Here is a 115343-nt window from a genome sequence, read left to right as displayed (position 1 = left end):
AGATGTCGCCGCGCAGTTCGGGCTCGACGGGGCATTTGAGCCCGCCCGCCTGCATCGCCTCGCTGAAGGCGAGACAGCGCTCGGAGCGCGAGCGGTCGGGCTCCCCGATGGAGAACCGGGTGCCTTCCAGGTGCCGGACAACTCCCGGACCCTCCAGTTCTGTTGCGGCGTAGACGACACATCCGATGGCCCGTTCGGGCGCGATCACCGCACTGACCGCGCCTTCGGGGTCCACGCTCGTGACGCGGTGGCCGTCGTGCGGGCCGCCGTGCCGGTGGAAGTACCACCAGGGGATGCCGTTCTGGGCGGCGATCACCGCCGTCTTGTCGTGCAGGAGCGGCTCGATCAGCGGCCCGCACGCCGCGTACGAGTTGGCCTTCAGGCCCAGGAAGACGAAATCGACGGGGCCGATGTCGGCCGGGTCGTCGGTGGCGTGGGCCCGCGCGGTGAAGTCGCCGCGGGGGCTGTGGACACGTACTCCGTGCTGCCTCATGGCCGCCAGATGCGGTCCACGGGCGACGAGATGGACGTCGGCACCGGCGCGGTGCAGCGCGGCTCCGACGTAGGCGCCGATCGCACCGGCGCCAAGGACTGCGACTTTCACGGTGGCGCTCCGTTCGGTTGAGGGATCCGAAGAAGGCTCAGCGTCGACAGGAGAGCTCGGCAGGAGAGCTCGACCGGAGCTGTCGACGACGGCATGTCGACGACGGCATGTCTACGACGGCATGTCTACGACGGCATGTCTACGACGGCATACAGTCATGAACTGTCGATGGAATATTGTCTACAGTATGGAAGTTGGCCCAGCAAGAGTCTGCGCGGCACATTGCATACCGTCGACGAAAACATGCATGTCCCCTTCCCAACTCCTCAGTTGATTCCTACTGTTCGGGATCATGAAGCCTCCCGTCGCACCTCCCGGATGGAGTCGCTGGCTCGTGCCACCGGCGGCCCTGTCCGTGCACCTCTCTATCGGCCAGGCCTACGCCTGGAGCGTCTTCAAGCCCCCGCTGGAGTCAGCACTCCACCTCAGCGGCACGCAGAGCGCGCTGCCCTTCCAGCTCGGTATCGTGATGCTCGGCCTCTCGGCCGCCTTCGGTGGCACCTTCGTCGAGCGCAACGGGCCGCGCTGGGCGATGGCGGTCGCCCTCACCTGCTTCTCGTCCGGCTTCCTGATCGCGGCGCTCGGTGCGGCGATCAGTCAGTACTGGCTGATCGTCTTCGGCTACGGCTTCGTCGGCGGGATCGGCCTCGGCATCGGCTACATCTCGCCCGTATCGACGCTGATCAAGTGGTTCCCGGACCGCCCCGGCATGGCGACCGGCATCGCGATCATGGGCTTCGGCGGCGGTGCGCTCATCGCGTCGCCCTGGTCCGCGCAGATGCTGGACTCCTTCGGTGCCGACTCCGACGGCATCGCGCTCGCCTTCCTGGTGCATGGCCTCACGTACGCCGCCTTCATGACGCTCGGCGTGCTCCTGGTGCGGGTGCCGCGTACGGAGGGGGCCCACGCGCCGGGTGCTCCCGGTGTGCTCGACGGGCCGCAGGTGTCGGCTCGGGCCGCCGTGCGCACGCCCCAGTTCTGGTGCCTGTGGATCGTGCTCTGCATGAACGTGACCGCGGGCATCGGCATCCTGGAGAAGGCGGCGCCGATGATCACCGACTTCTTCTCCGACACCGAGACGCCGGTCTCGGTGTCCGCCGCCGCGGGCTTCGTCGCTCTGCTCTCCGCCGCGAACATGGCGGGACGTATCGGCTGGTCATCGGCGTCCGACCTGATCGGCCGCAAGAACGTCTACCGCGTCTACCTGGGCGTCGGCGCGCTGATGTATCTGCTGATCGCCCAGTTCGGAGACGCGTCGAAACCGCTCTTCGTCGTCTGCGCCCTGGTGATCCTCTCCTTCTACGGGGGTGGCTTCGCGACGATCCCCGCATATCTGAAGGATCTCTTCGGGACGTACCAGGTCGGCGCGATCCACGGCCGGCTCCTCACCGCCTGGTCCACGGCGGGCGTCCTCGGGCCGCTGATCGTCAACTGGGTCGCCGACCGCCAGGAGGACGCGGGGAAGCACGGAGCGGGGCTCTACGGCCTCTCCCTGTCGATCATGATCGGCCTGCTGATCATCGGCTTCGTGGCGAACGAGTTCGTCCGGCCCGTCCATGCCCGCCACCACATCCCAGCCCCGAGGGAGGCCACCCATGACGGCACCGACCAGCACGCCGCCAAGTAGCCCGCCGCGCCGCCGGGCGCTGATCGTCGTCGCCTGGCTCTGGGTGGGCATACCGCTCGGATATGGGGTGTATGAACTCGTACACAAGGCCGCACAGCTCTTCACCGGGTGACGTGATGATGAGAAGTGTCCAAACCCCACGCCCGATTCCTGTTGCTTTACGTGCCCCGTTACTGGTGAGTCGCTGACCAGACTGGACGGTCCCGCATCTCCGGCACCAAGGGGGACCCGTTCATGCACGGCTCACGCATCGCCGCCGTCGGCCACTACCAGCCCGCCAAGATCCTCACCAACGAGGACCTGTCGGGCATGGTCGACACCAGCGACGAGTGGATCCGGTCCCGGGTGGGCATCCGCACCCGCCACATCGCGGGGCCGGAGGAGCCGGTCGACGAGCTCGCCGCGCACGCAGGGGCCAAGGCAGTCGCCGCCGCGGGTCTCGCGCCGGACGCCATCGACCTGGTCCTGGTCGCCACCTCCACGGCGATCGACCGCTCGCCGAACATGGCGGCCCGCGTGGCGGCCCGCCTCGGCATCCCGTCACCGGCGGCCATGGACGTGAACGTGGTGTGCGCGGGCTTCACGCACGCGCTCGCCACCGCCGACCACGCGGTACGGGCGGGCGCCGCGACCCGCGCCCTGGTGATCGGCGCGGACAAGATGTCCGAGGTCGCCGACTGGACGGACCGCACCACCTGCGTCCTGGTCGGGGACGGCGCGGGTGCGGCCGTCGTCGAGGCGTGCGCCCCCGGCGAGGAGCCCGGCATCGGCCCCGTCCTGTGGGGCTCGGTGCCCGAGATGGGCAACGCCGTACGCATCGAGGGCACGCCGCCGCGCTTCGCGCAGGAGGGCCAGAGCGTCTACCGCTGGGCGACGACGCAGCTGCCGCCGCTCGCCCGCAAGGCCTGCGAGCGAGCCGGCCTCACCCCGGAGGACCTCTCGGCGGTCGTCCTGCACCAGGCCAACCTGCGCATCATCGAGCCGCTCGCCGGGCGCATCGGCGCGGTCAACGCGGTCGTCGCGCGCGACGTCGTCAACTCCGGCAACACCTCGGCGGGCAGCATCCCTCTCGCCCTGTCCAAGCTGGTGGAGCGCGGCGAGATCGTCCATGGGGACCCGGTGCTGCTCTTCGGCTTCGGCGGGAACCTCTCGTACGCGGGCCAGGTCATCCGCTGCCCGTAGCGGACGAACCCGCGGACGAACCCGCGGAAGATGGCCGTATCGCATGGTGTGATCGGCCCAACTGCCCCTAGCCCTGGCCATTGTGCTCAGTAGACTGTAGACAAAAGGCAATCGTCGAGGAGGGGGCCACGATGTTGTCCACAGGACTGCCGCAGGGGGCGGTGCCCAAGCTCGAACGCCCTGGTCCGCTCAGGGAACGGGTGTACGAGGCGCTGCTCGAACTCATCACGACGCGCGCCCTTCAGCCGGGCCAGCACCTCGTGGAGAGTGAGCTGGCCGGGCACTTGGGGGTGTCGCGGCAGCCCGTACGGGAGGCGTTGCAGCGGCTCAACACCGAGGGCTGGGTCGATCTGCGACCCGCACAGGGTGCATTCGTGCACGAGCCCACCGAGGAGGAGGCGGACCAGCTGCTCACGGTCCGTACGCTCCTGGAGGCGGAGGCCGCCCGGCTCGCGGCGGCCAACACGGGCACCGCCGGGATCACCGCCCTGGAAGAGCTGTGCACCAAGGGGGAGCAGGCCGTCGCGGACGGCGATGTGGACCTGGTGGTGACCACCAACGCGGCCTTCCACGCCAAGGTCATGGAGCTCGCGGGCAATGTCGTCCTCGCCGAACTCGCCGGCCAGGTGGACCGCCGTGTGCGGTGGTACTACACGCCGGTGGCCCGTCAGCGCGGCAAGAAGTCCTGGATCGAGCACCGCGAACTGATCGCGGCGATCGCGGAGCGCGACGAGCGCCGGGCGACGGACATCATGCGCGCCCACACGGAACACACGCGCCAGACGTACCACCAGCGCGAGCGCGACTGCTGAGGCGTCAGCGCCGCCGGTCCGCCGGGCTCACCCCGCCGCGCACGGCCGTCCGCGCCTTTGTCCTGTGACTGGAGAAAGTCATGGGTAATTCCTGCGTAACTTCTTCCCACTCCCGGCAGGCGCTGCTACGTTCCCCTCGAAAGGTCGACGCGACGGACGGAAGTCCGGCGCGACGAACATGAGTTGCCCGATGAGGCGGGGAGGGGCGCGTGAGACGTATGACGGCTCGACCCGCCAATGCGCACCAGGCGCGACTGCTGCGACTGCTGCGTGACGGAGGGCCCAACTCCCGTGCCCAGCTGGGCGATCAGGTCGACCTCTCGCGGTCGAAGCTGGCCGTCGAGGTGGACCGGCTCCTGGAGACCGGACTCGTGGTCGCCGACGGACTCGCCGCCTCGCGCGGCGGCCGTCGCTCCCACAACATCCGCCTGGCCCCCGGCCTCCGCTTCCTCGGCGTGGACATCGGCGCGACCTCGGTCGACGTAGCGGTGACCAATGCCGAGCTTGAGGTGCTCGGCCATATCAACCAGCCCATGGACGTGCGCGAAGGCCCCGTCGCCGTCTTCGAGCAAGTCCTCGCCATGGCAGCCAAGTTGAAGGCCTCCGGGCTCGCGGAAGGGTTCGACGGCGCCGGAATCGGCGTCCCGGGTCCCGTCCGCTTCCCCGAGGGCGTCCCGGTCGCTCCGCCGATCATGCCGGGGTGGGACGGTTTCCCCGTACGGGAGGCCATCAGCCAGGATCTCGGCTGTCCCGTCATGGTCGACAACGACGTGAACCTGATGGCGATGGGGGAGCAGCACGCGGGCGTCGCACGCTCGGTGGGCGACTTCCTCTGCGTCAAGATCGGCACGGGCATCGGCTGCGGAATCGTCGTCGGCAGTGAGGTCTACCGAGGGGTGACCGGCAGCGCGGGCGACATCGGCCACATCCAGGTCGAACCGGACGGGCGGCCCTGCGCCTGCGGCAACAAGGGCTGCCTGGAGGCGTACTTCAGCGGCGCGGCACTCGCCCGTGACGCCGAGGACGCAGCAGGTCAAGGGCGTTCCCAGGAACTCGCGACGCGCCTGGAAGCGGCCGGGAAACTCAGCGCGATCGATGTCGCGGCGGCAGCGGCCGCCGGTGACGCCACCGCACTCGACCTCATCCGCGCGGGCGGCAACCGCACCGGCCAGGTCATCGCGGGCCTCGTCAGCTTCTTCAATCCGGGCCTCGTGGTGATCGGCGGCGGTGTGACCGGCCTCGGCCATACGCTGCTCGCCGCCATCCGCACCCAGGTCTACCGCCAGTCGCTGCCCCTGGCGACCGGCAATCTCCCCATCGTCCTCGGCGAGTTGGGGCCGACCGCCGGAGTCATCGGCGGCGCCCGGCTCATCAGCGACCACTTGTTCTCACCGGCCTGACCGGCGCGTACGTACGACCCGTACGACGCACCTCACCTCACCCAGCACAGCGCCCTGCTTCGCCCTGCCCTGCATCCGGCCGCACCCGCCTAGGGGAAACCGTCATGGCACCAGAACCACCGCTGCTCACCATGTCCGGCATCACCAAGTCGTTCCCCGGCGTCCGCGCCCTCGACGGCGTCGACCTCCAGGTCCAGGCCGGCGAAGTGCACTGCCTCCTCGGCCAGAACGGCGCCGGGAAGTCCACGCTCATCAAGGTCCTCGCCGGGGCCCATCAGCCCGACGACGGCGAGATCACCTGGCGCGGCGAGCGCACCGCGCTCAAGTCGCCCATCGCCGCCATGCGCCTCGGCATCGCCACCATCTACCAGGAGCTCGACCTGGTGGAGGGCCTTTCCGTCGCCGAGAACGTGCACCTGGGGCATGAGCCGACCGCCGCCGGATTCGTCGTGCGCGGCGGGGCGGCGAAGGCATCAACCGCCGCCTTGCTCAAGCGACTCGGCCACTCAGAGATCGACCCGGGGCGACTCGTCGGTGAGCTCTCCGCGGCGCATCAGCAGATCGTGTCGATGGCTCGCGCGCTCTCCCACGAAGTGCGACTCATCGTCATGGACGAGCCGTCCGCCGCCCTCGACCCGGACGAGGTCGACAACCTCTTCCGCATCGTCGGCGATCTCACGGCGGACGGCGTCGCCGTCGTCTACATCTCCCACCGTCTGGAAGAGATCCGCCGCATCGGCGACCGCGTCACCGTCCTCAAGGACGGCCGTGCGGTGGCGGTCGGGCTCCCCGCGAAGGAGACCCCGACCCGCGAGGTCGTCGCCCTGATGACGGGCCGCAACGTCGAGTACGTCTTCCCGGACCGGCCGGCCGACCCACCCGCCGCGCAACCGGTGTTGAAGGTGAGCGGCCTCGCCCGAGAAGGCGAGTTCGAACCCCTCGACCTCGAACTGCGCCCCGGCGAGATCGTCGGCCTGGCCGGGCTCGTCGGATCCGGCCGCTCCGAGATCCTGGAGACCATCTACGGCGCGCGCAAACCGAGCGCCGGTCAAGTCACCGTCGACGGACAGGCCTTGCGGCCCGGTAGCGTGCGCGCCGCCGTCCGCGCGGGACTCGGCCTCGCCCCCGAGGAGCGCAAGGCGCAGGCCCTGCTGATGCTGGAGTCCGTCACCAACAATGTGTCGGTCTCCACCATGTCCCGCTTCTCGCACGGCGGTTGGCTCGACCGTGGCGCTGAGAAGAGGGCCGCGCAGGCCGCCACCCGCGAGCTGTCCCTGCGCCCCGACAACCCCTCCGCGCCCGTGCGCACCCTCTCCGGCGGCAACCAGCAGAAGGCCGTTCTCGCCCGCTGGCTGCTCCGCGGCTGCCGCGTCCTGCTGCTCGACGAGCCCACCCGCGGAGTGGACGTCGGCGCCCGCGCCGAGCTGTACGCGGTGATCCGACGCCTCGCCGACGAAGGCCTCGCCGTCCTGCTCGTCTCCAGCGAGGTCCCCGAAGTCCTCGGCCTCGCCGACCGCGTCCTGGTCCTGCGCGAAGGCCGCGTCGTCCATACGGCGCCGGCCCGCGACCTCGACGAACACCGCGTACTCGACCTCGTACTCGAAGGGAGCCCGGCGTCATGACGCAGCCCGCATCGCCGCCAAGGCCCGCCGCATCGAAGAGTCAATCGGCGGACGGTGCAAGCCCGTTGCGGACAGTCGTCGCGCGCGCAGACGTGCGGACGCTGTCCCTGCTCGGCGTGCTCGCCGTGCTGATCCTGATCGGCGGCATCACCCAGCCCGACTCGTTCCTGGACACCGACAACGTCCAGCTGGTCCTGACCCAGGCGTCCGTCATCGGCGTCGTCACAGTGGGCATGACCTTCGTGATCATCTCCGGCGGCATCGACCTGTCGGTCGGCGCGATCGTCGCTCTCGCCTCGGTGTGGGCGACGACGGTCGCCACGCAGGAGTACGGCTTCGCGGGCATCCTCTTCACCGCGGTGATCGTCGGCATGGCCTGCGGTCTCGTCAACGGAATGCTCATCGCGTACGGCGGGATGGTGCCGTTCATCGCGACGCTCGCCATGCTGGCCGCGGGCCGTGGACTCGCCCTGCAGATCACCGACGGCAAGACCCAGATGGTCACCGTGGACGGGGTGTTGAAGCTCGGCGAGCGCGACTCCTACATCCTCGGCATCCCGCCGCTCGTCCTCGTCTTCGCCGCCGTCACCGTCGTCGGCTGGCTGCTCCTGAACCGCACCACCTTCGGGCGGCGCTCGGTCGCGGTCGGCGGCAACGCGGAAGCGGCCCGCCTCGCCGGCATCGACGTACGCAGGCAGCGCCTCTATCTCTACCTGCTCTCCGGACTCTGCTGCGGCATCGCGGCCTTCCTGCTGATCATCCTCTCCGGGTCGGGCCAGAACACCAACGGCAATCTGTATGAACTCGACGCCATCGCCGCGGCGATCATCGGCGGCACCCTGCTCAGCGGCGGCCGCGGCACCATCACCGGTTCCGTGCTCGGCGTGCTGATCTTCACGACGATCCAGAACATCTTCGCGCTCAACAACCTGGAGACCGCCGTCCAGCAGATCGCCAAGGGCGCGATCATCGTCGCCGCGGTGCTCGTCCAACGACGTACGTCCTCAACTCCCTGACTCGAAGGGTTCACCGCCATGCCAGAGATATCTGCCTTCGCGAGCCGCAGAGGCTTGCTCTTCGGAGCCGCCGCCCTGTCCACCGGTGCGCTCGTCACGGGGTGCACCAGCAACGAGGCCAAGGATGAGGGCTCGGACGACAAGGACCAGCCGGTCGCCGACGACAAGCCCGGCAAGAAGGTCACCATCGGTTTCGCGGGCCCGCAGGCCGACCACGGCTGGCTCAACGCGATCAACGACAACGCCAAGGAGCGGGCGAAGAAGTACTCGGACGTGACGCTGGAGTCCACCGAGGGCTCGAACGACACCGCCGCCCAGATCGGCCAGGTCGAGACGCTGATCAACAAGAAGGTCGACGTCCTGGTGATCCTGCCGGCCGACGGCAAGGCGCTCACCCAGGTCGGCCTGAAGGCCATGAAGGCGGGCATCCCCGTCGTCAACCTCGACCGGGTCTTCGCATCCCCGCAGGCCTACCGCTGCTGGATAGGCGGCGACAACTACGGCATGGGCCTCAGCGCGGGCCACTACATCGGCGAGAAGCTCAAGGGCAAGAAGAGCGCCAAGGTCGTCGAACTCGCGGGTCTCGACAACCTGGAGCTCACCAAGCAGCGTTCCAAGGGCTTCGACGACGCCCTGAAGAACTACTCGAACATCGAGAAGGTCGCCCGGCAGGCCGCCGAGTTCACCGTCGAGTCGGGGCAGCAGAAGATGTCCCAGCTCCTCCAGGCCCAGAAGAACTTCGACGCGCTGTGGAACCACGACGACGACCAGGGCGTGGGCGCCCTGCGCGCCATCAAGCAGGCGGGCCGCGACGACTTCCTGATGGTCGGCGGCGCGGGCGCGCTCTCCGCGTTCCAGGCCATCGAGTCCGACGACAGCGTGCTCAAGGCCACCGTCCTGTACCCGCCCACGATGGCCGCGTCCGCGATCGACCTGGCGCGTGCACTCGGTCAGGGCAAGGGCGTCAGCGGTATGGCCGAATTCGAGATCCCGGCCTTCATCACGCTCTACTCGGCCGTGGTCGACAAGGAAAACCTCAGCAAGTACATGTCCACCGGCTTCAAGTGATGCGCGCTTCCGCACCCCCCACCGAGCATTTACGAGGAGGAGTCCCGCATGCGTGAGACGGAACACGAGGCTGAGACGGGTAAGCGGCCACTGGGGGTGGGCATGGTCGGATACTCCTTCATGGGTGCCGCCCACTCCCAGGGCTGGCGCACCGTCGGACGCGTCTTCGATCTGCCACTGCGGCCGGTCCTGTCGGCGGTCTGCGGACGCGACGGCGTCGCCGTGCGCGCCGCGGCGGACCGGCTCGGGTGGGCGGCCGCGGAGACCGACTGGCGCGCACTCGTGGCCCGTGACGACGTCGACCTCATCGACATCTGCACTCCCGGCGACAGTCATGCCGAGATCGCGATCGCTGCGCTCGACGCGGGCAAGCACGTGCTGTGCGAGAAGCCGCTCGCCAACACGGTCGAGGAGGCCGAGGAGATGGCCGAGGCCGCCGAACGGGCCCGTGCCCGGGGTCAGATGGCCATGGTCGGCTTCAACTACCGCCGCGTTCCCGCCCTCGCGCTCGCCCGGCAGATGGTCGCGGAGGGCCGGCTCGGCGCGCTGCGGCACGTCCGGCTCATGTACCTCCAGGACTGGTTGGTCGACCCCGGCTTCCCGCTGACGTGGCGGCTGCGCAAGGACCGCGCGGGATCGGGCGCGCTCGGCGATCTGGGGGCGCACATCGTGGACCTCGCGCAGTTCCTGGTGGGGGAGCCGGTGGCGGGCGTATCGGCGCTGACCGAGACGTTCGTACGGGAGCGCCCGCTGCTCGACGGGGCGTCCAGCGGGCTCACGGGGGAGGGGGGCGCCGCATCCGGGCAGGTCACGGTGGACGACGCGGCGGTCTTCACCGCTCGCTTCCCTTCGGGCGCCCTCGCGTCTTTCGAGGCGACGCGGTTCGCCGCGGGCCGCAAGAACGCCCTGCGGCTCGAACTCAACGGCTCCAACGGCTCGTTGGCCTTCGACCTGGAGAGCCTGAACGAGCTCTCCTTCCACGACCACACCGAGCCCGCCACCTCCTCCGGCTTCCGCCGCATCCTGGTGACCGAGCCCGGCCATCCCTACCTGGAGGCATGGTGGCCGCCGGGCCACGGCCTCGGCTACGAGCACACCTTCGTGCATCAGGCGCGTGACCTGCTGCACGCCATCGCCACGGACGCGCAGCCCGAACCGTCCTTCGCCGCGGGCCTTTCGGTGCAGCGGGTACTCGCCGCGGTGGAGGAGAGCGCGGCGAAGAACTCGGTCTACACGCCCATAGCTTCGACGCCCATAGCTTCCACCCCCGTCACGGTCTGAGGAGGCCCGTTCATGCCCCGCGACTTCACACTCTTCACCGGCCAGTGGGCTGACCTTCCACTGGAGGAGGTCTGCCGCCTCGCCCGCGACTTCGGCTACGACGGACTCGAACTCGCCTGCTGGGGCGACCACTTCGAGGTCGACAAGGCGCTGAACGACCGTTCGTACCTGGACTCGCGCCGCCAACTCCTCGACAAGTACGGCCTGAAGTGCCTGGCCATCTCCAACCACCTGGTGGGGCAGGCCGTCTGTGACGCGATCATCGACGAGCGGCACCAGGCGATCCTGCCCGCCCGCATCTGGGGCGACGGTGAGGCGGAGGGCGTACGGCAGCGGGCCGCCCGCGAGATCGAGGACACGGCACGAGCGGCAGCCGCCTTCGGTGTCGACACCGTCATCGGCTTCACCGGCTCGTCGATCTGGCACCTGGTGGCGATGTTCCCGCCGGTGCCGGAGGCGATGATCGAGCGTGGCTACGACGACTTCGCCGAGCGCTGGAACCCGATCCTCGACGTCTTCGACGTACAGGGCGTCCGCTTCGCCCACGAGGTGCATCCCTCGGAGATCGCGTACGACTACTGGACAACGCACCGTGCCCTGGAGGCGGTTGGCCACCGCGCGGCCTTCGGCCTGAACTTCGACCCCTCGCACTTCGTGTGGCAGGACCTGGACCCGGTCGGCTTCCTCTACGACTTCCGGGACCGCATCTACCACGTCGACTGCAAGGAGGCGAGGCGCCGCCTGGACGGCCGCAACGGCCGCCTCGGCTCCCACCTCCCGTGGGGCGACCCGCGCCGCGGCTGGGACTTCGTGTCGGCGGGCCACGGGGACGTCCCCTGGGAGGACGTGTTCCGGATGCTGCGCTCGATCGCGTACGAGGGCCCGATCTCGGTGGAGTGGGAGGACGCGGGGATGGACCGGCTCCAGGGGGCGCCGGAGGCGCTTCGGCGGCTCAAGGCCTTTGACTTCGATCCTCCGTCGGCGTCTTTCGATGCGGCGTTCGGCGGAAATTAGTCCTCGACTAGTCCTCGATCAGTCCTCGATGCCTTCGGGGTCCAGGGGCCCGGCCCCTGGTTACGGAAAGGGGCAGGGTGGGGCAACTTGCCCTGCCCGCGCCCACTTTGTCCCGCGTAAGGTAAAAGCCGAACTCTGATGCGGTACAAGGGCTTTCGGCCACAGACAAACGTGGCTACCGTCCTTGATGTGTACAGGACATGAACCTTCCGGGGTGGCGGCGCACCCCGGCGCCCAGCGCCCCCGCACCACACCCGCGTACGACCGTCCCCCTTCCGGAGGAACCCCGTGCACAGGAAACGCCTGAGACTCCGCAAGACCCTCGCGCTCTTCACCGGCACCCTGCTGGCCGGCGCCACCCTCACCCTCGCCGCCCCCACCGCGAACGCCGCCGACCCCGAGGCGGTCCGTGCCGCCCAGGAGCAGGCCGACAAGGCCGCGGCGGCCCCGGTGGCCGAAGACTTCCAGCAGGTGACCCTCGCCAAGGGCGAACCCGAGACGGGCGAGCCCATGACGCTCACCGTCCTGCCCGACCGCTCGGTCCTGCACACCTCCCGCGACGGCACACTCCGCCTCACGGACGCGGCGGGCAACACCAAGATCGCGGGCAAGATACCGGTCTACTCGCACGACGAAGAGGGCCTCCAAGGCGTCGGCCTCGACCCGAAGTTCAGCGAGAACCGCGCGATCTACCTCTACTACGCGCCGCCGCTCGACACCCCGGCGGGCGACGCCCCGGAGAACGGCACCGCCGACGACTTCAAGAAGTTCGACGGCGTCAACCGCCTCTCCCGCTTCGTCCTGAAGGCCGACGGCACCCTCGACAACGCCAGCGAGAAGAAGGTCCTCGACGTCCCCGCGAGCCGCGGCATCTGCTGCCACGTCGGCGGCGACATCGACTTCGACAAGGACGGCAACCTCTACCTCTCGACCGGCGACGACTCCAACCCCTTCGCATCGGACGGCTTCACGCCCATCGACGAGCGCGCGAGCCGCAACCCCGCCTTCGACGCCCGGCGCAGCGCGGGCAACACCAACGACCTGCGCGGCAAGATCCTGCGCGTCAAGGTCGCCGACGACGGCACCTACACGGTCCCGGACGGCAACCTCTTCGCCAAGGGCACCGAGAAGACCCGCCCCGAGATCTACGCGATGGGCTTCCGCAACCCCTTCCGGATGAGCGTCGACAAGCCGACGGGCATCGTCTACGTCGGTGACTACGGCCCCGACGCGGGCGCCGCCGACCCCAAGCGTGGCCCCGCCGGACAGGTCGAGTTCGCCCGCGTGACCAAGCCGGGCAACTTCGGCTGGCCGTTCTGCACCGGCAAGAACGACGCGTACGTCGACTACGACTTCGAGACAAAGACCTCCGGCGCCTCCTTCGACTGCGCCGCGCCGAAGAACGACTCCCCGCACAACACAGGACTGACCGACCTGCCGCCCGCGCAAGAGGCCTGGATCCCGTACGACAACGGCTCCGTCCCCGAGTTCGGCACCGGCTCCGAGTCCCCGATGGGCGGCCCCGTCTACCGCTACGACGCGGCGAACACCTCCCCGGTGAAGTTCCCGGAGGCGTACGACGGCGACTTCTTCGCGGGTGAGTTCGGGCGGCGCTGGATCAAGCGCATCGAACAGGGCGCGGACGGCGCGGTTTCGAAGATCAACCCGTTCCCGTGGACGGGAACGCAGATAATGGACATGGAGTTCGGCCCTGATGGCGCCCTCTACGTCCTCGACTACGGCACGGCCTGGTTCGGCGGCGACGAGAACTCCGGTCTCTTCCGCATCGAGAACGCCACGGACGGCCACTCCCCGGTCGTCGAAGCGAGCTCCTCCGTGACCAGCGGCCAGGCCCCGCTCAAGACCAACCTCACCGCGAAGGCCACGGACGCCGACGGCGGCACCCTCACCTACGCCTGGGACTTCGGCGACGGCGGCAAGTCGACTCAGCAGAACCCCTCGTACACGTACAAGAAGAACGGCGTCTACACGGCGACCGTGACCGTCAAGGACTCCACCGGGCGCACCGGCTCGGCCAGCGCGCACATCACCGTCGGCAACACCGCGCCCAAGGTGACCCTGGAACTCCCCGGTGACGGGCAGCTGTTCACCTTCGGCGACAAGGTGCCCTTCAAGGTGAAGGTGACCGACCGTGAGGACGGTCCGATCGACTGCACGAAGGTCAAGGTCACCCACATCCTCGGCCACGACAGCCACGGCCACCCGGTGACATCGGCCAACGGCTGCGAGGGCACCATCCAGACGTCCGCGGACGGCGAGCACGACCCGAACGCGAACATCTTCGGGGTCTTCGACGCCGAGTACACCGACAAGGGTGCGAACGGCCAGCCCGCGCTGACCACCCACGACCAGAACGTCGTCCAGCCCAAGCACCGCCAGGGCGAGCACTACGACGGCTCCAAGGGCGTCTCCGTGGCGAACCACACCCCGGCGCACGGCGGGAAGACGGTCGGCGACATCAACAACGGCGACTGGATCTCCTTCAAGCCCTACATCCTCGGCAACGCCACGAAGCTGACCGCGCGCGTCGCGTCGGCCGGCGCGGGCGGCACGCTCGAGGTCCGCAGCGGATCGGCCACCGGCCAGCTCCTGGGCAAGGCCAAGGTCGCACCGACCGGCGGCTGGGAGACGTACGCCGACGTGAGCGCCACCCTCTCCAAGGCACCCACGAAGACGACGACGCTCTTCCTGGTCTTCAAGGGCACGGGCACAGGCGCCCTGTACGACGTCGACGACTTCACCTTCACCACGAGCTGAGAAGGGGGCCATCATGCGCGCATCCGCACGGATCACCATCGCGACCGCCACGGCCGCCCTGCTCATCGGCTGTGTATCGGGCCCCGCGGCCTCCAAACCGGACGGCAGGGCCGACGGCGAGAAGGTCCTTGTCTTCTCCAAGACCGCGGGCTTCCGGCACGACTCCATTCCTGACGGCATCGCCGCCATCAAGGAGCTCGGCGCGGCGAACGGGTTCGCCGTCGACGCGACCGAGGACGCCGGAGCGTTCACGGCCAAGAATCTCGCGCAGTACGACGCCGTGGTCTGGCTCTCGACGACGGGCGATGTCCTCAACGCCTCGCAACAGACCGCCTTCGAGGGCTACATCAAGAAGGGCGGCGGGTACGTGGGCGTGCACGCCGCCGCCGACACCGAGTACGACTGGCCCTTCTACGGAGGCCTCGCGGGCGCCTACTTCCAGTCGCACCCCGCGATCCAGCCCGCGAAGGTCGATGTCGAGGACCATGGCCACCCGTCCACGGCGCATCTGCCGGGGGTCTGGGACCGGACCGACGAGTGGTACAACTACCGCTCCAATCCCCGGGACCGCGCCCACGTCCTCGCCTCGCTCGACGAGTCGTCGTACACCGGCGGCTCGATGTCGGGCGACCATCCCATCGCCTGGTGCCAGGCCTCCGTCGAAGGAACAGCCGGCCGTTCCTTCTACACGGGCAGCGGTCACACCAAGGAGTCGTTCGCCGATCCCGCGTACCGGACGCATCTGCTCGGCGGGATCCGCTGGGCGACGGGTGCGGTGCAGGCCGACTGCCGTCCGGAGAAGGGCTACACGCCGATCTTCGACGGCACGGCGAAGTCCCTGGAGGCCTGGAAGCAGGCGGGCCCCGGCTCCTTCGCCCTGAACGAGGGCGATGGCACCCTGAAGACCGTCGGCGGCATGGGCATGCTCTGGTACGACGGGGCGAAGGAGCTCGGCTCCTACTCCCTCAAGCTGGACTGGCGCATGGACGGCGACGACAACTCCGGGATCTTCGTGGGCTTCCCGCCCTCCGACGACCCCTGGTCGGCCGTGAACAACGGCTATGAGATCCAGATCGACGCCACCGACGTCCCGGAGAAGACCACGGGCTCCGTCTACGGCTTCAAGTCCGCCGACCTGAAGAAGCGCGACAAGGCGCTGAACCCGCCGGGGGAGTGGAACACCTACGAGCTCCGGGTCGAGGGCGAACGCCTTCGGATCTATCTCAACGGAGTGAAGATCAACGACTTCACCAACACGGATGCGGCAAGGAGCCTGAAGGACGGTCACATCGGCATCCAGAACCACGGTGCCGACGACCAGGTCTCGTTCCGTGACATCCGGGTGAAGGACCTGCCGGCCCGCACCGCCGCCGGCGTGGGCCGCTAGACGACGGCGGGCGAAGGACGCCGGACCTCCGCCCGCCGTCTTTCTTCCCCGCGCGTTCGCGCGCGTACGACAGGAGGCAGCCGTGTCCAATTCCTCTTCTTCCCCATCGTCCCCATCGTCTTCTTCCTCCGGCGGTCTTACCGGGGTGTGGCTGATCGGGGCGCGAGGTTCGGTCGCCACCACGGCTGTCGCGGGGTGCGCGGCCGTGGCGGCCGGTCTGCACGCACCGACCGGCATGGTGACGGAGACCCCGCCGTTCGCGGACTGTGGTCTGCCAACGTTGTCGTCGCTCGTCTTCGGCGGCCACGACACGGTGGAGTGCCCCTTGCCCAAACGGGCCGAGCAACTGGCCGCGGGGGGAGTGCTCCCGCACGGCGTCCCCTCGGCCGTGAGCGCGGAACTGGCCGCCGCGGACGCGGAGATCCGCATGGGGGGACCGCGCTCCGGGGACTCCGACGACAGGTCGGACGAGGAACTGATCGCATCGTTCGCCGCCGACCTCCGCGATTTCGTACGTCGCCGGGGGCTCGCCCGCGCGGTGGTGGTGAACGTGGCTTCGACGGAACCGCTGCCCGTCGAGGGCGAGGGCAGGCTGCCCGCCAGCTCCCTCTACGCGGCGGCGGCGCTGCGGGCGGGCTGCCCGTACGTGAACTTCACCCCGTCGACGGGGCTGCACCATCCGGCACTCGCTTCCTTGGCCGCGTCGTCGGGGCTCCCTCACGCGGGCAGGGACGGCAAGACGGGCCAGACCCTCCTCCGCTCCGTCCTCGGCCCGATGTTCGCCCAGCGCGCGCTCGCCGTCCGGGCCTGGTCCGGCACGAACCTCCTGGGCGGCGGCGATGGCGCGGCCCTCGCGGACCCGGCCGCGGCGGCAGCCAAGAACGCGGGCAAGGAACGGGTCCTTGCCGACACGCTGGGCTCCGCCCCGGAGGGCGAGGTCCACATCGACGACGTCCCGTCGCTCGGCGACTGGAAGACCGCCTGGGACCACATCGCGTTCGACGGCTTCCTCGGCGCGCGGATGGTCCTGCAAACGACCTGGCAGGGCTGCGACTCGGCCCTGGCGGCGCCCTTGATCCTGGACCTGGCCCGCTTGCTGGCCCGCGCCCACGAAAGGGGCCTCTCCGGCCCCTTGAGCGAACTGGGCTTCTACTTCAAGTCCCCGGACGAGGGCTCGTCATCGGCCCTGGCCGAACAGTACGAGGCACTGACGGCCTTCGCGTCGCGACTTCGGGGGGCTTCTGCATGAGCGCCGGGGGTGAGGGACCGGGAGGGCTGGGGGTGGGTGACGGGTTTGAGGGTTCGGAGGGGCTGGGGGTGGGCGGTGGCGGTGAGGGTTCGGGGGGTGTGCGGGCGGGGGTCAGCGGTGAGGGATCGGGGAGTGTGCGGGCGGGGGTCAGCCGTGAGGGTTCGGGGAGTGTGCGGGCGGGGGTCAGCCGTGAGGGATCGGGCGGTGTGCAGCCGGGCGTCAGCCGTGAGGGATCGGGCGGTGTGCAGCCGGGCGTCAGCCGGAGGGGTGCTGGCGGTGTCCCCCTGGGATCCGCTCGCGACTGGGCCGAGCTGCTGCGGGTCTCGGCCCTGTTCACCGTGCCCGGCGACGCCCTCGCCGGCGCGGCGGCGACGGGACTGTGCCCCAACCGCCGCACCCTCCTCGCCATCGCAGCCTCCCTCTCCCTCTACGAAGCGGGCATGGCCCTCAACGACTGGGCGGACCGGGCGGACGACGCGATCGAACGCCCCCACCGCCCCCTCCCGTCCGGCCGCATCGCCCCGTCGGCGGCACTGGGAGCGGCAGCGGCTCTGACGGCGGGAGGCCTGGCCCTGGCCGCGGGCGCGGGCCGCCCCGCCCTGAGGGTGGCGAGCGCCCTGGCGGCAACCGTGTGGGCCTACGACCTGGGCCTCAAGCACACCCCGGCGGGCCCGGTCGCCATGGCCGGCGCCCGCGCCCTCGACCTGCTCCTGGGAGCGGCGGCAACGGCCCCGAACCAACCGCCGATTCGCCTCCCCCGCACCCAACCCGCCCCTGCCGGGAAGCCCACCGGCCCTGGCCCCAGCCTCCGGGCGGCGGTGCCGACCGCCCTCGTCCTGGGCGCCCACACCCTCGCGGTGACGGCGGTCTCACGCCGCGAGGCACAGGGCGGCTCCACGGCGGCACCGCTGGGCGCCCTCGCCGCCACCGCAGCCCTGGCACAGCTGCTTGCCCGAAGCGGCGGCACGGGCGGCCCCGGCACTCTTCAACCCCACCCTGAGCTCACGCTGAGGCGCACCATCAGCGTCCGAGGCGCCGTCCAAGCCGCCCTCGCCGCCGGCTACGCCGCCACCGCCGCCCGCCCCCTCTTCCACGCCGCGCTCAACCCGTCGCCCCAACTGACCCAACGAGCCGTGGGCGGCGGCATCCGAGCCATGATCCCGCTCCAGGCCGCTCTCTCCGCCCGAGCGGGAGCCCTAGTCCCCGCTCTCTTGACCGCCGCCCTGGCCCCAGCAGCCCGCAAGTTCGGCCGAAAGGTGAGCGTCACATGACGGACCGAACAGACCGAACGGACCGAGTAGACCGAGCAGACCGAGCAGACCGGGCCACCGACCCGGAGGCTGATCAGGCGACGGGACCGGAAGCGGTAGCGAAGAGCAAGGTCGGCCCCGGGGCGGGCCCCCCGCACCCCCTCCGCTTCGGCTACGGCACCAACGGGCTGACCGACCTCCGGCTCGACGACGCCCTCGGACTTCTCGCCGACCTCGGCTACGAGGGCGTCGGACTCACCCTCGACCACATGCACCTCGACCCGCTCGCTCACGACCTCGCCGCCCGCACCCGCCACGTGGCCCGGGGCCTGGAGCGGCTGGGTCTGACGGTCACGATCGAGACCGGCGCCCGCTATGTGCTCGACCCGCGCCGCAAGCACGGCCCCTCGCTCCTGGACCCCGACCCGGACGCGCGTGCCGCCCGTGTCCGCCTGCTGATCCGTGCCGTCCAGATCGCCGCCGACCTGGGTGCCCACGCCGTGCACTGCTTCAGCGGCATCACCCCCGAAGGCACCCCCGAAGACGCCGCCTGGCAGCGGCTCGCCGAAGCCCTCGCCCCCGTACTGGACGCCGCGTCCGGCGCCGCCGTACCGATCGCCATCGAACCGGAACCAGGCCATCTCCTCTCCACTCTCGCCGACTTCCACCGGCTCCGTCACAAACTGGGCGACCCGGAGCCCCTGGGCCTCACCCTCGACATCGGCCACTGTCAGTGCCTCGAACCGCAGTCTCCCGCCGACTGCGTCCGCGCCGCCGCCCCCTGGCTACGGCACGTCCAGATCGAGGACATGCGCCGTGGTGTTCACGAACACCTCCCGTTCGGCGACGGGGAGATCGACTTCCCGCCCGTGCTCGAAGCCCTGGCCTCCACCGGCTACCAAGGCCTCACCGTCGTCGAACTGCCCCGCCACTCCCATGCGGGCCCTCAACTCGCCTCCCACTCCATCGAGTTCCTGCGCAGGGCGGCGACCGAAGCGGCCCACACCCCGTCGGCCCGCACCCCGTCGGCCCGCACCCCAGCCAGAGGAGGAACCCCGTGACCGATGCCCCCGCCATCGCCGACCTCCGCACCCGCCTCGAAGCCGCCCTCGGCGGTGCCGCCCGCGCCTGGCTCGATCAGGCGACCGCGGAAGCGGCAGCCCACCACGGGCAACCGGACCAAGGCACCACCCCTGTTTGGGAGTTGCGCTTCGCCGAGGCGGGCCGACGCTGCGGCCAGGAGCACGCCGACGCCGCCCGCGTGCTGCTCCTGCACGCGGCCGACGCGGACCCGACCACCCTCGCCCGCGTCTACGAGCAAGGCACCGCAGCCGAACGCCGCGCCGTCCTGCACGCCCTGCCCCACCTGGTGCCGGGTCCCGAGGCGCTGCCCCTGGTCGAGGACGCCCTGCGCACCAACGACACTCGGCTCGTCGCCGCCGCTGTCGGTCCGTACGCCGCCCGGCACCTCGCCCCGCACCACTGGCGTCACGCGGTCCTCAAGTGCCTCTTCACCGGCGTCTCCGTGGAAGCCGTCGCCGACCTCGACCGCCGCGCATGTGCCGACGCCGAACTCGCCCGGATGCTCGGCGACTACGCGGGCGAACGCACCGCCGCAGGTCGCCCCGTCCCCAGCGATCTGCACCGTGTCCTGGCCCTGACCACCCCTACAGCCCCCTATGCCGCAGTGGCCCCATCGGCCCCCGTGACCCCTTCGACCGGCGAGGAGCAGGAGTCCTGATGCGCATCTTCGACCCCCACATCCATATGACGTCCCGCACTACTGACGACTACCAGGCCATGTACGCGGCAGGCGTCCGCGCCGTCGTCGAGCCCGCGTTCTGGCTGGGCCAGCCCCGCACCTCACCTGCCTCCTTCTTCGACTACTTCGACTCCCTCCTGGGCTGGGAACCCTTCCGCGCGGCGCAGTACGGCATCGCCCACCACTGCACCATCGCCCTCAACCCCAAAGAGGCGAACGACCCGCGCTGCACCCCCGTCCTGGAAGCGCTGCCCCGGTATCTGGTCAAGGACAACGTCGTCGCCGTCGGTGAGATCGGCTATGACTCCATGACCCCCGCCGAGGACGCCGCGCTCGCCGCCCAGCTGCAACTGGCCGCCGACCACGAACTGCCGGCGCTCGTCCACACCCCGCACCGCGACAAGCTCGTCGGCCTGCGCCGCACCCTCGATGTCGTCAGGGAATCCGCGCTGCCCCTGGACCGGGTCCTCATCGACCATCTCAACGAGACCACGGTCAAGGAGGCCAAGGACGGCGGCTGCTGGCTCGGCTTCTCCGTCTATCCCGACACCAAGATGGACGAGGACCGGATGGTCGCCATCCTGCGCGATCACGGACCCGAGCGGGTCCTGGTGAACTCGGCCGCCGACTGGGGCAAGAGCGACCCGCTCAAGACCCGCAAGGTCGCCGACGCCATGCTCGCGTCCGGGTTCAGCGAGGACGATGTCGACCTGGTCCTGTGGCGCAACCCGGTGGCCTTCTACGGACTCAGCGGCCGCCTCGCCCTCGACGTCGAGGACACCGAGGCCACCCACGAGGGCAACTCCATCCTCCGCGGCGGGGCGTGAGCCATGCGCTTCAGGCACCCCGACGGCAGCGTCGTCCACCTCGCGTACTGCACCAACGTCCACCCGGCCGAGACCCTCGACGGCGTCCTCGCGCAGCTCCGCGACCACTGCGAACCCGTACGCAAGCGGCTCGGCAGGGACCGCCTGGGCATCGGCCTGTGGCTCGCCAAAGACGCCGCGCACGCCCTGGTCACCGACCCGGCCGCCCTGCGGGGCCTGCGCACCGAACTCGACCGGCGCGGGCTCGAAGTCGTCACCCTCAACGGCTTCCCGTACGAAGGGTTCGGCGCCGAGGAGGTCAAGTACCGGGTCTACAAGCCGGACTGGACCGATCCCGAGCGTCTCTCCCACACGACCGACCTGGCCCGTCTCCTCGCCGCCCTTCTCCCGGACGACGTCACCGAAGGCACCATCTCCACCCTTCCTCTCGCTTGGCGTACCCCCTTCGACGCTGCCGGCGCCGAAGCCTCTCGTACCGCTCTCACCGCGCTTGCCCAACGCCTGGACGCGCTCGAGGAGTTGACCGGTCGCTCGATCCGGATCGGTCTCGAACCGGAACCGGGCTGCACCGTGGAGACCACGGGCGACGCGATCGCCCCGCTCACCGCGATCGGGCACGACCGCATCGGCGTCTGTGTCGACACCTGTCACCTGGCCACCTCCTTCGAGGACCCGCGAACCGCGCTCGACGCGCTCGCCGCCGCGGGCATCCCCGTCGTGAAGTCCCAGCTCTCTGCCGCCCTGCACGCCGAACACCCCCATCTCCCCGGAGTCCGCGAAGCCCTCGCCGCTTTCGACGAACCCCGCTTCCTGCACCAGACGCGCACCCGCACCGCAGCCGGACTGCGCGGTACCGACGACCTCGGTGAGTCCCTCGCAGGCGACGCCCTGCCCGAGACGGCACCCTGGCGCGCCCACTTCCACGTCCCCCTCCACGCCGCTCCCGCGCCGCCCCTCACCTCCACGCTCCCCGTACTCAAGGACACCCTCACCCACCTGGTCGGCGGACCCGCCCCCCGCACCCGTCACCTCGAGGTCGAGACCTACACCTGGCAGGCGCTGCCTCCCGAACTGCGCCCCCGATCCCGCCCCCAGCTCGCCGACGGCATCGCCGCCGAGCTCACCCTCGCCCGCGATCTCCTGACGGACCTCGGCCTGAAGGAACTCCCATGAGCCCCACTCCTCTCCTCGTCCTGGACGTCGTCGGCCTCACCCCCCGTCTCCTGGACCACATGCCGCACCTCAAGTCCCTGGGACAGTCCGGCTCCAAGGCCACGCTCGGCACCGTCCTGCCCGCCGTCACCTGCGCCGCCCAGTCCACCTTCCTCACCGGCACCACCCCTGCCGAGCACGGCATCGTCGCCAACGGCTGGTACTTCCGTGAGCTCGGCGACGTCCTCCTGTGGCGCCAGCACAACGGCCTCGTCTCGGGCGACAAACTGTGGGACGCCGCCCGCCGCGCGCACCCCGGCTATACCGTCGCCAATATCTGCTGGTGGTACGCCATGGGCGCCGACACCGACATCACCATCACCCCCCGTCCCGTCTACTACGCCGACGGCCGCAAGGAACCCGACTGCTACACCCGGCCCCCGGCCCTGCACGACGAACTCACCGAGAAATTCGGTACGTTCCCCCTCTTCCACTTCTGGGGCCCTGGCGCCGACATCGTCTCCAGTCGCTGGATCGTGGACGCCACGCGTCACATCATCAGCACCCGCCACCCCGACCTGGCCCTGTGCTACCTCCCTCATCTCGACTACGACCTACAGCGCTTCGGCCCCGACGACCCGCGCTCCTACCAGGCCGCCGCCGATCTGGACGCGACCATCGCCCCCCTCCTCGACGACGCGAAAGCCGAAGGCCGCACCGTCGTCGCCCTGTCCGAGTACGGCATCACGCGCGTGGACCGCCCCGTCGACATCAACCGCGCCCTGCGCCGCGCCGGCCTGCTCGAAGTGCACACACAGGACGGCATGGAGTATTTGGACCCGATGACATCGCGCGCCTTCGCCGTCGCGGACCACCAGATCGCCCACATCTACGTCCGCAGGCCCGAGGACCTGGAGGCCACCCGCCAAGCGCTCGCCGACCTGCCCGGCATCGAGCAACTCCTCGATGACGAAGGCAAGAAGGCCAACCACCTGGACCACCCGCGCTCCGGCGAACTCGTCGCCGTCGCGGAGCCGGACGCCTGGTTCACGTACTACTACTGGCTCGACGACGCCCACGCGCCCGACTTCGCGCAGCTCGTCGAGATCCACCGCAAACCCGGCTACGACCCCGTCGAGCTCTTCATGGACCCCCAGGACCCCTACGTCCGCGTCAAGGCCGTGGGCGCGGTGGCCCGCAAGAAGCTCGGAATGCGCTATCGCATGGCGGTCGTGCCCCTGGACCCGTCACCTATTCGCGGCAGCCACGGCCGCCTCCCCACGAGCGAGGACCCCGATTCCGGACCGCTCATTCTGTGCTCCACCCCCCGCGCTGTAAGCGGCCGCGTCGCGGCCACCGATGTGAAATCCCTCCTCCTCGACCTGGCCGGCCTGGGCTGAGGCACACCTCGCCCCACCGTCCGCCCGGTCAGGAGCAGTTACAGAGAGTGAATCACGCGTCACTGACAACGCGCCAGTGGCGTCTGCCCGCACGTTGAAAAGCCCATAGTCCATGAGCCCAGGAGAGGCACCCGTGACCGACTTCCACGACACTCCCGCCGCCGACGAGGCGCTCAGACAGCGCCTTGGCATCAACCGCCGCCGTTTCCTCAGCACATGCACCGCTGTCGGCGCGGGCGCGATCGCCGCGCCCGTGTTCGGCGCGGCACCGTCCTTCGCCCGGACGCAGACAGGGGGCGGCCATGACCACGGTCACGGCCGCGACCTGGTGCCGGCGAAGAAGCGCGGCATCATCCTCTACACGGTGCGTGACGCGACCGGCCGTGACCCGCTCGCCTCCGACCTGCCCTCCGGTTTCCGCGAGGTGTTCAAGGAACTGGCCCGCTACGGCTACAAGCAGGTCGAGTTCGCGGGCTACGGCCAGCACGCCAACGCTCCCGGCGGTGCCAGTCTCGAGTCCGTCGAGGGCGCCAAGCTGCTGCGCTCCTGGCTCGACGAGTACGGCCTGCGCGCCCAGGGCAACCACGGCTTCATACCGGGATCATGGCCGCTCACGCAGCCCGACCTCGACACGTTCAAGAAGCACCTGGAGATCGCCAACATCCTCGGCATGGACCACATGGGAACCGGCGGCGACCCCACCAACAGCTCGTACAAGGCTGATTGGGACGTCGCCGCCGACAAGTGGAACGGCCTGGGCGACATCGCGCGCAAGGCCGGCATCAAGCTCTACACCCACAACCACGACGCGGCGTACGGCTTCCTGCTCGACGGCGGTCCGCTCGACGCGCAGGGCCGCCCGACCCGCAGCTCCGGCATCCGCAAGCTGGAGTACTTCCTCAAGGCCACCGACCCGAGGACGGTCTGGCTGGAGATGGACATCTACTGGGCGCACGTCGCGCAGTACAAGTTCCACACGTACACCGCGCACGACGGATCCCAGCGCGAGAAGGTGTTCGATCCGGCAGGGCTCGTCAGCCGCAACAACAAGCGCTACCCGCTGTTCCACGCCAAGGACGGCACCCGCAACGACACCAGTGGCGAGGGCTACGACATGGTGGCCTTCGGCGAGGGCGTCATCGACTACCGCACCTTCTTCAGCCGTGTCGGCGAGAAGGATTACCACAACCCCATGGTCGAGCAGGACAACGCGCCCAGCGGCACGGATCTCGGCCAGTCCCTGAAGCTCGCGAAGATCGGCTACGACAACCTGGCGGCTCTCCGCAAGAAGCGCTGAAGCGCCCGCACACACAGCCACACAGCTCTCGCCGCGCGGAAGCCGCGCGGCGAGAGCTGTGTGACGAGAGCTGTGTGACGTCACGGGGATCAGGCGGGCGCCGGCGCCCTCTCCCGCCCCGGCTGGCGGAGCAGCAGTGCGACGGCCGCGGCCAGCATGGAGATGCCGCCCGCGAGTGCGTACGCGCCGTTGTAGCCCCACGCGGCCACCACCATCGAGCCGAGCCCGCCGCCGAACAGACCGCTGACCAGCTTGCCGCTATAGACGAGCCCGTAGTTGGTGGCGTTGTAGTTCTCCCCGAAGTAGTCCGGGGTCAGCGCCGCGAACATCGGGTAGAACGCACCGCCACCGAATCCCGAGAGGAACGCGAAGACCAGGAACAGCCACTCGCTGTGGATGTCGCCCGCCCAGATCACGCCGAACTGTGAGAGTCCGAGGGTCAGGATCACGAACACCAGGGTCGCCTTGCGCCCCCAGATGTCCGAGAGCCATCCGACCACTCCGCGTCCGATGCCGTTGATGACGGCCATGAGCCCCATCGACGTCGCGGCGACCAGTGGTCCGAAGCCCACTTCCTTGGCGAAGTCCACCTGGAAGGAGATCCCGAAGATGGAGACACCCGCGGTCATGACGAGGGTGAACCACATCAGCGGCAGCATTCCCGTCCTGATGGCCTCCTTCGGTGTGAACTGACGTACCGCGGGAGGGTTCTTGGCGAGGCTCACCGCGTTCTTCGAAGCGCCCGACGTCTCCAACGGGTCGACGTCGGAGGGCCACCAGTTCTTCGGCGGGTCCTTGAAGAAGAAGGCGCAGGTCAGAACGACGACGAGGATGTACGCGCCGATCAGGTCGAGGACGCGGTGGTAATTGCCCGTGTCGAAGGCGTAGTTGAAGATGAAGATGAACGGCAGTGAGCCGTACGCGAATCCGCCGTTGACGAACCCGGTCTTCGCGCCACGGCGTTCGGGGAACCACTTGGCGACCATGTTGATGCAGGTCGCGTAGACAAAGCCGGAGCCCACGCCGCCGATGACGCCGAACCCGATGATCGCGAGCCATACGTTGTTCAGGTGTGACAGGGCGAGGAATCCGATCAGGCACATGAACGACCCGATGTACATGGCGCCCCGCGCCGACAGGATGCCCTTCTCGCGCATCCATCCCGCCGGGAACGCTATGCCTGCCTGGAAGAAGACCCAGACACTCAGAATCCAGAAGGTGTTGGACTGCGTCCAGCCGTGGGCGTGGGAAAGGGTGTCCTCCGCCGAGCCGAACGCGTACTCGAAGACACTGATGGCCATCATCGCGATCCACGGCAGATACACCATGATCTTGCGGGAGTGGCCGAGGATGTCCCGGTCCGTCTCGCCCACGCGGTAGACGCGGCCGCGCGCGTCGGTGATCTCGCGATACGGGGTGCCGTTCTCCGGCGCTTTGTTGCCTGTGGCGATGGGCTCCGCCGTCATATCAGGCCATCTCCTCACCGAGGGGTTGCGGATTGGGTTTGATGCCTTTGTTCTTGGGCCTTCCCGGTTGGGAAAGGAAGAGCGCGATGAATCCGGCGAACAGGGAAATTGATCCGGCGATCGTGAAAGCACCGGTGTGGCCCCAGTTGCTCACCACGACGGCACCCATACCGGAGCCGAGAAGCCCGGAGACCAGCTTGGAGCTGTAGACCAGGCCGTAGTTGGAGGCGTTGTTGTTCTCGCCGAAGTAGTCCGCCGTCATCGCGGCGAACATCGGGAAGATGGCGCCGCCGCCGAAGCCGGAGATGCTGGAGAAGATCAGGAACAGTGGGAGGTTCTTGATGTCGGCGGCCCACAGGATGCCGTACTGGGAAAGCCCCAGGACGATGCAGACGAATATCAGGCAGCGTTTGCGTCCGTAGAGGTCCGAGAGCCAGCCGATGACGCCTCGGCCCGTGCCGTTGACGATGGCTTTCAAGGACATCGCCGTAGCGACGATTCCGCCGGCGAATCCGGCTTCCTTTCCGATGTCGACCTGGAACGCGATGCCGAAGATGTTCACGCCCGATGTGCACAGCAGGCAGAACCACATCAGCGCGACCCGTCCGGTCTGCCACGCCTCCTTGGGCGTGTACTGCCGCGTGGCGGGCGGGTTCATCGCAAGGGCCCGCCTGGCCCGTGGGTCGTCCGGCGGCCGCAGCGGGTCCACATCGGCCGGCCACCAGTTCTTCGGCGGGTCCTGGAAGTAGTAACCGGCCACGGCGACCATCGCCGCCAGGAAGAGGCCGACGCTCACAAGAACCCAGCGGAAGTTCGTCAGGTCCATGAAGCCGGTAAAGATGAAAACGAACGGCACCGAGCCGTAGGCGAATCCGCCGTTGACGAATCCGGTCTTTCCTCCCTTCCGTTCCGGATACCACTTGCCGACCATGTTCACGCAGGTCGCGTACACCATGCCGGCGCCCATACCGCTGAACATGCCGAAGCCGATGTAGGCGACGACCACATGTGGCGCGAACGCCAGCGACAGATATCCCAGCAGTGTTCCGAGAGCGCCGCACATCATCGCCCAGCGCGCCGGAAGCTTTCCGCTCTCGCGCAGCTTGCCCGCCGGGAAGGCCACCGCGGCCTGGAAGAAGACCCAGACCCCCAGCATCCAGAAGATGTGGGTGTCGCCCCAGGAATGCGCGGTGTGCAGGGTGTCCTCGGCAGAGGCGAATGCGTACTCGGCCGAGCTGATGCCCATCATGCCGATCCACGGCAGGATGACCATCCACTTGCGCTTGCGGCCCATGATGTCGACATCGGTCTCGCCGACTCGGTACATCCGGCCGTTGGCGTCCGTCACCTCCCTGTATGGGACGGCTGTGGGTATGTCAGTTGTCGTCATGTCGAGTTAGCACCCCTCGCGTCGAAAAGATCCTGGCCAGCGCCCCCTGTCCAATACCTTTCGTGTGCGCACGGGTCCCGGGGCCGGCCGACGCGCACCGCCGGCCGGCCCCAACACCGGTCACCTCATCGACCGCCCCCCAACAGACCGGCCGCTCGGGCCCACCGGTACTTGGCGCCGAGCGCGGCCACCGGCTTCTCCGTCGTGTACGGGTACGCCACGACGCCCCGCTCGAAGAGGTACTGGCAGGCCTCCTCCACCTCGACATCGCCCGCGAGGGATGCCACGACGGGCTTCTCGATGCCACGCTCACGGAACTCCGCGACCACCCGGGCCGTCAGTTCGGCGAAGACCATGGGTGGGGTGACGATGGTGTGCCAGTAGCCCAGGACGAGCGAGTGGATACGCGGGTCCTCCAGGCCGAGCCTGATGGTCGCCTCGTACGTCGAAGGGGGCTCGCCCCCGGTGATGTCGACCGGGTTGCCCGCCGCTCCGAAGGGCGGGATGAACGCCCGGAAGGACGCGTCCAGGTCGTCCGGGATCTCCATAAGGCGCAGCCCGTTGTCGGTCACCGCATCGGAGAGCAGCACGCCCGAGCCGCCCGCACCTGTGATGATCACGATGTTGTCGCCCTGCGGGGTGGGCAGCACCGGCAACGCGCGCGCGTACTCCAGCATCTCGTTCAGGCCGGGGGCCCGGATGACGCCGGCCTGCTTGAGGATGTCGTCGTACACGGCGTCATCGCCCGCCAGGGCGCCCGTGTGCGATCCGGCGGCCTTCGCACCGGCGGCCGTCCGTCCGGCCTTCAGGACCACGACGGGCTTCTTCGGAACGGTCGCCCGCGCGGCCTCCACGAAGGCGCGGCCGTCCTTGAGGTCCTCCAAGTGCATGGCGATGCACTTGGTGTTGGGGTCCTCGCCGAACCACGTGAGGAGGTCGTCCTCGTCAAGGTCCGACTTGTTGCCGAGCCCCACGATCGCCGAAACGCCCGTCTTCGTAGTGCGCGCGAAGCCGAGGATGGCCATTCCGATGCCACCGGACTGGCTCGTCAGGGCGACCCCGCCCTTGACGTCGTACGGCGTGCAGAACGTGGCGCACAGGTTCTGCCACGTCGCGTAGTAGCCGTAGATGTTCGGACCGAGCAACCGCACGCCGAGCCGCTCGCCGATCTCCACGATCTCGTCCTGGAGGGCCTCTTCACCGGTCTCGGCGAACCCGGAGGGGATGAGGACCGCATTGGGGATCCCCTTGCGACCCACCTCCTCCAAGGCCGACGCCACGAACTTGGCGGGGATCGCGAAGACCGCCACATCCACCTCACCGGGAACGTCCGTAACACTCTTGTACGCCTTGCGGCCCAAGATGTCATCGGCCTTGGGATTCACCGGATGGATCTCTCCGGAGAAGCCACCGTCGATGAGATTGCGCATCACCGAATTGCCGATCTTGCCCTGTTCGCTGGACGCGCCGATCACAGCTACGGAGCGGGGCTCCATCAGCCGCCGCATCGACGTGAGCATCTCCTCACGTGTGTATGTACGGCGTTGCTTCGTGGCCCCTTCGGAGAGGATGACGCGGATGTCCGCGGCGATCGCCCCCTCCGGAGTGGCGATCACCGGGTTGAGGTCGACCTCGGCGATCTCCGGGAAGTCGGTGACCAGTTCGGAGACGCGGCGTATCTGCTCGGCGATGGCCCACCGGTCCACCGCGGGCGCGCCCCGCACGCCGCGCAGGATCTCGGCGGCACGGATCGAGTCGAGCATCGATGCGGCCTCGTCCGCGTCGACCGGCGCGAGGCGGAACGTGACGTCCTTGAGGACTTCGACGAGTACGCCGCCGAGTCCGAAGGCGACGACCTTCCCGAACGTCGGATCGGTCACCGCTCCGACGATCACCTCCTGGCCCGAGGGCAGCAGCTCCTGGACCTGCACACCCTCGATACGTGCCTTCGGTGCGTACGTGCGCGCGTTCTCGACGATCTCGCAGAAGGCGGCCCGCACATCGGTGGCGCCCTCCACACCGACGATGACGCCGCCCGCGTCGGTCTTGTGCAGGATGTCGGGGGAGACGATCTTCATGACGACGGGCCCCTCGAAGCGGGCCGCGTGCGCCACCGCCTCGTCGACGTCCTTCGCCAATTCCTCGCCCGGCACGGCGATCCCGTACGCGTCCGCCAGGATCTTGCCCTCCGGCGCTGTCAGCGAGGTGCGTCCCTCGGCGCGCACGGTGTCGAGGAGAGCTCGCACCCTCAGTGCGCGGTCTTCGGCCATCAATCAGATCACTCCGTTCGACTTGAGCAGGCGCAGTTCCTCGTCGCCGAGGCCGAGCTCACCGACGAAGACTTCCGCGTTGTGCTCGCCCAGGAGCGGCGAACTGAGCACGTCCACGGGGGAGTCCGACAGCTTCAGCGGGGAGCCGACCGTGGTGAAGGAGCCGCGCTGTGGGTGCGCGACCTCGACGACCATCTCGTTCGCGGCCAGCGAGGCGTCCTCGATGATCTCCTTGGTGGAGAGGATCGGACCGCAGGGGATGTTGTGGGCGTTGAGCCGCTCGAGGACCTCCCACTTGGGGAGCGTCGACGACCACTCCTCGATGAGCTGGAACATCTTGCCGAGCTTGGGAAGCCGTGACTCCGGAGAGGCCCACTCGGGGTCCTCGGCGAGCTCCGGACGTCCGATGAGCTCGGTGAGAGGCTGCCAGCCGACGGGCTGCACGATGACGTACACGTAGTCGTTCGGGCCGCCCGGAGCACACTTGACGGCCCACCCGGGCTGCCCGCCGCCGGAAGCGTTCCCGGAGCGCGGCACCTCGTCCCCGAAGTCCTCGTTCGGATACTCGGCGAGCGGCCCGTGAGCGAGGCGCTGCTGATCGCGGAGCTTCACCCGGCACAGGTTCAGGACGGCGTGCTGCATGGCGACGTTCACGCGCTGCCCGCGACCGGTGTTCTCCCTCTGGAAGAGGGCGGCGAGAATTCCGGCGACGGCGTGGATGCCGGTCCCGGAGTCGCCGATCTGGGCGCCTGTGGCGAGCGGTGGACCGTCTTCGAATCCCGTGGTCGACATGGAGCCGCCCATGGCCTGTGCCACCACTTCGTAGGCCTTGAAGTTGGTGTAGGGGCCGTCTCCGAAGCCCTTGATCGAGGCGTAGACGATCCGCGGGTTGATCTCCTGGATGCGCTCCCAGGTGAAGCCCATCCGGTCCACGGCGCCAGGACCGAAGTTCTCGACCATCACGTCGGAGCGCCGGATCAGCTCCGTGAGGAGCTCCTTGCCGCGCTCGGTCTTGGTGTTGAGGGTGATGCTCCGCTTGTTGCAGTTGAGCATCGTGAAATAGAGCGAGTCGACGTCCGGGAGATCGCGCAACTGCTTGCGCGTGATGTCTCCGGAGGGCGCCTCCAGCTTCACCACGTCCGCGCCGAGCCACGCGAGCAGCTGCGTGGCGGAGGGCCCGGACTGGACGTGTGTCATGTCGAGGACGCGTACGCCCTCAAGAGCCTTGGTCGTCATCGCGCGGGCTCCTCACTTGTACATGGTCTGGTTCATGGTTCCGGGGGCGTACGCGTCCGGATCGACCCACACGTTGATCAGCGAGGGCTTGCCCGATTCGCGCGCCCGCTGGAGTGCGGGGCCGATGTCGGCGGGGTCGCGGACCTCTTCGCCGTATCCGCCGAGCATCTGGGCGAACTTGTCGTAGTGGACGTCTCCGAGGGTGTTGCCGACCCGCTCGCGCTCCTCGCCGTACTTGGCCTTCTGGCCGTAGCGGATCTGGTTCATCGAGGAGTTGTTGCCGACGATCCCGACGAAGGGCAGGTTGTAGCGGACGAGCGTCTCGAAGTCCCACCCGGTCAGCGAGAAGGCGCCGTCTCCGAAGAGGGCCACCACCTCCTTGTCGGGCCGCGCCTGCTTGGCGGCGAGCACGAAGGGGATGCCGACACCGAGCGTGCCGAGAGGGCCTGGATCCATCCAGTGCCCTGGCGACTTGGGCTGCACGACCTGCCCGGAGAAGGTGACGATGTCGCCGCCGTCGCCGATGTAGATCGAGTCTTCGGTAAGGAAGTCGTTGATCTCGCTGACGAGACGGTACGGATGGATCGGCGAGGCGTCGGACTTCAGGCTCGGCAGCCGCTTCTCGATCGCCGTCTGTTCGGCGGCCCGCAGTTCGTCGATCCACTCCTTGCGCTTGGACGCGCCTCCGTTGAGACGACCGGACGCCGCCTCGGTGACCGACTTCAGGATGAGTCCGGCGTCCCCGACGATGCCCAGGTCGACGTCCCTGTTCTTGCCGACGGTCCGGTAGTCGAGGTCGATCTGTACGACCGTCGCGTCCGGCGAAAGACGCTTTCCGTAGCCCATACGGAAGTCGAAGGGAGTCCCCACGATGACGATGAGGTCGGCGTTGGAGAACGCGTACCGCCGCGACAGCTGGAAGTGGTGCGGGTCCCCGGGCGGCAGGGTGCCGCGCCCCGCGCCGTTCATGTAGGCGGGCACGTTCAGGGTCCGCACGAGTTCGATGGCGGACGCCGTGCCCCGTGTCGTCCACACCTGGCTGCCGAGCAGGATCGCCGGCTTCTCGGCGTGCACGAGCAGATCGGCGAGCTTCTCGATGGCATCGGGGTCACCGGCCGAACGGGTGGACGCCCGATACTGCCCGGCCTGCGGCACCCGGGCCTTGTCCACCGGCACCTTGGCGTCGAGCACATCGCGCGGTATCTCCAGGAAGGAAGGGCCTGGAGCGCCGTGGTAGCACTCGCGGAACGCCATCGACACCATGTCGGCGGCGCGCGCCGTGTCCGGCACGGTCGCGGCGAACTTGGTGATCGGCGTCATCATGTCGACGTGCGGAAGGTCTTGAAGTGACCCCATCTTGTGCTGGGTGTGCGCCCCCTGGCCGCCGATGAGCAGCATGGGGGACTCCGCGCGGAAGGCGTTCGCGACGCCCGTGACGGCGTCCGTGGTTCCCGGACCCGCCGTGACCACGGCGCATCCCGGCTTGCCTGTGAGACGTGCGTAGCCGTCGGCCGCGTGGGCGGCGACCTGCTCATGGCGTACGTCGACGACATCGATCCCCTCGTCGACGCAGCCGTCGTAGATGTCGATGATGTGGCCGCCGCACAAGGTGTAGATGACCTCCACACCCTCTGCTTTGAGTGCCTTGGCGACCAGATGCCCACCGGAGATGTGGGTTTGGTTCGTGTCGCTGCTGCCGTCGGGCATGGCGAAGTCCTGTCCCTTCGTAGGGGAGTTGGAGCGCTCACACGCTGCTCGTAGGTGCTCTCGCGGTAGATTGCATACAGTCGACGAATACTGTATGAAGCTTGTTATCCCGCATCCGGTGGGTGGTGTCCAGGGGGCGTGCGGCACTTTTAAGTCAGGAGCCGGAATGGACCTGTTCGAGCACCAGGCAAGGGAACTCTTCGAGGAATACGGCATCTTGGTGCCGTCGGCCGAGGTGGCCGGCACGGCCAAGGAGGCACGCGCGGCCGCCGAACGCCTGGGTGGCCGCGTCGTCGTGAAGGCACAAGTAAAGACCGGAGGGCGCGGTAAGGCGGGCGGCGTCAAGCTCGCCGCGGACCCGGCCGCCGCCGAGATCACAGCACGGCAGATCCTCGGCATGGACATCAAGGGCCACACTGTGAACAAGGTGATGCTGGCCCAACCAGTAGAGATCGACCGAGAGTTCTACGTCTCGTACGTACTGGACCGCGCGGCGGGCCGCTTCCTCGCGATCGCGTCCGCCGAGGGCGGCATGGAGATCGAGGAAGTGGCGGCGAGCCGTCCGGAGGCCGTCGCGCGCGTGGAGATCGATCCGGCAGCAGGGGTGAGCCGGACGAAGGCGGCCGAGATCGCAGCGGCGGCGGGACTTCCCGAAGCCGTGGCCGACGTACTCGTCAAGCTGTGGCAGGTACTGATCCGCGAGGACGCGCTCCTCGTAGAGGTGAACCCCCTCGTCCGCACCGCCCAGGGAGAGATCCTCGCCCTCGACGGCAAGGTGACCCTGGACGACAACGCACGTTTCCGTCAGGCACGTTGGGGCGCCGACGCATCCGTGCGCGACGACCCCTTGGAGTCGGCAGCCGCGTCCAAGGGCCTCAACTACGTCAAGCTCGACGGCGAGGTAGGCATCATCGGCAATGGCGCGGGCCTCGTCATGTCCACCCTCGACGTGGTCGCGGGCTGCGGCGCGCGCCCCGCGAACTTCCTCGACATCGGAGGCGGCGCCTCCGCCCAGATCATGGCCGACGGCCTCTCCGTCATCCTCTCCGACCCCGCCGTCAAGTCCGTCTTCGTCAACGTCTTCGGCGGCATCACCGCGTGCGACGCGGTCGCCGACGGCATCGTCCAGGCCCTGGAATCCGTCCAGTTGACCAAGCCGCTCGTCGTCCGGCTCGACGGCAACAACGCCGTACGGGGCCGCGCCATCCTCGACGAACGGGCGCACCCCCTCGTCCAGCAGGCCACCACCATGGACGGCGCCGCACGACGCGCCGCCGACCTCGCAGGCCACACCAACGCAGCCTAAGGAGCCGGGACATGGCGATCTACCTCACCAAGGAGAGCAAGGTCCTAGTCCAGGGCATGACCGGTGCCGAGGGCATGAAGCACACCCGCCGGATGCTCGAGGCGGGCACGGACATCGTCGGCGGGGTCAACCCCCGCAAGGCGGGCCGCACCGTCGACTTCGACGACCGCGCAGTGCCGGTCTTCGGCTCGGTCCGCGACGGCATCCAGGCCACCGGCGCCGACGTCACCGTCGTCTTCGTGCCGCCCGCGTTCTCCAAAGCGGCGGTCACCGAAGCCGCCGACGCCGGGATCGGCCTCGCCGTCGTCATCACCGAAGGCATCCCGGTGCACGACTCCGTCGCCTTCCACGCGTACGCGAAGGAGCGCGGCACCCGAGTGATCGGACCCAACTGCCCAGGCCTCATCACCCCGGGGCAGGCCAACGCGGGCATCATCCCCGCCGACATCACCAAACCCGGCCGCGTCGGCCTGGTGTCGAAATCCGGCACGCTCACCTATCAACTCATGTACGAGTTGCGCGACATAGGCTTCTCGACGTGCGTAGGCATCGGCGGAGACCCCGTCGTCGGCACCACGCACATCGACTGCCTCGCAGCCTTCGAGGACGACCCCGACACCGAACTGATCGTCCTCATCGGCGAGATCGGCGGCGACGCGGAGGAACGCGCTGCCGCCTACATCGAGCGGTCCGTCACCAAACCTGTCGTCGCGTACATCGCCGGCTTCACCGCACCCGAAGGCAAGACCATGGGACACGCGGGAGCCATCGTCTCGGGCTCGTCCGGCACCGCACGCGCCAAACAGGAGGCGCTGGAGGCCGCCGGGGTGCGAGTCGGCGCCACACCGACGGAAACGGCACGCCTCGTTCTCAACCAGCTCGGGGCGTGACGTCACTCATAGGTGGCAGGCCCTGACTGCACTACCGTCCCCCAGCACACATACGGACCGCGAACCGAGCGGCGCCGTACGAGCCATGCACCCCGCCCCGACTTGTGCACCGTGAGCGGAGACACCCGAATGGCACCCACCCTCAGCAACCCCATCAACCCCATCAACCCCTTCAATCCTGCCAACCCCCTTGTCCTCAAAGCGGGTACGGCCTGGACCGACGCCTGGCAGCGCTGCATCGCCGTCGCGCCCGAGGCCTTCCGCGACGACCGCGTCCTGAATCTGTGGAACGGGACCTGGCAGGCGGACGGCCGGACACTGCCCGCCACATCCCCCGTCGACGGCAGCCCCATCGCGGGCCCGCCGCGCCTCGACGCCGCCACCGCCCACCAGGCCGTACGCGCCTCACTCGATCAGCACCGGGCCTGGCGACACGTCCCGTTGGAGGAACGGCGCACCCGCGTCGCCGCCACGCTCGACGCCCTCACCGAACACCGTGAACTGCTCGCCCTCCTCCTCGTCTGGGAGATCGGCAAGCCCTGGCGGCTCGCGCAGGCCGATGTCGACCGGGCCATCGACGGCGTGCGCTGGTACGTCGACGGCATCGAGCCGATGGTGGAGGGCCGGACCCCGCTGGACGGTCCCGTATCCAACATCGCGAGCTGGAACTACCCCATGAGCGTGCTCGTTCACGCAGTGTTGGTACAGGCACTAGCGGGCAACGCGGTCATCGCCAAGACCCCGACCGATGGCGGCGTCGCCTGCCTCACCCTGGCCTGCGCGCTCGCCGCCCGCGAGGGGATACCCGTCACCCTCGTAAGCGGCAGCGGAGGAGAACTGTCCGAGGCGCTGGTCCGCGCACCGGAGATCGGCTGCGTCTCCTTCGTCGGCGGGCGTGACACGGGCGCGGCCGTCGCCACGGCCGTCGCCGACCTCGGCAAGCGGCACATCCTCGAACAGGAAGGACTCAACACCTGGGGCATCTGGAACTACAGCGACTGGGACGCGCTCAGCGCCGTCATCCCCAAGCTCTTCGACTACGGCAAGCAGCGCTGCACGGCGTATCCGCGCTTCGTCGTCCAGCGGGGCCTCTTCGACGAGTTCCTCGCCGCCTACCTCCCGGCCGTGCGCACCCTGCGCATCGGCCACCCCCTGGCGGTCGAGCGCGCCGAAGACCCCTTCCCGCAGCTGGACTTCGGCCCGCTGATCAACGCCGCCAAGGCCAAGGAACTGGGCGACCAGGTGACGGAAGCCATCAACCGGGGCGCCGTCCCGCTCTACCGCGCCAACCCGGCGGCGGACCGCTTCCTGCCCGGCCAGGACACGGACGCGTATCTCCACCCCGTCACGCTCCTCAACCCGCCCCCGTCCTCTCCGCTGCACCACGCGGAGCCGTTCGGCCCGGTCGACACCATCGTCCTGGTCGACACGGAGGCGGAGCTGCTCGCTGCCATGAACGCGTCGAACGGAGCGCTGGTCGCCACACTGTCGACCGACGACACGGCGGCGTACGAACGCCTCGCACCCCAGATCCGGGCGTTCAAGACGGGCCGCGGGAAGCCTCGTTCGCGAGGCGACCGGGACGAGCTGTTCGGCGGGTTCGGCGCGTCCTGGCGCGGCGCGTTCGTCGGCGGTGAGCTGCTGGTGCGGGCGGTCACGCATGGCCCGGCGATGGAGCGGCCGCCGGGGAACTTCCCGAGCTACCACCTGATGGCGTGAGCGCTCTGTGACGGCATGAGGTCGCCCGTGACGGCGTGAGCTTTCTCCCGCCCGTCCGACCGGCAGCTGCTCGTCCGGCCGGCGGGGAATCGGTTGCCTGGCCGCTGCCTAGCCGATGCCCTGCCGGTCGGGACGCAGGGCGAAGGCGCGGTCCGCGGCCTCAGGGACCGCGCGTTCCACCGCCTGCGCGAGCAGCTCGCGGTGGCGCAGGAGGGGCTCCCGGCGTACCTCGGGAGTCAGTCGCAGCAGGTCGTCAAGGCCGGCCAGTATGCGCCGGGTGACCTGCGGATTGCCGATCGCGCACCCCCGGATCTCGGCGAACCCGAGATCCACCAGGGCGGTCCAGTCGGGCACGGGCTGCACCATCCGTACGGCCCCGCGCCGGTCACGGTGGCGCAGGGCGCCCAGCGGGTAGCCGGCCACCGACGCCAGGAACTGGATGATGCGGTCCAGGGCCTGTACGGCGGTGGTCGGGTCGTTGACCGCGGGGGAGAGGGCTCGCAGTGCGATGTCGGCGAGCTGTCGAAGACCGAACCCGAGGTCCTGGTGGAAGGTGCGCTCCACGCCCACGGACACCGCGTACCGCAACGCGCGCCGCGGCGGCGCCGCACCACCATGGACGGTGAACACGGGAGTCCCAGGCACCACGAAGTCCCCGATGCGAGGTACAAGACGCAGCACCACCCCCTGCCGCTTGGCCGCCCGCACCACGCGGGCGATATGTACGTCCCGCAGTACCCCGGACCGCCCCCTATGAGTGATCCGCGCGGTCTCGGGGCCGAGGCGTTCATCGTCGACCGCGCCTTCGGGCGGATGCTTCACGGCCACCCGGAACGACTCCCGGGCGATCCGGTCGATCACGAAGCTGATCCGCATCATGCGGAGCGTTCCGTTCACGTACGCCACGAACAGCAGCAGGCTCAGGAACAGCATCGCCATGGCGAGGATCGACTCGATCAGCGGCACGCTCGTCAGCAGCTTCGGATCGCTCTCGCTGTCGAAGGACGTGAGCGTCATCAGCGAGAAGAGAAACGTCGCCAGAAAGACGGTGAGCGTGATCTTGGTGATCCGCGACCTCACATACAGCCGCACCACCCGCGGGCTGAACTGTCCGCTGGCCATCTGCACGGCCACCAGCGAGATGCTGAAGACGACACCGATGAAGGTCATCATGGCCGAGCCGATGGTGCTGATCACCGCCTTGGCGTCCTCGGCGATCCTCATCAGATCCTTGACGGTGTCGTAGTCCCCGTCCTCCTGCGCGGCCTCCACGATGCGCGCGTCCAGAGCCGACGCGGCCCACCACAGCACCATGGCGCCCACGAGCCCCGCGGTCGGCGCGAACCACATGGTGTCCCGCAGATGCTCGCGCAGCGGAGACAGCAGCCGGGGCCGCCTCACCTTCGGACCACCCTGCGCCTCAGTAATCAGCCCGTCACTCATGGTCAGACTCTAGATGTGGCGACGCGGGTCGCCGCGTATCCGCCTGTCGACGTACGGATACGCAGGTGAAAGGCACTCCGAAAGCTTGGTATTGTTGTCCATGTCGCCGCGGGGAACACACCGCGAACGGCAGACACCTAGTCCGGGTGGCGGAATGGCAGACGCGCTAGCTTGAGGTGCTAGTGCCCTTTAACGGGCGTGGGGGTTCAAGTCCCCCCTCGGACACTTGCAAGAACGTTGTACGAGTGAGGGCCGTGACCGGAAGGTCACGGCCCTCACTCGTGTGCGCGGTGGAATCAGGCCGCAGCCTCCGACGCCGGGTGCGGTTCGGTGTTCTTCCCCGGAGCCTCTGCGCCGGATTCCATCGGGCGTACGGGGATGAGGGACGCGACCGCCGCCGCCGCGAGGCCCACCCCGCAGCCGATCAGCATGGCGGTCCGGAAGCCGTCCTCGGACGGCAGGAAGTGACCGCCGAAGTCCGTCGTCAGCTGGGCGAGGACCACGCCGATCACGGCCGCCGCCCCGGAACTGCCGATCGAACGCATCAGGGTGTTGAAGCTGTTGGCCGACGCGGTCTCCTCCTGCGGGACCGCGCCCATGATCAGGGCCGGCATCGCCCCGTATGCCAGGCCGACGCCTCCGCTGCAGATGATGGTCACGACGAGCAGGCCCCAAGTGGAGCCGAGCAGCAGCAGGGAGGACGCGTAGCCGGCGGAGATGACCAGGCTGCCGACGGCCAGGGTGACCTTGGGGCCGCGGGCGGCCGAGAGCTTGGCGCCGAGCGGGGAGAGCGCCATCATCATCAGGCCCGCGGGGGCCATCCACAGACCCATGGCGATCATCGACTGACCCAGGCCGTAGCCGGTGGCCTCGGGCAATTGGAGCAGCTGGGGTACGACGAGGGACTGGGCGTACATCGCGAAACCGACGAGCACCGAGGCCGCGTTGGTCATCAGGACCTGCGGACGGGCGGTGACGCGCAGGTCGACGAGCGGTTCCGTGGAGCGCAACTCCCAGCGGCCCCAGGCCAGCAGAACTACGACCGCGACGATGAACAGGCCGAGCGTGGTGCCGCTCGTCCAGCCCCAGTCGGAGCCCTTGGAGACGGCGAGCAGCAGGCTGATCAGACCGATGCCCAGGCCGACCGCTCCCAGGGCGTCGAAGCGCGCGGAGCCGGTGCCGGCCCTGCCTGCGGGGACGAACCGCCAGGCCAGGAAGCCGACCAGCAGGCTCAGGGCACCGGCGACCCAGAACAGCACACGCCAGCTGGCGTTCTCGGCGACCGCCGCGGCGAACGGCAGGCCGAGCGCGCCGCCCACGCCCATGGACGCGCTCATCAGGGCGATGGAGGAGCCGAGCTTCTCCGGCGGCAGCACATCACGCAGGAGGCTGATGCCCAGCGGTACGACGCCCATGCCCAGGCCCTGCATACCCCGCCCGACGATCATCGGCACCAGGGAGGAGGACAGCGCGCAGACCACCGAGCCGGCGACGAGCGGCACCACGGAGACGAGCAGTATGCGCCGCTTGCCGTACATGTCGCCGAGCCGTCCGGCTACGGGGGTCGCCACCGCCGCGGAGAGCAGTGTGGCCGTGATCACCCAGGACGCGTTCGACGGGGTGGTGTCGAGTATGGACGGGAGGTCACCGATCAGCGGCACCACCAGCGTCTGCATGATCGCGGCCACGATACCCGCGAGGGCTAGTACGCCGACGACGCTCCCTGGGCGGACGTCGTCGGGATTGGTGCTGACCACTGGTTCTCCTTCGGTTCTTCCGGGCGGCCCCCGGACTGCTTCCAGGCGGCTTCCGGACGATCGCGTGACCTGGAGGCCATACGAGGCATAAGGATATGCACTATACACATGAAGTGCATGATGCATACGGTGGGTACGATGTCCCTATGGATACATCCGGTCGTCGCATCGACAACTCCGCTGCAAGCAAGGACAAGCCCGTCGGACAGGTCGAATTCGAGACCATGCTGCTCGGGCGGCACTCGCACCTGTTCAACCCCCGTACGCGTGCCTCCGGCGGGCGCCTCGACCGCAGCGCGTACATCCTGCTCAGCCGCATCCAGATGGACGGCCCGATGTCCATCGGCCAGCTCACCGACGCCTTCGGCCTCGACGCCTCCACGCTCAACCGGCAGACCGCGGCCATGATGCGCACCGGACTCGTCGAGCGCATCCCCGACCCCGACGGAGGCATGGCCCGCAAGTTCCGCATCTCCGCCGAGGGCGCGCATCAACTCGACGCCGACCGCGCCGAGTACAGGCAGGGCCTGGAGAAGGTCCTCGACACCTGGTCGCCGCAGGACGTGGCGACGTTCGCGGAGTTCCTCCAGCGCTTCAACGGCGACATCGAGCGCCTGGAAGGGCACCCCTGGCCGCGCCCCTGAATGTCCCCGCGCGCCGCCCTCGTACTGACCTCAGGGCTATTGACCTCAGGACTACTGACCTCAGGACTTCTTGAGTCCGTCCATCGTCGTGCGGGTGTCGGTCTTGAGCATCTCCTCCACCTCCGCCGCCGTCGGCGGCTCGGACTTTTCGTCGGTGCCCGCGTACGAGCTCCAGTGCATCTGGAACGTGAACCAGCCCTCGCGCACCGCGAGGGTCATGCCGTTGACGTCCTTCTTGCTCGTGCCGCTCGTCTCGGTCACCAGGAACGCCTCGTCGCCGAGGCCGCTGACGGCCTTCGTCTTGTAGCTGTACGTCTTCTGCGACTGATCCTCGAACGCCTTCTGCTCCGAGGCGAACTCGCCCTCCGGGTCGGTCGCCTTGTGCCACTCGGCGGTGGAGTAGACGTAGATGCTCGAGTAGGAGCCGGCGCCCGCCTTCGGGTCCTTGAGCTTGCGGCTGCAGTAGCTCTGGTCGAGGCCCTTCTGCTGGGAGCCGTAGTTCGTGGTCGAAGTGGAGTCCGAGTCGATCTCGTACTTCTTCTTGAAGCCGTCGAGCGGGGAGACGTCGCAGAGGTCCTTCGTGTACTGGTATCCAGCGAGGTCCGGCTTGGCGTCTTCGCTGCTGCTCCCGCTGCTCCCGCTGTCCGAGCCGAGATTGCCGGTAGCGAAGAGCGCTCCGGCCCAGAGGGCGGACGCGACCACGATGCCGCCGATTCCCCATACCCAGCCCGGCGTGGGCTTGCGCGGACCGGACGGGGGCGCGGGAGGTGCGGGCGGCTGGCCATAGGGGCCCGGCTGACCCGGCTGCTGTCCGTACGGGCCCGGCTGCTGGCCATAGGGCTGAGGCGGCACCGCGCCCGGGGGCTGCTGGTAGGGGTTCGGGGGCTGCTGGTAAGGGTTGGGCTGGTTGGGCTGCGAGTTCGGTATCGACATGAGCGGCAATGTACCGGTGGCTCCGGGGCGGGAAGGCAGGGCCCGGACCTGGTCGGCCCAGGGGCGACGGACTCAAGTAAGGTCACCCTTATCTGTATGTGCTTATCTGTACGTGCGCTGTGAACCTCTGGAGGCTCCCCCATGCCGCTCGCCGCTCCTCCCGACGGGGCGACCCGTCGGCCGCCCCGCATCCCGCGGCCGCAGCCCGTCGAGCGTGCGGACAGCACGTGGGTGGGCCGGGCCGTGGACCGGGCCGTGGAGCGTGGCGACTTCTGGGGTGACGTGCGGGCGGCAGGTGGCGCGCCGATCATCGAGCCCGATCCGGAGGGCGACGCGGACCATCGGGTCGTCACCTTCCTGTGGCGCGGTACGGACGCGACCCGCGCCGTCCTCGTGCTGCCGAACAAGATCGTCGATCCGCGTGACCTGGCCCGCAACCTGATGGATCGGGTGCCGGGTACGGACATCTGGCAATGGTCGGTCCGGATGCGGGCGGACTGGCGGGCGACCTACGGCCTGTGCGTGGATGAGGGGGGAGGACCGGACGCGGAGGGCGAGTACTGGGCCTGGCTGCGCGGGCAGCAGCGTACTGATCCGCTGAACTCACTTACCCTCGCGCGGCGTTGGGGCGGGGACCCGGTCTCGTACGTCGAGCTGCCGCAGGCCCCGCGCGGCGACGACTGGCAGCGGCGCGACGGCGTCGCGCGCGGCACCGTCAGCACGCACACCGTGCGCAGCGAGCTGCTCGGCAACGAGCGGCGAGTGCACCTGTACAAGCCGCCGGGCGGCGGAAGCGACCTGCCCGTCCTCGTCCTGATGGACGGTGAGATGTGGCAGCCGGGGCTCGATGTCGCGGCCCTGCTCGACAATCTCGTCGCCGACGGCCGTATCCCGCCCCTGGTCGCGCTGCTTCCCGAATCCCTTGGCGCCGATCAGCGCTGGGCCGAACTCGCCTGCAACGAGCGGTTCGTCGGGTTCCTGGAGACCGAGCTGCTGCCCTGGGCGGGCCAGCGGCTCTCCCTGACCGACGACCCGGCGCGCACTGTCGTCGCCGGTCAGAGCCTCGGTGGTCTGACCGCCGCGTACGCCGCCGTGATCGCGCCGGGGCGGTTCGGCCGCGTACTGGCGCAGTCGGGGTCCTTCTGGTGGCCCGACGGGCCGGACCTCGAGCGCTCCGAGTGGCTGACCGGCCGCATCGCCGCGAGCGAGAAGCTGCCCGTGCGGTTCTGGCTTTCGGCCGGTGAGCAGGAGTGGGTCGCGCTGCCCGCCATGCGGAGGCTGCGGGCCACCTTGCGGGAGAAGGGGTACGACGACGCCGTGTACCGCGAGTTCAACGGCGGGCACGACTACTTGTGCTGGCGCACCGAGCTCGCGGACGGGCTGGTGGGGCTGCTCGGCGCCGAGTCCGCGGAGTCGGGCGAGTCGGGCGAATCCGCGGAGTCGGGCGAGTCCGCGGTGGAGACCGCCGCCGCGTAGCCCTCGGGGACGGGCACGTCCTCCACAGTCCAGCCGTGTACGCCGACGGGCGCGGACCCCGTCCCCACGAGGAGCGACGCCATCCCGCCCCCGGCCAATCCCTCACCCGTCCCCTTGAGGCACGCCTCCTTGCGGGTCCAGCAGCGGGCGAAGGCCAAGGGGCGCTCTGCGGCCGGGAGTTCGGCCAGTTCGGCTTGCTCTCGGGGGTGCAGGGACGCCGCCACGTCGGCCACCACGCTCGCCGACGGCAGCCGCTCGATGTCGACGCCGACGGGGCGGTCCGCGAAGGCGAGCAGGGCGAGGCCGTCCGTGTGCGAGAGGGAGAAGTGCGGCCCGGCGCCCCTGGCGACCGCGGGGCGGCCGTGCGGGCCGCCGCACAGGGGGCACGGCAGTCGCACAAGATCCACCGCCGCCGGATCGACGCCGAGGTACGCGCCGAGCCCGTGGCGCAGGGCCGTGTGCGCCGCCGCGTACAACTCCCGGTCCGCCGGGCGCCGCAGCGCCGCCGCCCGGCGCCGCTCATCGGCGTCGAGGACCGACACGTCGAGCGGGGCCGGGCGGACGAGGCGGATGTCCGTCACCTGGGGGGATCCTGGAGGCGGGCCACGCAACGGCCGTACGACTCCGGGCCGTACACCGTGGTCCAGCCATCGGGGGCCTGGCGGAAGACCGGCCACAGGGAGTACTCGCCGAGCGCGTTCCGCAGAACCAGATGGGTCGGCTCGGCGTCGGTGCCGGGGGCGCTGTCGACCGGGTCGAAGGGGCCGGGAGTTGTCGTCGTCATGCGTGGTCAAGCTCCTTGAGGCGGGCGGCGAGGATGGCGCAGATCTCGTCCAGGCGGCGCGGCTGGGTCAACTCCGGGTGCAGGCAGTCCACATCGTGGTTGGTGATCGTGCCGCTGATGTACGGCGACCAGGCCTCCCTCGTCAGCCAGTCCTCGGCGCGCGGCGCGGCGGCGGTGAAGAAGAGCGCGTCACCGTCGTAGGGGCGGTGCTCGTGCTCCCGCATCAGGCAGGCGTTGTTGACGACGATGTCGATCACCGCCGTCAGCGTCCGGTCGGGGAGGCCCGCCAGGGCGCTGCCCTCGCGGCGCAGTGTGGCGAGGACGTCATCGCGGGTCAGCTCGTCCGTCAGGTCGTAACCGGCCATCCGCAGGAGCGCCTTGAGGGCGTCCGCCTCCGCGGGGACCGCGGAGTCTCGCCACTGGTCGGACGGGTATGCGTCGAGCAGCGCGAGCAACTCGACCTGCTCTCCCGCCTCTTGGAGGCGTACGGCCACGGTGTGGGCGAGGACTCCGCCCACCGACCAGCCGAGCAGCCGGTAGGGGCCGTGCGGCTGCACGGCGCGCAGGGCGTCGATGTACTCGGTCGCCATCTCCTCCATGGTGGCCGGGAGTTCACTGTTCCGGTGCGAGCCGTGCAGCCCGCGCGCTTGGAGGCCGTACAGCGGCTGGCCCGGGTCGAGCCGCGAGAGCAGGCCCGCGTAGCACCAGCTGATGCCGCCCGCCGGGTGGAACGTGAACAGCGGGGTGCGGTCGCCGCCCGCGCGCAGCGGGAGCAACACGTCCAGGGCGTGGTCGGCCTCGCTGTGATCCGCGTCGAGCCGGGTGGCGAGCGCCGCCGGGGTCTGCGCCTGGAAGAGCGTGCCGATGGTCAGCTCGGCGCCCAGTGTGTCGCGGACCCTGGAGACCAGTCGGGCCGCGAGGAGCGAGGAGCCGCCGAGGTCGAAGAAGGCGTCGTCCACGCCGAGCCGTGGCACACCGAGGATCTCGGCGAAGAGCCGGGTGAGGGTCTCCTCGCGGTGGCCGCTCGGTACCCGGCCGCCGTCGGCCGATCCCTCGAAGGCGGGGGCGGGCAGGGCGCGCCGATCCAGCTTGCCGTTCGGGCTGAGGGGGAAGTCGTCGAGGACGATGATCGCGCCGGGCACCATGTAGTCGGGCAGGGTGCGGGCCAGCCGAGCGCGCAGCCCCTCAGGGTCGGGAACTCCTCCAGCGTCCGAGGTGACGTACCCGACGAGCCGCTGATCGCCGGGCCGGTCCTCGCGGACCAGCACGCTGGCCGCGCTCACCGCCGGATCGGCGGCCAACTCGGCCTCGATCTCGCCCAGTTCGATGCGCAGACCGCGCAGCTTCACCTGGTGGTCGGTGCGCCCCAGGTACTCGATCTCGCCGTGCTCGGTCCAGCGCGCCAGGTCGCCGGTGCGGTACATGCGGGTGCCGGGCGGGCCGTAGGGGTCGGCCACGAAGCGGGTCGCGGTCAGTTCGGGCCGCCCCAGATACTCGCTCGCCAGCTGCCTGCCCGCCAGATACAGCTCGCCCTGGATGCCGGGCGGGCACGGCTGAAGCGCCGCGTCGAGGACGTAGAGGCGCGTGTTCCATACGGGCCTGCCGATCGGCACGGGGCCCGTAGCGTCGGTGGCGCACGGGTGGTACGTCACGTCGACGGCGGCCTCGGTCGGACCGTACAGATTGTGCAGCGGTACGCCGTCAAGGACACGCCCGAACTCCCGCACAGTCTCGCGCGGCAGGGCCTCGCCGCTGCAGAAGACGTGCCGCAGGCCCGCGCAGTCCGCCGCGGCCGGTTCGGACAGGAACACCTGGAGCATCGACGGCACGAAGTGGCAGACAGTGACGCCCTGTTCGCGGATGACGCGCGCCAGATACGCCGGGTCCTTGTGGCCGCCGGGCTCGGCGACGACGAGCGTCGCGCCCACCCGTAGCGCCCAGAAGAACTCCCAGACCGACACGTCGAAGCCGGACGATGTCTTCTGCAACACCCGGTCACCGGGGGCCAGTTCGTACTGGTGCTGCATCCAGCGAAGCCGGTTGTCGATCGCCGAGTGCGGTACGACGACCCCCTTGGGGCGGCCGGTCGAACCGGATGTGTAGATGACGTAGGCGGGATGGTGCGGGGTGAGCGCGCGCGGCGGGTCGTAAGTCCCGTACGGCGTCGTGTCCAGGCGGTCGAGCGCGACGAGCGGGACGCCCGATGCGGGCACCCGGTCCGCGCGGTCGGCGATCACGCAGGCGGGTTCGGCGTCGGCCAGCATGTACGCGAGGCGGTCCGCCGGATAGTCCGGGTCGAGGGGGAGGTAGGCGCCGCCCGCCTTGAGTACGGCGAGGAGCGTGACCACCAGGTCCAGGGACCGGGGCACGGCGACCGCGGCGAGCGCGCCCGGACGTACACCGGCCTCGATGAGGTGGTGGGCGAGCCGGTTGGCGCGGGCGTTCAGCTCGGCGTAGGTGAGCTCCTGGTCGCCGAAGACCACGGCGGTGGCGTCCGGGGTGCGGACCGTCTGGGCCTCGATCGGGCCGATCAGTGTGGTGGGCGGCACAGGGTGTGCGGTGGCGTTGAACTCGTCGACCACCAGGGGGAGTTCGAGACGGCGGGCGATCGTGTGCTCGGCCAGCGGGGTGTGCGGGCCCGCATTCGCGATGCGCTCCAGAAGTTCCATGAACCGCGCCTGGTGGACGCCGAGTTCGTCCGGCTCGTACAGGGCCGGGTTGCCGTCGTAGTCGATGCGCAGGCCGCTGCCGTCGGCGCGGTCGTAGACGTTGACCGTGAGGTCGTCGACCGGGCCCGCCGACAGGTTGTGGGCGTCGGTGCGGGCGCCCGCGAAGGTCAGGCCGTAGTCGAACGGCATGACGTTGATCAGCGGCCCGACCAGGGACCGGCCCTCGCCGAGGAGGCCCAGGTCGCGGCGGATGTCCTCGTAGCGGTAGCGCTGGTGGCGGCGGGCGGCGCGGATGCCGAGCACCACCTGCCGGGTCAGCTCCGCGAAGGTCGCCTGTGGGGTCACGGTGAGCCGCAGCGGCAGCACGTTCATCACCATGCCGGGCACGCGAAGCGCCACCGAACCCATCCGGCCCATCATCGGCAGACCGAGCACCACCTCGGGGGAGCCGGTGGCCCGGGAGACGTAGAGCGCTTGCGCGGCGACCAGCACCTCCGGCCAGGTCGCCCGCATCGCGGACGCCGAATCCCGGAGCCGGGATGTCGCCTCGGGGGAGAGGCGGGCGCTGCGGCGGTGGAAGGTGCGGGACGGTAGCGCGGTGCGCCCCGCCAGGTTCGGCGCGTCGGGGCGGTCGGCGAAGGCGCCGTCCCAGTGGCGGCGGTCCGTGTCGTACGCATCCGAAGCGCGGTAGGCGGTGTCCTCGGCGACCAGGTCATCGAGGCGCCCGAAGGGGCTGCTCCCCGGGGTCTCGCCCGCGGCGAGCGCGGTGTAGATCTCGGCGGTGCGGCGGGCGAGCAGCGAGTAGCCGAAGCCGTCCATCACGATGTGGTGCACACGCTGGTACCACAGCCACCGCTCGTCGCCGACGCGGAACAGCGCGTGGGCGAACAGCGGCCCGGCCGCCAGGTCGAACGGCGTCGCGAGGTCCTCGCGCATCCACGCCTGCGCGTCGGCGTCCGGGTCGGCGGCGGCGCGCAGGTCGCGTACCTTCAGCGGCAGCGTCGGCTCGGCGACCTCCAACTGCTGCGGCCCGTCGGCCCCTTCGATGATCCGTACGCGCAGGGAGTCCGCCTCGGCCACCACCTGACGCAGCGCCCGAGCGAAAACGGACGGGTCGATGGGGCCATGGATCTCCAGGCACTCGGCCGTGTTCTGGGCCGGGCTGCCGGGGTCGAGCGCCTGCGCGAACCACATGCCCGACTGGGCAGCGGTGAGCCTCATGCCGAGGCTCCCAGAATCGGCGCCCAGGCCTCGATGGCGGGCTGCTCGGCCAGGTCGACGAAGGTGGCCGTGATGTCGTGGTCGCGGCGCCAGCGCTCGATGAGCGACATGATGCGCACCGAGTCGAGCCCGTAGTCGACCAGGTTCTCGTCGAGGGGTATGTCGGCCGGGTCCTCGCCGAGGACATCGGCGACGTCGGCCCGGATGAGTTCCACGCTCAGCGCCATGTCAGATCCCCTTCAGAACCGCGTCGGTGGTGGTGACGACCGCGCACCGGCCCGCCGCGTAGCGCAGTGCCATGTCGTGGTCCTCGCGTGAGAAGTCGGCCACGGCGTCCGCGACGACGAACGCCTGCACGTCACGCATCCACGCGTCGGCGGCCGTCATCAGGACGCCGATGTGCGCGTACACGCCGACGATGACGATCTGGTCGCGGCCCGCGTCGCGCATCCGCTCGGCGAGGTCGGTGCGGACGTACGCGCTGTACTTCCACTTCGTGAGCACGGTGTCGCCGGGCTCCGGAGCGACCGGGCCCGCAATCGCCTTCGCGTGCTCGTCGTCGGGCAGGCCGGGACCCCAGAAGTCCTGCTGGAGCCCGCGCTCGGCGGGCGACTGGCCACCCGGCTGGGCGGAGTACATGACGGGAATGCCGGCCGCACGGGCGGCTTTCGTCAACTCGCCCACGTTGCTGAGGAGTTCGGTGGTCGGTGAGGTGTCGGGGGTGTACGCCGTCAGGAAGTGGTTCTGCAGGTCGTGGACGAGCAGGACCGCCCGCTGCGGGTCGACGGTCCACGCGACCCGGTTGTCGGGCAGCTCGTCGGGCGACGGCATCGGGTACGGCGTGACGGTGGGGAGCGCCATGGTGGGGCCTTTCGGTGAAGCGGTGAAGCTCAGGAAAGCTGGTGGATCGGGGTGCCGCTCCGGGGCAGAGGTCGGCTGTCCGGAGCGGCGGGGCAGGGGTCAGCCGTCCCAAGGCGCCGCGGTCGCGGTAGTCCGCTGGTCCTTCTTGCTGATCTTGCCGATGCCGGTCTGCGGGAAGGCGGTCACGAACTCGACCCGGTCGGGGACCTTGAACGCGGCGAGGCCGCGCTCCCGTACGAACCTCTTGATGGTGACGGGCTTGAGCGCTTCGACGCCCTCGCGCGGGATCACGTACGCGAGGGTCCGCTCGCCGAGGTACTCGTCCGGCACGGCGACGACCGACACGTCATGGACGTGGGGGTGGGCGAGGATGATGTTCTCGACCTCCTCCGGCGCGATCTTCTCGCCGCCTCGGTTGATCTGGTCCTTCGCCCGGCCCTCCACCACCAGATGCCCGGTGGGGGTGCGGCTCACGATGTCGCCGGTGCGGTAGAAGCCGTCGGCGGTGAACGAGCGGGCGTTGTGCTCGGGCGCCCGCCAGTAGCCGCGGATGGTGTACGGGCCGCGGGTCAGCAGGTGGCCCGCCTCGCCGTCCGGCATGTCCTCGTCGGCGTCGTCGACGATGCGTATCTCGTCGTCGGGAGAGATCGGCCGGCCCTGCGTGGTGACGACGGTCTCCGCCGGGTCGTCCAGACGCGTGTAGTTGACCAGGCCCTCGGCCATCCCGAAGACCTGCTGAAGGGTGCAGCCGAGCGCCGGGGTGACCCTGCGCGCCGCCGACTCGCTGAACTTCGCGCCGCCCACGAGGAGTACGTCGAGACTGGAGATGTCGTACGGAGTGGAGCGCCCCGCGTCCGTCCATACCAGGGCGAGCGGCGGGACGAGGCCGGTGATCGTCACCCGTTCCCGCTCGATGAGGGGGAACGCGGTGTCCGGATCGGGCTGCGGACACATGACGACTCGGCCGCCCGCGTAGAGCAGACCCAGTGAACCGGGTGACGAGAGCGGGAAGTTGTGCGCCGCGGGCAGGGCGACGAGGTAGACGGAGTCCTCGGTCACCCCGCAGATCTCGTTCGATCCCCACAGCGAGTACATGTAGTCGTCGTGGGTGCGGGGGATCAGCTTGGGTACGCCGGTGCTGCCGCCCGACAGCTGGAGGAACGCGAGGTCGGACGGCGTGGGGCCGTCGGTCTCCACCGGCTCGCGCGGCACGTCGGACAGGGCGGTGTGCTCGCCGGGATCGCCCACCACGAACACCTCGCGCAGCGTGGGCACTTCGTAGCGGATCTTCGACGCGAGGTCCCGGTGGTCGAAGGCGCCGACCCGGTCCGGGATGACGTAGGCGACGGCCTCGGTGAACTCGCAGAAGTAGTGGATCTCCGTCTCGCGGTGTGCGGGCAGCGCGAAGACCGGCAGGGCACCGATCCGGAAGAGCGCGAAGATCACCTCGAAGAACTCGGCGACGTTCGGCAGCTGGACGACGACCCGGTCACCCTTGGTGATGCCTCGGGCGGCGAATCCGGCGGCCAACTGATCGGCGCGCACGTCGAGTTCGCCGTACGTCCAGTTCCGGTCCCCGTCGGTGATCGCGACCCGGTCGGGGTGCGCGTCGGCCCGCTCGCGGAGCATCCCGCCGAATGTCTCGCCCCGCCAGTACCCGGCGGCGCGATACCGCTCGGCGAACACGTCGGGGATGCGAGGGGAGTCCTTGCGGTCGCTTGCCGTCGTCATCTGTCCACTCCCACCGCGTCCAGGAACGTACGGAACTTGGCGCCCGTCTCGGCCCGTTCGGCATCCGGCGACGAGTCGGCCACGACGCCCGCGCCCGCGAAGAGCCGCAGCCGTCCGCTGCCGCTGTGTGTCTCCTCGGCCTCCGCGCAGCGGATCGTGACGACCCACTCGCCGTCGCCGCGCGCGTCGCTCCATCCCACCATGCCGGTGTAGTGCCCGCGGTCGAAGGGCTCCAACGCACCGATGACGTCGCGGGCGTGCCCGGTCGGGGTGCCGCAGACAGCCGGGGTCGGATGCAGTGCGCAGGCCAACTCCAGGGCGGAGGTGGCCGGTTCGGCGAGTTCGCCGGTGAGGGTCGTGGACAGGTGCCACATGGTGGCGGTGCGGACCAGGGTGGGCCGCTCCGGCACGTCGAGGTCGGGGCAGAACGGGGCGAGGGCCTTGTGCACGGCGTCCACGACGACCGCGTGCTCGTGCAGGTCCTTCGCCGATTCGAGCAGCGCCGCCGCCCGGCGCACGTCCTCGGCGAGATCCGCCGAGCGCGGTGTCGAACCGGCGAGCGGGTTGGCCGTCAGGCGGTTGCCGTGGCGCGAGACGAGGAGCTCGGGGCTTGCGCCGAGGAGGGTGCGTCCTGGCCCTGTCGGCACGGCGAAGGAGTAGCCGTGCGGGTCGCGGCGGGCCAGGCGCTGGAGCATCGCCGGCAGGTCGAGCCGTCCTTCGGTGGCGAGCTCCAGGGTGCGGGCGAGGACGACCTTGTCGAACTCGCCGCTCTTCATGCGCTTGACGGCGGCCTCGACGGACGCCGCGTACTCCTCGCCCGATGGGGCCTCGGTCACCTGCCAGCCGCCGGATGTGGCGGGCGGCGGAGTGGGCAGCGCCACGAGCGGGTCGGTGCGCAGGGCGGGCGCCCAGCGGGCCGCTTCGGGCACCGCGAGCACAGCACGCGCGGTGGGGTCGAAGGGTATGGATCCCACCACGACCGGGGCCTGGTTGCCCACACGCAGCTGCGCGTCGAAGGTGGCGGCGACCCGCTCCGTCAACGGCCGCTCGTCGTGCGGGACTTCGGCTGCCGTGCCGTGCGCGAGAAGGGTACGGGTGGGCGACGCGAAGAACCGGGTGTCGCCGGGTCGGTACGCGTCGAGCAGCGCGGTCGCCGCGCCGACGGCCCCGGGGGTGGTGGGGGCGGCGAGTGCGACCACGTCATTGGGGGGTGTCACGGATGACTCCTCGTCAAGTAGGGGAGGGCGGCGCGGTGTTCATGCGCGCAGGGTCGCGCCGCCGTCCACGTACAGGTCGTGCAGAGTGATGTGGCGGGCCCGGTCGGAGACCAGGAAGGTGACCGCGTCGGCGATGTCGGAGGGCTCGGCGATCCGGCCGAGCGGAATGCCGACCCGGTACGACGACGGGTCGCCGTCGATGACCCGGGCGGCCGCCTGCTCGCGGTCGCCCGTCGACAACTGCCACTGCATGTCCGTGTCGGTGGAGCCGGGTGACACGACATTGCAGCGCACGCCGTCGCGGGCTACCTCGAGGCCGAGGCACTTGGTGAACATCGTGGCGGCGGCCTTCGAAGCGGCGTACGCGGCCATCCGGGTGCGAGGCACCCCGGCGGCGTTCGAGCCGACCGTCACGATGGATCCCTTGCCCCGCGCGCTCATGCGGCGGGCCGCGGCGCGCGAGGTGTGGAAGACGCCGTTCGTGTTGACGGCGAAGGTCTCCGCCCAGTCGGTGTCGGTGAGTTCGACCACCGGGGCGGGCCGCAGGATGCCCGCCACATTGACGAGGATGTCCAACGGCCCCGCGGTGCGCTCGACTTCCTCGACTGCCGCGTCCACGGCCGCCGCGTCCGTCACGTCGAGGACCATGCCGGTGATGCGACTGTCCGGCGTCTGCCGCTTCACGTCGGGCGACCGGTCGGTTGCCACGACCCGTGCGCCGCGTTCGGCGAGCGCGCGGGCCACGGCCTGGCCTATGCCACGGCTTGCGCCGGTGACCAGGGCCACCCGGCCTTCGAGCTCCGACTCGGGGGTGCCGGGTATGGCGGAGGTCACTTGCCCATCGCCTTCTCGATGTCACCGAGGACCGAGACGGCGGCCTGCGCACCGCCGAGGCTGGTCCACTTCGAGCCGTCGATCTCGGTGACGTGGCCCTTCTTGACCGCGTCGAGCTGCTTGTACGCGGCCTTGCCCTTCAGTTCCTTGAAGAGGTCGGCGTCCGGGCCGCCCGAGGTGAGCGTGCCGATGAACAGCCAGTCGGCGTCGATCTGCTTCAGGTCCTCGTCGCTGAGCGGCGTCGAGTGGCCCTCGCCCTTCTTGTTCTGGATGCCGGGCCGCTTGAAGCCCAGGTCCTTCAGGACGTCGGAGATGAACACGCCCTGCTGCATGACCGCGGTGCCCTTGGCGGAGTAGCGGGCGACGGAGACGGACGCGCCCGTGTTGGCGCCGAGCTTCTTCTTCAGTGCGGCGGCCTTGGTGTCGTACCCCTTGAGGAACGCGCTCGCCTCGTTGGACTTGCCGAGCACCTTGCCCGTGAGCTCCAGGGACTTCTTCCAGTCCTTCGTCCTGTCGATCGTGACGACCGTCGGGGCTATCCCCTTGAGCTGCTTGAGCACCTGCTGGTCGGCGAGCTGACCGGCGAGGATGACGTCCGGCTTGGCCTGGAGGACCTTCTCGATGTCGGGCCCTGTGACCGCGCCCACGACCGGGATGTCCTTCGCCTGGCCGGCCAGATATCCGGGGGCGCCCTTCTGGCCGCGGCCCGCGGAGAGGCCGACGGGCTTGACGTCCAGGGCGAGGGACGAGTCGAGGTCCATCTCGCTGAGCGCGATGACCTTCTTGGGGTTGGCCGGAACCTTCACCTCCGCACCGGAGGCATCGGTGACGGTGACGCTTTTCCCGGCGTTCTTGCCCTTGCTGTCGGAGCCGGAGTCGTCGGACGAGTCCGAACCGCAGGCGGAGAGGGCGAGCGCCGAGGCCAGGGTGAGGGCCGCGACCGCGGTCAGCCGGGTGCGCGGGGAGTGGTTCGAGGACATGTCCGTGTTCTCCATGCTTCTGTCGTCCGGGGGTCAGTCCGGACATAAGGGTCATTCTTGACCGTGTCGGGGCATGACGAACTACCCCTGATGGGGCAGGGAGTTCGTGTGCACCCCGACTCGGGGCTCCAGGTCAAGGTTAGGTTAGGCTAACTTCATGTTGGTTGCGCAAGAGGGGCGGGTCCCAACGTCCGGATCCAGACCTCCGATACCGGACATGGCGAAGACGCATCGCCCCACACTGTGGGCCGCCGCCACCCTGCTCGTGCTGCTCCTCGTGCTCGGCCTGCTGTCCCTTCTGGTCGGCTCCGGGTCGACACCGATGGGCCGCGCCTGGGACTTCCTCACCGGCGATCCGTCCGCGCGGGCCGACGCACAGATCAGGCTCGCGGTCATGGACGTACGCCTTCCGCGTACGCTCGCAGGTCTCCTGGTCGGCGTCGCGCTCGGCGCCGCGGGCTGCCTGCTCCAGGCGGTCACGCGCAACCCGCTCGCCGAGACAGGCCTCCTCGGGGTCAACTCGGGCGCGGCGCTTGGCGTGGTCATCGGGCTCACCTACTTCGAAGTGACCTCCGCGTACGGCGTCCTGGTGTGGGCCCTTGTCGGCGGCATGGGCGCGAGCGCGGTGGTTCTTCTGCTCGCCGCGTCCGGGCGGGCCGCGGGCTCGCCGCTGCGCCTCGTCCTCGCCGGATCGGCACTCGGCGCGACCTTCCACGGCATGACGTCGTACGTCCTGCTCGGCACGCAGTCCACCTTCGACACCTACCGCTACTGGACCATCGGCTCCCTCGCGGGCATCAAGACGTCGGAGACCTACCCCCTGATTCCGCTGATCGCGATCGGCCTGATCATCGCCTTCTGCTGCGTACGCCCGCTGTCGGCGCTCGCACTCGGCGATGACAGCGCACGCTCGCTCGGCCATCATCCGGGGCGGATCCGCCTGGTCGTCGCGGCGGCGGTGACACTCCTCGCGGGCTCGGCGGTCGCGCTCGCCGGACCGATCGCCTTCCTCGGCCTCCTCGCCCCGTATGCGGCGCGGGCCGTCACCGGGCCCCGGATGGCAGGCCAGTTGGCCCTGTCCGCGCTGGTCGGAGCGAACGTGATGATCGTCGCGGACCTGCTCGCCAGGGTGGTCATCCGCCCTTGGGAGACACCGGTGAGTGTGCTTCTCGCGTTCATCGGCGGCCCGTTGCTGATCTGGATCGCACGGTCGCAGCGGATGTCGACGGCGGGGGTGGGGGCGTGAGCGCCGAGCGCATTTCTGACTCCGGGCAGTCCGCGGCCCCGACCGATGTCACCCCGCCCGACTCCACACCCGTCCGCGTCGGAACCCTCTCCTGGCTCTTCCCGCACCGCAGCGCCCTCGTGGCAGTCGGCCTCGCCCTGCTGATCGCGGTGGTCGTCTCGTTCGCCACTTTGGCCAGTTCGACCGGGATGAGCTTTTCCGACAGCCTCTCCGGACTGCTCGGAACCGGTGACTCCGCCACCGTCATGCTCGTCCAGGACTTCCGCCTCCCCAGGATCGCGGTGGGTCTCATGGTCGGCGCGGCGCTCGGCATCGCCGGGTGCCTCACCCAGACGCTCGCCGGGAACCGGCTCGCCACCCCGGACATCATCGGCGTCAACGAAGGCGCCACCGCTGCCGTCGTCGCCTCCGTCGTCGGTTCGTCCACCGGGATGATCGGCGACTGGTGGCTCGGACCCCTGGGGGCCGCCGCCGCGGCCATGGTCGTCGTCGCCTGCGCGGGCGGCGCGGGCAGCGGCGGCTACCGGATCCTCGTCGTCGGCATCGGCGTCTCCACCGTCATCGGCGCCGTCACCGACCTCGTCATGTCCCGCGAGAACGACAACACCGCGGGCGGCGTCTTCCTCTGGACCGTCGGCTCGCTCAGCGGCCGTGACTGGAGCGTCGGTACGCCCCTGTCGATCGTCCTGCTCATCCTCGTACCGCTGTCCCTGATCGCCGGTGGCCGCCTCCAACTCCTGCGGTTCGACGACGACATGGCGGCCACCCTCGGCGTCAACGTCCGTCGCGTCCGCGCCGTGACCCTCGCACTCGCCGTCGCCCTGTCCGGCGTGGCCGTCGGCATCGGAGGACCGATCGCCTTCGTCGCGCTCGCCGCACCCGTCGTCGCCTCCCGGCTCAGCGGCCCGACCCGCGTCCCTGTCATCGGCTCGGCCCTGGTCGGCGCGGCCCTCGTGGGCGCCGCCGACGCGCTCGGCCGCGTCGTCGCCCCCGTGGAGATCCCCGTGGGCGTCATCACCAGTGTCCTCGGCGGACCCTTCCTCCTCTGGGTCCTCTTCGGCAAGAACTCCGAGCAGCAGACCGGAAAGGCCTGACCCCCGTGCAACTGACCGTCGAGGCGCTCACCTCCGGCTACCCCGGCCACACAGCCGCCGTGGACGGCGTCGACCTGACCATCCCCAGCGGACAGGTCGCCGCCATCGTCGGCCCCAACGGCTGCGGCAAGTCGACGCTGCTTCGCTCCATCTCCCGCCTGCACAAGCCGAGTTCGGGCACGGTGCGCGCGGGGGACGACGACGTGTGGCAGCTCACCCAGCGCCGCGCGGCCCACCGCATCGCACTGCTCGCCCAGTCCCCGCAGGCCCCCGAGGCCGTCACCGTCGCCGGACTCGTCCGCTACGGTCGCCACCCCCACCAGGGGCTCTTCCGCCAGTGGTCGCGCGAGGACGAGACCGCCGTACGCGACGCCCTGGAGGCCACCGGCACCACGGAGCTCGCCACGCGCCGCCTCGATCACCTATCCGGCGGTCAGCGGCAGCGCTGCTGGCTGGCGATGGTCCTGGCTCAGCAGACCCCGATCGTGCTGCTCGACGAGCCGACCAGCGCCCTTGACCTCGGGCACGCCGTCGAAGTCCTGTCCCTGGTACGGGAGGTGGCCGCCGCGGGCCGCACCGTCGTCATGGTCCTCCACGACCTCGCGAGCGCCGCCCGCTACGCCGACACCGTCATCGCCATGAACGCGGGCAAGATCGTCGCGAACGGCCCGGCCCGGGATGTGGTGACCGCCGAGCTGGTCAAGGAGCTGTACGGGATCGACGCGGACATCCTTGAGGCGCCGGGCGACGGCTCCCCGGTGGTCGTACCGTCCGCGAAGGCGACTACGAAGACGACTACGAGTGCGAGCACGAAGGTGACTACGAAGACGCCGACCGGCTGACCGAGAAGTCCGCGGCCGTCCACGCGAGACCGACAGCCCCGTCGATCATGGCCTGTTCGGCGACCGGCGTGGCGGCCGCCGCGGCGAACTCCGGCTGGTGCGGGGAGCAGCCGCCCCCGCCGATGTCGAGCACCGGATGGATCGACGGCACGACGTGCGAGACGTTGCCCATGTCCGTGGACGCGAACGGCCCCCGCTGCTGTGGCTCGGGCCGCCCGAGGGTACGCGCGTTCGCCGCCCACAGCGCGACGAGCCCGGCATCGGACCGGAAGTCGAGATAGTCGGGCGCGGGCTGCTCCAGATCCAGCGCGCACCCGGCCGCAAGCGCCCCCGCCCGGAAGCAGTCCGCCACCCGCTCCCGCAACTCACGCAGTTCTTCGACGGACGGAGTCCGCAACGCATAGGCGGCGGCGGCCCGTTCGGGAATGGCGTTGAGCGCGGTCCCGGCCTCGGTGGTGATCCCGTGCACCTTCCAGCCACCCGGCAACTGCTGCCGGAGCAGCCCGAGGGCCACCTGCGCCACGGTCAGCGCGTCGGCCGCGTTCCGCCCGTCCTGCGGATTGAGCGCGGCGTGCGCGGACTTCCCGGTGTACGTCACCGACAGTGCGCCCATCGCGTACGACCGGAAATCGGCGACCTCGAAAGGGCACGGGTGGACCATCATCGCCGCGTCGGCCCCGGCGAAGGCACCGGCATCGAGAAGCAGCGCCTTCCCGGCACCGCTCTCCTCGGCGGGAGTCCCCAACACGCGGACGGTGAGCCCCAGTTGATCGACCACCGGAGCAAGCCCGAGGGCGGCCCCCACGCCCGCCGCCGCGATCAGATTGTGCCCACAGGCATGACCCATCCCGGGCAGCGCGTCGTACTCGCAGGCAAGCGCGACGGTCACGGGCCCCGAGCCCACGGTCGCCTCGAAGGCGGTCTCGAGCCCGTAAGCGGGAGCGGTCACCGCGAACCCGTGCCCGCGCAGCACCTCAGCACACCACCCGGCGGCCCGCCGCTCCTCGAAGGCGATCTCAGGATGGGCGTGGATCCGCCGGCTGAGGCTGATGAGCTCGCCTCGCACCTCGCTGATCCGGGTCTGGATCTCCGCTTTGAGTCCGTCGCCTGCCACGCGTGCTCCTCGCCACTTCCGCCGGTTGCCTCGCCCGGCAGCTTACGGTCGGCCGCCCTCCCGGTCAGACCGGCAACAGCCGCCCGATCAGCGCGCTGAGCTGCTGCGCGTTGCGGCACTCGTACATCTCCACGAGCTCGGCGTAGGTGCCGGCCGCCGAGTCGCCCGTCTGCCACAGGGGGCGGCCCTCGGGGTTGAGCCAGTAGAGCTTGCGGGAGCGGGCCGCGATGTCGCGCAGGGCGGGGACGTTCGGGTCGCTCATGTTCGTGCGGGCGTCGCCGAGGACGAAGACCGTGGAGCGCGGGGTGATCGCTTCGGTGTAGCGCTCGGCGAACTCGCCGAGGGCGGAGCCGTAGTCGCTGCTTCCGTGGTAGCCGGTGACCGCCGCGCCGGAAATGATGCGGCTGCCGAGGCCCTCGGGGTCGGCCGTGCCCCGCGCGATGAGGTCGGTCACCTCGTCGACCCGGTTGACGAAGGCGAAGACCCGCACCTTGCTGAACTGGTCGTGCAGCGCCTGGACGAGCAGCATCGTGAAGTTGGCGAAGCCCGCAACCGAGCCGGACACGTCGCAGAGGAGGACCAGCTCGGGGCGCGCGGGGCGGCGGCGTCGCAGGACCGGGCGCATCGGGATGCCGCCCGTCGAGAGCGAGCCGCGCAGGGTCCGGCGCAGGTCGATCCGGCCGCGGGCGGCACGGCGGCGGCGCGCGGCGAGGCGCGTCGCCAGTTTGCGGGCCAGCGGCTGGACCGTTCTGCGGAGTTCGTCGAGCTGGGCGCGGCCCGCGATCAGGAAGTCGACCCGGTCGGCGGTCGTGGTGACGGCACGCCGGGCGATCTCGTCCCGTCCCCGCCGCTCGGCTACCCTGCGGCGCGCCTCGGTGCCCACGAGCCCGCGGAAGTCCTCGATGCGGCGGCGGATCTCGTCGGCGGTGAGGCGGTCGGCGAACTCTCCTTCGGCGGTTCCCTCGCGGATACCGGCAAGGATCCGGGCCAGCAGGGTCTCCGGGCGGAGCCGGGACAGCGTCTGATGCGACGACCACCCGTCCGAACCGCCTGTACCTCCCGAACCCGAACCGCCAGTCCCCCCGGATCCGGGACGCGTTCCGTATCCGCCCATTCCGTCGACAGCTTCGGCAGCCAGCTGGGCGAGCAGGGCCTGGTCGTCGGCGGCGAGCGCAGCGGCCAGGCGGTCCCGGAGGTCGTCCCTGTCGAACTCCCGCCCGGGGCGGTCCAGTGACTCCGGGCCACCGACTCCGCGCGGGAAATACAGATCGAAAACCGGGTCGAAGACGGGGCGCTGCCCCTCGCTGTGCAGCAGCGCGGCGGCAAGACCTTCCCGCACCCGCTCCCGATCGCTCAGGCCCAGGGCGAGCAGCGCCTGTCCGGCGTCCACGGTCTCGCCCGTGCCGATCCGGATTCCGTGCGAGCGCAGCGCCCGCACGAGCGCGGTGAGACGCTCCGGGACGCCGGTCCCGGCGGTCGACGCCCCGGTCACACGGCGTCCAGATCCAGCTTGGCCGCCGCCTTCAGCACGTCGTCCTGATGCTTGAGCACGACGCCGAGACTGTCTCGTACGACGTCTTCGTCGAGGGAGTCGGCGCCAAGGGCGAGCAGCGTACGGGCCCAGTCGATGGTCTCCGCGACCGACGGCGCCTTGCGCAGGTCCATCGCGCGCAGCGCGCCGATCACGCGTACGACGGACCGCGCGAGCGTCTCGTCGAGCCCTGGCACCTTCAGCCGCACGATGCGCCGCTCCAACTCCTCGTCAGGGAAGCCGATATGGAGGAACAGGCAGCGGCGGCGCAGCGCCTCGGAGAGCTCGCGGCTCGCGTTCGATGTGAGGACGGTGAAGGGGCGGCGGGTGGCGGTGATGGTGCCGAGCTCGGGGACCGTGACCTGGAAGTCGCTCAGGACTTCGAGGAGCAGGCCTTCCACCTCGACGTCCGCCTTGTCGGTCTCGTCGATCAGGAGCACCTTCGGCTCGTCGCCGCGGATGGCGGTGAGCAGCGGGCGCGGGAGCAGGAACTCCTCGCTGAAGATGTCCGTGCGGGTCTCGTCCCACGACTCGTCGCGGCCCGCGGTGATGCGCAGGAGCTGCTTGGCGTGGTTCCACTCGTAGAGCGCGCGTGACTCGTCCACGCCCTCGTAGCACTGGAGGCGGATCAGGCGCGCGTCCGCGACCTCGGCGACGGCCTTGGCGAGCTCGGTCTTCCCGACGCCCGCAGGGCCCTCCACGAGGAGCGGCTTGCCGAGTCGGTCGGCCAGGAAGACGGTGGTGGCGACGGCGTTCGAAGCCAGATAGCCCGTCTCGGCGAGTCGCGTGGCGACATCGTCCACTGATGTGAAGAGCAACGGGGCCTCCGGCTTGGCGGGTACGACGGGCAGAGCGACCTCCGCCACTTGATCAGCCTCCCGGTCCGCTCCACAACGGGGCAGCCGCGTTTGCGTCGAACGTCACGTGCTCCCGCACCCGCACCCGCTCCTGTCTGCTGGGTCCTGTCCCGAGACCCACCGAGATCCCTTGCCTCTTCTCGTATCCTTGTGGCATGAGGCGGACCTCCTTTGCCAACTGGCCCTGCTCCATCGCCCGCACCATGGACCTGCTCGGCGACTGGTGGACTCCGCTCGTGCTGCGCGAGGCGTTCTACGGGATCAAGCGGTTCGACGCCTTCCAGCAGGAGCTCGGCATCGCCCGCAACACCCTGACCGACAGGCTGCGCCGCCTGGTCGACGAGGGGCTGCTCGAAAAGCGGGCATATCAGAGCGAGCCGGTGCGCTACGACTACGTCCTCACCGAGAAGGGCCGCGACTTCTTCGGCGTACTCGCGGTGATGAACAGCTGGGGCAACCGCTGGCTGAGCGGTGACGAGGGGCCGCCGGTCGTCTTCGAGCACGATCGCTGCGGGCACGAGGGCGCGGCCGAGGTGGTCTGCGGCCACTGCAAGGAGCCGATGTCGGCGGCGGACACGCATCCGCGCCTCGGCCCCGGCTACCCGGCGAGGCTGGCCGAGCGGCCGGACATCCTGGACCGCTTCAGCCGCTGACACCTCCGCGCGCGCTTGGCGGGCGAACCCTTGACGAGTGAGTCTATCTACGCAACTCTCATGGTCAGCGACTACAGAAGCGACTACAGAAGCGGCTAAAGAGAGGCGACCCACGATGGAGTGGACAGGCGCGCGTTACGCGGACAAGCCGACGGCCGAAGTGCGCACACGCATCGCCGCGGCACCGGAACGCGTGTGGGAACTCGTCTCCGACATCGGCCTGATGCCCACGCTGAGCGCGGAGCTCCGGTCGGTCGAGTGGCTCGACGGGGCGGCCGGGCCCGCGCTCGGCGCCCGGTTCGTCGGCCGCAGCGAGCACCCTTCGTTCGGTGCGTGGGAGACCACGTCGTACGTCGTGGAATGCGAGGCTCCACGCGTGTTCGCCTGGGCGGTCGAAGACCCAGAACTCCCCAGTGCCGTATGGAGGTTCAGCCTCGCGGCTGCGGACGACGGCAGTACCGAACTGACCCAGTGGATGCGGATGGGGCCTGGCCGATCGGGACTTTCGTACGCGATCGACCGGATGCCGGAGAAGGAACAGAAGATCGTGTACGTACGGATGCGGGAGTTCGAGCAGAACATGGCGGCCACAGTGGACGCGATCAAGAAGCTGGCCGAGGGCGCCGCTCCAGCCACCCCGGCTGCCCCCGAAGAGGCAGGCGCCTGATGCGTACATCGACGACCATCGAGGCGTCCGGCGCGAACTGGCGGGAGACCGTCGACTTCGTCACCGAGGCCGAGAAGCTCGGCATGGACATCTGCTGGGTCGCGGAGGCGTGGGGTTCCGAAGCGCCGTCCCCGCTGGGCTACTTGGCCGCGCGCACGGAACGTATGCTACTCGGCTCCGCCATCATCCAGCTCGCGACCCGGACCCCGGCCGCCATCGCCCGCGCCGCGATCACCCTGTCGAACATCTCCGACGGCCGCTTCGTCCTCGGACTCGGCCCGTCGGGCCCGCAGGTGATCGAGGGGCTGCACGGGGTGCCGTTCGCCCGCCCGCTCACGCGGATGCGGGAGACCGTGGAGATCGTCCGCCGAGCGGCCACGGGCGAGAAGATCTCCTACTCCGGACGGGAGTTCACCATTCCGCTGTCCGGCAGCGACACGAAGCCCATGCGCCTCTCGATGCGCGCCGAGCACGAACTCCCCATCTACCTGGCCACCCTCTCGCCCAAGATGCTGCGCCTCACCGGTGAGATCGCCGACGGCTGGCTGGGCACCAGTTTCGTGCCGGAGGGCGCGAAGGAGGCCTACTTCGACCACCTGGACGCGGGCCTCGCCGCCTCCGGCCGTACCCGGTCCGACCTGAACATCTGCCAGGGCGCCGAAGTGGCCTTCGCCGACGACGAGGACATGCTGCGCGCGATGGTCGCGAGCCGCAAGAAGGAGCTCGCCTTCAGCTTGGGCGGCATGGGCTCCGCCACCACCAACTACTACAACAACGCCTACAGCAGGCAGGGTTGGGCCGACATCGCAGCCGAGGTGCGGACCCGCTGGCAGTCCGGCGACCGGGACGGCGCGGCCACCCTGATCACCGACGAGATGGTCCTCGCCACCACCCTCATCGGCACCGAGGACATGGTCCGCGAGCGGCTGAGGGTGTGGCGCGGTGCGGGGGTGGACACCATCCGCTTCTACCCGGCGGGGGACAGCCTGGACGCCCGGCTCACGACCCTGGGCCGGGCGCTCGATCTGGTGCGGGAGGTGGACGGACGGCCGGGCGCCGTCACTCGGCCGTCAGCCGCCACAGTGACGTGACCTCGGCCGCGCGCGCCGCGTGCAGAGGGTCCGTGGGGTCGGACGCCCGTGAGTGGCGGGGCTTGATGTCGAGGCGGTCCGCGACCCGCAGACCCGCCGCCGTGATGGCGGATGTGAGTTCTCCGGGCGCGCGCAGGCCCAGCTGCTCGGCCAGGTCAGACATGATCATCCAGCCCTCGCCGCCCGGCATGAGGTGAGCGGCGAGCTCCGCGAGGAAGGCGTGCAGCATGGCGCCCTTGGGGTCGTACACGCCTTGCTCGAGCGCCGAGCTGGGCTTCGCGGGGAGCCAGGGCGGGTTGCATACGACGAGGGCGGCGCGGCCCGGCGGGAAGAGTTCCCCGCCGGTGGTGATCTCCACCTGGTCGGCGAGGCCGAGGCGGCTCATGTTGGCGCGGGCGCAGGCCACCGCGCGCGGGTTGTTGTCGGTGGCCACGACGTGCCGGATGCCCCTGCGGGCCAGGACGGCGGCCAGGACGCCGGTTCCGGTGCCGAGGTCGAAGGCCGGTCCGCCGAGCTCCGCGGGGCGGGGGAGCGGCGCCTGCGCGACGAGGTCGACGTACTCGCCCCTGACCGGCGAGAAGACCCCGTAGTGGGGGTGGATCCGGGCGCCGAGCGCGGGGATGTCCACGCCTTTCGTACGCCACTGGTGCGCGCCGACCACGCCGAGCAGCTCCCGCAGGGAGACCACTGACGGCGTCGTCCCGGGCGGGCCGTACGCCTCCTCGCAGGCGGCCTGGACGTCCGGCGCCCTGCGCAGATCGAGCGAGTAGTCCGCGCCCAGGGGCACGAGGAGCCTGCCGAGCACGCGGGCCCGGTGCCCGCTCGCGCGGCGCTGAAGGTGGAAGGCCTCCGTCGGTGACGAGGCGGCCGCGCCGGAGGGGGCCTTCTGGTCGACGCGGCGGCCCATCGCCTGGAGCAGCTGGCGTGCCTGGTGGTAGTCGCCCTGCCACAGCAGCGCGGTGCCTTCGCAGGCCAGGCGGTGGGCGGTGGACGTGTTCATGCGGTCGTCGGCCGTCACGACCCGGCGGGGCGCCGGCATTCCGGTCTCGGAGCGCCAGCGGGCGGTGTGCTCGGCGGTGTGCTCGGCATTGCCGTCGGTCCAGCGGATGTCGGACACAAGTACTCCTCAGAGAGTGAACGTGCAGGGGGCACGAACAGCACTTCGACGAGGAGCGGGAGCGATGAGGCTCAGGGCAGGTGGTGCGGCTCCCGCGCCGAAGTGCGGGTGATGTCGCCGAGCACCGCGCCGAGCGTCATACGGGCTCCTTGAGGAGGTGAGGGCCGTAAGGAAGTGTGAATGTCTCATACGGGACGGCGGCTGGCCAATCGCCCCGCCGGTTCCTTGGTGGCGTGGCTCACGTACGGGCTGACCAGCGCGGCCGTTGATCGTCAACTCCCTTAGTGGTAGGCCCTGTTGGCTACGGGACCTGCTGGATCTACCCTGGTATCCGCCTGAGGGGGACCTGAGGGGGAGACGAATGAGCGGAAGAGTCGAGCACACCCGGGACAGCAAGCGGCCTGCCCCGGCCGGCAAGGGAGAGCGGGTCGCCGACTGGGCGGACGGCCGCCTCGGCATCAACACGCTGGCCAAGAGTCAGATGCGCAAGATCTTCCCGGACCACTGGTCCTTCATGTTCGGCGAGATCTGCCTCTACAGCTTTCTGATCCTGATCCTCACCGGTGTCTATCTGACCCTGTTCTTCGAGCCCAGTGGCGCCGAGGTCGTCTACGACGGCGTCTACACACCGCTCAACGGCATCCAGATGACCCGGGCGTTCGAGTCGACGGTCGACATCAGCATGGAGGTGCGCGGCGGTCTGCTGATCCGGCAGATCCACCACTGGGCCGCGCTCGTCTTCGTCGCCGGGATGCTCGTGCACATGATGCGGGTGTTCTTCACCGGCGCGTTCCGCAAGCCGCGTGAGATCAACTGGATGTTCGGCTGGACGACGCTGTTCCTCGGGATCATCACCGGCCTCACCGGCTACTCCCTCCCCGACGACCTGCTCTCGGGCACCGGTATCCGCTTCGCGCAGGGCGCGATCCTGTCCATCCCGGTCGTGGGGACGTACATATCCTTCTTCCTCTTCGGCGGAGAGTTCCCCGGCGACGACATCATTCCGCGGCTCTTCAGCGTGCATGTGCTGCTGCTGCCAGGGATCATGCTGGGGCTCGTCACCGCCCACCTGATCCTGGTCTTCTACCACAAGCACACCCAGTTCGCCGGGCCGGGAAAGACCGAGAAGAACGTGGTCGGGGCACCCCTCCTGCCCATCTACATCGCCAAGGCCGGCGGCTTCTTCTTCCTCGTCTTCGGTGTCCTGGCGATCATGGGCGCGGTCGCCACCATCAACCCCGTGTGGGCGATGGGGCCCTACCGCCCCGATCTGGTCTCCACAGGTGCTCAGCCCGACTGGTATCTGGGCTTCTCCGAAGGCCTGATCCGGGTGATGCCCAGCTGGGAGATCAGCGCCTGGGGGCACACGCTCCAACTGGGCGTCTTCATCCCGTTCTCGCTCTTCCCGCTGATCATGGTGGCGATCGGGGTCTATCCCTTCATCGAGTCCTGGATCACCGGCGACAAACGGGAGCACCACATCGCGGACCGGCCGCGCAACGCACCCGTGCGCACCGGGCTCGGTGTGGCGTGGCTGGTGCTGTTCGGCGTGCTGATGGTCGGCGGCGGCAACGACCTGTGGGCTACGCACTTCCATCTCTCCATCAACGCGATCACCTGGTTCGTGCGGATCGGCTGCTTCGTGGCCCCGGTGCTCGCCTTCTTCGTGACGCACCGATGGTGCATGGGATTGCAGCGCCGTGACCGGGAGAAGGCGCTGCACGGGCGGGAGAGCGGCACGATCAAGCGCCTGCCGCACGGTGAGTACGTAGAGGTCCATGTGCCGCTCACGCAGGGCGAGTTGTACACCCTGACCGCGCACGAGCAGCCCGAGCCGTACGAGGTCGGGCCGCTGGTCGACGCGAACGGCGTGAGGCGCACGGTCTCCCGGGGCCAGCGGCTGCGGGCTCGCCTCGGGCGGGCCATGTACGGGCCTTCGGCGCAGGTGCCCAAGGCGACACCCGAGGAGTATCTGGAACTCCAGCAGGGCGGTGGCGACGGGCATCACTGACCGGGTGCACCCGCACCACTGACCGGGCGCACCCGCGTCCCGCCGACCGCCGCTCAGCCCTGCCCAAGCCCGAGTGCCCCCTCCATCTGGCGGTCGGCGGCCAGCCCGAACTCCCGCAGCCAGTCCGGCCGTACGGCCGCCATGCCGAACCCCGAAGGTGTCGTGAGCGGGCCGTGCGACAGGTCCTCCTCGCGGTAGCGGCGGCAGTCGCGATGCCAGGTGTAGATGCCCGCCATCCAGTTCTCCAGATCGCGTACGTAGCCGTCGAGGATGTCCCGTGTCTCCTGCGGGAGGTCGAAGTCGTCGTACAGAGCGGGGAGGTCGTGCGCAACGACGTGCTGGAACTGGCTCAGGCGTGACTTCATCAGGTCGTCGATGATGCCGAGCGCCGTCGGATAGTCGCAGTCGAAGAAGTTCTGGACGACGAGGATGCCGTTGTGGACCTCGCCCTCGTACTCGATCTCCTTCTGGTACGAGAAGACGTCGTTCATGAGGGCGGAGTAGTCGCACGCCGAGTTCTCCAGGCTCCGCATGGGCCCCGTGCGGTAGATCTCCTGCGGCACCTGCGGGCCGTGGCCGAGGCGGCACAGGCTCGTCGTCAGAGGGGCGCCGAACGTGAGGCGGCGCATCTCGATGTAGTCGACGGGGTCGGGGATACGGTTCTGCGCCTGGTTGTCCAGCTCCCAGAGCCAGCTGGCCGTCATGACCTCGATGGCGGTGCGCAGCGTGCGGCGCGCCTCCTGGTCCATCGGGGCCGCGGTGCGCTCCCACAGGTCGGCGAGCCCCCGCTCCAGCGCGCTCGTCGGCGCCGGCATGTCGGCGAGGTCCAGCGGCATGAAGAGCGAGAGCCGGTCGTTGCAGAGCTTGGCCCCCGCGAGGTCACGGGGCCTGCCGAAGACCACGGGGAAGTAGTCGTCCCCGTACGTGCCCCAGGTCAGCCACTGCGAGCCCAGGTCGAGGGCTTCGAGGTCCGCGTCCGGATGGAGGCCCGCCGCGCAGAGCGGCAAGTCGTAGCCGTGCAGCTTGTGCGCGTCCCAGATGTCCGAGCTCGGCACTCCCGGCTGGGGTGTGAGCATGCCCATCCGGTCCGCCCACTCCACCGCGCGGGGGCGGGATGCCGCCAGGTGCGGCGAGAGCCTCGTCTCGAACGGCAGGTTGAAGTCCGGGAGTCGGGAAGGGCCCACGCGCTGGAAGGGGATGTGGGTGTAGCCCCGGAGCCGCTCCGCGCCGGTCGCGGCGATCAGTGCCTTGATTCCGGCGACCGATGTGCCGGGACCTGAGGGTCCTGCGAGTGGCGAAGGCCTGTTGGCGCCTCCCTTGTTCATATAGCGGCTGGAGACCATGTGCCACTCGTGGCCGCCGGACTGCCAGTCCTGGAGACCCTTGGTGTACGCGAGGACGTCCGCGCACTCCTTCGGGGGCAGCCCCGTCTCGGCGAAGAGCGGGGCCAGTTCGGTGAGCGCCGTGGTCTCGAACTGCTGCATCCGTGAGGTCAGGAGGTCGTTCACGGCGTCCGCCGCCTCCTGCGTGGTGCAGTCGAGGAACTTCTCAAGAACCAGGACGCCATTGGAGAGTTCACCTTCCTCCTCGATCTCCCGCTGATAGGAGAAGAGGTCGTTGCGCAGGTGGACTGCGTCGGAGAACGTCTCCTTGAGGACACGCAGGGGCCGGGATCCCGCGACGGCCGGGGGGACTTCGGCGCCCGTCGCGTACTCGACGAGCCCCGCCGACCAGGGTGCGCCGCCCACCTTGCGGCGCATCTCGATGTACTCGACGGGGTTGGCGATCCGGCCCTCGTTGATGTTCGAGAGCTCCCACAGGGACTCGTTGAGCAGATTCTCCGTGCTCTCCGCGAACCGCGCCCGCCAGCCGTCCGACATGAACGGCACCGTCCGCGCCCACAGGTCCGCGAGACCCGCCTCGACCGGATTCGTCGGCTCCGGCACGGGCGTGGACAGATCCATCGGCATGAAGGCGGGCAGCCGGTCCAGATAGGCCTTGCCGCCCTCGCGGTCCTGAGTCCGCTTGAACAGTTCGAGGAAGTGGTCGTCGAAGAAGAACACCCACACGTACCAGTCGGTGACCAGGGACAACGCGGGACCGTCGCAGTCCGGGTGGGTGTACGCGCAGAGCAGCGCGTAGTCGTGGGCGTCCAGATCGTGCTGCTCCCAGACGCCCGAACCCTCCAGCATCCCCATGCCGCGCGCCCACTTCCTGGAGTGCTGCCGCGCCTCTTCCAGCTGGGGATTGAGGCGGGCGGGATGCACCTGGTAGAAGCTGGGCAGTTCGAAGGGCTGCGGCATACGGCGTTCTCCTCGCGCGGTGGCGTACGGACAGCGAATGCACTACCCGTGCGGGAACGGCCGATGCGGTGATCGTCGCAGGGTCACACCATCGCGTGACGCGGGACGTTCACACTCTCGTAAGCAGCATCATCAGTTCGAACGCCGGGCGGTTCAGCGCACCGGCGCGCCGGGGCCGAGCGGAATGCCGAGGGCCCACCAGGCGAGGAAGAGCAGCGTCCAGGCCGCGGTCATCGCGACGGCGAGCGGCAGCGTGTACGAGGCGAGGGTGCCGAGCCCCGCGGACTTGCGGTAGCGCTGGAGGAAGCCGAGCGCCATCACGAAGTACGGGCTCATCGGCGTGATGGCCGTCGAACCGGAGTCGGCGATGCGGAAGAGCGCCTGGGTCGTCTCGGCCGGGACGTCCACGAGCATGAGCATCGGTACGAGGACGGGGGCGGCCAGGGCCCACATCGCGGACCCGCTGGTGACCATGACGTTGACGACGGTCAGGAGCAACAGGATGAGCAAGAAGGCGACCACGATGGGCAGTTGACTGTGCTCGAGCAGCTCGGCCGCCTTGACGGCGAGGACATCGCCGATGTGCGTCCAGTCGAAGTAGGCGAGGAACTGGGCGATCGCGAAGAAGAGCACGAGCACCGGCGCCATCTGCTTGACGCCTTCGACCATCAGCTTGGGTACGTCGCCGGGCTTGCGGATCGATCCGGAGCGGGCCCCGTAGACGATGCCGACGAGCGCGAAGAGGAAGGCGACGATCGCCGCGATGCCGTCGAGGAGCGGTGACTCGACGATGCTTCCGCCGTCGCCGCGCAGGGGTGATGAGACGGGGACGACGGCCGCGGTGAGCGCCGCGACGGCCACCAGGAAGGTGAGACCCGCCCGGCGCAGGGCCGAGCGCTCGCGGTCGCTGAGGCTGAGCGCGCCGATGTCGTCGAGGTCGGCGTCCGGGTCGGCGTCGAGGTCGGGCCGCTTGCTCAGGACGAAGCGCGTCACGAGGGTGATGACGGCGGCGAGCAGGAGGGAGGAGGCGATGTTGAAGAACCAGTTGCTCAGCGGCGATACGTACGCGTCGGCACCGCCCGCGATCTTCGCGGCGGTCGTGGTGATCCCGGCGAAGATCGCGTCGTTCGGAGTCGGCACGGGGCTCGCGTCGTAGCCGGACGCGATGGAGGTGTAGGCGACCACGATGCCGAGGACGGGGGAGCGGCCCACGGCCCGGAAGGCGAGCCCGCCGAGCGGTACGAGGATGATGTAGGCCGCGGCGGACGCGACATGCGAGACCGTGCCCGCGAAGGCGACGGCGAACACCACCCAGGACGCGGGTACCCGGGAGACGCCGACCTTCATCAACGCGGCCAGGAATCCGCTGCGTTCGGCGACCGCCACGCCCATGATGACCACGACGATCGTCGCCATCGGTGGGAACGCCGCGAAGTTCTCGATCATCGTGGAGGCGGCCATCGCGAGCCCGTCCCCGCTGAGCAGGCTCTGTACGGCGACGCTCTTGCCGTCTCCGGGCGCGATGACGGAGACGTCGAACCCGGCGAGGACCGCGCTGATCACGGCGAGGATCCCGGAGAGGATCCAGAACAGCCAGAAGGGGTGCGGCAGCGCGTTCCCGGCGCGCTCGACGACGGCCATGGCGCGGATGAGGCGGGGGAGTGGCGGGTCGGTGGGTGGTGGGGGTGGCGTGTCCGGCAGGGCGGGGGTCGGGGATGACATGGCGGCTCCGCGGGGAAGGGAGGGGACGGTGGGTGCGGTGAGAAGGGAGGGGACGGTGGGCGCGGTGGCTCAGCGCAGGTGGTGGTGGCGCAGGAAGCGCCACAGGACCTCGTGGGCCTCGACGGTCTGGGTGGTGTATCCGCCGCCGCTGTAGCTGTCGGCGCCCGGCCAGGTGTGCCCGCCGCCGGTGACGGCCACATGACGGACCTCGGCGCCGCCCGCGCAGCCGACCCGGCGGGAGGTGGTGATGTCGGGCCCGGTGGTCCGGTCCGGGGTGCGGGCGCGGCAGCCGTTCCGGTCGGCCCAGGCGGTGAGCCAGTCGCGGAGCGCGGGCAGGCCACGGTCGGGGTCTCCGGCGTACGGGATGGTGGCGTCGCCGGTGCCGTGGAAGTCGATCACCGGCACCGGACGCGCCGGGTGGCAGTTCTCGCCGGTGGCCGGATAGAAGGCACCGGCGACGGGGGCGATCGCGGCGATGCGGTCGGCCATCCGGCAGGCGAGGAGCGCGGTGAACCCGGCGCCGTTGGACTTCCCCGTGGCGTACACGCGCCGCCGCTCGACGCAGAGTCCCGCTTCGAGCGCGTCGAGCAGGTCACCCGTGAACGCCACGTCGTCCACGCCGGGCGCGGCGTAGGGCGCCCCCTGCCACGCCTGCCGCTGCCCGTCACCGGTGCCGACGACACCCTCCGGGTACGCGACGATGGCGGGCAGGGACGACAGCTTGCTGAACTCCTCGGTGCCGCTGCCGGTGTTGCCGCGCCCGTGGAAGGCGAGGACGACGGGCCATGCGCGGTCGCCGGTGTACTCCTCGGGCAGATGGAGCTGGTAGGTCCGGGTCAGTCCGCCGCTGGTGACGGTGTGCGGGGCGGTGGTGCCGGGAGGCTGAGGCGTGGTTCTGCCGCAACCGGGGGTGCGTGCGTCACCGGCGTGTGCGGGAGAGGTGAGGCCCACTCCCGCGAGCAGGGTGAGACCGGCGATGACAGAGGCGGCCGTGCGGGACAGTACGCGTTTCAAGGCAGGCTCCTTCCGCCGACGGCGCGGGGCGCGGTCGGCTGAGCGGTTCAGTGACGGAGTGTCAGCCGGTCGCGTCCAGCCACTCCCTGGCGAAGGTGACGATGCGGTGGACAGCGGCGTCGATGATCGCGCGGCCGTCATCGGTCGTGGCACGGCGTGGATCGCCGAGTACGCCGTTGGGGCTGAGCCGGTCGTACGGCACGGTCAGGGCGGGGTGGCCGCCGCGGCGCGCGACACGGGAGAGCGGGTCGAGGTCGTCCTGGGTGACGGACCCGGGGGTGAGCCGGTCCTCGTGGACCAACTCGGGTGCGAGGTACAGCATTTGAGCGGTCTCCGCCTCCCCGCTGTGCCCATGGACCTCGCTGGGCCGCATCGCGGCGACGGCGTCCGGGGCGAGCGAGGTCAGCGGAGTCCAGGCGAACCGCAGGCCGGGATGGGTGACGAGGAGGTCCTGCGCGACGGTGGTGAGCGTGGCGTTGTTGCCGCCGTGCCCCGTGATCACGAGCATGTCCCGCCAGCCGTGCCGGTGCAGGCTGTCGATGTAGTCACGCAGGACCGCGGCCAGGGTGGCCGTCGACAGGCTCACCGTCCCCGCGAAGGCCAGGTGATGCGGCGAGACCCCGATGCCGAGCGAGGGCCCGATCACGGCCCGCCCGGCAAGCTGCGAGGCCACGAGCTCGGCGACATGCTCGGCCCGAATGGTGTCGGTGGCGAGCGGCATCCCCGGCCCGTGCTGCTCGAAGGCGCCCGCGGGGATGATGACGAGGGGGCTCGCATCGACCGCTGTGGCGGCTTCGACGGTGGTCATCTCGGCGAGGCGGTAGGGGAGTTGGGCTCCCGCGGCAGCCGGTGCCGTCGCGCCGTGCGGCAGGGGGGAGTCGTTCATCGGGACCCCGTCTCCGGGAAGTCCGCCGCGGCGATCGCTTCACGGATCGACGTCAGGTGCTCGCGGGTCAGCCGCTCTGCCGCCCCCGCGTCACCGTCGCGTACCGCCTCGTAGATCTCCACGTGCTCGGCGTGGTCACGCTCACGGTCGTTGTAGCGGTGCCGGATCTCCACCTGCTCACGCGCTCTGACGTGCAGCAGGGCCTCGACGGTCTCCCGGAGCAGTGTGTTGCCGCTGGCTGCCGCGAGTGCCACGTGGAAGTGCACGGACTGGCGCAGAGACTCCTCGGGTGGAAGCAGTGCGTTGCCCGCGGCGAGGGCCAACTGCTGGACACCGTCCTCCACTTGGGCCCGTGCCGCGGACGCCGCTATCGCCGGTTCCAGGACGAGACGGGCCCCGACCAGTTCCAGGACCGAAGCGCGGTCGCTGCGCGGCTGATGCGGGTTGGCCAGGAGCCTGCGGTCCACGCCGGGCCCCACATACGTCCCTGAACCGTGCCGGAACTCCACCACCTCCGTGGCCTCCAGCCTGCGCAGCGCCTCGCGCACGGTCGGCGTGGTGACCTCGAAGCGGCGGGCGAGATCGCGGGAGGAGGCCAGCGCGTCGCCGGGGGCGAGGCGCTCGGTGCGGATGATCTCGACGATGTCGTCCGCGAGGCGCTCGGAGAGGGAAGGTTGACTGCCGTAACTCATGAAGTGAATAAATCACTTGGTCTCTAGGCGGGTCAATGGTCGTGACGGAGTCGGTTCGAGTCGGTTCAGAGCGAGCCCAACGACCCCTTGTATCCCGCACCTTCATCGCCTTAGCCTGCTCGCGCTCAAGCGCTTTAGTTCCGCAGCCCGCACTCGGTGACAACGACGCGAGGGGAGGTCACACATGCGCCGTACCCCGGCCCGACGCCCCACCATCAAGGACATCGCCCTGCGGGCCGGTGTCTCGGAGAGCGCCGTGTCCTTCGCGCTCAACGGCAGGCCCGGAGTCTCCGAGGCGACCCGCGATCGCGTCCGCCGAGTCGCCGAAGAGCTCGGCTGGCAGCCGAGCGCCGCCGCGCGTGCCCTCTCCGGCGAAGGCTCCGGCACGGTCGGACTCGTCCTCGCCCGCCCGGCGAAGACCCTCGGCGTCGAGTCGTTCTTCCTCCAACTGGTCTCCGGAATCCAGGAAGTGCTCGCACGCCGGAAGCTCGGCCTGCTCTTCCAGGTCGTCGAGGACATCGAAGCGGAGTGCGCGGTCTACCGCCGCTGGTGGGCCGAACACAGGGTCGACGGCCTCCTCGTCGTCGACCCGCGCGCATCGGATGCGCGGCTCGCCCTCCTGGACGAACTGGGGCTTCCCGCGGTCGTCGTAGGCACGCTGCCGGACCCGCACGCCGACCACCCCGGCATCTCCAACCTCTGGGCCGACGACGCCCTCGCCATGGCCTCCATCGTCGACCACCTGTATGCCCTGGGTCATCGCCGCATCGCGCACATCGCGGGCCTGCCCGACCTGACGCACACCCTGCGGCGCATCAACTCCCTGCGGGCCGAGGCCGACCGGCGCGGTCTGCGTGACGTGGACTCGGTCACCACGGACTACTCCGACACCCAAGGCGCCGAGGCCACCCGCCGGGTCCTGGCATGGGACCCCCGGCCCACCGCGATCGTCTACGACAACGATGTCCTTGCCGTCGCCGGCCTCGGTGTCGCTGCGGAGCGCGGCATCGCGGTACCGGGGGACCTCGCCATCGTGGCCTGGGACGACTCGGTCCTGACCCGCTCGGCCCACCCCGCGCTCACCGCACTCGTCCGCGACACCGCCGTCTACGGCGGGCACGCCGCCGAGCAGCTGATCGCGCTCCTCGACGGCGGCCCCGCCGTCCGCGTCCAGGACGAACTCCCGCACCTGGAGGCGCGGGCGAGCACCGCCGCCCGCGCCGCCCCCTGAGCCCACCCGCACCCCCGTCCCGAAGTTCGGAGGCCCTATGCCCCGCACCACACGCGCGCTCAGACCCCGGACGGCGCTCCTCGCGCTGGCCGTCCTGGCGATTCCGCTGGCACCTTCGGCCGCCGCAGCGCCGTCGTCGGCCCAGAAGGAAGCGACGGAAGCGACGGAAGCGTCCACCGGGGAAGGGCGGCTCCCCGTCGTCTCGCCGACCCCGCAGCACATGGACCGCGCGGGCGCCGACGTGCCGCTAGCCCGGAGCGCGGAACTCGTCGTCGACGACGACACGGACGACGCGGCCCGGCGCCGCGTCACCGAGACCCTGCGCGCCCACGGGGTGCGCGACATCGACGTACGCACGAAGACGTCGGGCCGCGCCCCGCTGACCGTCCTCCTCGGCCCGGCAGCCAGGACCGACATCGCGAAGGCGCTCGGCGATACGAAAGTGCCTACGCAGGCCGAGGGGTACGCGCTGCGGGCGAAGGGCCGCACCGTCGCGCTCGGCGGCAAGGACGCGACCGGGCAGTTCTACGCGGCGCAGACCCTCGGCCAGCTCATGTCGAAGGGGCGGATAGCGGGAGCCTCGGTGTCCGACTTCCCGTCCATGCCGCTGCGCGGCAGCATCGAAGGGTTCTACGGTCCGCCCTGGACCGAGGCCGAACGCCTCGACCAGCTGGACTTCCTGGGCGACACCAAGGCGAACACGTACGTCTACGCGCCCAAGGACGACCCCTATCACCGCGAGAAGTGGCGCGAGCCCTACCCCGCGGACAAGCTCACCGAACTCGGCAAGCTGGTCGACCGCGCGACCGCGAATCACGTCCGCTTCACGTTCGCGGTCTCGCCGGGTGGCTCCATCTGTTACTCCGACCCGGCTGACGTCAAGGCGCTGACCGCGAAACTCCAGGCGATGTACGACCTCGGGGTGCGGTCCTTCTCGGTGCCGCTCGACGACATCAGCTACACCAAGTGGAACTGTGCGGGCGACAAGGAGAAGTTCGGCGAACCGGGCCGTGGTCCCGCGGCGAAGGCGCAGGTGGGTCTGCTCAACACGATCCAGCGGGAGTTCATCGCTCAGCGCGAGGGCGCCAATCCGCTACAGATGGTGCCCACGGAGTACGGCGACCTGACCGACACCGCGTACAAGCAGACGATGCGGGCGGAGCTCGACCCGTCGGTGGAGGTGATGTGGACGGGCACGGACGTCGTGCCGCCGGAGATCACCAACTCCCAGGCCCAGAAGGCGGCCGAGCTCTTCGGGCGGAAGGTCTTCGTCTGGGACAACTATCCCGTCAACGACTTCGCGCGTACGGCGGGCCGGCTGCTCCTCGCTCCCTACGACAAGCGGGAGGCAGGCCTCTCGGGCCATCTGAGCGGCATCGTGTCCAACCCGATGAACCAGGAGGCGGCCAGCAAGCTCGCCGTCTTCACCATGAACGACTTCTCGTGGAACGACAGGGGCTACGAGCGGGCGCGGTCGGGGCGGCAGGCTGCCCTGTATCTCGCCGGGGGCGATGAGCGGGTCGCCGACGCGGTGCAGACGTTCGTGGACCTCAACCACGCGGCGCCGACCTTCGGCGAGTCGAACTGGCAGCCGCAGTCGCCCGTGCTCGGGCCGAAGCTGGACGCTTTCTGGAAGCAGTACGAGAGTGATCCCTCGGGGGCGGTACGGGCGCTGCGGCCCGTTGCGCGGGAGATCGAGCGGGTGCCTGGGGTGCTGCGGTCCGGGGTGCCGGATCCGCTGTTCCTCCACGACGCGAAGCAGTGGCTCGACGCCACGGAGCTGTGGGGCTCCGCCCTGGGGCATGGGCTCGCGGCGTTGGCCGCGACGCAGGAGGGTGACTCCGCCTCTGCGGCGAAGTCGGTCGCCGCGATGGAGTCCCTGGCGGGACAGGCTCGGGCGATCACGGTCGATCCGGCTGAGCATCACCAGCTGGGGCCGGTGAAGATCGCCGACCCGTTCCTCGACGAGTTCGTCAAGGGGGTCCAGGACAGGACCTAGCCCGGACCTGGCCCGCCGCTTCGCGACGGATCTCTCCCACCCACCCGCCCCCTCACCCCGCAGTGCAGGGGGTGAGGGGGCGGGTGGGTGTGCGTGGTCCCGTCTCCGTTGTGGGCAGGTGTTCCGCCGAGGCTCCGCATTGCGGTAACTGAGACGTCAGTCAGGATCGCAACCCCCAGGGGTAGCTGCGAAAAGTCCCGCCCCGCGGATTGCGCTGATCGCAACACGCGGGTACCGTTACCGCCCATGCAGCAAGACCCCGACGTCGCGGACCGAGTCCGCAAAGTCATCGCCGATGCCGGTGCGACCCAGCGTGAATTCGCTCGCCGCATCGTGATGGACCCCTCCAAGCTCTCCCGCTCCCTCGGCGGCACCCGCCGCTTCACCGCGGCCGAGCTGGCCCGCATCGCGGACACCGGCGGGGTGGACGCGGGCTGGCTCCTGGGCACCCAGGGCGGCACTCAGGACGGCACCCAGAGTGTGACCCCCGCGGCCCGCCGCGAACGCACCGTCGCCGCGCCGGAAGGCGGCCGCCCCCTCCAGATCGTCCGGGAAACCGTGCGACTCGTCGCCGAGCGCGGTTTTCACGCCGTCCGCGTAGCCGACATCGCCGAAGCCTGCGCGACAAGCACCGCCGCCATCCACTACCACTTCCCCGGTCGCGACGACCTCCTCGAAGCCGCCGTCCGCTGGTGCATGGACGAGGACACCGCCCGCCGCGCGGCCCGCATCGCCGACGCGGCCGACGCGGCCGACGAGCTGCGCCAGCTGATCGAGCTGCAGATCCCGCGCACCCCGCAGCAGCGCTGGCAGTGGAGCGTCTGGCTCGACCTGTGGGCGGAGGCGGCCCGCTCCACCGCCGTCGGACGGCTGCACGCCGACTACTACCGGCAGTGGCGCTCGACCGTCGCCGACGTCATCCGGCGCGGAGTCGACCAGGGCGTGTTCCGCCTCGTCGATCCGCAGTCCGCCGCGCTCCGGCTCACCGCGCTGATCGACGGCCTCGCCACCCAAGTGCTCGCCGCCACCCCCGGCACCGACGGCACGACCCCCGGCGACATGCACGAAGCACTGCTCGTGTACGTCGAGTCGACGCTCGCCGCGCCGCCGAACGCATAGCCGTCCCGCGCCGCGGAGAGCCAGTACCAAGCCCGCTCAATATTCCCCTCAACACCCCATCCCCCAGGGAGAGTTCGCCATGCCCGTGAATCAAGACGTCATCATCACCGCAGCCCTCACCGGCGCGGGCGACACCGTACGCAAGAGCCCGCACGTCCCCGTCACCCCCGCGCAGATAGCCACCTCCGCCGTGGAGGCCGCGGAGGCCGGTGCCGCCGTCGTGCACATCCACGTACGCGACCCCGAGACCGGCGACCCCTCGCGCGACCCGCGCCTCTACCGCGAGGTCGTCGAGCGCATCAAGGAGACCGGCACCGACGTCATCATCAACCTCACCGCGGGCATGGGCGGCGACCTGGTCATCGACCCGGACGAGCCGCTCAAGCACCTCCCAGGAACGGACCTCGTCAGCGGACTCGACCGCCTTCCGCACGTCGAGGACCTGCTCCCCGACATCTGCACGCTCGACTGCGGTTCCTTGAACTTCGGCGACGGCAGCAACCTTTACGTCTCCACCCCCGACATGCTCCGCCAGGGTGCCAAGCGCATCCAAGAGCTCGGCGTGCGGCCCGAGTTGGAGATTTTCGACACCGGTCAGCTCTGGTTCGCCAAGCAGCTCCTCGCGGAGGGCCTGCTCGACAACCCCACCGTCTTCCAGCTCTGCATGGGCATCCCGTGGGGCGCCCCCGCCGACCCGGGCGTCCTCCAGGCCATGGTCAACATGCTCCCCGAGGGCGCCCAGTGGGCCAGCTTCGCGCTCGGCCGGATGCAGATGCCGTGGGCTGCCCAGTCCATCCTGCTCGGCGGTCAGGTCCGCGTCGGCCTCGAGGACAACCTCTACCTCGGCAAGGGCAACAAGGTCACCAACGCCCAGCTCGTCGAGCGCGCCGTGCAGATCACCGAGAACCTCGGCTCGCGGGTGGCCACGCCGGACGAGGCCCGCCAGAAGCTCGGCCTCAAGCGGTAGCACTTCGCTGGATCGTGCGGTGCTTCGTCCGCGGGCCGGACGTGGTTGGTCGCGCAGTTCCCCGCGCCCCTTCGGGGCGCCAACCCTCGCCGTAATGAAAGGAACCCCACCATCATGACCACGACCGCCCCTGAGGAAGTACGTCGCGTCGCCTGCATAGGCGCGGGTGTCATCGGCGGAGGCTGGGTCGCTCACTTCCTGGCCCGCGGCTACGACGTCACCGCCTGGGATCCCGCCCCCGACGCCGAGCAGAAGCTCCGCCGCCTGGTCGATGCCGCCTGGCCCGCGCTGACGCAGCTCGGCCTCGCCGAAGGCGCTTCGCCGGATCGCCTCACCGTCACCGCCACCCTCGAAGAGGCCGTCGCCGACGCCCAGTTCGTACAGGAGAGCGCACCGGAGAAGCTGGAGCTCAAGCGCGATCTGCTGGCCCGCCTCGACGCCGCCGCGCCCGCCGGGGTCGTCATAGCCTCCTCCACCTCCGGCTACCCGATGACCGACATGCAGACCGAGTCCACCGACCCGGGGCGCCTCGTCGTCGGACACCCGTTCAACCCGCCCTACCTCATCCCGCTCGTCGAGGTCGTCGGCGGCGTCAGGACGACGCCCCACTCGGTCACTTGGGCCTCCCGCTTCTACGAGGTCGCGGGCAAGTCCGTGATCACGATGAAGGACGAGGTCCCCGGCTTCATCGCCAACCGGCTCCAGGAAGCCCTCTGGCGCGAGGCCCTGCACATGGTCGCCAACGGCGAGGCCACGGTGAAGGAGATCGACGACTCGATCACCGAAGGCCCCGGTCTGCGCTGGGCGTTCATGGGCCCCATGCTCACCTTCGCGCTCGCGGGCGGCGAGGGCGGCATGGCCCACATGCTCGACCACTTCGGCCCGTCCCTGAAGTCGCCGTGGACGCGCCTCGACGCGCCCGAGCTCGACAAGGAGTTGTACGACGCCGTGGTCGCCGGATGCGACGACGCGGCGGACGGCCGGACCATCGCCGACCTGGTCGCCGAGCGTGACCAGGGAGTCATCGACGTACTGCGGGCGACGGGCCGCCTGCCCCAGCAGCGTGCACAGGAGCAGGAGATCACCAAGTGAGCGAGCCCCTGCCTCTCGAGCCCCTGCCTCTCCTGCGCCGCACCGTCCGACCCGAGTGGATCGACTACAACGGCCACATGAGCGAGGCCTTCTACGTCCTCGTCTTCGGGTACGCCACCGACGCCATGATGATCGAGACCGGCCTGCACGCGGGATACCGCGAGTCCACCGGCTGCTCCCTCTACACGGTCGAGGCGCACATCCGCTATCTCAACGATGTCGCGGAGGGCGCCCAACTCGCCGTCCGCACCCGCATCCTGGGCGCGGACGCCAAGAAGGCGCGCTTCACCCACGAGCTGTACGTGGTCGAGGAGGCCGAAGCGGAGATTGCCCCGGCTGCCACCCCCGTGGCGACCACCGAACTTCTCGCCATCCACGTCGACCAGAACGCGGGCCGCGCGACCCCCTTCCCGGACACGATCCGCGAACACCTGACGGCCCTCGCGGAACCGGCGCCGGAGTGGGCGGGCCGCTCGATCGGCGCCGTGCCCCGTCAGCCGTAGCCACCACGTGGGCTTCCGCTACTGACCCACCCTGCCGTCGACGCACTCGCGCAACAGATCGGCGTGTCCGCAGTGGCGCGCGTACTCGTCGATCCTGTGCACCATCAGCTCCCGTACGGCGATCCCGTCCTTCCCCAGGCGCTCGCCCAGATCCGGATGCTCGGCGAGCGCGGCGTCGAGCTCGGCCTGCTCGCGGGCCAGATCGGCGTACGCGGCGTCGACCACGGCCTGTTCGGCGACAGCTCCGTGGAAGTCCGCGTCCCTCTTGCCGTACAGCTTCGGCAGTGGATCATCGTCGCTGATCCAGTTGCGCCAGTCCCGTTCCACCTCGGCGAGGTGCCGAACCAGGCCGAGGAGGGACATCGTCGACGGCGGAACAGAGCGACGGGCCAGCTGCTCGGGGTCGAGCCCCTCGCACTTCATCCGCAGGGTCAGGCGGTAGTCCGCCAGGAAGTCCCGCAAGGTCGCGAGCTCGCCGTCCGGACTGACTCCTTCGCTGTTGCGGGGGTCGTCGTCCGGGTCGGCCCACATGTCGGGGTAGACGGTTGCCCGGCTCCATCGCGCGAGTTGATCACTCATGCGGTCCATGGTTGTCCGCGAGGGCCGGACCCGCCACTGCTTTTTTCCGCGTCTGTGGCATTCCAGTTCCTCAGCGTTCCAGTTCCTTGTGCGCGGTCTCCGGAAGCTTGAGATACACCGCCGACGAAGCGAGGCAGAGCACGGCCACGTACCAAGGGAAGAGGCCCGGGTTGCCGATCTCCTTGAACAGGGTGCCCATGTACGGGGCCGTGCCGCCGAACAGCGCGACGGTGAGGGAGTACGGGAAGCCGATGCCCGCGGCGCGCACGCGGGCCGGGAACACTTCGGCGTTCACGGCCGCCGAGATCGACGTGAAGCCGGTGAGCAGCACCATGCCCGAGCACTGGACCATGAGCAGCGAACCGAACGAGCCGTCCAGGGAGCGAAGGAGCGGCACGCTCAGGACCGCGAAGCCGAGGCCGAAGAAGAGCAGCAGTGGCCTGCGGCCGAAGCGGTCCGAGAGCAGTCCGCCGACCGGCTGGAGCAGCGCGAAGAACGCCAGGGAGAGGGTGCCCGAAAGCAGGGCCTGGCTCTTGCTGATGTCCGTGTTCAGCTCGGCGTAGGTCGGGAGGTACGACGTCCATGTGTAGTAGGCGATGGTGCCGCCCGCCGTGATGCCGCAGATCAGCAGGGACTGGCGCGGGTGCTTGCGCAGGGCGTCGAACAGGCCGGGGCGCTCGGTGGCTTCCTGGGGTGCCTCGTGGGTCTCGTACGAACCCTGCCTGATCCAGAAGCCGACGAGGCTGAGCACCGCGCCTATGACGAACGGCAGCCGCCAGCCCCAGCCGTCCATCTGCCCGTCGGAGAGCGTGCTGACGAGCAGGGCCGCGATGCCCGACGCGGCGAGCTGGCCCGCGCTCGTCGAGACGTACTGGAAGCTGGAGAAGAGGCCGCGTCGTCCCGGCCCCGCCGACTCGACGAGGAAGGTCGTCGACGCCGCGAACTCGCCTCCCACGGACAGGCCTTGGAGCAGCCGGGCCAGGACGAGGACCACCGGTGCGAGCACACCCACGGACGCGTACGTCGGGGTCATACCGACCAGCAGGCTGCTCGCGCCCATCAGCAGGATCGTGACGGTCAGCGCGGCACGCCTGCCGCGCCGGTCGGCGACCGCGCCCATGAGCAGGCCGCCGACCGGACGCATGAAGAAGCCGACCGCGAAGACGGCGAACGTGGAGAGCAGCGGTACGAGGGAGTTGCCGGAGCTCTTGGGGAAGACCTGGTCGGCGATGTAGGTCGCGAGGAACGTGTACGCGTACCAGTCGTACCACTCCACGGCGTTGCCCACCGACGCGGCGAGCAGCTGCCGCACGGGGCGGCGGGGCTGAGCGGGGAGCGCGTCGGGTCCGGCCTTCTGCTGATGTTGCTGTGTCATGACCGCGACCATCCCCCGCCCGGCCCCCGCGCACACGTCCGCCGTGGGAAGGGAGTGTGCAGGTCGGCTGCTCAGCCCGTCGTCGGCTTGTACGCGTAGACCGATGTGGTCACCAGGCACGGCGACGGCGGGACGACCTCGGCGCGCAGGGTGCGGCGCTGGGTGTCGTAGTCGATGCCCTCCGTCTCGAACGTGCCGGAGCAGATGCTCCGTTGCGGGGCGGCGAACAGGCTGCTGACCTTGCCCGTGACGGGCTTCCCGTCGAGCGCGTGGTCCAGGTCGACCTGGAGGACAGGGCGGTCCTCGGGCCACAGCTCCTTCGACGCGTCGTTGGACGCGCACACCAGGCGGACGTCGGAGACGAAGTCGCAGCCCTGGATGTCACGCACCGGCTTGTCGAGCGTGATCTGCCCTGCCTGGGGGAGCGTGCCGCCGGTGGGCGGGGTCGAGGAGTTGAGGAGCGGGGCGGGGAAGACCTGGAGGCGGCTCTGGTCGCCCCATTCGCCCGACACGAGCCACTGGTTGTCGGGTGATACGGCCGCGAAGGAGTTGTTGAGCTTCTCGCCGGAGTCGAGCGGGTGCTCGTAGAGGTAGCGCTGCCCGCCGGGTGTCGTGACGGCGAACATCTTCGACTTCGCGTCGTCGCCGCCCTGATAGGCGTCGACGGTGTGGCCGTCGGCTATGTCCGGGTCGCCGACGTGCGTCCAGCCCTTGGCCCGCAGGTCGAGCGGGACCGAGCCGAGCCCTCGGTAGAGGAGGCTGCCGTCGGCGCGGCTGGCGAGGCCCTGACTGCCGGTGAGCGAATTGACGTACGAGGTGCCGGACTCCTGCCAGCCGCCGGGGGATCTCGGGGCGGTGTCCGCGGAGGCGCCGGCGCCGGTCGCCATCGTCAGCGTGACGGCGCCGAGCAGGGCGACGGACGTGGTGGATGCCTTCAAACGAGTCATCGGTGCGCTACCTCCGTGGGGGGTCGATCGCTGCCGGGCAATCGTACGTAACGTGACCTCTGTCGGCGGGTGGGTTCTGACAGGTCGACAGGTGCGTGAGAGAAGTCCGACAGAAGGTGGTTGAGACGTGAAGCTGGTCATTCTCGGTGGCGGCGGATTCCGCGTTCCGCTCGTGTACGGGGCGCTGCTCGGCGACCATGCCGAAGGCCGCGTCACCGAGGTCGTGCTGCACGACCTGGACGCGGGGCGGCTCGACGCGGTCGTCCGCGTCCTGGCCGAGCAGGCCGCCGGGGTGCCGGATGCCCCCGCTGTCACGGCCACCACTGATCTCGACGAGGCGTTGCGGGGGGCGGACTTCGTGTTCTCCGCGATCCGGGTGGGCGGTCTCGAAGGGCGCGCGGCCGACGAGCGGGTCGCTCTCGCCGAGGATGTGCTGGGGCAGGAGACGGTGGGTGCGGGCGGTATCGCGTACGGTCTGCGCACCGTGCCCGTCGCCGTGGACATCGCGCGGCGCGTGCGGCGGCTTGCCCCCGACGCCTGGGTCATCAACTTCACCAACCCCGCCGGTCTTGTCACCGAAGCCATGTCCCGGCACATCGGCGACCGCGTCATCGGCATCTGCGACTCACCGGTGGGCCTGGGGCGCCGGGTCGCGCGGATGCTGGGCGGCGACCCGGACGAGGCGTTCATCGACTACGTCGGGCTCAACCACCTGGGCTGGCTGCGGGGTCTGCGGATCGCGGGGCGCGACGAACTGCCGCGGCTGCTCGGCGACTCCGAGCTGCTCGGCTCGTTCGAGGAGGGCAGGCTGTTCGGTGCGGAATGGCTGCGGTCGCTTGGTGCCATTCCGAACGAGTACTTGCACTACTACTACTTCAACCGTGAGGCGGTCCGTGCCTATCAGGCCGCCGAGCAGACGCGTGGCGCGTTCCTGCGTGATCAACAGGCGCGTTTCTACGATGAGTTGGGGCGAGGGCCGAGGGCAGAGGCTTCGGCCCTGAAGGCCTGGGACGCTACGCGTGCCGAGCGCGAGGCGACCTACATGGCGGAGAACCGGGAAGCCGCCGGGGTCGGGGAGCGGGCGGCCGAGGATCTTGAGTCAGGTGGGTACGAGAAGGTCGCCCTGGCCCTGATGCGGGCCATCGCACGTGATGAGCGGACGACGCTGATCCTCAACGTCCGCAATCGCACCACGCTTTCGGCGCTCGACGCCGACGCGGTGATCGAGGTGCCGTGCTCCGTCGACGCCAATGGTGCGCATCCCATGGTGGTCGATCCGCTGCCGGGGCACGCGACGGGCCTCGTGTGCTCGGTGAAGGCTGTGGAACGCGAGGTGCTGTCCGCCGCGGAGAGCGGTTCGCGCTCCACCGCCGTGAAGGCGTTCGCGCTGCATCCACTGGTGGATTCCGTGGCGGTGGCGCGGCGGCTGGTGGACGGATACCGGGAGGTGCATCCGGGACTCCGGTACCTGAACCGGGCATAGGGGGATGCCTCTGGCGTGGGTGATGGACCGGGCCCGCACCCACCCGGGCTCCCCTCTCAGAGCACGCAGAACTCATTTCAGACCACGCAGAACTCATTGCCCTCGGGATCCGCCATCTCCATATGATCCGGCTTGCCCTGGAACTCATGCTGCCGAGTCACCGTCGCCCCGGCCGCGGTCAGCCGCTCGACGGCTGCCAGCACGCGCGGCCACCGGACGGTCCAGGGCGTCTCGCGGCCGCCGCCCACCTGTACGTCCAGGTGCAGCCGGTTCTTGGCCGTCTTCGGCTCGGGGACCTTCAGGAAGGAGAGGGAGGGGCCCGATCCTTCCGGGTCCGACAGATAGGAGCCGTCGTCCCATTCGCTCTCCGGCACGCCATGGTGCGCGAACCACTCCTGCCAACTGGCGAACCCGGTCGGTGGCGGCTTGTGTGCATAACCCAGTGCCAGGGCCCAGAACTTGGCCAGCTCGCCCGGCCTCGCGCAGTCGATGGTCACGGTCCACTTGGTCGACATCGGTGCTCTCCCTCAGCCTGGCGAATGCGATGGACCGAGCGTGCCATCGAGCACTGACAACGGGGCTGAGATGATCACGGGATGAGTCCCGTCTTCTCCATCGGATCCGCCGCTTCCCGCCCCTGCACGCTCGTCGTGTGCCGGGGCTGCTGCTGCGGTGACGCGCGCAAGCATCCCGGCATCGACCACGCCTGGCAGCTGGCACGGCTGCGGGCTGCCGCCGTGGAGTCGGCGGGGCGGTTCGCGGTGCGTACGAGTGAGTGTCTCGGGCCCTGCGGACAGGCGAACATCATCGTCGTGCAGCCCTCGCGCGCAGGGCGTATGAGAGGCGGCCGGGCCGTCTGGGTCGGCTTCGCCATGGACGACGAGTCGATCGAGGAGATACTCGCCTGGGCCGAGGCCGGCGGCCCGGGGATCGCCGCTCCGTCGGACGCGCTCACGCTCCAAGTGGTCGACCCCCGGAAGGTCTGAGGGGCAGGCAGGGTCAGGCCTTCGCCGTGGCCGAGCCCTCGAGCACCTTGTCGAGGAAGCCCCGCAGATTGGCCACCGTCCGTGCGTTCTGCTCCTCGAGCGTGAGGCTCTCCTCGAAGCGGCGGGCCAGCGCTGTGATCTTCTTGCCCCGTACGTAGAGGGAGCAGGCGAGGTCCGCGCAGATGTAGATGCCGACCGAGTTGCCCTGCCGGCCCGCGGGTCCTGACAGGGGCGCCACGAGCAGCGTGATGCCCGAGCCGGACTGCGGCGTCACGCACACCGAGCAGATGCTGGACTTGAACAGGCTCTTGCGCGCGCCGGTCGACGCACGCAGGGCGATGCCCACGTGCGCGCCGTCCCGCTCCGCCACGATGTAGCCGCGGTCCGGGGCCTTGGGGTCACGCCACCCGAGAAAGTCCAGGTCGGACCAGGGAGTCTCCGGGAAGCCCGCAGGAAGAGTGAGCCTGCGGGCTTCGCCCTTGGAGCAGTTGACGAAGGACGCGCGGAGCTCTTTCTCGCCGATGGGTTCCATGATCCGGAAGTTATCAAGGCGAGGCGTCGGCCGTCCTCTCCTTTTCCGGTACCCGCGCGGATTCCGGTACCCGCGCGGACAGGAACCTCGTCCTCCGCCGCAGCCGGAAGCCGAGAGACTCGTACAGCCGGATGGCTTCGGTGTTCCGTGCCGACGTGTGCAGGAACGGCGTCTCGCCGCGAGAGCGGATCCCGTCGGCCACCGCGAGGACAAGGCGCGACGCGAGGCCCTCGCCCCGGTGGCCGGGATCGGTGCAGACCGCGCTGATCTCCGTCCACCCCGGCGGATGCAACCGCTCACCGGCCATGGCCACGAGCGCGCCCCCGCGACGTATGCCGAGATACGTGCCGAGTTCGACGGTGCGCGGCAGGAAGGGACCGGGCTGAGTGCGTTCGACCAGATCGAGCATCTCCGGCACGTCGGCGGACCCGAGCCGTACCGCCTCCGGATCAGGCGCGGCGGCGATCCCGTCGTCCACCAACTGCACCCCCTCCATGTCGAACGTCACCTCCCACCCTTCCGGCACGGGAACCCGCACACCGGGCAGCGGCACCTCGGCGCCCGCCCCGGCCAGGGCGGCGAGATCGGCCCAGTCGTCGGGGGAGGGGGCATCGGGCAGACCCAGCCACGGCGACACGTCCAGCTGGTAGCGCACCACGCGCCCCTGCCGTTCGGCGAAGTGGGCGTGGGGTCCGTTCAAGGCGGCGTACGCGGGGTTGTCCAAGGGGTGCGCACCCGGCGGGGCCTGCTGGGCCTGCGGGGGCTCCGGGGCCTGCGGAGGCACCGCACCGCTCGGGGCCGTGAGGTCGGCCTCCGTACTCACGCGCCCACCGGTCACGCGCCCACCGGTCACGCGCCCACCGCTCACGCGCCCACCGCTCACGCGCCCACCTCGATCACGACCTTGCCGCGAGTGTGACCGCCCTCCACCGCACGTAGCGCCTCTCCCGCTCGCTCCAGGGGGTACGTCGCGCTCACCTCGGGGCGCAGCACATCGTCGACGGCGAGCCGCGCCACCGCGTCGAGGACCTCGCTCGTCCGGGCCCGCTCGACCGCCGCGCCGCCCAGTTCGACGACGGTCTCCTTGGCCGCGGCCGTGATCAGCTTCCCCTGGCGGTCGGGGAGAAGTGCCGCGACGGCCACGAGGTCCTCGCCGCCCACCAGGTCGAAGACCGCGTCGACGCGACCGCCCGGCGCCGCCGCCCGCACCCGGTCGGCCAGGTCGGGCCCCGGCGGCACATGCACCACGCCGAGGGACTCGACGAAGTCCTTCTTGCCCGCGCTCGCCGTACCGACGACACGCAGCCCCAGGTGCCGCGCCAACTGTGCCGCGGCCACACCCACACCCCCGCCGACCCCGGTGATCAGCAGCGTCGCCCCGGCGGGCAGATCCAGCTGACGCACCCCGTCGTACGCGGTCGCCACCGCGACCGGCAGCGCCGCGGCCTCCGCGAAGGTCAGGCCCGCGGGCTTGTGCGCGGTGATGGAGGCGGGCAGGAGGGTGTACTCGGCATACCCGCCGGTGGACGGGTTGCCGAACACCTCGTCGCCGACGGCGAAGCCCTCGACGCCCGCGCCGATCCGCTCGACCACACCGGCGACCTCGCTCCCGAGTACCTCCGGGAACTCGGCGGGCGGCGATCCCGGCCGCCGCTTGCCCGCCCGCAGCTTCCAGTCCACGGGATTGACTCCGGCCGCCCGCACCGCGACCAGGAGCTGACCAGGGTCAGGCTCCGGCGGGTCCTGGTCGATGAAGGCTTCCACTTCAGGACCGCCGTACTGGGTGAACGCGTACGCCTTGGACATGTGCTCCCTCACTTCGTGCTGTGACGGTGGGTGTCACTGATGGGTGTCACTGATGGCTGTCACCTTGGACGACCGTCATGATCGCCGCTCTATTCCCCGTGCGACGCGGCGTTCACGAGGTCGCAATGACGGGCGCGACAGAGCCGCCCCATGCGCCGCAGCAAAACTGAACACCCCGCAAAGTTTTGCTGACGCGAGCCTTGACCTTCACTGTTCAACCAATCAAGACTCAGGCCCCGTAAAGCCGCACTGGCGCGGATGACGCATTCAGCTCTTGGCGTCGCCGGACCAGTTCCTCCTGCCCAGAGCCGTGTTCCGGAGGCCATTTCGCCATGCCTGCCACCACCCGTCGTGAACTTCTGAAGCAATTGGGCGGCACTGCGGCCGCCTTCGCCTTCGTGGCCGCCGCAGGCCCGATCGCGGCGGCCACGCCCGCCACGGCGGTGGCCGAAGGCGCCGGCTCCCCGGGCGCGGCCGCCGCCACGCGCCGCGTCCGGGGGCTCATCGCCCGTCTCACCCTCGACGAGAAGATCAGCCTCGTGCACGGCGCGACCGACCCGCGGAGACTCGGCCAGGCGGGATATCTGCCAGGAATCGAGCGCCTCGGCATACCGGAGCTGCGCCTGTCCGACGGCCCGGCGGGCGTGAACGTCGCCAAGTCCGCCACCGGCCTGCCGCCGGTCTCCACGCTCGGAGCCACCTTCAGCCCGCGCCTCGCCCGCGAGTACGGCGCGGTGATGGGGCGCGAGGGCCGCGCGCTCGGCATGGACGTGCTGCTCGCCCCGCAGATCGAACTCTCCCGCGCCCCGCTGTTCAGCCGTAACAAGGACCAGTCCGGCGAGGACCCCTACCTCAACGGCCTGATCGGTGCCGCGCAGGTCGAGGGCGTCCAGGCGCAGGGGATGCTCGCCCAGGCCAAGCACTTCATCGCCAACAACCAGCGCCTGCACGAGTTCGACCGTGAGAAGCCGGAGAATTCGTACGACTTCGTCGTCGACGACCGGACGCTCCACGAGCTGTACCTGCCCGCCTTCGAGGCGGTCGTCCGCGCCGGTGTCTCCTCCGTCATGTCGGCGTACAACCACCTCAACGGCGAGTGGAACAGCGAGAACCACACCGTCCTCACCGACATCCTGCGTGGCGAACTCGGCTTCAAGGGTTTCGTCACCTCCGACTGGGGCGCCACCCACTCCACCGGTGCGATCGAGGACGGCCTCGACATGCAGATGTGGGACGGGTCGTACTTCGGTGAGCCCCTGAAGAAGGCCATCAAGGACGGCTCCATCCCCCAGGCCGCCCTGGACACGGCGGCAGCCCGCATCCTCGGCCAGTACGACGCCTTCGGCATGTTGGACGGCAGCCGGGTGCCCGCGCCCAAGTCCGTGGACATCGAGGCGGGCGCCCGCTTGGCTCGCCAAGTCGCCGCGCAGGGCGCCGTGTTGCTCACCAACGACGGCGGCCTTCCGCTGTCCCGCGCCGCCCTGCACAGCCTCGCGCTCATCGGCCCGACCGCGGGCCAGGTCGCCGTCTCGGTCTCGGGCGAGCGCGCGTACGGCTTCGAGGACCGCATGGTCAGCCCGCTCGACGCACTGCGAAGGATCACCAGGCGGAAGATCTCGTACGAGGTGGGGGTCGACCTCACGGGCGGGGCCGTGCCCGCGTCGGCGTTCCCCAAGGGCCTTGCACGCAAGGGCGGCGGCACGGACACGACCGTCGACTTCACGGGTGACGAGGCCCTGCCCGTGGGCACGGCCGCCGAGTGGAGCGGCGCCTTCGTGCCACCCGTCAGCGGCGAGTACGCGCTGAAGATCCAGGGCTGGGGCGCGGCGGTCTCGGTGAGCCTGGACGGCAAGGAGATCGCGGCCGCGGGGGCGGCGCGCGACAGCTTCACCCGGAAGTGGTCCTCGATCGTCCCGACCACGGACGGCCTGGACAACGGCCAGGCGGCGCCCACCGAGTTGACGGGCGGCCGTGCCTACAGCATCACGATCAAAGCTACCGGCTGGGACAAGAGCATCGCCGAACGCGGCCCGGTCCAGGTCCGGTTCGCCTGGGTGACGCCCCATCAGCGCACGGCCGCCATCGAGGCCGCGGTGCGCCTTGCCGAGCGCGTCGACACCCCGGTCGTCTTCGCCTTCAACGGTGAGGGCGGTGCGCTCGGCGGCAGCGGCGACCTCACCACGCTCGCGCTCCCGGCCCATCAGGACGAGCTGATCGGCGCGGTCGCGAAGGCCAACCCCCGTACGGTCGTCGTCCTCAACACCGGCTGTCCGGTGACGATGCCGTGGCTGGCGAAGGTCGGCACGGTCCTGCACGCGGGCTACGTGGGCCAGGAGGGCGGCTGGTCCACGGCGGACCTCCTTGTCGGCCACGCGAACCCCGGTGGCAAGGCGACGATGACCTGGCCGAAGCGGGAAGCCGACCACCCGACCCTGGATCCCGCGCACCCCGAGCGCTACTACGGCGTCGACGGAGTGGTGACGTACAGCGAGGGCATCTTCACCGGCTACCGCGGCTTCGACAAGGCAGGCACCGAGCCCCTCTTCCCCTTCGGACACGGCCTCTCCTACACGGAGTTCGGCTACCGCGACCTGTCCGTGCGCCGGGCGGGCGCGGGCTACGAGGTGTCGTTCACGGTGACCAACAGGGGGCGGCGCGCGGGCGCGGAGGTGCCCCAGGTGTATGTGGGTGCGCCGCGCGGCACGGAAGTGGAGATGGCGGTCAAGACGCTCGCGGGCTTCGAGCGGGTCGAACTGCGGGCGGGGGAGTCGCGCCGGGTCTCGGTGCACGTCGCCGAACGCCAACTGTCGTACTGGAACACGGACGGCGCCCGGTGGGTGCGTCCCGAGGGGCGCCGCGTGGTGTACGTCGGGGCGTCGTCGCGCGACATCCGGCTGACCGGAATCGCCCGCTAGGGCGTTTCTGAGGGGTCGGGGATCTCCCCTAGTCCTGAGGGCGGGCCACGCGCAGCAGCAGCGCGTGCAGCGTCTCGCGCTCATCGCGTGACAGCGGCTCGGTGAGGTCGTCGGTCACCCGGCGGCTCATCGCGTCGCTGTCGCGCAGGTATGTCCGGCCCTCTTCGGTGAGCACGACGACGCGGCTGCGCCGGTCGCCGGGGGACGGGCGGCGCTCGACGAGGCCGAGACCCTGGAGGTCGTCGACCAGGCCGACGATGGCGCTCGGGTCATAGCCGAGCGCGGTGCTCAACTCCCTTTGCAGAGCGCCGTCGACGGTGGCCAGATAGCGCAGCAGGGCGTAGTGGCGCAGGCGGAGCCCCGACTCCTGGAGTGCGGAGTTGAACAGCTGTCCGGAGCGCAGGCCGAGCCGGTAGAGCAGATATCCGGTGTCGGCGTGCAGCTCGCGCATCCATGGCTCGTCCGCGTCGACGGGCCGGGTGGACGGGGTGCTGTCGGGGGTCCTGGAAGCGGTCATGGGTCCAGCATGCCGCATTCTCGATTACGACGCCAATCATTGACGACGACAATGATTTGTCTTAGCTTCCTTCTCGGGCCGGTCCCGGCCGCTGTGCCGCCGGGCCGTGCCGCCGGTGAACTCTCCGTTCACCGTGGCCTGTTGAAGGGAACCTCCTCGTGCTGGACTCCTCCATCCCTGATTCCTCCACCCCTGGCTCATCCGCCCTCGACCTCACCGGCAAGGTCGCCGTCGTCACCGGCTCCGGCCAGGGCCTCGGACTCGCCTATGCCACCGCACTCGCCGCGGCCGGTGCCGCCGTCGTCGTCAACGACATCGCCCCGGAAGCCGCCGAGCGGGCCGCCAAGTCCCTGCGGGACGCGGGCGCCCATGCCGTCGCCGAGCCCGTCGCCGTCGGCACGTCCGAGGCCGCCGACCGCCTGGTGGCCCGTGCCGTGGGCGAGTTCGGGCGGCTCGACGTGCTTGTCACCAACGCGGGCATCCTGCGCGACCGCGTGCTGTGGAAGATGACCGACGACGACTTCGACGCCGTCGTCACCACGCACCTCAGGGGTACGTTCACCTGTGCCCGCGCCGCGGCCGTCCGTATGCGGGAGCAGGGTGAGGGCGGCAGCCTGATCCTGGTGGGCTCGCCCGCGGGCCAGCGCGGCAACTTCGGGCAGAGCAACTACGCGGCAGCCAAGGCGGGCATCGCCGCGATGACCCGTACCTGGTCGATGGAGCTGGCGAAGGCGCGGATCACCGTCAACGCCGTCGTGCCGGTCGCCGCCACCGCCATGACCGAGACCATCCCCGCCTTCGCGCCCTACGTCGAGGCGCTGCGGGAACGCGGCGAGCCGCTGCCCGGCTTCCTGCGCAAGGGTGAGGGCTTCGGCACCCCTGAGGACTGTGCCGCCCTCGTCCCCTTCCTCGCATCGGACGCGGCCCGCGACGTCACGGGCCAGTGCATCGGCATCGGCGGCGACCGCCTCACGCTGTGGTCGCACCCGCAGGAGGTCAACACCGCGTACGCGGACGGAGGTTGGAGCCCGGAGGCCATCGCCGCCGCCTGGCACACCTCCGTCGGCAGCGACCCGCAGTCCGTCGGCATCCCCGCACCGAAGGTGCCGGCCGCGTGACGGCCGCCCGCCTGGACATCGGCGAACTCGTCGCCATCGACGTCCACACCCACGCCGAGGTTTCCGCCAAGGGCGCCGCATCCCTCTCCGCCGAACTCGACACCGCATCCGCCTCGTACTTCAAGGTCGATGGCAACCGAAAGCCCACCCTGCCCGAGATCGCCGCGTACTACCGCGAGCGACGGATGGCCGCCGTCGTCTTCACCGTCGACGCCGAGTCCGCCACCGGTACGGCGCCCGTCCCCAACGAGGAGATCGCCGAAGCCGCCGCCGAACACTCCGACGTGCTCATCCCGTTCGCCTCCATCGACCCGTTCCGTGGTCGTGCGGGCGTGCGGCAGGCGCGGCGCCTGGTCGAGGAGTACGGCGTGCGGGGCTTCAAGTTCCACCCGAGCATCCAGGGCTTCTTCCCCAACGACCGTGCGTTGGCCTATGAGTTGTACGAGGTGATCGAGGAGACCGGCACCATCGCCCTCTTCCACACCGGCCAGACCGGCATCGGTGCGGGCGTCCCCGGCGGCGGCGGGATCCGCCTGAAGTACTCGAACCCGATGTGCGTGGACGATGTCGCCGCCGACTTCCCAGATCTGAAGATCATCCTCGCGCACCCGTCCTTCCCCTGGCAGGACGAGGCCCTTGCCGTGGCCACGCACAAGCCCGGCGTGCACATCGATCTCTCCGGCTGGTCCCCCAAGTACTTCCCGCCGCAGCTCGTCCAGTACGCCAACACGCTTCTCAAGGACAAGGTCCTCTTCGGCTCCGACTATCCGGTCCTCACGCCGGACCGCTGGCTGGCCGACTTCGAGAAGCTCCAGATCAAGGACGAGGTCCGCCCCAAGATCCTCAAGGAGAACGCGGCCCGCCTGCTCGGCCTAGGCCTCGACCTCGGCTGAGCGGACCACGCCGACCACACCACCGAAAGGGGTCACCGCCCATGCGCAACGAGGGAATCGGCTCCTGGCCCGCCCGCAGGGCCCGCAAGACCCCGCACCGCACCGCGTTCCGATACGAGGACAGCACCATCTCGTACGGCGAGCTCCACACCCGCACCACTCAACTGGCCCGCGCGCTGCGGGAGTCCGGGGTGCGGCGCGGGGACCGGATCGCCTATCTCGGACCCAACCACCCCGCCTTCCTGGAGACGTTCTTCGCGGCGGGCATGCTCGGCGCGGTCTTCGTGCCGCTCAACACCCGCCTGGCCGCCCCGGAACTCGCCCACCAGCTCACCGACTCGGGCGCGGGCACCCTCGTCCACGCCCCCGCGCACACTCAGGCCGCCGTTCAACTGCACGACCTCGCGCCGGCGGTCCGTACGTACGTAGAAGTCGGCCCGGCCTACGCGGAGTTGCTCGCCACGGCCGCAGCGGGCACCGACCCGCTCGACGAGCCTGTGACCGGCGACGACGTCAGCATCATCATGTACACCTCGGGGACGACGGGCCGCCCCAAGGGCGCCATGCTCACCCACGCCAACCTCACCTGGAACGCCGTCAACGTCCTCGTCGACGCCGACCTCACATCCGACACCATCGCGCTCGTCACCGCCCCGCTGTTCCACACGGCGGGCCTCAACATGCTGACCCTGCCGGTCCTCCTCAAGGGCGGCACCTGCGTCCTGGTCGAGTCTTTCGACGCGGACGCGACACTCGGCCTCGTCGAACGGCACGGCGTCACCGCCATGTTCGGCGTGCCGACGATGTACGAGCAGATGGTGCGCCGCCCGCGCTGGCGCACCGCTGATCTGGCCTCGCTGCGGGTCCTGATGTGCGGCGGCGCCCCCGTGCCCGCCCCGCTCATCGCCGCGTACGCCGAACGCGGTCTCGTCTTCCAGCAGGGCTACGGCATGACCGAGGCCTCGCCCGGAGTGCTCTTCCTGGACGCCGAGCACGCCGTCAGCAAGGCCGGTTCGGCCGGCGTGCCGCACTTCTTCACGGACGTCCGCGTGGTGCGCCCCGACCTCACGGACGCGGACCCCGGCGAGGCGGGCGAGGTCCTGGTGCGCGGACCCCATGTCATGCCCGGCTACTGGGGGTTGCCGCAGGAGAGCGCGGCGGTCTTCGCCGACGGCTGGCTGCGCACGGGGGACGCCGCACGCCAGGACGCCGACGGGTACGTCACCATCGCCGACCGCCTCAAGGACATGATCATCTCCGGGGGCGAGAACATCTACCCGGCCGAGGTCGAGAGCGCCCTGCTCGCCCACCCCGATGTCGTGGACTGCGCCGTCATCGGTGTGCCCGACGAGAAGTGGGGCGAGGTGCCGCGCGCCGTGATCGTCGCCCGGGAGGGCGCGGCACCCGAACCGGACGCGCTGCTCGCCTCACTCGTCGGACACCTCGCCAAGTACAAGATCCCGAAATCCCTTGTCGTCGCCGCCGAACTGCCGCGCACCGCCTCCGGGAAGCTCCGCAAGCCCGAGCTGCGCCGCCGCTACGGCTCCCGCCAGCCCAACTCGCCCCAGGAGAACGCCTCATGAGCACCACCTCCAGCGCCACCTCCAGCACCACCACGACCACCGTCAACGGCCTCGACGAGCTCAAGAAGCTCGCCGGAAGCGACCTCGGTGCAAGCTCCTGGATCGACATCACCCAGGAGCGGATCAACACCTTCGCCGACGCCACCGGTGATCACCAGTGGATCCACACCGACCCCGAGCGCGCGGTGCAAGGCCCGTTCGGTGCGCCGATAGCCCACGGCTATCTGACGCTCTCCCTCTTCATCCCCTTCTTCACGGAGCTCCTCGACGTCCAGGGCGTCACCACGAAGGTCAACTACGGCCTGGACAAAGTGCGTTTCCCCGCACCCGTGCCCGTCGGCTCGCGCATCCGCCTGGTCGCACGCCTCGCCTCCGTCGACGAGGTGAGCGGCGGCGTGCAGATCGCCGTGGACGGCACCGTCGAGATCGAGGGCGCCGCCAAGCCCGCCTGCGTCCTGCGCAGCCTGTCCCGCTTCTACGTCTGACCGCGAGGGGCCCACCATGCCTGACGCCCAACCAGCGCACGGCACAAGCCAGTTGCGCAGAGTCGCACTCTCCGGCCTGCTCGGCACAGCGGTGGAGTTCTACGACTTCCTGGTGTACGGAACCGTCGCCGCGCTCGTCTTCGGCGACCTGTTCTTCCCCGAAGTCGACTCCGCCGTCGGCACCATAGCGGCGTTCGGCACCTTCGCCGCCGGATACGTCGCACGACCCCTCGGCGGCATCGTCTTCGGGCACTTCGGCGACCGGCTCGGCCGCAAGCCGATGATGCTCCTGACCATGGTCCTGATGGGCGCGGGCAGCTTTCTCATCGGCTGCCTCCCGACGTACGACACCATCGGCGTCTGGGCCCCCGTACTGCTCGTCCTGCTGCGGGTCGTGCAGGGCATCGCGATCGGCGGCGAATGGGGCGGCGCGACGCTGATGGTCGCCGAGCACGCGGGGGAGCGGCCGCGCGGCCTGTGGACCAGCTTCACGCAGCTGGGCGCGCCGCTGGGGACCGTCCTTTCGACGCTCGTCGTCACCCTCGTGAGCACCCTGCCCGACGACCAGTTCCGGGCGTGGGGCTGGCGGGTGCCGTTCCTGCTCAGCCTGGTCCTCCTGGCCGCCGGGCTCTATATCCGCCTGAAGGTGGCGGAGAGCCCGCTGTTCACCGCCGCCCGGCGCGAGAAGAACACGGCGCGGACGCCGTTGCCCTTGCCCTTGCTCGATGTACTGCGCAAACCACGCTCCGTGCTGCTTGCGGCGTGCGTCGGCATCGGCCCGTTCACCGCCCAGTCCCTGATGACCAGCTTCATGATCTCGTACGCCGTCGACTCCGGGTACACGCGCTCGCAGGTCCTCACCGGAGTCACCGTGGCCTCCTGCACAGCCCTGTTCGTGATGCCGGTGGCCAGCATCCTCTCCGACCGGATCGGCCGCCGCCCCGTGGTGCTCACCGGCGCACTCCTCTCCGCGGCCACCGCCTTCCCGGTCTTCGCCCTCGCCGACTCCGGCAGGCCCGGACTGCTGATTCTCGCCTGCGTCATCGGCCACGGCATCGCCCAGTCCACGATGTACGGTCCGCTCGGCGCCCTGCTCACCGAGATGTTCGGCACCCGCGTGCGCTACACGGGCGCGTCCCTCGGCTACCAGACCGCGACCCTCCTCGGCGCCGGCTTTTCCCCGCTCGTCGCGAGCAGCCTGCTCGCCTCGTACGACACAAGCGCCCCCGTCGCCCTCCTGCTCACCGCCGGTGCCGCAGTCACGGCGCTCACCGTCTGGCGGATGCGGGAGACGAGCGGCGCCACGCTCGCCACGGAACCCACCGGGATCCGGCCCACGGAAGGTGTCCCCTCCTGATGCATGAGATCCGTACCCCGATGAGAACCGTGACGGGCCTCGCCGCCCTCGTCCTCATCGCCGCCGCGTCACCGTCAACCGCCGCGTCACCGTCAACCGCCGTGTCCCGCACGCCAGGTGGCCACGTCGAAGGCACTCTGCCCTCCGGCGCCGCCTACGTCATCGACACCCCCGGGCACTGGAACGGCACCGTGCTCCTGTTCAGCCACGGCTACCGACCCGCCGGATCCCCGAACCCGGCCCAGAACGCCCCGGACGACCAGGTCAAGAAGGAGCTCCTCGGCGAGGGCTACGCGCTTGTCGGCTCGTCCTACGCCACCACCGGCTGGGCGGCCGAACAGGCCGTGCCCGACCAGCTCGACGCCCTGGACACCTTCACCACCAAGGTCGGCAAGGCCCGGCGCACCCTCGCCTGGGGCGAGTCGTACGGCGGCCTCGTCACCACCACCATCGCCGAACGGCACGCGGAGCGCATCGACGGCTCCCTCTCGATGTGCGGCCTCGTCCAGGGCGGCGTCGCCAACTGGAACTCCACCCTCGACCCCGTCTTCGCCCTCCGGACCTTGCTCGCCCCGGACTCCGGCGTCCGGCTGACCGGATTCACCGGCGAGGCCGACGCGAGGAACGCGGCGGACCGTCTCGGCGGCGTCCTCACGCAGGGGCAATCCACCCCCACAGGCCGCGCCCGCATCGCCCTGGCCGCCGCCCTGCACGCCGTGCCCGGCTGGAACGACCCCAAGCAGCCACGCCCGGCACCCGACGACTACCCGGCCCAACAGGCCAACCAGTACGCGGCGTTGACCGGCCTGGTCCAGGCGCCCGCCTTCTCCTGGCGGCAGGAGGCCGAACAGCGCGCGGGCGGCAGCATGTCCTGGAACACGGGCGTCGACTACTCGGCGATGCTCGCGCGCTCCTCCCAGTACAAGGAGGTCAAGGCCCTCTACAAGACCGCGGGCCGCTCCCTGCGAGCCGACCTGAACGCCCTCGCCGCCGCACCACGCATCAAGGCCGACCCGTCCGCCGTCCGCTACATGACGCGCAACGTCGCCTTCACCGGACGCCTCACCAAACCCCAGCTCACCATCCACACCACGGGCGACGCCCTGATCCCGGTCCGCGCCGAGAGCGCCTACCGCGACACGGTCACCGCGGCGGGCCGCACGCCGCTCCTCCGCCAGGCGTACGTCGACAACGCGGGCCACTGCACCTTCAGCACCGCCGAGCAACTGGCCGCCGTGCACACGACGGAGCGCCGCGTCACGACGGGCCGCTGGGGTGACACGTCCGCTGCCGCGCTCAACGCGGAGGCGCGGCACTCCGATCCGACGACGGCCGCGCGGTACGAGGGCTTCAGGCCGGGCCCGTACCCGCGTCCGTTCGACCGTCCAGACCCCCGCCGTCCACGGTGAGTGCTCGGGCGAGCCGTTCGAGGTGCGCACGGTACAGCCCCACGAAGTCCAGGCGCCCGTCGGCGATGGCCCACTGCACCTGTAGCCCGTCCGATACGGCGAGGATCTCGCGGGCCACGTCCTCCGGGTCGGTGTGGGGCACCAACTGCCCCGCATCGATGGAGCGTTGGAGTGCGGAAGCGAGGGAGTGCACCACCCTCGCGTACCGCTCCGCGAAGTATGCGTGTGCCGGGTGCGACGGGTCACCGGCCTCCGCCGACAGCCTGGTGTAGAGCTGGATCAGGCCCGGCTGGGTGAGGTTGTACTCGGCCAGTGCGAGCACCTCCCGGAAGAGCGCGCGGACGTCGTCGCCCCCGGAGTCCGGGTGCAGCCGCCCGAAGGTGCGCACTGTGCGCTCGTCCCGCGCCTCAAGGACCGCCATCAGGAGCCGCTGCTTCGAGCCGAAGTGGTGGGCGATGACGGTGGCGGACGTATCGGCCTCGGCGGCGATCTTCGCCAGGGAGGAGTTCAGATAGCCGGACTCCGCGAAGAGAACGAGGGCGGCGTCGATGATGGCCGCTCTTCGGGGATCGGCGGCGGCGTACTGCCCGGTGGGGCGGTGGCGGGGAGTGCGGGGCATGGGGGCAGATTACTTTCCCCGGGCCTGGAGTCCCGCTGGTCCTGCCGTCTCGCGGTCCCGCCCCTTCCCGGCTGCGTCCACCAGCGTCAGCGCCTACTCCTGCCCCTCCTGCCCCGCCAACCCCCGGTACACCGCCCCCACCAAATGCACGCTCCGCAAATCCTCCCCCGAAGTCCCGCCCCCCATCCGATTCATCACGTACGCGTACGAGACACGGTTCTCCGGATCGGCGAACGCGTAGGAACCGCCCGCGCCCCCATGGCCGAAGGCCCGCGGATTGGGTCCCGCCTGCCCGTAGAGGTTCAGCATGTAGCCGAGCCCCCACTCCCACTTCTCGCCCCACGCCGTCCCCGCCGCGAGCACCAGGTCACGTTCGTCCGGCTCCCCCTGCCGGGTCCGCAACCGCTCAAGTGCCGCGCCGCTCAGCAACTCCCCGCCGCCCAGCGCCCCGTACACCGTCGCGAGCCCCCGAGCGGACGCGTGCCCGTTGGCGGCCGGGATCTCGGCGCTCCGGTAGGCCGCGCTGTTCACGTGTCCGACGGGCAGGTACTGGAGGGCGAGCGTGACGGGAGCCAACGGGTGGTCGTCGATCGACCGCACCGGCGGCGCGGGCGGCGGCGCGGAGCCGAGTGCGCTCCGCGCGCCCTCCGAAGGGGAGGAGAGCGGCTTCGCCAAGTCCGCGCACCGGCCGTGTTCGCTCTCCGGGGTGCCTACGTAGACATCCGCTTCCAGCGGCCCCGTGACCTCGCTCCGCAGGAACGTACCGAGCGAGACCCCCGTGATCCGCCGCACCACCTCACCCACCAGATAGCCGAAGCTCACCGCGTGGTACCCCTGCGCCGTACCCGGCTTCCACCACGGCGGTGTCGCGGCGAGTGCCCCGCACACCCTGTCCCAGTCGTAGAGGTCCTCCGACGTCATGGGCTCGCTCGGCGCGATCACCCCGGAGCGGTGGCTGAGCAGCCAGCGCACCGGGATGTCCGCCTTGCCCTCCTGCGCGAACTCCGGCCAGTAGCGTGCCACCGGCGCGTCCAGATCCAACTCGCCCCGGTCGACGAGCAGATGCGCGCACAGCGCGGTCATCCCCTTGGTCGTGGAGTACACGTTCACCAGCGAATCGCGCTCCCACGCGCGCGTGCCCGCCTTGTCCGCGTCACCGCCCCACAGGTCGACCACGAACTCGCCGTCGACCGCGACCGCGACGGACGCCCCGAGATCGCCGCGTTCGGTGAAATTCCGCTCGAACTCATCGCGTACGCCCTCGAATCCGGGTGCACAGGTGCCGTGGACATCCACGCTCATGACTCTCCTCGATCACTCGAAGTGTCGCTGGAAGTGCCGTCGAAAGCGTCGCCGGCAGTGTCGCCGGAGGTACCGACCGGCGCGGTGCACATCCTCGCGCATGGTTGCCCACGGCACCTAGTGTGGCGCGGGGGCGAGTCGGGCACGCCGGTTCACATATGCCAGATAAGGGACTTCACTCCCTAAAGTGATCTGACCTTGTGTCATGCCCACCAGAGGTTGGACTTCTCTTCACATACAGGTCACTGCCCCTTCCCCGATCCTTGCTCCCCTTGACACACTGCACGCTGCTCATGTCCCCCACACCCCATACCGCGAGGTCGAAACCACAGATGCCTGAACTCAACCGGCGCCGATTCATGCAGCTCGCAGGCGGCAGTGCCGCGTTCGCGTCGCTCTCGCAGAGCATCGCCCGCGCTGCCGCCCTGCCCGCCCAGCGCCGCTCCGGCTCCATCGAGGACGTCGAGCACATCGTCGTCCTGATGCAGGAGAACCGGTCCTTCGACCACTACTTCGGCACGATGAAGGGCGTACGCGGCTTCGGCGACCCGCGCCCTGTGACCCTGCCCAGCGGGAAGCCCGTATGGAACCAGTCGGGCGGCGGCAAGGAAGTGCTGCCTTTCCATCCCGACGCCGAGGACCTCGGTATGCAGTTCATCGCCGGGCTCGACCACGACTGGGCGGGCGGCCACAGCGCTTTCAGCAACGGCAAGTACGACAACTGGATCGCTGCCAAGTCCGAGCGAACGATGGCGTATCTGAACCGCGAGGACATTCCGTTCCACTACGCGCTCGCCGACGCGTTCACCGTCTGTGACTCCTACCACTGTTCCTTCATGGGAGCCACCGACCCCAACCGCTACTACATGCTGTCGGGCCACGTCGGCAACGACGGCAAGGGCGGCGGCCCGGTCCTCGGCAACCAGGAGGCGGGCTACGACTGGACCACGTACGCCGAGCGCCTCGAGCAGGCCGGGGTCTCCTGGAAGGTCTACCAGGACATCGGCGACGGCCTGGACGCGGCAGGCAAGTGGGGCTGGATAGACGACGCGTACCGCGGGAACTACGGCGACAACTCGCTGCTCTACTTCAACAAGTACCGCAACGCCAAGCCGGGCGACCCGCTCTACGACAAGGCCCGCACCGGCACGAACGCCAAGGCGGGCGACGGCTACTTCGACCTCCTGAAGGCCGATGTGAAGGCCGACAAGCTGCCCAAGATCTCCTGGGTCGCGGCGCCCGAGGCCTTCTCCGAGCACCCGAACTGGCCGGTGAACTACGGCGCCTGGTACATCTCGCAGGTCCTGGACGCGCTCACCTCCAACCCCGAGGTGTGGAGCAAGACGGCCCTGTTCATCACGTACGACGAGAACGACGGCTACTTCGACCACATCGTCCCGCCGTACGTCCCCTCCAGCGCCTCGCAGGGCCTGTCCACCGTGGACACCAAGCTCGACTACTTCCCCGGCGACGCCTCGTACGCCGCCGGACACTACGGCCTCGGCCAGCGCGTCCCGATGATCGTCGTGTCGCCGTGGAGCACCGGCGGATTCGTCGACTCGCAGGTCCTCGACCACACATCGATCCTCCAGTTCATGGAGAAGCGCTTCGGCGTGCAGGAGCCGAACATCTCGCCGTGGCGGCGGGCCGTCTGCGGTGACCTGACCTCCGCCTTCGACTTCAGCGGCAAGGACACCGACCCGGCCCAGCTGCCGGACACCGGCGCCTACGAGCCGCCGGACAACCAGCGCCACCCCGACTACCTGCCCAAGGCGCCCGCGAAGGCGGACCTGCCCAAGCAGGAGTCCGGCTCCCGGCCCTCGCGTCCGCTGCCGTACGTCCCGCTGGTGGACGGAGCGGGAGCGCCCGCCGACGGCAAGTTCACGCTCACCTTCAGCGGCGGCGACGCGGCAGGCGCCTGCTTCCACGTCCGCTCCGGCAACCGCACGGACGGGCCCTGGACGTACACCACGGAGGCGGGCAAGAAGATCTCCGACACCTGGAACACGCAGTACTCGAAGGGTGCGTACGACCTGTCGGTGTTCGGCCCCAACGGCTTCCTGCGCGTGTTCCAGGGGCCCGGCAAGACGGCGGGGCCCGAGGTGATCGCCCGCCACGACAAGGCCACCGGCAATCTGAAGCTGACCCTGACGAACGCGGGCAGCGCCGATGTCAACCTCAGTCTCACCAACGCCTACGGCGGCGCTGCCGAGACGTTCAAGGTGAAGGCGGGCGGCACCGTCGAGCACACCGTCGACCTGCGGGCCGGCAAGCGGTGGTATGACGTGACGGTGAAGTCGGACGCGGACGCCACGTTCCTGCGGCGCTTCGCGGGGCACGTGGAGAACGGCCAGGCGGGCGTCAGCGACCCGGCGATCGTCTCCGCCTGACGGATCAAGGCGTCGCCTGACGGCTGTGAGGGGCCGCTGCCGGACTACAGCTCCGGCGGTGGCCCCCACGCCCCCAGGTCCGGGCGTCCCCAGGGAAGTCCGGACCGCTCGCAGGCGACGCGCAGTTCCTCGGGGTCGGGGACGTTGAGGCTCTCCTTGCGGATGACCTGACCCGTCGGCGACCAGACGAGCAGTGTTTCGACGCTGTCGTCGTGGTCGTCGATGCCGACACCGCCGATCGAGGGCCGCGCGTGCTCCCACTCGGCCTTCCCCTGGCCGCCGTCGGCCGCCATCCGGATGCCGCGCCCGTCGAGTACGAGGGCGGGGCGCCGGCGGTCGTACACCAAGGCGCCGAGCGCACCGGCCACCGCACCGGCAGGAACGCCCCAGGCCGTCCAGCTCAGGCCGTTGTCGAACAGATGGCGCAGCTTGAAGGCGAGGATGCCCATGACGATGACGCCCGCGAGGACACCGGTGATGTAGTACCACTTGCGGGTGGCGCCCGGCATCCCCACGGTCACCGCTGCTGCTGATGCGGGTGCGGCGGTCGTCGGGGGACCCGCCTGCGGGGGAGGAGCCTGCGTGTACGCGGGCGGAGCCGACGCGGGCGACGGTGCCGAAAGCCCGGCGAACGCCGCCGACTCGTACGCGTCCCGCTCCGGGTCACTCACCGGATAGCCCAACGCCCTTGCCTGGTCCCGAAGTTCACTGCGCGCGATCCGCAGCGCGCCGAGCGGTGCGTGCAGGAGTTCCGCGCCCTGTGTGCCGCGGAGCCGCAGCCACGGATGCCCTGACCGGGTGTGCAGTTCAAGGCCGCCGATCTCCGCGCGCGGGATGCGGATCGCGCCGTGCTCGCCCTCCCAGCCCACATGGTCGACGCCGAGCGTGAACCGCGCCTCGGGCAGCAACTGGTGCGGAAGGAAGCCGGGGTCCACGTCGTAGGCGTTGCTGTGCTGCTGGTCCTGGATGACGCGGTAGCCCCGTGAACGGAGCACGGCGATCAGCTCGTCCGGCGGAACGTCGCCGGAGTAGGCGGTGCCGATCAACGCCAGGTCGTGGCCGTAGAACTGCAGGATGAGCGAGACGCTGAGCTTGCCGTCGCCGGTCTCCCTGGTGAGCTCGGTGGGCACGATCCCGGCGATCGCGGAAGCGGGCAGCTCCGTCGAGCCGAACCACGGGTCGCGGACGGTGACGCCCTGCGGGCTGACGGTCCAGTGCGCGGGCGGGGTGCGCAGGACGCGGTAGAAGGAGCCACCGGCCCACACCAGAACGGCCATCGCGAGCGAGGCGATGAGAGCCACCCGCCCCTCGATGCTGTCGTCCGACGGCACGATCACCACGCCGAGACCGACGAGCCCGACGACGCAGCAGCCGAGCCGCCGCACCAGCTTGCGCGTGCGGACCTCCGGTTCGGGCCGGGAGAGTTCGACGGGGCCCGCGGCCTTCGCGGGCAGCGGTCCCTCGGCCACCGCCGCGAGGAGCGCCGCCTCGCGCCGCGAGAAGCCCGCCTCACGGGCCGCCGCGTTGCCCTCCGGTTCGCCGGGCCCGTCGAAGAGCCGCAGCGGGGCGCCGAGCCGCCGGGTGGTGACCCAGAAGGGGAACATGGCGATCGTCATGTCCTCCAGGCCCATCGCGCAGAGGTTGCCGACCTTCGTCGAGCCGTAGTCGGTGGGCGCGCGCACTTCGAGGGCCATCGCGCTCAGGAGCAGGGGGTGTTCGCGCGAGAAGGGGTACGTCACCGTGGCCTTCCCGGCGCGCAGCCGTTGCAGGCCCGCGCCGCTCAGCCGCCAGACGGTGCGTGCCCGCAGACGGAGCCAGGCGACGCCGACGAGCCAGCCGAACAGGGCGGCGGCAAGCGGGATCAGCGTACGGACGAGGGTGTCGTCGGCGGTCACGTACGCGAGGACGCCCGCGACGATCGCCGTCAGCGGGGGCATCCACCACGGGGCGAAGACGGACCGCGGCCGGTTCGACTCGATGAACGGTCCCGCGATCCGACCGGCCACGTCCTGCCGCGCCGCCGATGCGCGTGCTGATTCCATTTGTCATGCCCTCCCCGAGAGTCGCCCGAGCCTGCCGCCGAAAACGGGGGCTCGTCAAATCCCGTCGCCTGCTGTCGGCGCACGTGGGCTCGGGGAAGGAATCGGGGAAAGAAAAATCGGGTGAAGAAAAGGGGAAAGAAAAAACGTCGGTGAGTTCGACGTCACAGGGTTCGTCAAGGGCTGGCGAACCGCCCCGCCCATCGGGGTAGTGTGCCCGGGTGACAACGCATTCGAACACTCCTGCAGGCTGGTATCCGGACCCCCAGGGCGCACCCCAGCTGCTGCGCTGGTGGGACGGTTCCCAGTGGACCCAGCACACCAGCCCGGACCAGCAGGGCGGCGCCCAGGCGCAGCAGCCCCAGCAGGTCCCGCAGCAGGCCCAACCGGCTCAGCCGCAGCCGGCCCAGCAGCAGGCGCAGGCCGCGTACGGCCAGCAGCAGGCTCAATACGGCCAGCAGCAAGGGCAGTTCGGCGGCCAGCAGCAGGCCCAGTACGGTCAGCCCCAGCAGGCGGCCCCGCAGGTCGATCCGGCCAAGGTGCAGCGCCAGGTCCAGCAGCAGGCGGGCGTCGCGCCCTCCGCGCAGGGCGGCGGCACGCTCTTCACCGAGCCGGTCCTCGTGGTGAACCAGAAGGCCAAGCTCATCGAGCTGACGAACGAGTACAGCGTCATGGACCAGTCGGGCAACACGCTCGGCTCGGTCGTCCAGGTCGGTCAGAGCACGCTGAAGAAGGTCGCGCGCTTCGTCTCCAGCATCGACCAGTTCATGACGCACAAGCTCGAGATCCGCGACGCGTACGGCCAGCCGGTGCTCGCGCTGACGCGCCCCCGCAAGTTCATGAAGTCGCGGGTCATCGTCGAGCGCGCCGACGGCTCGCCGATCGGTGAGATCGTCCAGCAGAACATGATCGGCAAGATCAACTTCGCGATCATGGTGAACGGCCAGCAGGCCGGCGCGATCAAGGCCGAGAACTGGCGCGCCTGGAACTTCTCGATCGTCGACCACGCGGACAACGAGGTCGCCCGGATCACGAAGACCTGGGAAGGCCTCGCCAAGACGATGTTCACCACCGCGGACAACTACGTCCTGCAGATCCACTACCAGCTGCCCGAGCCGCTCCTGAGCCTCGTCGTGGCGACGGCCCTGACGGTCGACACGGCACTGAAGCAGGACTCCCGCGGCTTCGGGTGACCGAGCCACTTCTCGTACCGCATCGGCCGCGTCCCTGATGTTCAGGGGCGCGGCCGATGCCGTTTCGTACGTCGTCGCGGCAGCCCTAGTGCCGCGACAAGTGGAGTGAAGGGGCGGGCTCGGGCTGCCCAGGGACCGACGGCAGATAGTCGGGCGCGGAGAGGGGTGCGCGTACCTCGTCCCGCGGCGACCGGGTGAGGACCACCACGCCGTACGCGGCGATCGCCGCACCTCCGGCAGCCAGGAAGAGACCGGCCACGCCTCCCTGGAGCCGCTCCCCGAGCAGCGTGAGGCCGATGATCGCGGCGGCCATCGGGTTGGCCAGGGTGACGACGGCGAGCGGCGCGCCGAGGCCGCCGCGGTACGCGGTCTGGGAGAGGAAGAGGCCGCCCACGGCGAACGCGGCGACGAGCAGCGCGACGACGATCACCTGAGGGCTGAGCAGCGGCCCCGAGCGGTCCGTCGCGGCGACCGTCACGGTCTGGGTGAGCGCGGATGCGACGCCCGAGGCGAAACCGGAAGCGGTCGCGTGCCGCAGGCCCGGCCGCGTACCCGGGCGGGAGAGGAAGCCGATCACGGCCATCGTGCCGCCCGAGACGGCGAGCGCCTCGGTCAGTGTCAGCGTGTCGTCGGGCGCGGGCCCGGAAGCGGTGAGCAGCAGGGCGCCGAGGCCGATGAGCGTGAGCCCCGTGCCACGCCACTCGAGCGGCGTGACCCGCCGCCCCGCGAGCCGTGCGCCCATGGGTACGGCGGCGACGAGGGTGAGCGCGCCGAGCGGCTGGACCAGGGTGAGCGGTCCGTACTTCAGGGCCGCCACGTGCAGCAGTGCCGCGCACGCGTTGAGCCCGACGGACGACCACCAGGCCCCGCTGCCGAGCAGCCGCAGGAAGCCGTTGCCGGTGTCCGTGATGCGGGCGGCGAGGCGTTCCTGGGCCACAGCGGCGGAGGCGTACGCGGCGGCGGATATCAGGGAGAGCGCGACGGCGACGAGTGTGGCGTTCACCGACGGACCCCCGAAGCGGCGAGCTCGGGTGCGGGCGTGTGCCGCCGTACGACGAGCGAGTGTGTGGTGCCTGGCACCTTGATCACGGCGAGTGCGATGCCGAGCAGTGCGGTCACCGCGATGGCGTCGAGCCAGTAGTGATTGGCGGTTCCGACGACTACGAACAGGGTGATCAGCGGGTGAAGCAGCCACAGCCAGCGCCACCGCGACGAGGTGGCGGCGATCAGGCCGACGGCGAGCATCAGCGCCCACCCGAAGTGCAGGGACGGCATCGCGGCGAACTGGTTGGCCATCGAGTCCGTCTGCGGGGCCGCTCCGTAGACGGTCGGTCCGTACACCTGGCCGGTGTCGACGAGCCCCGCCGCGTCCAGCATCCGGGGTGGTGCGAGCGGGAACGTGAGGTGCAGCACGAGGGCCGCCGCGGTCAGCGCGGCGAGCACCCGCCGGCTCCATACGTAGTGCCGGGGGCGCCGCAGGTAGAGCCAGATCAGGAACAGTGCGGTCGCCGGGAAGTGCACGGTCGCGTAGTAGGTGTTCGCGATGTGTACGAGGCCCTCGCTGCTGAGCAGCACATGCTGCACGGCGCCTTCGCCGGGCAGCTGGAGGGCGCGTTCCGCGTCCCACACGTGGTGGGCGTTGCTGAAGGCCTCACCGGTGTGGCCGTTGGCCAGCTGCCTGCCGATTTTGTATACGAGAAAGAGTCCTACGACGAGGAGGAGCTCGCGGACGAGGGGCGGTCGGGCAGATGTGTCCGGCTCCCGGACGGCTATGTCCGGTTCCCTTTCGGCAGGCTCGGTTCGGGATTTCATCCCCCGGCCCCTTTACGTGATGGCTGGGTGGTGCGGGTAGTGAGTGAGGGAAGGCCCCACTCATCGATACGCCAGTGTACCGATACGCCAGTGTACCGATACGGAAGCGTACCGGTACACTCGTGTATCGATAGGGTCGGTAGCAGCCGCCGCCGCATCGAGGAGAAGAGTCATGACGTCGCGGGACCAGGCACCAGACGCAGAGGCACCAGACGCGGAGGCGGTGGAGGCGGTGGAGGCAGAGGCAGCGGAGCCGCTCGGCTCATCGCGCCGCTCCAAGATCACGCCCGAGCGTGAGCAGGAGTTCTACGACGCCGTCCTCGAGCAGCTCCGGGAGTGCGGCTACGACGCCGTGACCATGGAGGGCGTGGCCTCGACCACGCGGTGCAGCAAGTCCACGCTCTACCGGCAGTGGAAGACCAAGCCCCAGTTCGTGGCCGCAGCGCTGCGCGCCAACCGCTGCGTACGGTTCGCGGGCATCGACACCGGCACGCTCGCCGGTGATCTGCTCGAGGCGGCGCGGGCCGCGGGGGACTGGTCGACCCAGGACAGCATGGTCCAGGCTCTCAGCCATGCGGTGCTCCAGGACGAGGATCTGAGGAGCGCGCTGCGCGAGGCGCTGGTGGAGCCGGAGACCCGGGCGCTGGACGACCTGGTCAAGCGTGGGGTGGACCGGGGAGAGATCGCCGCGGACCATCCGGCCACGAGGTTCCTCACGGCTCAGCTCATGGGCGTGGTCCGGTCCCGCCCGGTTCTCGAGGGCAAGCACGCGGACGAGGAGTATCTGTCCGACTTCATGGAGGCGTGCGTGCTGCCCGCCCTCGGTCTCACCAGACCCACCTGATCGTGGACCGGAGCCCGATGGATGACGGACTCCGATCTGCCTGCGCCGCGCCGCACCGTGGGGACGGGGGTGGCGTGGCCGACCGTGGCCGGGCGGCCGGAACCTTCGTGGTTCCGGCCGTCCGGCTTCGACTTTTCCCGACCCGTGTCACACGGCCGCGTCACACGTCCTGACCGTTGCCGCCCCCGCCGCCCGGCGCGGCCTTGATCCCCTTGGTTATCTCGTCCATCACGGACAGCTTCGGAGACTTGTCGTTGACGTCTATGCCGAAGCGGACGATGACGAGTGTCGACTTGTCGGTAGGGGAGGGGAAGGCGAGCGACTGGACGTAGCCGTCGTCGCTCTTCTCGGTGACGGCCTTCCAGCGGACCAGGTAGCCCTTCTGCCCTGCGACGGTGACTGCCTTGGACTCCAGCTCCTTGTGCGAGGTGATCTTGCCGTAGGTCTTGCCGCCGTACGACTCCTTTGCGTTGACGGAGATGTCGGCCTTGGCGGCTGCCTCTGCCGTCTTCTCCTCAACCTTGAATCTTTTGGCGGGCCCCGAGAACGCACCGCCGCGGCTACAGGTCTTGGAGGGCTCCCTGGGGCAGGGATAGGGCCCGGTCGTCAGCGAGGCACCGCCGCCGGCGGACTCGCCGGTCCAGTCGTCGGGCACCGGAAGACTGATGCCGCTGAACATGTCGGTGGCGTACCCCTCTTCGCTGGGGGGCGTGGCGGGCGGTCCGCTCGGGGGCTCCGACGACTCCGGGGCTTGCGGCTCCTGGGGCGCGCCGGGCTCCGACGGTGCGGAGGATGGCGCGTTGGCGGCGCTGTCGCTGTCCCCGTTGCCGTCGTCGGAGGTGAGGAAGTAGACGCCCCCGCCGATGCCCGCGAGGACGACCAGGGCCACGCCTACGGCTATGCCTGTGCGGAGGCCGCGGCGGGGGGCGGGCTGTCCCGGATAGGAGGGGTAGTTGGGGTATGCGCCCGGGGCGCCCGGCGGATAGGCCGGAGGGGACGCGGGCGGCGCACCACCCGGGCCGGCGGCGGATCCCACCGCGCGCACCTGGTCCGTCCATACGTTCCCGTCCCACCAGCGCTCGGTGCGGGGGCCGTCAGTCGTCTGTCCGGGGTCGGGATACCAGCCGGGAGGGGTTACCTGGGTCATGGGCGCCAGGGTATGAGTATTCGGTGAAAGCGGGATGAGAGGGGGCCTGTACGGGGCAACTGCCGGCAGACCGTGCGCGGGCGAGTGGGACGCGAGTTCACTGTCCCCGCCCGTCCACCACGAGCCGCACAGGCCCGTCGCTCACCGGCGCGGGCAGCAGCAAACCGCCCTGGCCAGGAGTGATCGACCCCAGCACGCTCGGATGCCGGGCCCCTGTGCTCTCCGGAACCGTCCCCGGAAGCCCGTGCGCCGTCAGGAAGCCCAACACCGCGAAGGCGTACGCCTCCTTCGCCGCGGACGGCAGTCCGAGCTCGTCGGAGGTGCGCATCGGGACCCCGCTCCCCAACTCGGCCCGCAGGAAGGCCATCAGCGTCGGATTGCGCGTTCCGCCGCCGGAGGCGATGACCTCGGAGGCGTCGGCCGAGCGGACGGCGTCGGCGACCGTGCGGGCGGTCAGCCGGGTGAGCGTCGCGACGACGTCATCCAGGGAGAGCGCCTCGTACCCGGAGAGTGCCGCCCGCAGATAGGGCAGATGGAAGAGTTCCTTGCCGGTGGTCTTGGGGGCGGGGCGTGCGTAGTACGGCTCGCGCAACAGCCCTTCGAGCAGCCCGGCGTCGACCGTGCCGCGCGCCGCCATCTCCCCGTCGATGTCGTATGTGAGCCGCTCCCGCGTCAGTTCGCGTACGGCGGCGTCGATGAGGGCGTTGGCGGGGCCGGTGTCGAAGGCGGTGCCGTCCGGGGCGGTGATGTTGGCGATGCCGCCGAGGTTGAGCGCGGCGGGGGCGCCGGGCCTGCCACGCAGCCACATCCGGTCGACGATGCTGACCAGGGGCGCGCCCTGCCCGCCTGCGGCGATGTCACGAGGGCGGAAGTCCGCGACGACCGGCAGCCCCGTCGCCTCGGCGATCCACGCGGGCTGCCCGATCTGCAGCGTGCCGTGCACCTGGCTGTCCTCCACCCAGTGGTAGACGGTCTGCCCGTGGGAAGCGACCAACTCGGCGCGCCCGTCGCACAGTTCCCGGTCCGCCTCGGTGGCCGCGGCGGCGAAGGCCTGGCCGATGCGGGTGTCGAGGCGGCAGACGTCCGCCAGGGTGGTGGCGGCGGGCGGCAGCGCGGCGCCGAGTGCCGTCCGCAGCGTCTCGTCGTACCCGCGGGTGATGAGACCCAGCGGCGAGAGCAGCAGACGGTCGCCATCGATCGTCAGGTCGGCCGCCGCGGCGTCGATGGCGTCGTACGAAGTCCCCGACATCAGCCCGATTACGCGCACGTGCTGCCCCTCTCGCTCTCCGCACCGGTGTGTTTGATCATCGCAGCGATGACGGGGCATGTGCACTCGCACGCACGATCCAGTTCAGGTCGTCTGCGGGGCGTCTGCGGGTCGTCTGCGAGGTGTCGAGGTTCGTCAGGGGCCGGCCAGCACAAGCCTCCGGCACTCCCCGGGACTGCCCCAGGCGGTCCGCAGTGCCCGCGCCTTCGTCAGCCACAGCGACAGGTCGTACTCCGCTGTATAGCCGATCGCCCCGTGCAGTTGCAGCGCCGCACGGGCGGCAGCGTACGCGGCCTCGCTCGCCGCCACCTTCGCCGCGGCGATATCGGCCGTCTCCATGGACAACGCGGCTCCGTAGAGCAGGGGCCGGGTGAACTCGAGGCCTGTCAGGACGTCCGCGAGGCGGTGCTTGACCGCCTGGAAGCCGCCGATCGGCGTTCCGAACTGAGTGCGCTGCTTGACGTACGCGACGGTCCGCTCGAGCAGTGCGAGCCCGACGCCCAGCGCCTGCGCCGCCGTCGCGAGCGAGGCCCAGTCGGCGGCGTACTCGGAAGCCTCGGTCACCGGCGGGCCCGAGGCGAGGAGTTCGCCGCCGGACCTGAGCCGGGCGAGGCGCCGTGCCGGGTCCAACGACCGCTCCACGCGCGCGTGCCCGGCGGCCAGGCGCAGCTCACCGTCCTCGGCGGTCAGCCGAAGCGTCGCCGCGTCCGCGTCAAGGGCGAACGGGCCCCCTCGGGGGAGAGCGAGCGTCGCGATGGCGTCCCCCGAGGCGATGGGCGGAAGGAGGCGCTTGGCCGGGGCTGTGTCGCCGAGGTCGGCAAGGCGGGCAAGCAGCGCGGCGGCCGCCACCGTCTCGACCACAGGCCCTGGCACGGCATGGCGGCCCAACTCCACAAAGGCGACGGCGACTTCGACCGGGAGCGGCCCCACCCCCTCGTGTTCCTCAGGAACGGCGAGCGCGAACACCCCCGCGGCCGCGAGCCGTCCCCACACCGCACGCCCTGGCGCGTGGTCTCCGGAGGCCCACGCCCGCGCGGCCTCCGGAGCGCCGGCCGCTGTCAGCATCGCGTCCAGCGTCCGCGCGAACTCGCGCTGCTCGTCATCGAGGAGGAACCTCATCAGCGGCGTCCCTTCGGCAGGCCGAGCAGCCGCTCGGCGATGATGTCGCGCTGGATCTCATTGGTGCCCGCGTAGATCGGCCCGGCGAGCGAGAAGACGTACCCCTCCGCCCATGCGTTGCTCTCGTCCGCCAACTCGCCCTCCGCGCCCAGGAGATCGAGGGCTGTCTCGTGCAGCGCGATGTCGTACTCGGACCAGAAGACCTTGTTCAGGCTCGATTCGGCGCCGATCGTCTCGCCTGCCGCGAAGCGCGATGCGCTGGCCCAGGTGAACAGCTGATAGGCGCGTGCCCCGATCACGGCGTCGGCCACCCGGTCGCGCAGTGCGGTGTCCGTCGCGTCGCCGTCCGCGCGCCACTCCCGCACCAGGCGGTCGGCCGTGGCGACGAAGCGGCCGGGGGAGCGCAGGGTCAGACCACGTTCGTTGCCCGTCGTCGACATGGCGATCCGCCAGCCCTGGCCAGGATCACCGATCACGTCCTCGTCCGGTACGAAGACGTCGTCGAGGAAGAGTTCGGCGAACGCGGGCTTGCCGTCCAGGCGCCCGATGGGGCGGACGGTCACGCCGTCCGCGTCGAGCGGGAACATCAGATACGTCAGGCCCCGGTGCGGCTTGGCGGAGTCGACGGTGGGGTCACTGCGGAACAGGCCGAAGGCGCGGTCGGCGAACGCGGCCCGTGACGACCAGGTCTTCTGCCCGCTGATGAGCCAGCCGCCCTCCGTGCGGCGGGCGGTGGAGCGCAGCGACGCCAGGTCAGAGCCCGACTCGGGCTCGGACCAGGCCTGCGCCCAGATCACCTCGCCGCTCGCCATCGGGGGCAGCACCCGCGCGCGCTGCTCCTCGGTCCCGAAATCGAAGAGGGTCGGGGCGAGGAGATTGATGCCGTTCTGTGAGACCCGGGCGGGGCCGCCCGCCGCGAAGTACTCCTCCTCGAACATCAGCCACTTGACGATGTCGACCCCCTGACCGCCGTACTCCTCGGGCCAGGAGACCACCGACCAGCGGTCGGCCGAGAGCTCGCTCTCCCAGGCACGGTGAGCCGCGAAACCCTCCCGCGTCTCCAGCGACGGCAGTGGCTCGCTCGGCACATGCCGGGTGAGCCAGGCGCGCGCCCGCTGCCTGAACTCCCCTTCCTCGGCGGTGAAGTCGAGGTCCATCAGGCCCACCTCTTCGGTCGGTTCTTCTCCGGCGGTCTTGCAGGTCTTGCAGGGTTTCGAGGTCTTCCCTAACAAGTGTTTGGTAGATTACCCTGAGATCGAGTCAGCCGTCGAGAGCGAGTCGAGAGCAAAGGAGGCCGAGCGTGGACGCACCCACGTACGTGCCGGGGCACGGTCTGCTCGTGGACCGCACCGCCGTCATCACCGCCGCGGCCGGAGCGGGCATCGGCGGCGCCACCGCGCGGCGGTTCCTGGAGGAGGGTGCGCGCATCGTCATCGGTGACGCCCACCCGCGCCGCACGAAGGAGACGGTCGAGGCCCTTGCCGGGGAGTTCGGCGCCGACCGGGTCGACGGGACGCCGTGCGACGTGACGGACGAAGCCCAGGTGCAAGCCCTCTACGACCTGGCCGAGCAGCGCCACGGCGGCCTGGACATCGTCGTGAACAACGCGGGACTCGGTGGCACGGCCGAGCTCACCGACATGACCGACGAACAGTGGGACAAGGTCATCGACGTGACACTGAACGGCACGTTCCGCTCCACCCGGGCCGCCCTGCGCCGCATGAGGGCCGCCGGACGGGGCGGCGTGATAGTCAACAACGCGTCGGTGCTCGGCTGGCGCGCCCAGGCGGGCCAGGCGCACTACGCCGCGGCGAAGGCGGGGGTCATGGCGCTCACCCGCTGCGCCGCCGTCGAGGCCGCGCCCCATGGCATCCGGATCAACGCGGTGTCGCCGAGCCTCGCCATGCACCCGCACCTCGCGAAGGTCACCTCGCCCGAGCTGCTCGAAGAGCTCACCGCGCGCGAGGCGTTCGGGCGCCACGCCGAGCCCTGGGAGATAGCGAACGTCATCGTCTTCCTTGCCAGTGGCTACTCCTCGTACATGACAGGGGAGACCGTCTCGGTCAGCAACCAGCACGCATAGGCGGAGAATGACCGTGTGTCGAAACCGAAGCAGCAGAACAGCACCACACAACCGAAGCAGAGCGGCCCCGCAAAGAAGAAGGCTCCGGTGAGCCCCTCGCCGGAGCGCCGCAGCGAACTCCTCGCCATCGCGGCCGACGTCTTCGCCGAGCAGGGGTACAACGCGACCACGGTCCGCAAGATCGCGGACGCCGCCGGAATGCTCGCCGGCAGCCTCTACTACCACTTCGACTCCAAGGAGTCGATGCTCGAAGAGATCCTCTCGACCTTCCTGACCGAGCTGTGGGACGGGTACGACACCGTGCTCCAGTCACAGCTCGGCCCCCGGGAAACCCTCGAGGCACTCGTCACCGAGTCGTTCCGGGAGATCGACCGGCACCGCTCGGCCGTCGCCATCTACCAGAAGGAGTCCAAGCAGCTGGTCGCGCAGGCGCGCTTCCAGTACCTGGCCGACTCGCAGCAGCGCTTCGAGAAGGCGTGGCTGACGACCCTCGAGCGCGGGGTCGCGGAGAGCATCTTCCGCGACGACCTGGACATCCGGCTCGCCTACCGCTTCGTGCGCGACACGGTATGGGTCGCCGCGTCCTGGTACCGCCCCGGTGGCGGCCACAGCCCCGAGGAGATCGCCCGCCAGTACCTGTCGATGGTCCTGGACGGCATCGCCGTACGCACATAGCGCGTCGTCACCGCGGCGACCGCACCCGACCGAGGAGTACGCAGTCATGGCCGAGGCCTACATCGTCGAAGCGGTCCGCACCCCCGTCGGAAGGCGCAAGGGAGGCCTCTCGGCCGTCCACCCCGCCGACCTGGGAGCCCATGTCCTGAAGGCACTCGTCGAGCGCACCGGAGTGGACCCCGCCGCCGTCGAGGACGTCGTCTTCGGCTGCCTGGACACGGTCGGCCCGCAGGCCGGGGACATCGCCCGCACCTCCTGGCTCGCGGCGGGCCTTCCCGAAGAGGTGCCCGGCGTGACGATCGACCGGCAGTGCGGGTCCTCGCAGCAGGCCGTGCACTTCGCGGCGCAGGGCGTCCTTTCCGGCACGCAGGATCTCGTCGTCGCGGGCGGCACACAGAACATGTCGATGATCCCCATCGCCTTCGCCTCCCGGCAGGCCGCCGAACCACTCGGCCTCACCGAAGGTCCGTACGCGGGCAGCGAAGGCTGGCGCGCCCGCTATGGAGACCGGCCCGTCAACCAGTTCCACGGCGCCCAGCTGATCGCCGAGAAGTGGGGCATATCGCGCCGCGACATGGAGGAGTTCGCGCTCCGCTCGCACCGACAAGCCCTCCGCGCGATCGACGAGGGCCGCTTCGACCGCGAACTCGCCCCCTATGGAGACGTGACCAGCGACGAGGGGCCGCGCCGCGACACGACCCTCGAGAAGATGGCGGGCCTCAAGCCGGTCATGGACGACGGCACCATCACCGCGGCCTGCTCCTCACAGGTCTCGGACGGCGCAGCGGCCCTGCTCATCGCGAGCGAACAGGCCGTGCGGGACCACGGGTTGACGCCCCGAGCCCGCATCCACCACCTCTCGGTGCGCGGCGAGGACCCGATCCGGATGCTGTCCGCGCCGATCCCCGCCACCGCGCACGCCCTCAAGAAGACCGGCATGAGCATCGGCGACATCGACCTGGTCGAGATCAACGAAGCCTTCGCGCCGGTCGTCCTTGCCTGGCTGAAGGAGACCGGGGCCGACCCGGAGAAGGTGAACGTCAACGGCGGTGCGATAGCCCTCGGCCACCCCCTCGGTGCGACCGGCGTCAAACTGATGACGACGCTCCTGCACGAACTGGAGCGCACAGGCGGCCGGTTCGGCCTCCAGACCATGTGCGAAGGCGGCGGCCAGGCGAACGTGACGATCATCGAGCGCCTCTGACCGCGCGTCGGGAGCCGTCGGCCGCGTCCGGCTCCGGAACCGACCTTCACCCCTTGCGGCGGTTGCTGCCCGGACCCCGCACCTAGAGGCCCTTCACCCGGCTAGTCTCAGGGTCTGTACGTCGATTGAGCGACCCGGGAGGTAGCGCGATGACGCAGGGACGGCCCGGAGATGCCACCTGGGCCCCGCTGTGGGAGCGCGACGTGGAAGTCGCCGCGGTTGCACGAGCCGTCGACGAGCTGTGCTCCGACTCGATGGCAGCGGGCGGGCTGCTCGTCTTCCAGGGTGAGGCGGGCATCGGTAAGACGGCACTGCTTTCGGAGGTGCGCCGTATCGCCGAAGGGCGGCGGGCCACGGTGTGGTCCGCGCGGGGTGGTGAGACCGTCACCTCCGTCCCCTTCAACGTAGTGCGACAGCTGTTGCAGTCGGCCCTCGTCCCCCTCTCGCCCGAAGAGGCACGGGAGTATCTCGGCGACTGGTATCCGATCGCAGGACCCGCGCTCGGCATAACCGAGCCGGGCGGCCCGCAGGCCGACCCGCAGGGCGTGTGCGACGGCCTGGTCGAGGCGGTCGCCCGTCTCTCGGGGCTGCACTGGCCGCTCGTCCTGCTCATCGACGACGCGCACTGGGCCGATCAGGAAACCCTGCACT

Annotated in this window: 97 protein-coding genes, 1 tRNA gene and 1 pseudogene (1 of these 99 only partly in view); 55 read left to right on the top strand and 44 right to left on the bottom strand. The window is 70.1% G+C overall.

Annotated features, from left to right (window positions below; genetic code table 11):
- Nucleotides 1-604, bottom strand: the 5' portion of a protein-coding gene (locus tag ACGFSB_RS05605) for a 2-dehydropantoate 2-reductase (protein ID WP_393394514.1). The gene continues 374 nt to the left of window position 1, outside the view; the window shows 604 of its 978 coding nt (coding positions 1-604); it begins with the start codon at nt 602-604; its stop codon lies beyond the left edge, outside the window.
- 292 nt (nt 605-896) lie between these two features.
- Here ACGFSB_RS05605 and ACGFSB_RS05600 point away from each other — a divergent pair, with 292 nt between their 5' ends.
- The 20 genes from ACGFSB_RS05600 to ACGFSB_RS05505 all read left to right on the top strand — a co-directional run bounded on the left by ACGFSB_RS05600 (nt 897) and on the right by ACGFSB_RS05505 (nt 24728).
- Nucleotides 897-2231, top strand: a complete 1335-nt coding sequence (locus tag ACGFSB_RS05600; protein WP_393394511.1) for an OFA family MFS transporter — start codon at nt 897-899, stop codon at nt 2229-2231.
- A complete protein-coding gene (locus ACGFSB_RS05595; RefSeq protein ID WP_393394508.1) occupies nt 2200-2343 on the top strand; it encodes a hypothetical protein in 144 nt (47 codons plus the stop codon). Before ACGFSB_RS05600 ends, ACGFSB_RS05595 begins: the two co-directional genes overlap by 32 nt.
- 122 nt (nt 2344-2465) lie before the next feature.
- A complete protein-coding gene (locus ACGFSB_RS05590) occupies nt 2466-3413 on the top strand; it encodes a beta-ketoacyl-ACP synthase III (protein ID WP_393394505.1) in 948 nt (315 codons plus the stop codon).
- 131 nt (nt 3414-3544) lie between these two features.
- The gene (locus ACGFSB_RS05585; RefSeq protein ID WP_393394502.1) at nt 3545-4225 is read left to right on the top strand and encodes a GntR family transcriptional regulator; all 681 of its coding nucleotides are present in this window, start codon (nt 3545-3547) and stop codon (nt 4223-4225) included.
- A 218-nt stretch (nt 4226-4443) separates the two neighbouring features.
- Nucleotides 4444-5625: an ROK family protein gene (locus ACGFSB_RS05580; protein ID WP_393394499.1), complete on the top strand. Its 1182-nt coding sequence runs from the start codon at nt 4444-4446 to the stop codon at nt 5623-5625.
- Between the two features lie 104 nt (nt 5626-5729).
- Nucleotides 5730-7247 (top strand): sugar ABC transporter ATP-binding protein, encoded by a 1518-nt coding sequence (locus ACGFSB_RS05575; protein ID WP_393394496.1) that lies wholly within the window; start codon nt 5730-5732, stop codon nt 7245-7247.
- Nucleotides 7244-8263: an ABC transporter permease gene (locus ACGFSB_RS05570; protein WP_393394493.1), complete on the top strand. Its 1020-nt coding sequence runs from the start codon at nt 7244-7246 to the stop codon at nt 8261-8263. The genes ACGFSB_RS05575 and ACGFSB_RS05570 overlap by 4 nt, the downstream gene beginning before the upstream one ends.
- A gap of 18 nt (nt 8264-8281) precedes the next feature.
- Nucleotides 8282-9331: a substrate-binding domain-containing protein gene (locus ACGFSB_RS05565; RefSeq protein WP_393394491.1), complete on the top strand. Its 1050-nt coding sequence runs from the start codon at nt 8282-8284 to the stop codon at nt 9329-9331.
- 48 nt (nt 9332-9379) lie between these two features.
- Nucleotides 9380-10612, top strand: a complete 1233-nt coding sequence (locus tag ACGFSB_RS05560; RefSeq protein ID WP_393394488.1) for a Gfo/Idh/MocA family protein — start codon at nt 9380-9382, stop codon at nt 10610-10612.
- 12 nt (nt 10613-10624) lie between these two features.
- Nucleotides 10625-11626 carry a sugar phosphate isomerase/epimerase family protein gene (locus tag ACGFSB_RS05555; RefSeq protein WP_393394485.1) on the top strand — a complete coding sequence of 334 codons (1002 nt, stop codon included), beginning with the start codon at nt 10625-10627 and terminating at the stop codon, nt 11624-11626.
- Nucleotides 11627-11914: 288 nt separating this feature from the next.
- A complete protein-coding gene (locus ACGFSB_RS05550) occupies nt 11915-14404 on the top strand; it encodes a PQQ-dependent sugar dehydrogenase (protein ID WP_393394484.1) in 2490 nt (829 codons plus the stop codon).
- A gap of 13 nt (nt 14405-14417) precedes the next feature.
- Complete coding sequence (locus tag ACGFSB_RS05545) at nt 14418-15791, top strand: ThuA domain-containing protein (protein WP_393394481.1); 1374 nt, start codon at nt 14418-14420, stop codon at nt 15789-15791.
- Between the two features lie 82 nt (nt 15792-15873).
- Nucleotides 15874-17040, top strand: coding sequence for an inositol-3-phosphate synthase (locus tag ACGFSB_RS05540; RefSeq protein ID WP_393394478.1), 1167 nt, complete (start codon nt 15874-15876; stop codon nt 17038-17040).
- A 134-nt stretch (nt 17041-17174) separates the two neighbouring features.
- Complete coding sequence (locus ACGFSB_RS05535) at nt 17175-18311, top strand: SCO3242 family prenyltransferase (protein ID WP_393395762.1); 1137 nt, start codon at nt 17175-17177, stop codon at nt 18309-18311.
- Nucleotides 18308-19351, top strand: a complete 1044-nt coding sequence (locus ACGFSB_RS05530; RefSeq protein WP_393394475.1) for a sugar phosphate isomerase/epimerase family protein — start codon at nt 18308-18310, stop codon at nt 19349-19351. Before ACGFSB_RS05535 ends, ACGFSB_RS05530 begins: the two co-directional genes overlap by 4 nt.
- Nucleotides 19348-20031, top strand: a complete 684-nt coding sequence (locus tag ACGFSB_RS05525; RefSeq protein WP_393394473.1) for an EboA domain-containing protein — start codon at nt 19348-19350, stop codon at nt 20029-20031. Before ACGFSB_RS05530 ends, ACGFSB_RS05525 begins: the two co-directional genes overlap by 4 nt.
- A complete protein-coding gene (locus tag ACGFSB_RS05520; RefSeq protein WP_393394471.1) occupies nt 20031-20879 on the top strand; it encodes a TatD family hydrolase in 849 nt (282 codons plus the stop codon). Before ACGFSB_RS05525 ends, ACGFSB_RS05520 begins: the two co-directional genes overlap by 1 nt.
- A 3-nt stretch (nt 20880-20882) precedes the next feature.
- The gene (eboE, locus tag ACGFSB_RS05515) at nt 20883-22052 is read left to right on the top strand and encodes a metabolite traffic protein EboE (RefSeq protein WP_393394468.1); all 1170 of its coding nucleotides are present in this window, start codon (nt 20883-20885) and stop codon (nt 22050-22052) included.
- Nucleotides 22049-23431, top strand: a complete 1383-nt coding sequence (locus ACGFSB_RS05510; RefSeq protein ID WP_393394465.1) for an alkaline phosphatase family protein — start codon at nt 22049-22051, stop codon at nt 23429-23431. Before eboE ends, ACGFSB_RS05510 begins: the two co-directional genes overlap by 4 nt.
- Before the next feature lie 133 nt (nt 23432-23564).
- Nucleotides 23565-24728, top strand: a complete 1164-nt coding sequence (locus ACGFSB_RS05505; protein WP_393394463.1) for a sugar phosphate isomerase/epimerase family protein — start codon at nt 23565-23567, stop codon at nt 24726-24728.
- Between the two features lie 89 nt (nt 24729-24817).
- Here the strand turns inward: ACGFSB_RS05505 and ACGFSB_RS05500 are convergent, their stop codons facing one another.
- The 5 genes from ACGFSB_RS05500 to ACGFSB_RS05480 all read right to left on the bottom strand — a co-directional run bounded on the left by ACGFSB_RS05500 (nt 24818) and on the right by ACGFSB_RS05480 (nt 32797).
- Nucleotides 24818-26194, bottom strand: a complete 1377-nt coding sequence (locus tag ACGFSB_RS05500) for an OFA family MFS transporter (RefSeq protein WP_393394460.1) — start codon at nt 26192-26194, stop codon at nt 24818-24820.
- Between the two features lies 1 nt (nt 26195).
- Complete coding sequence (locus tag ACGFSB_RS05495) at nt 26196-27584, bottom strand: OFA family MFS transporter (protein WP_393394457.1); 1389 nt, start codon at nt 27582-27584, stop codon at nt 26196-26198.
- Between the two features lie 125 nt (nt 27585-27709).
- Nucleotides 27710-29854 (bottom strand): acetate--CoA ligase family protein, encoded by a 2145-nt coding sequence (locus ACGFSB_RS05490; RefSeq protein WP_393394454.1) that lies wholly within the window; start codon nt 29852-29854, stop codon nt 27710-27712.
- Between the two features lie 3 nt (nt 29855-29857).
- A complete protein-coding gene (frc, locus tag ACGFSB_RS05485) occupies nt 29858-31090 on the bottom strand; it encodes a formyl-CoA transferase (protein WP_393394451.1) in 1233 nt (410 codons plus the stop codon).
- Nucleotides 31091-31102: 12 nt separating this feature from the next.
- The gene (locus ACGFSB_RS05480) at nt 31103-32797 is read right to left on the bottom strand and encodes a thiamine pyrophosphate-binding protein (RefSeq protein ID WP_393394449.1); all 1695 of its coding nucleotides are present in this window, start codon (nt 32795-32797) and stop codon (nt 31103-31105) included.
- 166 nt (nt 32798-32963) lie between these two features.
- On the opposite strand from ACGFSB_RS05480, the gene sucC reads away from it, so the two are divergent.
- From sucC to ACGFSB_RS05465, 3 genes are all read left to right on the top strand, one after another.
- On the top strand, nt 32964-34103 hold the full coding sequence (sucC, locus tag ACGFSB_RS05475) for an ADP-forming succinate--CoA ligase subunit beta (RefSeq protein ID WP_393394446.1): 1140 nt from the start codon (nt 32964-32966) through the stop codon (nt 34101-34103).
- Between the two features lie 11 nt (nt 34104-34114).
- Nucleotides 34115-34993 (top strand): succinate--CoA ligase subunit alpha, encoded by an 879-nt coding sequence (sucD, locus tag ACGFSB_RS05470; RefSeq protein WP_393394443.1) that lies wholly within the window; start codon nt 34115-34117, stop codon nt 34991-34993.
- 129 nt (nt 34994-35122) lie between these two features.
- Nucleotides 35123-36712, top strand: a complete 1590-nt coding sequence (locus ACGFSB_RS05465; protein WP_393394440.1) for an aldehyde dehydrogenase family protein — start codon at nt 35123-35125, stop codon at nt 36710-36712.
- Between the two features lie 108 nt (nt 36713-36820).
- On the opposite strand, the gene ACGFSB_RS05460 is transcribed toward ACGFSB_RS05465, so the two are convergent.
- Nucleotides 36821-38155 (bottom strand): DUF2254 domain-containing protein, encoded by a 1335-nt coding sequence (locus ACGFSB_RS05460; protein ID WP_393394437.1) that lies wholly within the window; start codon nt 38153-38155, stop codon nt 36821-36823.
- A 140-nt stretch (nt 38156-38295) separates the two neighbouring features.
- Here ACGFSB_RS05460 and ACGFSB_RS05455 point away from each other — a divergent pair.
- Nucleotides 38296-38380 (top strand) — tRNA-Leu (locus tag ACGFSB_RS05455).
- Nucleotides 38381-38451: 71 nt separating this feature from the next.
- On the opposite strand, the gene ACGFSB_RS05450 is transcribed toward ACGFSB_RS05455, so the two are convergent.
- Complete coding sequence (locus tag ACGFSB_RS05450; protein ID WP_393394435.1) at nt 38452-39912, bottom strand: MFS transporter; 1461 nt, start codon at nt 39910-39912, stop codon at nt 38452-38454.
- Nucleotides 39913-40058: 146 nt separating this feature from the next.
- On the opposite strand from ACGFSB_RS05450, the gene ACGFSB_RS05445 reads away from it, so the two are divergent.
- On the top strand, nt 40059-40556 hold the full coding sequence (locus ACGFSB_RS05445; protein WP_393394434.1) for a MarR family winged helix-turn-helix transcriptional regulator: 498 nt from the start codon (nt 40059-40061) through the stop codon (nt 40554-40556).
- A gap of 60 nt (nt 40557-40616) precedes the next feature.
- Here the strand turns inward: ACGFSB_RS05445 and ACGFSB_RS05440 are convergent, their stop codons facing one another.
- Nucleotides 40617-41489 (bottom strand): hypothetical protein, encoded by an 873-nt coding sequence (locus ACGFSB_RS05440; RefSeq protein ID WP_393394431.1) that lies wholly within the window; start codon nt 41487-41489, stop codon nt 40617-40619.
- 141 nt (nt 41490-41630) lie between these two features.
- Here ACGFSB_RS05440 and fes point away from each other — a divergent pair, with 141 nt between their 5' ends.
- Nucleotides 41631-42965: an enterochelin esterase gene (gene fes / locus ACGFSB_RS05435; protein WP_393394429.1), complete on the top strand. Its 1335-nt coding sequence runs from the start codon at nt 41631-41633 to the stop codon at nt 42963-42965.
- Nucleotides 42966-43120: 155 nt separating this feature from the next.
- On the opposite strand, the pseudogene ACGFSB_RS05430 reads toward fes, so the two are convergent.
- The 9 genes and pseudogenes from ACGFSB_RS05430 to ACGFSB_RS05390 form a co-directional block, all read right to left on the bottom strand.
- Nucleotides 43121-43189 (bottom strand): annotated as a pseudogene (locus ACGFSB_RS05430) (hypothetical protein); the annotation flags it as partial.
- 353 nt (nt 43190-43542) lie between these two features.
- Nucleotides 43543-43749 carry an MbtH family NRPS accessory protein gene (locus ACGFSB_RS05425; protein ID WP_393394426.1) on the bottom strand — a complete coding sequence of 69 codons (207 nt, stop codon included), beginning with the start codon at nt 43747-43749 and terminating at the stop codon, nt 43543-43545.
- Complete coding sequence (locus ACGFSB_RS05420; RefSeq protein WP_393394423.1) at nt 43746-47639, bottom strand: amino acid adenylation domain-containing protein; 3894 nt, start codon at nt 47637-47639, stop codon at nt 43746-43748. The genes ACGFSB_RS05425 and ACGFSB_RS05420 overlap by 4 nt, the downstream gene beginning before the upstream one ends.
- Nucleotides 47636-47866 (bottom strand): phosphopantetheine-binding protein, encoded by a 231-nt coding sequence (locus ACGFSB_RS05415; protein WP_393394420.1) that lies wholly within the window; start codon nt 47864-47866, stop codon nt 47636-47638. Before ACGFSB_RS05415 ends, ACGFSB_RS05420 begins: the two co-directional genes overlap by 4 nt.
- A 1-nt stretch (nt 47867) precedes the next feature.
- Entirely contained in the window at nt 47868-48500 is a 633-nt protein-coding gene (locus tag ACGFSB_RS05410; protein WP_393394417.1) for an isochorismatase family protein, read from the bottom strand.
- Between the two features lie 99 nt (nt 48501-48599).
- Nucleotides 48600-50231, bottom strand: coding sequence for a (2,3-dihydroxybenzoyl)adenylate synthase (locus ACGFSB_RS05405; protein ID WP_393394415.1), 1632 nt, complete (start codon nt 50229-50231; stop codon nt 48600-48602).
- The gene (gene dhbC / locus ACGFSB_RS05400) at nt 50228-51448 is read right to left on the bottom strand and encodes an isochorismate synthase DhbC (protein WP_393394412.1); all 1221 of its coding nucleotides are present in this window, start codon (nt 51446-51448) and stop codon (nt 50228-50230) included. Before dhbC ends, ACGFSB_RS05405 begins: the two co-directional genes overlap by 4 nt.
- A 39-nt stretch (nt 51449-51487) precedes the next feature.
- Nucleotides 51488-52282, bottom strand: coding sequence for a 2,3-dihydro-2,3-dihydroxybenzoate dehydrogenase (locus ACGFSB_RS05395; RefSeq protein ID WP_393394409.1), 795 nt, complete (start codon nt 52280-52282; stop codon nt 51488-51490).
- On the bottom strand, nt 52279-53262 hold the full coding sequence (locus tag ACGFSB_RS05390) for an ABC transporter substrate-binding protein (RefSeq protein ID WP_393394406.1): 984 nt from the start codon (nt 53260-53262) through the stop codon (nt 52279-52281). Before ACGFSB_RS05390 ends, ACGFSB_RS05395 begins: the two co-directional genes overlap by 4 nt.
- A gap of 217 nt (nt 53263-53479) precedes the next feature.
- Between ACGFSB_RS05390 and ACGFSB_RS05385 the strand changes: the two genes are divergently transcribed.
- From ACGFSB_RS05385 to ACGFSB_RS05375, 3 genes are read left to right on the top strand one after another with little or no spacing between them, the layout of a single operon-like run.
- Nucleotides 53480-54508: a FecCD family ABC transporter permease gene (locus ACGFSB_RS05385; RefSeq protein WP_393394403.1), complete on the top strand. Its 1029-nt coding sequence runs from the start codon at nt 53480-53482 to the stop codon at nt 54506-54508.
- Nucleotides 54505-55602 (top strand): FecCD family ABC transporter permease, encoded by a 1098-nt coding sequence (locus ACGFSB_RS05380; RefSeq protein ID WP_393394400.1) that lies wholly within the window; start codon nt 54505-54507, stop codon nt 55600-55602. The genes ACGFSB_RS05385 and ACGFSB_RS05380 overlap by 4 nt, the downstream gene beginning before the upstream one ends.
- Before the next feature lie 5 nt (nt 55603-55607).
- On the top strand, nt 55608-56444 hold the full coding sequence (locus ACGFSB_RS05375; protein ID WP_393394397.1) for an ABC transporter ATP-binding protein: 837 nt from the start codon (nt 55608-55610) through the stop codon (nt 56442-56444).
- On the opposite strand, the gene ACGFSB_RS05370 is transcribed toward ACGFSB_RS05375, so the two are convergent.
- The 3 genes from ACGFSB_RS05370 to ACGFSB_RS05360 form a co-directional block, all read right to left on the bottom strand.
- On the bottom strand, nt 56422-57558 hold the full coding sequence (locus ACGFSB_RS05370; protein WP_393394394.1) for an amidohydrolase: 1137 nt from the start codon (nt 57556-57558) through the stop codon (nt 56422-56424). The genes ACGFSB_RS05375 and ACGFSB_RS05370 overlap by 23 nt on opposite strands.
- A gap of 64 nt (nt 57559-57622) precedes the next feature.
- Nucleotides 57623-59050 (bottom strand): VWA domain-containing protein, encoded by a 1428-nt coding sequence (locus tag ACGFSB_RS05365; protein ID WP_393394392.1) that lies wholly within the window; start codon nt 59048-59050, stop codon nt 57623-57625.
- Nucleotides 59047-59907: an AAA family ATPase gene (locus ACGFSB_RS05360; RefSeq protein WP_393395759.1), complete on the bottom strand. Its 861-nt coding sequence runs from the start codon at nt 59905-59907 to the stop codon at nt 59047-59049. The genes ACGFSB_RS05365 and ACGFSB_RS05360 overlap by 4 nt, the downstream gene beginning before the upstream one ends.
- Nucleotides 59908-60101: 194 nt before the next feature.
- On the opposite strand from ACGFSB_RS05360, the gene ACGFSB_RS05355 reads away from it, so the two are divergent.
- The 3 genes from ACGFSB_RS05355 to ACGFSB_RS05345 all read left to right on the top strand — a co-directional run bounded on the left by ACGFSB_RS05355 (nt 60102) and on the right by ACGFSB_RS05345 (nt 62357).
- The gene (locus ACGFSB_RS05355; RefSeq protein WP_393394389.1) at nt 60102-60599 is read left to right on the top strand and encodes a winged helix-turn-helix transcriptional regulator; all 498 of its coding nucleotides are present in this window, start codon (nt 60102-60104) and stop codon (nt 60597-60599) included.
- A 115-nt stretch (nt 60600-60714) separates the two neighbouring features.
- On the top strand, nt 60715-61266 hold the full coding sequence (locus tag ACGFSB_RS05350) for an SRPBCC family protein (RefSeq protein ID WP_393394386.1): 552 nt from the start codon (nt 60715-60717) through the stop codon (nt 61264-61266).
- On the top strand, nt 61266-62357 hold the full coding sequence (locus ACGFSB_RS05345) for an LLM class flavin-dependent oxidoreductase (RefSeq protein ID WP_393394383.1): 1092 nt from the start codon (nt 61266-61268) through the stop codon (nt 62355-62357). Before ACGFSB_RS05350 ends, ACGFSB_RS05345 begins: the two co-directional genes overlap by 1 nt.
- On the opposite strand, the gene ACGFSB_RS05340 is transcribed toward ACGFSB_RS05345, so the two are convergent.
- On the bottom strand, nt 62326-63474 hold the full coding sequence (locus ACGFSB_RS05340) for a methyltransferase (protein WP_393394380.1): 1149 nt from the start codon (nt 63472-63474) through the stop codon (nt 62326-62328). The two genes, ACGFSB_RS05345 and ACGFSB_RS05340, sit on opposite strands and share 32 nt — an antisense overlap.
- Before the next feature lie 361 nt (nt 63475-63835).
- On the opposite strand from ACGFSB_RS05340, the gene ACGFSB_RS05335 reads away from it, so the two are divergent.
- Nucleotides 63836-65485 (top strand): cytochrome bc complex cytochrome b subunit, encoded by a 1650-nt coding sequence (locus ACGFSB_RS05335; RefSeq protein WP_393394377.1) that lies wholly within the window; start codon nt 63836-63838, stop codon nt 65483-65485.
- A gap of 53 nt (nt 65486-65538) precedes the next feature.
- Here the strand turns inward: ACGFSB_RS05335 and ACGFSB_RS05330 are convergent, their stop codons facing one another.
- The 5 genes from ACGFSB_RS05330 to ACGFSB_RS05310 all read right to left on the bottom strand — a co-directional run bounded on the left by ACGFSB_RS05330 (nt 65539) and on the right by ACGFSB_RS05310 (nt 72102).
- Entirely contained in the window at nt 65539-67788 is a 2250-nt protein-coding gene (locus ACGFSB_RS05330) for a germacradienol/geosmin synthase (protein WP_393394375.1), read from the bottom strand.
- 153 nt (nt 67789-67941) lie between these two features.
- Nucleotides 67942-69510: an AbgT family transporter gene (locus ACGFSB_RS05325; RefSeq protein ID WP_393394372.1), complete on the bottom strand. Its 1569-nt coding sequence runs from the start codon at nt 69508-69510 to the stop codon at nt 67942-67944.
- 69 nt (nt 69511-69579) lie between these two features.
- Nucleotides 69580-70524, bottom strand: coding sequence for an alpha/beta hydrolase family esterase (locus ACGFSB_RS05320; protein WP_393394369.1), 945 nt, complete (start codon nt 70522-70524; stop codon nt 69580-69582).
- Between the two features lie 61 nt (nt 70525-70585).
- Entirely contained in the window at nt 70586-71410 is an 825-nt protein-coding gene (locus ACGFSB_RS05315; protein ID WP_393394366.1) for a creatininase family protein, read from the bottom strand.
- The gene (locus ACGFSB_RS05310; RefSeq protein WP_393394363.1) at nt 71407-72102 is read right to left on the bottom strand and encodes a FadR/GntR family transcriptional regulator; all 696 of its coding nucleotides are present in this window, start codon (nt 72100-72102) and stop codon (nt 71407-71409) included. The genes ACGFSB_RS05315 and ACGFSB_RS05310 overlap by 4 nt, the downstream gene beginning before the upstream one ends.
- A gap of 184 nt (nt 72103-72286) precedes the next feature.
- Here ACGFSB_RS05310 and ACGFSB_RS05305 point away from each other — a divergent pair, with 184 nt between their 5' ends.
- The 6 genes from ACGFSB_RS05305 to ACGFSB_RS05280 all read left to right on the top strand — a co-directional run bounded on the left by ACGFSB_RS05305 (nt 72287) and on the right by ACGFSB_RS05280 (nt 79013).
- On the top strand, nt 72287-73333 hold the full coding sequence (locus ACGFSB_RS05305; RefSeq protein ID WP_393394360.1) for a LacI family DNA-binding transcriptional regulator: 1047 nt from the start codon (nt 72287-72289) through the stop codon (nt 73331-73333).
- A 37-nt stretch (nt 73334-73370) separates the two neighbouring features.
- A complete protein-coding gene (locus ACGFSB_RS05300; RefSeq protein WP_393394358.1) occupies nt 73371-75332 on the top strand; it encodes a beta-N-acetylglucosaminidase domain-containing protein in 1962 nt (653 codons plus the stop codon).
- A gap of 246 nt (nt 75333-75578) precedes the next feature.
- Nucleotides 75579-76451 carry a TetR/AcrR family transcriptional regulator gene (locus tag ACGFSB_RS05295; RefSeq protein WP_393394355.1) on the top strand — a complete coding sequence of 291 codons (873 nt, stop codon included), beginning with the start codon at nt 75579-75581 and terminating at the stop codon, nt 76449-76451.
- A 79-nt stretch (nt 76452-76530) separates the two neighbouring features.
- Nucleotides 76531-77418, top strand: coding sequence for a 3-keto-5-aminohexanoate cleavage protein (locus ACGFSB_RS05290; protein ID WP_393394352.1), 888 nt, complete (start codon nt 76531-76533; stop codon nt 77416-77418).
- 114 nt (nt 77419-77532) lie between these two features.
- Nucleotides 77533-78510, top strand: coding sequence for a 3-hydroxyacyl-CoA dehydrogenase NAD-binding domain-containing protein (locus ACGFSB_RS05285; protein ID WP_393394349.1), 978 nt, complete (start codon nt 77533-77535; stop codon nt 78508-78510).
- Complete coding sequence (locus ACGFSB_RS05280) at nt 78507-79013, top strand: thioesterase family protein (protein ID WP_393394346.1); 507 nt, start codon at nt 78507-78509, stop codon at nt 79011-79013. The genes ACGFSB_RS05285 and ACGFSB_RS05280 overlap by 4 nt, the downstream gene beginning before the upstream one ends.
- An 18-nt stretch (nt 79014-79031) precedes the next feature.
- Here the strand turns inward: ACGFSB_RS05280 and ACGFSB_RS05275 are convergent, their stop codons facing one another.
- From ACGFSB_RS05275 to ACGFSB_RS05265, 3 genes are all read right to left on the bottom strand, one after another.
- Nucleotides 79032-79601: a DinB family protein gene (locus ACGFSB_RS05275; protein ID WP_393394343.1), complete on the bottom strand. Its 570-nt coding sequence runs from the start codon at nt 79599-79601 to the stop codon at nt 79032-79034.
- Between the two features lie 61 nt (nt 79602-79662).
- A complete protein-coding gene (locus ACGFSB_RS05270; RefSeq protein ID WP_393394341.1) occupies nt 79663-80979 on the bottom strand; it encodes an MFS transporter in 1317 nt (438 codons plus the stop codon).
- Nucleotides 80980-81038: 59 nt separating this feature from the next.
- Nucleotides 81039-81914 carry a hypothetical protein gene (locus ACGFSB_RS05265; RefSeq protein WP_393394338.1) on the bottom strand — a complete coding sequence of 292 codons (876 nt, stop codon included), beginning with the start codon at nt 81912-81914 and terminating at the stop codon, nt 81039-81041.
- 127 nt (nt 81915-82041) lie between these two features.
- On the opposite strand from ACGFSB_RS05265, the gene ACGFSB_RS05260 reads away from it, so the two are divergent.
- Entirely contained in the window at nt 82042-83397 is a 1356-nt protein-coding gene (locus tag ACGFSB_RS05260) for a 6-phospho-beta-glucosidase (RefSeq protein ID WP_393394336.1), read from the top strand.
- A gap of 77 nt (nt 83398-83474) precedes the next feature.
- On the opposite strand, the gene ACGFSB_RS05255 is transcribed toward ACGFSB_RS05260, so the two are convergent.
- Nucleotides 83475-83912 (bottom strand): VOC family protein, encoded by a 438-nt coding sequence (locus ACGFSB_RS05255; RefSeq protein WP_393394333.1) that lies wholly within the window; start codon nt 83910-83912, stop codon nt 83475-83477.
- A gap of 81 nt (nt 83913-83993) precedes the next feature.
- Between ACGFSB_RS05255 and ACGFSB_RS05250 the strand changes: the two genes are divergently transcribed.
- Entirely contained in the window at nt 83994-84383 is a 390-nt protein-coding gene (locus ACGFSB_RS05250) for a (2Fe-2S) ferredoxin domain-containing protein (RefSeq protein ID WP_393394331.1), read from the top strand.
- 13 nt (nt 84384-84396) lie between these two features.
- On the opposite strand, the gene ACGFSB_RS05245 is transcribed toward ACGFSB_RS05250, so the two are convergent.
- The 3 genes from ACGFSB_RS05245 to ACGFSB_RS05235 all read right to left on the bottom strand — a co-directional run bounded on the left by ACGFSB_RS05245 (nt 84397) and on the right by ACGFSB_RS05235 (nt 86721).
- Complete coding sequence (locus tag ACGFSB_RS05245; RefSeq protein ID WP_393394328.1) at nt 84397-84915, bottom strand: FBP domain-containing protein; 519 nt, start codon at nt 84913-84915, stop codon at nt 84397-84399.
- A 13-nt stretch (nt 84916-84928) separates the two neighbouring features.
- Nucleotides 84929-85699: a GNAT family N-acetyltransferase gene (locus tag ACGFSB_RS05240; RefSeq protein WP_393395757.1), complete on the bottom strand. Its 771-nt coding sequence runs from the start codon at nt 85697-85699 to the stop codon at nt 84929-84931.
- 95 nt (nt 85700-85794) lie between these two features.
- Nucleotides 85795-86721 (bottom strand): NADP-dependent oxidoreductase, encoded by a 927-nt coding sequence (locus tag ACGFSB_RS05235; RefSeq protein ID WP_393394325.1) that lies wholly within the window; start codon nt 86719-86721, stop codon nt 85795-85797.
- Nucleotides 86722-87053: 332 nt separating this feature from the next.
- Here ACGFSB_RS05235 and ACGFSB_RS05230 point away from each other — a divergent pair, with 332 nt between their 5' ends.
- A complete protein-coding gene (locus ACGFSB_RS05230) occupies nt 87054-89636 on the top strand; it encodes a beta-glucosidase (protein WP_393394322.1) in 2583 nt (860 codons plus the stop codon).
- A gap of 28 nt (nt 89637-89664) precedes the next feature.
- On the opposite strand, the gene ACGFSB_RS05225 is transcribed toward ACGFSB_RS05230, so the two are convergent.
- Nucleotides 89665-90153, bottom strand: coding sequence for a MarR family winged helix-turn-helix transcriptional regulator (locus tag ACGFSB_RS05225; protein WP_393394320.1), 489 nt, complete (start codon nt 90151-90153; stop codon nt 89665-89667).
- Between the two features lie 161 nt (nt 90154-90314).
- On the opposite strand from ACGFSB_RS05225, the gene ACGFSB_RS05220 reads away from it, so the two are divergent.
- Genes ACGFSB_RS05220 through ACGFSB_RS05195 form a run of 6 tightly spaced genes read left to right on the top strand, consistent with a single transcriptional unit; the run spans nt 90315 to nt 96998 of the window.
- Nucleotides 90315-91271, top strand: a complete 957-nt coding sequence (locus ACGFSB_RS05220) for an SDR family NAD(P)-dependent oxidoreductase (RefSeq protein WP_393395754.1) — start codon at nt 90315-90317, stop codon at nt 91269-91271.
- A gap of 11 nt (nt 91272-91282) precedes the next feature.
- Nucleotides 91283-92164, top strand: coding sequence for an amidohydrolase family protein (locus tag ACGFSB_RS05215; RefSeq protein ID WP_393395751.1), 882 nt, complete (start codon nt 91283-91285; stop codon nt 92162-92164).
- Between the two features lie 41 nt (nt 92165-92205).
- A complete protein-coding gene (locus ACGFSB_RS05210; protein WP_393394317.1) occupies nt 92206-93747 on the top strand; it encodes a long-chain fatty acid--CoA ligase in 1542 nt (513 codons plus the stop codon).
- Complete coding sequence (locus ACGFSB_RS05205; RefSeq protein WP_393394314.1) at nt 93744-94232, top strand: MaoC family dehydratase; 489 nt, start codon at nt 93744-93746, stop codon at nt 94230-94232. The genes ACGFSB_RS05210 and ACGFSB_RS05205 overlap by 4 nt, the downstream gene beginning before the upstream one ends.
- A 16-nt stretch (nt 94233-94248) precedes the next feature.
- Complete coding sequence (locus ACGFSB_RS05200; RefSeq protein WP_393394311.1) at nt 94249-95589, top strand: MFS transporter; 1341 nt, start codon at nt 94249-94251, stop codon at nt 95587-95589.
- Complete coding sequence (locus ACGFSB_RS05195; protein ID WP_393394308.1) at nt 95589-96998, top strand: alpha/beta hydrolase family protein; 1410 nt, start codon at nt 95589-95591, stop codon at nt 96996-96998. The genes ACGFSB_RS05200 and ACGFSB_RS05195 overlap by 1 nt, the downstream gene beginning before the upstream one ends.
- Here ACGFSB_RS05195 and ACGFSB_RS05190 read toward each other — a convergent pair.
- Nucleotides 96940-97617, bottom strand: a complete 678-nt coding sequence (locus tag ACGFSB_RS05190) for a TetR/AcrR family transcriptional regulator (protein ID WP_393394306.1) — start codon at nt 97615-97617, stop codon at nt 96940-96942. The genes ACGFSB_RS05195 and ACGFSB_RS05190 overlap by 59 nt on opposite strands.
- 93 nt (nt 97618-97710) lie before the next feature.
- Nucleotides 97711-98919, bottom strand: a complete 1209-nt coding sequence (locus ACGFSB_RS05185; RefSeq protein WP_393394303.1) for a serine hydrolase domain-containing protein — start codon at nt 98917-98919, stop codon at nt 97711-97713.
- 332 nt (nt 98920-99251) lie between these two features.
- Here ACGFSB_RS05185 and ACGFSB_RS05180 point away from each other — a divergent pair, with 332 nt between their 5' ends.
- On the top strand, nt 99252-101309 hold the full coding sequence (locus ACGFSB_RS05180; protein WP_393394300.1) for a phosphocholine-specific phospholipase C: 2058 nt from the start codon (nt 99252-99254) through the stop codon (nt 101307-101309).
- A gap of 44 nt (nt 101310-101353) precedes the next feature.
- Here the strand turns inward: ACGFSB_RS05180 and ACGFSB_RS05175 are convergent, their stop codons facing one another.
- Nucleotides 101354-103351: a hypothetical protein gene (locus ACGFSB_RS05175; protein WP_393394297.1), complete on the bottom strand. Its 1998-nt coding sequence runs from the start codon at nt 103349-103351 to the stop codon at nt 101354-101356.
- Nucleotides 103352-103569: 218 nt separating this feature from the next.
- Here ACGFSB_RS05175 and ACGFSB_RS05170 point away from each other — a divergent pair, with 218 nt between their 5' ends.
- A complete protein-coding gene (locus ACGFSB_RS05170) occupies nt 103570-104541 on the top strand; it encodes a phospholipid scramblase-related protein (RefSeq protein ID WP_393394294.1) in 972 nt (323 codons plus the stop codon).
- 85 nt (nt 104542-104626) lie between these two features.
- Here the strand turns inward: ACGFSB_RS05170 and ACGFSB_RS05165 are convergent, their stop codons facing one another.
- Entirely contained in the window at nt 104627-105544 is a 918-nt protein-coding gene (locus tag ACGFSB_RS05165; protein WP_393394291.1) for a DMT family transporter, read from the bottom strand.
- Nucleotides 105541-106353 (bottom strand): phosphatase PAP2 family protein, encoded by an 813-nt coding sequence (locus tag ACGFSB_RS05160; protein ID WP_393394288.1) that lies wholly within the window; start codon nt 106351-106353, stop codon nt 105541-105543. The genes ACGFSB_RS05165 and ACGFSB_RS05160 overlap by 4 nt, the downstream gene beginning before the upstream one ends.
- Nucleotides 106354-106525: 172 nt before the next feature.
- Here ACGFSB_RS05160 and ACGFSB_RS05155 point away from each other — a divergent pair, with 172 nt between their 5' ends.
- On the top strand, nt 106526-107197 hold the full coding sequence (locus ACGFSB_RS05155; protein ID WP_393394285.1) for a TetR/AcrR family transcriptional regulator: 672 nt from the start codon (nt 106526-106528) through the stop codon (nt 107195-107197).
- A 160-nt stretch (nt 107198-107357) separates the two neighbouring features.
- Here the strand turns inward: ACGFSB_RS05155 and ACGFSB_RS05150 are convergent, their stop codons facing one another.
- From ACGFSB_RS05150 to ACGFSB_RS05135, 4 genes are all read right to left on the bottom strand, one after another.
- On the bottom strand, nt 107358-108344 hold the full coding sequence (locus ACGFSB_RS05150; protein ID WP_393394282.1) for a DUF2510 domain-containing protein: 987 nt from the start codon (nt 108342-108344) through the stop codon (nt 107358-107360).
- A 97-nt stretch (nt 108345-108441) separates the two neighbouring features.
- Nucleotides 108442-109611: an anhydro-N-acetylmuramic acid kinase gene (locus ACGFSB_RS05145; protein ID WP_393394279.1), complete on the bottom strand. Its 1170-nt coding sequence runs from the start codon at nt 109609-109611 to the stop codon at nt 108442-108444.
- Nucleotides 109612-109746: 135 nt separating this feature from the next.
- On the bottom strand, nt 109747-110730 hold the full coding sequence (locus ACGFSB_RS05140; RefSeq protein ID WP_393394277.1) for an acyl-CoA dehydrogenase family protein: 984 nt from the start codon (nt 110728-110730) through the stop codon (nt 109747-109749).
- A complete protein-coding gene (locus ACGFSB_RS05135) occupies nt 110730-111887 on the bottom strand; it encodes an acyl-CoA dehydrogenase family protein (RefSeq protein WP_393394275.1) in 1158 nt (385 codons plus the stop codon). The genes ACGFSB_RS05140 and ACGFSB_RS05135 overlap by 1 nt, the downstream gene beginning before the upstream one ends.
- Nucleotides 111888-112030: 143 nt before the next feature.
- On the opposite strand from ACGFSB_RS05135, the gene ACGFSB_RS05130 reads away from it, so the two are divergent.
- The 4 genes from ACGFSB_RS05130 to ACGFSB_RS05115 form a co-directional block, all read left to right on the top strand.
- Nucleotides 112031-112813: an SDR family oxidoreductase gene (locus ACGFSB_RS05130; protein ID WP_393394273.1), complete on the top strand. Its 783-nt coding sequence runs from the start codon at nt 112031-112033 to the stop codon at nt 112811-112813.
- A gap of 15 nt (nt 112814-112828) precedes the next feature.
- A complete protein-coding gene (locus ACGFSB_RS05125; protein WP_393394270.1) occupies nt 112829-113488 on the top strand; it encodes a TetR/AcrR family transcriptional regulator in 660 nt (219 codons plus the stop codon).
- A 46-nt stretch (nt 113489-113534) separates the two neighbouring features.
- Entirely contained in the window at nt 113535-114692 is a 1158-nt protein-coding gene (locus tag ACGFSB_RS05120; protein ID WP_393394267.1) for an acetyl-CoA C-acetyltransferase, read from the top strand.
- Nucleotides 114693-114841: 149 nt separating this feature from the next.
- Nucleotides 114842-115343: AAA family ATPase (locus ACGFSB_RS05115; protein WP_393394265.1), on the top strand; the 502-nt coding region annotated here is incomplete at its 3' end.

It is taken from the genome of Streptomyces sp. NPDC048441, from assembly GCF_043200235.1.
Classification (GTDB): domain Bacteria; phylum Actinomycetota; class Actinomycetes; order Streptomycetales; family Streptomycetaceae; genus Streptomyces.
The sequence above is the reverse complement of the archived record's forward strand: the minus strand, read 5'-3'. Positions and strand labels throughout refer to the sequence as shown.

Bases quoted from the DNA above. Each gene is read 5' to 3' on its own strand.
- ACGFSB_RS05600 (WP_393394511.1), top strand. From the start codon at position 897: ATGAAGCCTCCCGTCGCACCTCCCGGATGGAGTCGCTGGCTCGTGCCA.
- ACGFSB_RS05595 (WP_393394508.1), top strand. From the start codon at position 2,200: ATGACGGCACCGACCAGCACGCCGCCAAGTAGCCCGCCGCGCCGCCGG.
- ACGFSB_RS05590 (WP_393394505.1), top strand. From the start codon at position 2,466: ATGCACGGCTCACGCATCGCCGCCGTCGGCCACTACCAGCCCGCCAAG.
- ACGFSB_RS05585 (WP_393394502.1), top strand. From the start codon at position 3,545: ATGTTGTCCACAGGACTGCCGCAGGGGGCGGTGCCCAAGCTCGAACGC.
- ACGFSB_RS05580 (WP_393394499.1), top strand. From the start codon at position 4,444: ATGACGGCTCGACCCGCCAATGCGCACCAGGCGCGACTGCTGCGACTG.
- ACGFSB_RS05575 (WP_393394496.1), top strand. From the start codon at position 5,730: ATGGCACCAGAACCACCGCTGCTCACCATGTCCGGCATCACCAAGTCG.
- ACGFSB_RS05570 (WP_393394493.1), top strand. From the start codon at position 7,244: ATGACGCAGCCCGCATCGCCGCCAAGGCCCGCCGCATCGAAGAGTCAA.
- ACGFSB_RS05565 (WP_393394491.1), top strand. From the start codon at position 8,282: ATGCCAGAGATATCTGCCTTCGCGAGCCGCAGAGGCTTGCTCTTCGGA.
- ACGFSB_RS05560 (WP_393394488.1), top strand. From the start codon at position 9,380: ATGCGTGAGACGGAACACGAGGCTGAGACGGGTAAGCGGCCACTGGGG.
- ACGFSB_RS05555 (WP_393394485.1), top strand. From the start codon at position 10,625: ATGCCCCGCGACTTCACACTCTTCACCGGCCAGTGGGCTGACCTTCCA.
- ACGFSB_RS05545 (WP_393394481.1), top strand. From the start codon at position 14,418: ATGCGCGCATCCGCACGGATCACCATCGCGACCGCCACGGCCGCCCTG.
- ACGFSB_RS05530 (WP_393394475.1), top strand. From the start codon at position 18,308: ATGACGGACCGAACAGACCGAACGGACCGAGTAGACCGAGCAGACCGA.
- ACGFSB_RS05520 (WP_393394471.1), top strand. From the start codon at position 20,031: ATGCGCATCTTCGACCCCCACATCCATATGACGTCCCGCACTACTGAC.
- eboE (WP_393394468.1), top strand. From the start codon at position 20,883: ATGCGCTTCAGGCACCCCGACGGCAGCGTCGTCCACCTCGCGTACTGC.
- ACGFSB_RS05510 (WP_393394465.1), top strand. From the start codon at position 22,049: ATGAGCCCCACTCCTCTCCTCGTCCTGGACGTCGTCGGCCTCACCCCC.
- ACGFSB_RS05500 (WP_393394460.1), bottom strand. From the start codon at position 26,194: ATGACGGCGGAGCCCATCGCCACAGGCAACAAAGCGCCGGAGAACGGC.
- ACGFSB_RS05495 (WP_393394457.1), bottom strand. From the start codon at position 27,584: ATGACGACAACTGACATACCCACAGCCGTCCCATACAGGGAGGTGACG.
- ACGFSB_RS05490 (WP_393394454.1), bottom strand. From the start codon at position 29,854: ATGGCCGAAGACCGCGCACTGAGGGTGCGAGCTCTCCTCGACACCGTG.
- frc (WP_393394451.1), bottom strand. From the start codon at position 31,090: ATGACGACCAAGGCTCTTGAGGGCGTACGCGTCCTCGACATGACACAC.
- ACGFSB_RS05480 (WP_393394449.1), bottom strand. From the start codon at position 32,797: ATGCCCGACGGCAGCAGCGACACGAACCAAACCCACATCTCCGGTGGG.
- sucC (WP_393394446.1), top strand. From the start codon at position 32,964: ATGGACCTGTTCGAGCACCAGGCAAGGGAACTCTTCGAGGAATACGGC.
- sucD (WP_393394443.1), top strand. From the start codon at position 34,115: ATGGCGATCTACCTCACCAAGGAGAGCAAGGTCCTAGTCCAGGGCATG.
- ACGFSB_RS05465 (WP_393394440.1), top strand. From the start codon at position 35,123: ATGGCACCCACCCTCAGCAACCCCATCAACCCCATCAACCCCTTCAAT.
- ACGFSB_RS05460 (WP_393394437.1), bottom strand. From the start codon at position 38,155: ATGAGTGACGGGCTGATTACTGAGGCGCAGGGTGGTCCGAAGGTGAGG.
- ACGFSB_RS05445 (WP_393394434.1), top strand. From the start codon at position 40,059: ATGGATACATCCGGTCGTCGCATCGACAACTCCGCTGCAAGCAAGGAC.
- ACGFSB_RS05440 (WP_393394431.1), bottom strand. From the start codon at position 41,489: ATGTCGATACCGAACTCGCAGCCCAACCAGCCCAACCCTTACCAGCAG.
- fes (WP_393394429.1), top strand. From the start codon at position 41,631: ATGCCGCTCGCCGCTCCTCCCGACGGGGCGACCCGTCGGCCGCCCCGC.
- ACGFSB_RS05425 (WP_393394426.1), bottom strand. From the start codon at position 43,749: ATGACGACGACAACTCCCGGCCCCTTCGACCCGGTCGACAGCGCCCCC.
- ACGFSB_RS05420 (WP_393394423.1), bottom strand. From the start codon at position 47,639: ATGAGGCTCACCGCTGCCCAGTCGGGCATGTGGTTCGCGCAGGCGCTC.
- ACGFSB_RS05415 (WP_393394420.1), bottom strand. From the start codon at position 47,866: ATGGCGCTGAGCGTGGAACTCATCCGGGCCGACGTCGCCGATGTCCTC.
- ACGFSB_RS05410 (WP_393394417.1), bottom strand. From the start codon at position 48,500: ATGGCGCTCCCCACCGTCACGCCGTACCCGATGCCGTCGCCCGACGAG.
- ACGFSB_RS05405 (WP_393394415.1), bottom strand. From the start codon at position 50,231: ATGACGACGGCAAGCGACCGCAAGGACTCCCCTCGCATCCCCGACGTG.
- ACGFSB_RS05390 (WP_393394406.1), bottom strand. From the start codon at position 53,262: ATGTCCTCGAACCACTCCCCGCGCACCCGGCTGACCGCGGTCGCGGCC.
- ACGFSB_RS05385 (WP_393394403.1), top strand. From the start codon at position 53,480: ATGGCGAAGACGCATCGCCCCACACTGTGGGCCGCCGCCACCCTGCTC.
- ACGFSB_RS05355 (WP_393394389.1), top strand. From the start codon at position 60,102: ATGAGGCGGACCTCCTTTGCCAACTGGCCCTGCTCCATCGCCCGCACC.
- ACGFSB_RS05350 (WP_393394386.1), top strand. From the start codon at position 60,715: ATGGAGTGGACAGGCGCGCGTTACGCGGACAAGCCGACGGCCGAAGTG.
- ACGFSB_RS05345 (WP_393394383.1), top strand. From the start codon at position 61,266: ATGCGTACATCGACGACCATCGAGGCGTCCGGCGCGAACTGGCGGGAG.
- ACGFSB_RS05335 (WP_393394377.1), top strand. From the start codon at position 63,836: ATGAGCGGAAGAGTCGAGCACACCCGGGACAGCAAGCGGCCTGCCCCG.
- ACGFSB_RS05330 (WP_393394375.1), bottom strand. From the start codon at position 67,788: ATGCCGCAGCCCTTCGAACTGCCCAGCTTCTACCAGGTGCATCCCGCC.
- ACGFSB_RS05325 (WP_393394372.1), bottom strand. From the start codon at position 69,510: ATGTCATCCCCGACCCCCGCCCTGCCGGACACGCCACCCCCACCACCC.
- ACGFSB_RS05315 (WP_393394366.1), bottom strand. From the start codon at position 71,410: ATGAACGACTCCCCCCTGCCGCACGGCGCGACGGCACCGGCTGCCGCG.
- ACGFSB_RS05310 (WP_393394363.1), bottom strand. From the start codon at position 72,102: ATGAGTTACGGCAGTCAACCTTCCCTCTCCGAGCGCCTCGCGGACGAC.
- ACGFSB_RS05305 (WP_393394360.1), top strand. From the start codon at position 72,287: ATGCGCCGTACCCCGGCCCGACGCCCCACCATCAAGGACATCGCCCTG.
- ACGFSB_RS05300 (WP_393394358.1), top strand. From the start codon at position 73,371: ATGCCCCGCACCACACGCGCGCTCAGACCCCGGACGGCGCTCCTCGCG.
- ACGFSB_RS05295 (WP_393394355.1), top strand. From the start codon at position 75,579: ATGCAGCAAGACCCCGACGTCGCGGACCGAGTCCGCAAAGTCATCGCC.
- ACGFSB_RS05290 (WP_393394352.1), top strand. From the start codon at position 76,531: ATGCCCGTGAATCAAGACGTCATCATCACCGCAGCCCTCACCGGCGCG.
- ACGFSB_RS05285 (WP_393394349.1), top strand. From the start codon at position 77,533: ATGACCACGACCGCCCCTGAGGAAGTACGTCGCGTCGCCTGCATAGGC.
- ACGFSB_RS05275 (WP_393394343.1), bottom strand. From the start codon at position 79,601: ATGGACCGCATGAGTGATCAACTCGCGCGATGGAGCCGGGCAACCGTC.
- ACGFSB_RS05270 (WP_393394341.1), bottom strand. From the start codon at position 80,979: ATGGTCGCGGTCATGACACAGCAACATCAGCAGAAGGCCGGACCCGAC.
- ACGFSB_RS05265 (WP_393394338.1), bottom strand. From the start codon at position 81,914: ATGACTCGTTTGAAGGCATCCACCACGTCCGTCGCCCTGCTCGGCGCC.
- ACGFSB_RS05255 (WP_393394333.1), bottom strand. From the start codon at position 83,912: ATGTCGACCAAGTGGACCGTGACCATCGACTGCGCGAGGCCGGGCGAG.
- ACGFSB_RS05250 (WP_393394331.1), top strand. From the start codon at position 83,994: ATGAGTCCCGTCTTCTCCATCGGATCCGCCGCTTCCCGCCCCTGCACG.
- ACGFSB_RS05245 (WP_393394328.1), bottom strand. From the start codon at position 84,915: ATGGAACCCATCGGCGAGAAAGAGCTCCGCGCGTCCTTCGTCAACTGC.
- ACGFSB_RS05235 (WP_393394325.1), bottom strand. From the start codon at position 86,721: ATGTCCAAGGCGTACGCGTTCACCCAGTACGGCGGTCCTGAAGTGGAA.
- ACGFSB_RS05230 (WP_393394322.1), top strand. From the start codon at position 87,054: ATGCCTGCCACCACCCGTCGTGAACTTCTGAAGCAATTGGGCGGCACT.
- ACGFSB_RS05225 (WP_393394320.1), bottom strand. From the start codon at position 90,153: ATGACCGCTTCCAGGACCCCCGACAGCACCCCGTCCACCCGGCCCGTC.
- ACGFSB_RS05210 (WP_393394317.1), top strand. From the start codon at position 92,206: ATGCGCAACGAGGGAATCGGCTCCTGGCCCGCCCGCAGGGCCCGCAAG.
- ACGFSB_RS05205 (WP_393394314.1), top strand. From the start codon at position 93,744: ATGAGCACCACCTCCAGCGCCACCTCCAGCACCACCACGACCACCGTC.
- ACGFSB_RS05200 (WP_393394311.1), top strand. From the start codon at position 94,249: ATGCCTGACGCCCAACCAGCGCACGGCACAAGCCAGTTGCGCAGAGTC.
- ACGFSB_RS05195 (WP_393394308.1), top strand. From the start codon at position 95,589: ATGCATGAGATCCGTACCCCGATGAGAACCGTGACGGGCCTCGCCGCC.
- ACGFSB_RS05190 (WP_393394306.1), bottom strand. From the start codon at position 97,617: ATGCCCCGCACTCCCCGCCACCGCCCCACCGGGCAGTACGCCGCCGCC.
- ACGFSB_RS05185 (WP_393394303.1), bottom strand. From the start codon at position 98,919: ATGAGCGTGGATGTCCACGGCACCTGTGCACCCGGATTCGAGGGCGTA.
- ACGFSB_RS05180 (WP_393394300.1), top strand. From the start codon at position 99,252: ATGCCTGAACTCAACCGGCGCCGATTCATGCAGCTCGCAGGCGGCAGT.
- ACGFSB_RS05175 (WP_393394297.1), bottom strand. From the start codon at position 103,351: ATGGAATCAGCACGCGCATCGGCGGCGCGGCAGGACGTGGCCGGTCGG.
- ACGFSB_RS05160 (WP_393394288.1), bottom strand. From the start codon at position 106,353: ATGAAATCCCGAACCGAGCCTGCCGAAAGGGAACCGGACATAGCCGTC.
- ACGFSB_RS05155 (WP_393394285.1), top strand. From the start codon at position 106,526: ATGACGTCGCGGGACCAGGCACCAGACGCAGAGGCACCAGACGCGGAG.
- ACGFSB_RS05150 (WP_393394282.1), bottom strand. From the start codon at position 108,344: ATGACCCAGGTAACCCCTCCCGGCTGGTATCCCGACCCCGGACAGACG.
- ACGFSB_RS05140 (WP_393394277.1), bottom strand. From the start codon at position 110,730: ATGAGGTTCCTCCTCGATGACGAGCAGCGCGAGTTCGCGCGGACGCTG.
- ACGFSB_RS05135 (WP_393394275.1), bottom strand. From the start codon at position 111,887: ATGGACCTCGACTTCACCGCCGAGGAAGGGGAGTTCAGGCAGCGGGCG.
- ACGFSB_RS05120 (WP_393394267.1), top strand. From the start codon at position 113,535: ATGGCCGAGGCCTACATCGTCGAAGCGGTCCGCACCCCCGTCGGAAGG.